We start from the raw sequence: 110,747 nt of genomic DNA, 5'->3' as shown, positions 1-110,747 counted from the left end.
TGCTGGTCTCCCTTATGGTCATGGCCCCTCTTTCGGGGCCTTGTGCCAGGAAGAACGGCTTGACCACCGCCATGTTTTCAGCATGCGGCCAATAAAAAGCGGTCATCTCTCTCAGAAAAAATCAAACAAAAACTCCGGAACCTTTCGGCTCCGGAGTTGTTGGCGCGGCCCGGTTCAAGCCATGCTTCGCCGCATCAATCGATGCGGTGAACGAAACGACCCTCGCGCAGGATCGCCTTCAGCGCGCCTTCCTCCCGGTGCAGCAGGCCGAGATCGCGCAGCGGGTCGCCCTCGATCACCAGCAGGTCGGCGCTGGCGCCGGGGATGATCTCGCCCACCTCGCCCTCCAGCCCGCACAGCTTCGCCGCCACGATGGTGGCGCTGGCGATCACCTCGGCCGCCGGCATCACCCGTCCGCGCAGCTCGAACTCCAGCAGCTGGTATTTGTGCATCTCGCCCAGCAGGTCGGAGCCATAGGCCATGGCCAGCCCCGCCTCGCGCATGATCGAGAGGGATTCGAGGCCGGAGCGCCGCACCGTCTCGATCTTGGCGACCGAATCCGGCTTCAGCCCGAGCGAGGCGCCCTCGCGCGCCAGCGCCTCATAGGTGACCAGCGTCGGCACCGCGACGGCACCCTTCTCCGCCGCGAAGCCGGCGGTCTCCGCCGTGATCATGTTGCAATGCTCGAGCGAATGGATGCCGCATTCGACGGCACGGCGGATCGCCGCGTCGGTGTAGAGATGCGCCGAGACATAGGTGCCGAAATTCGCCGCCTCCTCGACGATGGCGATCAGCTCCTCGCGCGAATAGCCCAGCGCATGGATCGGGTCGGAGGGCGAGGCGACGCCGCCATTGGCCATCACCTTGATGAATTGCGCGCCCGCCCGCAGCTCCTGCCGCGCCGCCTGCCGCACCGCATCGACGCCATCGCAGACGCGGCCCAGCGCGCCGACCCGCTCGGCGAACATGCCCGGCCGGTCGTCGAAGCGCGGGCGCAGATCGGCGTGTCCACCGGTCTGGCTCAGCGCCTTGCCGCAGACCACCAGGCGGGGCGACTCCACCAGCCCTTCCTCCACCGCCTGGGCCAGGCCCGCATCGGCACCGCCGACATCGCGCACCGTGGTGAAGCCGCGCAGCAGCATGCCGCGCATCACCTTCGCCGCGCGCAGAGTCGCCAGCGAGGAAGGCTGCATGGCATTGGCGGCCAGATCGACCTGCGAGGCGATGACATGCACATGCGCGTCGATCAGCCCCGGCATCAGGGTGCGGCCGCGCAGCTCGACCCGCTCGGCGCTGGGGCTGCGGATCGGGGTGTCGGACACCTCGCGGATCCGCCCGCCCTCCACCAGCACCTCCAGCCCCTCGCGCAGCACGCCCTGGCGCGGGTCGAGGACCGGGCCGCCGGTGAACAGATAAGACGTCATGCCAACCTCCTGCCTCCCCTGAAGTGCCGGGGATGAGGCGCGCATGATGGCCCGGCCGCGCCGATGCGCAAGCCGGGCCGGCGGCCGATCAGAGATGGTAGGCGGCGGCCCCCAGCAGCCCGGTATGCGGCCGCACCACCTGGGTGATGGGGATGCGCTGCAGCAGCGTGCCGAAGCGGCCCTTGCCGGTGAAGCCGCGCTGCAGCGCGTCGCGATCCAGCAGCGGGCGCAGGGCGCGGGCCAGGCCGCCGGTCAGATAGACGCCGCCCTCGGTCAGCAGCGACAGCGCCAGATTGCCCATCACCCCGCCCAGCAGCCCGCAGAACAGCGAAATGGCCTGCAGGCTGACCGGGCAGCCGCGCTCGGCCCCGGCCGAGACGTCATGCGGGTCGGCGAAGCGCGGCGCCCCCTCCCCCGCCTGGGCCGCGAGATATTGCGCGATGGCCAGCAGGCCGGGGCCGGAGACGGCGCGCTCGGCCGAGACATGCCCGCCATGGTGCTGTCGCAGATGGCGCAGCAGCGCGTCCTGTTCCTCATCCTGCGGCGCGAAGGAGGCATGGCCGCCTTCGCTTGGCAGCACGCGGGGCCGGCCGCCCTGGTCGATCAGGAAGGCGACGCCGAGGCCGGTGCCCGGCCCGATCACCAGCCGCGGCGCGCCATCGCGGACCGGACCCTGCTTCAGCGGCGCCAGATCCTCGCCCTGCAGCAGCGGCACGGCCGAGGCCTGGGCCACGAAATCATTGATGATGACCAGCCGGTCCACCGCCAGCGCGGCCTCGGCGGCGCGGATGGAGAAGCGCCAGGAGCTGTTGGTGAAGGCGACCTCATCGCCCAGCACCGGGGTGGCGACGGCGAAGACCGCCTCCTGCACCCGCCGCCCCTGCAGATATTCGGCGGCCGCCTCGACCAGACCGGCATGCTCGGCCACCAGCAGCTTGCGCTCCTCGCGCGGCGGGCCGCCCGGATTGCACAGCGCGAAACGCGCATGGGTGCCGCCGATATCGCCGATCAGCCGCGTGACGGTCTCCGCCATTCATCCTCTCCTGCTGCCGCTCCGGTTGCAGATGGGGTCGCCCCGGTCCGCGGCAAAGTCAACGCGGGACCGGCCTGTCAGCTGCCGAAGGGCCGCCAGCCGGCGGCGATCACCAGCAGGCGCAGCGCCATGAGCAGCAGCGCCAAGGCCGACAGGCTGCGCCACACCGGCCAGCGATGCCGCAGCGCCCAGGGTGGCGCGGCCAGGATCAGCCCGAGGCCCAGCACCAGAAAAACGCCCCCCGCCAGGCCCAGCAGGAACAGCGGCAAGGCCAGGATCCCGCCCTCCGACACGCCCAGCAGCAGGCCCGTCGGCATGGCGACCAGCCAGGAGGTGCCGGTGGCCAGGGCCAGCAGCGGCCCCGCCCAGCGCGCCCGCCCCGGCAGCCAGAGCGGCGCGGCGGCGACCAGCGCCAGCCAGGCCAGATCCGCCAGGGTGAGCAGCCGGGGCAGAAGGGGCATGAGCCGGTCTTCCAGCCAGGGGAAGACGACCAGGGCCAGCGCGACCGGCACAGCCGCCACGCAGGCGCCGCCGCCGCCCCAGGCCAGGGCGCCCCAGCCACGCCCACCCGGCGGCCCCTGCCCGGCCAGCAGATACAGCGTGCCCATGCCCAGCACGGCCAGCGCCTGCGGCAGCAGCGCCCAGAGCGCGATGCCGGCGCCAAGGGCGGCCAGCCAGCCGAACGGCCCGGTCAGCAGCAGCAGAAGCAGCAGGCCGAGCATCAACGGCCCGGCCGAGGGTGCTGCCCTGGGCGGCGGAGGAGAAGCGGGCGGGGGGACGGCCGGGCCAGCCGCCTCGTCGATGGTCATGCCCACGGCCTAGCCCTGGCCAGGGCCGGCGGGCCAGGGGCGCGGGCTTCACTTTGCCGCGCCCGCCGGCTCAGAACTCCAGCCGGAAGGCCTCGGGCAGCAGGCGATAGCCCTGGCCCTCGCGCAGCAGATGCGCATAGCCCGGGAAGTGCAGATGCATGCCCGCCACCAGCAGCCGGTCACGCGCCACCATGTCGAAGGCGCGGCGGCGCGTGGCGATGGCCAGCTCCGGCTCGACATCGAATTGCATGGTCACCTCGGGGCGCGGCACCTGCACCTCCGGCACATGCACGATGTCGCCCCAGATCAGCAGCTGCTCCTGGCCCGAGCTGATGCGGAAGCCGCAATGGCCGGGGGTATGGCCGGGCAGATGCACCGCCGTGACACCCGGGAACAGCGCCGCCCCATCGACGAAGGGCTTCAGCCGGTCGCGATAGGGGGCGAGCTGCGCCTGGGCGGCGGCGAAATAGGGCACGCCCTGGCCGCTGGCGGCGGCGCGGGCGGCGGCGGCCTCGTCCCGCCAATAGGCCAGCTCGGCCTCGTGCAGCGCCAGCTCGGCATGCGGGAACAGCGCCTCGCCATGCACATCGGTCAGGCCATTGGCGTGGTCGGGGTGCAGATGCGTCATCAGCACCGTGTCCACCGCTTCCGGCGGCACCCCGGCGGCCGCCAGATGGGCAAACAGCTTGCCGGCGGAGGGCTGCAGATGCGGGCCGCAGCCGGTGTCGATCAGCGCCACCCGCCCGGCCGACCAGACCAGGAAGGTGTTGATGGCGGTGCGCCGCGGCGTCGGGCGGAAGGCGCCGACCAGCATGGCCGCCACCTCCTCCTGCGCGATGTTCTGCAGCGTGGCGTTGGAGCCGTTCAGGAAACCGTCGCTGACGGCGCTGACCACGATCTCCCCCACCCGGCGATGCATCAGCCCCGGCACCTGGGCCTGGGGCAGCCGCGCCTGCGGCAGCGGGGGCAGGGTTCTTTCGGTCACGGCTCTCTCCGTCATCTCAGCCATAGGCCAGGTGCAGCCCCGGCTCGGACCAGGGCAGCACCGCCAGCCGCCCGGTGGTGGACAGCGTCACATAGGCGGTGCGCAGATCCGCCCCGCCGAAGCAGATATTGGTGGGCATGCGGTCGGGCATCGTCACCACCTCCAGAATATCCCCGGCCGGCGAGACCGTGGTGATCTCCCCACTGACCAATGTGGCCACCACCACATTGCCCGAGGCGGCGACGGCCAGGCTGTCCAGCCGCCGGAAGCCCGGAAACTGGCAGAGCAGCCGCCCGCCATGCACGCTGGGCCAGGGCGCCTTGCGCAGCCGCCCGGGACCCAGAATGTCCCAGGCCCAGAGCCGCCCGGTCTCGGTCTCCGCCACATAGAGCACTTCGCCATCCGGCGACAGGCCGATGCCATTGCCGCCGCCAAAGACCGGATAGGCGGCCTCGACGATGCGCGAACCATCCTCGGCCGCCCAGTAGACACCGCCATGGTCGCGGTCGCGCGCCCGCACCTTGCCGAGATCGGTGAACCAGAAGCCGCCCTTGCCGTCGAAGACCAAATCGTTCGGCCCCTTCAGCGGCACGCCGTCGCAGCTGTCGTAAAGCCGGGTGATGGCGCCGGTGGCGGGGTCGATGCGCTCGATCCGCCCGCCGGAATAATCGGCCGCCTGCCCGGAGGGGCGCAGCAGCCCCTCCTCCTCATGCCAGGCGAAGCCGCCATTGTTGCAGAGATAGAGCGCGCCATCCGAACCGACCGCCAGCCCGTTCGGCGCGCCATCGACGGTGGCGATGGTGCTCTTCGCCCCATCCGCGGCGATGCGGGTGATGCGCTTCGCCTCCAGCTCCACCAGCGCCACGCTGCCATCGGCGAAGGCGACGGGGCCCTCGGGGAAACGCAGCCCCTCGGCCAGGATGCGCATCCCGCTCATGTCCGCGCCTCCGCCGGCAGGGCCGAGGGGTGCTGCGCCAGCGGCGTCACCGTGATGTCCATATAGGGAAACAGCGGCAGGCTGGAGAGCAGGCCGTGCAGCTCGTCATTGTCCGCCACGTCGAAGATCGAGATATTGGCGTAGCGGCCGGCGACGCGCCACAGATGCGGCCATTTGCCCTGGCGCTGGATCTCCTGGGCCACCGCCTTCTCGCGCGATTTCAGCGCATCGGCGCGGTCGGCCGGCATGTCGGGCGGCAGGCGCACCTGCATGGCGACGTGGAACAGCATGCTTGGGCTCCTTCAGAACATGTCCATCAGCCGCGCGGTGTCGGCGAGGTCGGCGGGCACGCCCTCGAAGATCACGCGGCCGGATTTCATCACGGCGACACGGTCGGAGACGGCGAAGGCCTCGCCGACATTCTGCTCCACCAGCAGGATCGACATGCCCGTCTCCTGCTGCCTTGCGCGGATCGGCGCCATCAGATCCTGGAAGGTCTTCGGCGCCAGGCCGATCGAGGGCTCGTCCAGCAGCAGGATGGAGGGGCGCGACAGCAGCGCGCGCCCGACCGAGACCATCTGCTGCTGCCCGCCCGAGAGGGTGCCGGCGCGGCGCGTCCAGAATTCACGGATGCGCGGCAGGATGGTCAGCACCTCCTCGGTGCGCGCCTCGGCCTCCGCCCCCTCCAGCCCACCGGACCAGAGCGCCAGCAGGAAATTCTCGCGCACGCTGAGGCCGGGGAAGACGCCCCTGCCCTCCGGCACATAGGCGACACCCTCGCGCGCCATCGCCTCCGGCCGGGGCCGCAGCGGCGTGCCGCGCAGACGGATCTCGCCGGCCGAGGGCGCGTGCAGCCCGAAGAGAAGCTTCATCAGCGTCGACTTGCCGGCGCCATTATGGCCGACCAGGCAGAGCACCTCGCCCTGCGGCAGGGCAAGGTCGAGGCCGCTTAGCACCTCGCGCCCGCCATAGCCGGCGGCGAGGCCCTGCATGGCGAGCGCGGGAACAGCGATGCCGCTCATGTCCGGCGCTCCCCGAAATAGATGGCGATCAGCTTCGGGTCGCGCAGGATGGCCTGCGGCTCGCCCTCCGCCAGCTTGGCACCGCGGTCGAGGAAGGCGATGCGGTCGGCCAGTTCCGTGACGATGTCCAGATTGTGCTCGATCAGGCAGATGGTCACACCCTCGGCCACCGCCTCCCGCACCAGCCGCACGAAGCGGGCGCGCGATTGCGGGTCGAGGCCGGAGGCGGGCTCGTCCAGCAGCCAGATGCGCGCGCCCGTCGCCAGGATGCGGGCAACGGACAGGAATTTGCGCTCGGCATAGGCGAGGTCGGCGGCGCGCGCCTCGGCCAGGCCGGCAAGGCCCGTGCGTTCCAGCGCCTGCTGCACGGCCTCCTCCCGCGCGGCGGCGGCCTTGCGGCCCCCGGGCTGCCAGAACCAGGAGACGGGCTCGATCGCGGCGCGCACATTGTCGCGCACGCTCATCCGCGCAAACAGGCGCAGATCCTGGAAGGAGCGGGCGATGCCGCGCCGCGCCAGGCGATGCGGCGCGACGCCGCGCACATCCTGCCCATCCAGCAGCACCTCCCCCGCATCGGGAGCGATATGGCCGGTGATCAGGTTGAAGACGGTGGTCTTGCCGGCGCCGTTCGGGCCGACCAGGGCGGTGGTGATGCCGGGGCGCAGCTCCAGATCGACCTTCTGAACCGCGGCGACGCCGCCGAAATGCTTGTCGAGGCCGCGCACGCTGAGCGGGGCGGGCTGCATCAGCGGCGCCCCGTGGCGAGGCCGGCGAGACCCGCCGGGCGATAGATCATCAGCAGCACCATGGCCAGGCCATAGACCAGCTGCTGCACCGCGCCGATCTGCGTCGGCGGGATGAAGGGCAGGAAGGAGAGCCCCGCCGGCAACAGCAGCAGCAGCAGCACGCCGATCAGCGGCCCGGCCAGCGTCGCCGTGCCGCCGATGATGACCATGGCCATCACCAGGATCGACTGTTCCAGCGTGAAGCTCTCGACATTGACGAAGGCCATGTAGAAGGCGAAGAGCGCGCCGGCGACGCCGGCCAGGGAACAGCCCAGCGCCACGGCCAGCGTCTTCAGCGCCCGCACATCCTTGCCGAAGGCCTCGGCCGCGCTTTCGCTGTCACGGATGGCCATCAGCGCACGGCCGAAGCTGCCGCGCATCAGCAGGCGGATCAGCAGCAGCGCGCCGCCCAGCAAGACCAGGCAGAGGGCCAGGAAGCGCGCCGGATCGGCGAGGTCGAGGCCGAGCAGCGTCGCCGGCGGGATGCCCACCAGCCCGCCATGCCCGCCGGTCAGCGCATGCGCTTCCGAAAAGACGGTGACGGCCATCATCTGCAGCCCGAGGCTGGCGGCAACGAAATACTCGCCGCGCACGCGCAGCGCCGGCAGCGCCAGGCAGAGCGACAGCGCGCCGGACAGCGCCGCACCCACCAGGCAGGCCAGCAGCACATCCGGAACCCAGAGCAGGGCCAGCTGCGCGCCCGCATAGGCGCCCAGGCCGAAGAACACCGCATGGGCGATGCTGAAGATGCCGGCATAGCCGATCAGCAGGTTGAGGCTGGCGGCCAGGATGCCGAAGATGGTGGCCAGCGTCGCCAGGTTCAGCAGATAGGCGATCATCTTGCCACCGCCTGGCCGAACAGACCGCTCGGCCTGAACAGGATGAAGGCGAAGAGCACCACGAAGCCGGCCGCCGCGCTCCATTGCGTGTCCAGCACGGCGACGACAAGATTCTCGACGACGCCCAGCAGCAGCCCGGCCAGTGCCGCGCCGCGCAGACTGCCAATGCCGCCCACCACGGCGGCCGCCAGGCTGACCAGCATGACCTGCGCCGCGATCGCCGGCTGCAGGCCGGAGGTGATGGCGGTCAGCACCGCGCCCGGCACCACCAACGCCGAGCCCAGCGCGAAGGCCAGCATCGACAGCCGGCGCGAGGACAGGCCGAAGGCGCGCAGCAGCTCGGGATTTTCCGACAGGGCGCGCAGGCCGGTGCCGGCGCGGCTGCGCTCCAGGAACAGCGTCACCGCCGCGAAGAGCAGCAGCGCCGTGCCAAGCGCCACCCAGAAGACATCGGCCAGGTAGAGGCCCGGCAGCACCTCCCGCGCCCGCGTCAGCGGGGTGGAGACCACCACGAAGCCGCGGCCGAAGCCCAGCTCGATCAGGCTCTGCATCACGATCGACATGCCGAAGGCGGCGACGAAGACGGTGAAGAAGGAGCCTTCATGCCGCTGGATCGGCCGGTAGATCGCCGCGTCCATGAACAGGCCGAAGCCGATGGCCAGCACCAGCGCCAGCAGGATGCCGAACAGCCAGGGCAGCCCCGCCTCGGTGCTGGCGAGGAAGGCATAGCCTGCAAGGGCGAAGGCGGCGCCATGCGCGACATGGAAGATGCGCGTGGCACCGAAGATCAGCGCGAATCCCGCCGCCGTCAGCGCATAGATGGCGCCGGTCTGCAGGCCGCTGAGGAAAAGCTGGAGCAGCAGCATGCGCTCAGGCGATCTTCTGCCCGCGCCCGCCGCGGATCTCGTTGATCTGCATCGGCATGCGCATGGTGCCCTGCTCGCTGAACTCGCCCTCGCCGCCGACAAGGGCGAAGCGGCGGGTGCGCAGCATCTCCTCGCGCAGGCTCTCGCCCTCCACCGGCTTGCCCGCCTTCTCCAGCGACTGCGCCAGCAGGCCGAACAGCCGCATCGCATTGTAGTAGTTCTGGTGATAGGCGGAGGGATCGCCGCCATGCTTCGCCCGCCAATCGGTGACGAAGCGCTGCGTGACCGGGTCGGAGAGCGACCAGTCGGCGGCCTGGCTGGTATAGACCAGCCCCTCGCTCTCCGGCAGCGTCAGCACCGAGGGAATGCCGCCGCCGGAATAGGAGAGCAGTGGCTGACTGACGCCATTGTCGCGCAGCTGCTTGATGATCTGCGCCTGCTGCGCGCCATAGCTGGCGAAATACACCGCATCCGGCCGCGCATCGCGCACCCGCGCGGCGATGGCGGCGAATTGCTGCGTGGCGGGCGGGATGCTGAAGCTGCCGGCCAGGGTGCCGCCGGTGGGCGGCAGGCCGTTGCGCAGCTCCTGCAGCACACCATTGCCCAGCGGATCGTCGACATAGACCAGGGCGATGCGCTTCAGCCCCTTCTCCTGCAGCCAGGGCAGCAGGGCGCGCACCTCCTGGTTCACCAGCGGGATGACGTTCCAGTAGTAGGGGGAAAGCTCGGCGAGATCCGGCCCGACGCCGCCGCCATTGACCATCACGACCTTGGCGCGGGTGCCGATCGGCGCCGCCGCCTTGGACACACCGGTGAAGCCCAGCATGACATAGACGGCGCGGTCGACATTGGCGAGCTTGGTCATGCCGACAGCGCCGCCCTGCGGCGTCGCCAGGCTGTCCTGCGCGCGCAGCTCGACGGGCCGCTGCAGCACGCGGTCGTCGCGCAGATGCTGCAGCGCCAGCTCGATGCCGGCGGTGAAGATGGCGCCGTATTCGGCATTCGGCCCGGCCATCGGGAACAGCGTGCCGATGACATGGCTGGCGGGCTGGGCGCGAAGCAGGCGCGGCGCGGCCAGGCCAAAGGCCGTGGCCGCCAGCAGGGTGCGGCGGGTGGTCATCTCTTGGCGTCCTCACGCTTGGTTCCGCAGCGGGGGCCGGCTGTGCAGTCCGCCGGTTTTGTCCGCTGGCCGGACATATGTCCGAATTTGCGCCCAGCGTCGGACCCGGAGGACGCCGCTGTCAAGCCTCTTCGCGCGGCAGCTTTCCGCTTGCCGCCATGGCGCGCGCGCGGCTAAGCGGCAGCATCGGGCTTTGCACAATCCAGGAGATGCGCGGCTTCATGGCGACCGGTGCCGCCATCCCCTCCCCTCCCCCCGGCCTGAAAGAGGGGGATTTCGTTGCCGCCCTCGGCCGCGGCCTGCAGGTGCTGGAATGCTTCGCCCCGGGGCGGGAGCGCATGACGCTGTCCCAGGTGGCGCAGCAGACCGGGCTCAGCCGCGGCACGGCGCGGCGCTTCCTGCTGACCCTCACCGCGCTCGGCTATCTCGCCAGCGATGGCAAGCTGTTCTGGATGACCCCGCGCGTGCTGCGTTTCGGCCAGGGCTATCTGGCCGGCTTCGCGCGCGCCGAGGCGGTGCGGCCGGTCATCGAGGCGGTGTCGCGCGAGCTGAACGAAAGCTGTTCGCTCGCCGTGCTGGACGGGGCGGATGTCGTCTATGTGGCGCGGGTGGAGGCGCGGCGGGTCTATTCCTCGCGCATCGATATCGGCACGCGGCTGCCGGCCCATGCCTCCTCTCTCGGGCGCGTGCTGCTGGCGGCGCTCGACGAGGCCGCGCTGGAGGAATGGCTGCAGCGCCATCCGCTGCGCGCCTGGACCGAGCGCACCGTGACCGACCCCGCGCAGTTCCGCGCCCGCCTGGCGGAGATCCGCCGGCAGCGCTACGCCGTGATCGATGGCGAGCTGGAGCTCGGCGCGCGGTCCATCGCCGTGCCGGTGCCGGACGCCGCGGGGCGCGATGTGGCGGCGCTGAACATCGGCACCTCGGCCGCGCGCGCGCCGCTGGAGACGATGCGGCGGCACTTCCTGCCCGTGCTGCGGCAGGCGGCCCAGCGCATCGCCGGGACCGTCACCGCCTGGTAGGATCGTTGCAGGCCGGGAATTAGACATGTCTAATTCCGCCGGAGCTGGCCGCGCTTCCGGGCTTTCGCGCGCCATTCCAGCAGCTTAATCTGCGCTGCATGGCTCGCACCCCGGCACCGCGCATCATCCTCGTCTCCTCGCCCAAGGGCGGCTCGGGCAAATCCGTGCTCAGCCGGCATCTGCTGGTGGCCGCCGCCCAGGAAGGCCTGCCGGTCCTCGGGCTGGATTTCGACAGGCAGCAGACCTTGGCCAAATGGGCGGCGCGGCGAGAGCGCACGCGGGAAGCCTTCCCGGATTTTGCCGCCGTCCCCGTGCAGCCGGCCAGCCTGCAGGATTGGCGCGGCGCGCTGCGCCAGGCGGCGGGGTATCGCCTGGCCGTGCTGGATACCCCGCCCAGCGTCGAGGACCATCTGCCAGCCATCGACGCGCTGGGCGAAGCCGCCGACCTGATCCTGGTACCGGCCATCTGCACCCAGGACGACATCGACAGCGTCGCCCCCTGGCTGCGCAGCCTGGCGGAGAAGGGCCGGCGCGCCTCGGTGGTGCTGAACCGCGCCAATCGCCGCACCACCTCCTATGCCCGCATGCGCGGCCTGCTGGTGAAGGCCGGCCCGGTCTGCCCGACCGAACTGCCGCAACTGGAGGATGTGCATGTGCCGGCGGCCAAGGGGCTCACCCTGCTCGACTATTCGAAGTCGCGCGGCATCGCGCCCTTCGAGGAGGTCTGGGCCTATGTGAAGCGGGAGGCCGGGCTGTGAGCGGCAAGCGATCGAAAAGCGCGCTGCGCGCCTTCCTGGCGCAGGAGGAGGAAGCCCCCCCCGCCGATCCGCGCGCGACGGCGCTGCAGGGGCTGGCGGCGGAGGAGGCGGAGGGGCTGGAGGCCATCCGCAGCGTCTTCGCCGGCACCGAGCTGCCGGACAACCCGGCCAAGCTGCGGCAGATGCTGCGCATCCGCGCCGAGATCCGCAAGGAGTGGGCCGATGCGCGCGACAGCTTCCTGGCCATCGGCCGCGCCCTGCTGGCGCTGGAACAGAGCCTGACGCGGGCCGAGATGCAGCGCCTGCGCCAGGGCACGGAGCGCATCTTCCCCTTCTCCGACGCCACGGCGACGCAGCTGCGGCAGATCGCCCGCGCGGTGGAATCCGGCCGGCTGCCGCAGCAGGACTGCCCCGGCTCCTATGGCACGGCCTATCAGATCACCCTGCTGAGCGATGGGCAGCTGCGGCTGGCCCGGGAACGCGGGCTGATCCGCCCGGATGTGACACGCCGGGAAATCCTGGAGCTGCGCCGCACCGTGCCGGAGGCCCCCTCCCCCGCCCGGCCGGACCGCGCGGCGCTGCGGGAGGAGCAGCGCCGCCTGGCGCTGCGGCGCGACCGGCTGGCGGAGGAGCTGGAAGCGGTCGACACCCGGCTGCGCCAGATCGAGGCCCAGCTCTCGCGCCGCGGCTGAGGGCCCGCTAGCCGCGCCCGCCGGCGATACGCGCCGCTTCCGGCAGGCGCTTCAGCCGGGCCATGGCCAGGATGCCGAGCAGCGGCCCCGGCACCAGCACCAGGAACACCCATTGCCAGCTGCCCATGACGGACGCCGTCCAGGGCAGCAGCCCGATGGCCAGTCCGGTCAGCGCGAAGCCGAGGCCGAGCTGCACGGTCAGCGCCGTGCCGACCAGGGAGGGCTCGCCGACCTCGGTGACGATGGCGGAGAATTGCGCGGAATCGGCCACGATGCTGAAGCCCCAGAGCAGCCCCACCAGCACCACCAGCCAGAGCGGCCCGGCATAGGCGAGGCCGATCACCGCCGCGCAGCCGCCGGAGAGCGCCATCAGCCCGATGGTGGTGCGGGTCCGCCCCAGCCGGTCCGCCAGGCGCCCGGCCAGCACGCAGCCCGGCGCGCCGGCGGCGACCATGGCGAAGGTCAACCAGGAGGCAAGGCCGCCGCCCCCCTCCCCCAGCCGCTCGCGCAGGAAGGAGAGCATCCAGCTCCACATGGCGTAGAGCTCCCACATATGGCCGAGATAGCCGGCGCTCGCCAGCAGCACGGCGCGCTGCGACAGGGCCTGGCGCAGCTTCGCCGGCTCGAAGGGCGCGCGCGGGAAGGGGTAGGGCCCCTCCTTCAGGCTGAGGATGCCGATGGCGCCGGCCAGCGTCGCCAGGCTGGCGGCGATGATGACACCCTGCCAGGGCAGCCCGCCCACCGCATTCACCGCATGCGGCAGGGCCGAACCCAGCGTCAGCGCGCCGATGACGCAGCCCAGCGCCAGGCCGCGTCCGGCGCGGAACCAGGTGGCGACCAGCTTCATCGCCGGCGGGTAGAGGCCGGCCATCAGCACACCGGTCAGCAGCCGCAGCGCCAGCGCGCTGCCCGGGCCCGGCGCCCAGAGCAGGCCGAGATTGGCCAGCGCCGCGCCGAGGCCCGAGACCAGCATCAGCCGGCGCGGCGGCACCCGGTCCGGCAACCCGCTGAGCGCCGCCCCCACGGCGCCGAGCACGAAGCCGAGCTGCACCGCGATGGTCAGCCAGCCGGCGGCGGCATCGCCCATCTGCCACAGCGCGCGCAGCTGCGGCAGCACCGCGGCGGCGGAGAACCAGCTGGTCATGCTGAGCACCACGCAGGCGCAGAGGCCGAGCAGCACGCGCCAGCGATGCGCGGCCTCCCCCTCCGCTCGTTCATCCCGCATGCGACACGCCTCCTCCGCCATGGTTCTTCCGGCCCTTGTGGCGAAGCCCGGGCGCGAGGGCAACGCGGCCCCGCCGGGCGGGGCGCTCTGGCCAGGCGCCGCGCCCGCCGCCATGCTGGGCGCGCCCCAGGCAGAAGGACATCCCCATGGCGAACGACCCCAGGCTGCTGCAGCGGGCGAGCTATCCGCTCTGGGCCGAGGACCGGGTGCGCTTCGGCGACACCGACCGGCTGGGCCATGTCAACAACGCCAAATACGCGACCTATCTGGAAACCGCGCGGGTCGAGCTGATGCAGCGCCTGCTGAAGGGGCCGGAGACCTATTTCGTGCTGGCGCGCATGGCCATCGACTACCGCGCCGAGCTGCGCGAGCTGGGCCCGATCGAGATCGGCACGGCGGTGACGGGCATCGGCCGCTCCTCCTTCACCACCGGGCAGGGCGTGTTCCAGGGGGCGCTCTGCGCCGCCACGGGAGAGGGTGTGGTGGTGCTGGTGGATGCCGCGACACGCCGCTCCACCCCGCTGCCCGGCCCGCTGCGCGAGGCGCTGCAGGCCCTGTCGATGCCGCCCGCGGGCTAGGTGGCGCCGCCTTCGCCGCGCAGCCAGGCCTCGGCCCCGGCGGCGGGCATGGGGCGGCTGTAATAATAGCCCTGCCCCTCATCGCAGCCGAGGCGGCGCAGCGCGGCGTGCTGCGCCTCGCTTTCCACCCCTTCGGCCACCACCCGCATGCCCAGGCCATGCGCCAGGTCGACGATGCTGCCGATGATGCGGCCGCTGCGCCGATCCTCCTGCAGCCGGGCGACGAAGCTCTGGTCGATCTTCAGCTCCTGGATCGGGAAGTCGCGCAGATGCGTCAGCGAGGCATAGCCGGTGCCGAAATCGTCGAGCGAGATGGCGATGCCGGCGGCATGCAGCCGTGACAGCGTGCCGATGACGGCGGAGGCCGCCTCGCTCAGCAGCACCGTCTCGGTCACCTCGATGGTCAGGCAGGCGGCGGGCAGCTCCCGCGCGGCCAGCTGCGCCACCACGCGCTGCGCCAGGGTGCCGCCGGCGAAATCCGCCTCCGACACGTTCAGCCCGACCCGGCTCGGCGCCAGCCCGGCCTCGCGCCAGCGGCAGAGATCGGCGGTCACCGCCTGCAGCATGTGCTGGCCCAGCAGGCGGGCCGTCTCCTCCTCCTGCAGCGCCGGCCAGAACTGGCCCGGGCCCAGCACCCGCCCATCCGGCGGCAGGATGCGCACCAGGGATTCGAAGCCGGTGCGCTGGCGGTCCGCCAGCCGCAGCTTGGGCTGGTAGAAGGGCCGCACCCAGCCCTCCTGCAGCGCCAGGCGCACCAGCTCGATCGCCTCGCGCCGGGCCAGGAAACGCTGCGCGATCTCGGGCGAGGCGAGGGTGACGCGGCCGCGCCCCTGGCGCCGGCCATGCGACAGGGCGATGTCAGCCTGGCGCATCAGCATCTCCCCGGTCGTGCCGTCGCGCGGGCCGAGCGCCACGCCGATGCTGGCCGAGACGCCGACCGGCACGCCATCCAGCACCAGCGGCTCGCGCAGCATGTCATGCACCAGCTCGGCCCGGCGGCGGGCGCCATCCTCGTCGGTGCCGGGCAGCAGCAGGGCGAATTCGTCGCTGCCGGTGCGCGCCGCCATGCCCGGGCTGCCGGCGCTGCGCTGCAGCCGGGCGGCGATGCCGCGCAGCAGCGCATCGCCCTGGACATGGCCATGGCGGTCGTTGAGATCCTGGAAATTGTCGAGATCGAGCAGCAGCAGCGCCAGCGAGCCTTCCTCGGGCGCGCGCTGCAGCGCCGCCTCCAGCCATTGCAGCAGCTGGGTGCGGTTGGCCAGGCCGGTCAGCGGATCCTGCAGCGCCAGGGTCTGCAAACGTTGGCGCAACTGCCAGGCCTCGGTGATGTCCTGGATCAGGCCCACGGCACGCACCACCTGGCCATGCTGGTCGCGCTCCGGCTCGCCGCTGATGCGCACCCGGCGCAGCCGGCCCTTGGCGGTGACGAAATCGGCTTCCAGCTCGGCGGTCTGGCCCTGTTCGAGGATGGCGCTGACCGCCGCCGCCACCCTTTCCCGGTCGCCGGGCGGGTAGTGCAGCAAGGAATCCGGCAGCGAGACCGGCGCGCCGAAGGGCAGCTCATGGATGCGGAACACCTCGTCCGACCAGAGCGGGCCACGGCCCTGCGCGTCCAGCTCCCAGCCGCCGAGCTGCGCCAGGCGCTCGGTCTGCTGCAGCAGGCGGGTCTTGCGGGCGGAGAGGGCGGCCAGGGTGCGGCTCTCCTGCCAGGCCGTCTCGGCCCGGCGGGCCTGGGACTGGGCCAGCAGCAGACCCTGGGCCAGCAGGCCGAACTGCCGCAGCGCCTGGCGGTCGGCCTCGCCGAAGCGTCGCGGCCGGCTGTCGAGCAGGCAGAGCGTGCCGACATTCTGCCCTTCGACCGGCAGCGGCAGCCCGGCATAGAAGCGCAGATCCGGCAGGCCGCTCTTCTCGGGCAGGTCGCGGAAGCGCGGATCAAGGTGCAGATCCTCGACCGTCAGCACATCCTCGCCCTGGATGGTCCAGTGACAGATGGAATGCTGCCGCGGCCCCTGCCAGCCGGGCAGCCGGCCATGCACCGCCTTGGCCCATTGCCGGTCGCGGTCGACCAGCAGCAGCATCACCACCGGGCAGTCGAAATACCGCGATGCCAGGGAGACCACGGCATCGAAATCCGGGCTCGGCGCGGTGTCGAGCAGACGCAACCGGTACAGCGCCGCCAGACGCTCGGCCTCGGCCCGCGCGGGGGCTGATTGGTCAGGCGGTGTCACGACAGGCAATCCTTGACCATGGCGGTGCCAAACAGCCCACCCGGCAACGGCGCCGGGCTTATGCCGTCATCACCCGACCATCCTCCATGCTGACGACCCTGTCCGCAATGTCCAGGATGCGCGGATCATGTGTCACCAGCAGAATGGCGACGCTCCGGCGGCGGGCCAGATCGCGCATCAGTTGAACAACCTCCTGCCCGCTTGCCTTGTCAAGCGCGGCGGTGGGCTCATCGGCCAGGATCAGCCCCGGCGCGCCCACCAGCGCACGGGCGACGGCGACGCGCTGGCGCTGCCCGCCCGAGAGCTGGGCGGGCGGCTTGTGGCGGTGCTCGGCCAGGCCCACCGCCTCCAGCATGGCATCGGCGCGGTCCAGGCGCTCGGCCTCCGGCAGCTCCGCCGCCATCTCCAGCGCCATGGCGACATTCTGCCGCGCCGTCAGGAAGCCCAGCAGGTTGTGCGCCTGGAAGATGAAGCCGATGCGCCGGCGCAGCGTGACGCGCTGGCGCTCCGTCGCGCCGGCCAGCTCCTGGCCCAGCACCCGCGCCGAGCCCTGCTGCATGGCGCGCAGCGCCCCCACCAGGGTGAGCAGCGTGGTCTTCCCCGAGCCCGAGGGGCCGGTCAGCAGCACGATCTCCCCCGGCGCCACGCGCAGATCGACCTCGCGCAGCACGGGGCGGCGCAGCTCGCCGCTGCCATAGGCATAGGAGACGCCGTCGAGCGCAACGGGGGGTTCGCCGCCCGGCATCAGAACATGTCCGCCGGATCGGCGTCGCGCAGCTTGCGCATGGCCAGCAGCCCGGCCAGGCCGCACATGCCGAAGATCATGGCGAAGATCATCAGGCTGCGCCCCCATTCCATGGCCAGCGGCAGGAAGGTAGCGCGCCCCACCACCTCATAAAGCAGGCCAGCGGCGATGGCGCCGGGGATGAAGCCCAGCACCGCCAGCAGCAGCGCCGCCGACAGCACCACCCGCCCCAGATAGGCATTGGTGTAGCCGATCGCCTTCAGCGTGGCGTATTCGCGCAGATGCCCGGCCACGTCGCTGAACAGGATCTGGTAGACGATGACCATGCCGACGATCAGCCCCATCAGGCTGCCGAAGGTGAAGATGAAGCCGATCGGCGTCGCCGTCTCCCAGTAGCGCAGCTCCCAGGCGACCAGCTCGGGCTGGGTCAGCACCGCCACATCGGGCGGCAGCAGGGCGGCCAGCCGGTCGCGCACCGCGGCCGGGTCGGCGCCCGGGCGCAGCCGGATCGCCACCAGATCAGCATTGGAGAAGGGGCGTTCCGGCATCAGGCGGCGGAAATTCGTCTCGCTCATGATGACATTGCCATCGGCGCCGAAGGAGGCGCCGATCTCCACCACCCCCACCACCTCGATCTGCCGGTTGCTGATCTGCACCGGCAGGCTGCCGCCGCGCGCCCGCCAGCAGCGCCTCGACGGGCCCGAATTCGGGACGGGAGCGGCGGTCGAAAGCCACCGTGTCGGGGCGCTTCAGCGCCTCGGCCACCCGCTCCAGCCCCTCGAAGCGCATGGCGCCGGCCTCGACATCGAAGCCCACCAGCTGGATGGTGCGGCGCTCCCCCGTCTCCGGATTTCGCCAGGTGCTCTGCGCCATGTAGATCGGCACGGATTGCGCCACCTCCGGCAGGGCCAGGGCCTGGCTGGCGCGCACCCGCGGCAGCGGCTCGGGCCGGAAGCTGGCCAGCGTCATCGGGTGGATCAGGAACACCTCGCCGCGCATGGCGGTGATCAGCGAGGTGGCGGAATCGAACAGCGCGGCGCGGAAGCCGAGCTGCATGAAGACCAGCACGCAGGCGAAGAGCACGCCGGCGATGGCGGTGGCCAGCCGGGCCTTGTCGGCGCGCAGCTGCCGCCAGGCGAGCCGCAGCGGCAGCCAGAGCGTGGTGGCGAGCCTCATGGGCGGATCGCCACCTGCACCTGCATGTTGGAGCGCCGCGCCAGCAGCGCCGCGCCTTCCGCGTCCAGCGTCAGCCGCACCGGCACGGTGCGGGCATCGACGGCGGCGACCGGGTCGGTGCCGGCCTGGGTGGTGCGGCGCACCTGCCAGCCGATCTCGCGCAGCGTGGCACCGAGCCGCTCCGGATGGCCGGGCACCAGCACCTCCGCCCGCTGGCCGAGGCGCAGGCGCGGCAGGTCGGTCTCATAGACATCGGCCACCACATCCATGCGCTCCAGATCCGCCATGTCGAGCAGCCCGTCATTGCCCACCGGATCGCCGGGCCGGACATAAAGGGTGAGGATGGTGCCGGCGATCGGTGCGCGCATGCGGGCCAGCTCCAGCTCGGCCTCGGCCGCCCGCGCATCCGCGGCCGCCGCGTCGCGCTGGGCGCGGGCCATGGCGACATCCTCGGGGCGCGGGCTCTGCAGCCTGGCCAGCTCGGCCTCGGCCTCGGCCAGCGAGGCCTCGGCGCGCAGCGCGGCGAAGCGGCGGCGCTCGGCCTCGGCCTGGCCGCCGGCACCGCTTGGCACCAGGCGTTCGGCGCGCGCCGCCTCGCGCCGGGCATTCTCCGCCTCGGCGCGCAGCCCGGCGAGGCGCGCCCGCTGCGCCGTGATCTCCTCCGGCCGGGCGGCGGCCTGCATCAGGGCCAGCCGCGCCTCGGCCTCGGCCAGGGCGGCGGCGGCGCGCTGGCGCTGCGCCTCCTTCTGCGGCGCATCGGCCAGTTCCGCGAGCAGCGCGCCTTCCTCGACGCGCTGGCCTTCCTCGACCAGCAGCCGGCCCAGGCGGGTGACGTTCATCCCGCCCGGCGCGCCGATGCGGCGGATGCGGGAGGCGGGCTCGACCCGCCCCAGCGCGCCGACGCCGGGCGCGGCGGCCTGGGAGGGGGCGGCGGGCGCATCGCGGCCCAGCGCGGGCGGGATGGGGGGCAGGGCCAGCAGCAGCGTGCCGGCCAGCAGGATCAGGCTTCTCATCGACAGGTCAATTCCGTGCCTCCAACGCCGCATGTCGCATGAGGTTTGGGCGGGACAAGGGCAGCGCGCATTGACAGCTGTCAATGGCGCGCATCGCTGGCCGACGCCGCGAACCGTCACGGCGCCGTTGACAGCTGTCAACGGCAAGGTCTGTAGTCGACGCAGCAGCGTTGTGCTAACGCCGAAAAGCCTCTTTTTCGGAGAAAAGCGTCGGCCATGTCCGCCACCACCGCCGCGCCGGAGCCGATCGACCAGCGCATCGGCGCCGATGCGCGGGCGCTCAGCGCCCAGCTCGCCCTGCTCCGCAACCGCATCTTCCCCCCCGCCGCGCAGAAGACGCTGCGCCGCTTCTCCAGCGGCGAGGTCGCGCATCTGCTCGGCATCAGCGATTCCTATCTGCGCCAGCTGGCCCTGGCGGGGGAAGGCCCGGTGCCGGAAAAAGGCCCCGGCGGCCGCCGCGCCTATACGCTGGAGCAGATCCATGCGCTGCGCGGCCTGCTCAAGGGCAAGAACCGCCAGGCCCCGCCGCGCCGGCAGGAGGGCGAGCACCTCCAGGTCATCGCGGTGGCCAATTTCAAGGGCGGCTCCGGCAAGACCACCACGGCCGCGCATCTGGCGCAGTACCTGGCCTTCCAGGGCCACCGGGTGCTGGCGCTGGACCTCGACCCGCAGGCCAGCCTCTCCGCCCTGTTCGGCTACCAGCCGGAGCTGGATATCGGGGAGAATGAGACGCTCTACGCGGCGCTGCGCTACGACAGGCAGCGCCGCCCGCTGCGCGAGGTGATCCGGCCGAGCTATATCGCCGGCCTCGACATCGTGCCGGCCAATCTGGAGCTGCACGAATTTGAGCACGACACGCCGCGCATGCTGGCGCAATCCGAGCGGGCCAAGGAGACGCTGTTCTTCACCCGCCTGACCGAGGCGCTGGCCACCGTCGAGGCGGAGTACGACATCGTCGTCATCGACTGCCCGCCGCAGCTGGGCTTCCTGACGCTGGCCGCCCTCTGCGCCGCGACGGGCGTGCTGATCACCGTGCATCCGCAGATGCTCGACATCGCCAGCATGTGCCAGTTCCTGCTGATGACGGCCGATCTTCTCTCCGTGGTGCGGGAGGCCGGCGGGCGGCTCGACTATGATTTCCTGCGCTACCTGGTCACCCGCTACGAGCCGCAGGACGGCCCCCAGACCCAGGTGGTGGGCTTCCTGCGCAGCCTGTTCGGCGAGCGGGTGCTGACCAATCCGATGATCAAATCGACCGCCATCTCCGATGCCGGGCTGACCAAGCAGACCCTCTATGAGGTGGGGCCGCAGAATTTCAGCCGCGAAACCTACAACCGCGCGGCGGAGGCGCTGGATTCGGTGAATGGCGAGGTCCGCCAGCTGGTCGCCCAGGCCTGGGGCCGCGCCGCCCGATGAGCCGCAAGGACACGCTGAAGCGCCTGCTCGGCGCCGGCCCGGCCGAGGAAATGGCCGAGCCGCAACCCGCCCCGGCCACCGCCCGCGTCCCCTCCGGCGCCGTGCGCGCCATGGGCCTCAGCCTCGGCCAGCTGCGCGAGGAGGCGGAGGCGCTGCGCGCCCGCGTCGAGGGCGGCGAGACGGTGGTGGCGCTCGACCCCGCTTTCGTCGAGGCCTCCTTCGTCGCCGACCGGATCGCCGGCGACAGCGAGGCGGAGCTTTCCGAGCTGGTGCAGAGCATCGCCGGCTCCGGCCAGCAGGTACCGGTGCTGGTGCGGCCCCACCCGGAGAAGCCGGGCCATTACCAGATGGCCTATGGGCATCGCCGCCTGCTGGCGGTGAAGCGGCTCGGCATCCCGATCAAGGCGGTGATCCGCGCGCTCTCCGATGCCGAGCTGGTGGTGGCCCAGGGCAAGGAGAATATCGAGCGGCGCAACCTCACCTTCATCGAGCGCGCCCTCTTCGCCGCGCATCTGGAGGCGCGCGGCTTCGACCGCCCGACCCTGCATGCGGCACTGGCCGTGCAATCGGCGGAGATGACCCGCTACCTCCAGGTGGTGCGCGCCATCCCGCGGGCGGTGATCCTGGCGATCGGCCCGGCGCCGCGCACCGGCAGGCCGCGCTGGCTGGAGCTGCAGCGCCTCTTCGCCGAGGCGGGCGCGGCCGACCTCGCCGAGCGCGCCATGGCCAGCCCCGGCTTCCGCGCGCTGAACAGCGATGCCCGCTTCCAGCGCATCTTCGCCGCCCTTCGCGACGGCAAGCCGGCGGTGGAGGCCGACCCCTGGTGGCGCACCCCGCAGGGCGACCCGCTGGTGAAGATCGAGCCCGGGCCGCAGGGCCTGCGGCTGACGGTGAATGAGCGGCTGGAGCCGGAATTCGGCCGTTTCCTGGTGGCGCGGCTGGACGCGCTCTATCGCAGCTTCCGCGAAGGGGAGGGGGGGTGAGCCGCTCCCCGGCCTGCGCCGCGGCCGCTCGCCTGCGGCGCAGGGCGTGGACTTTGGCGACCATCCCCCGGCGCAGCCCGCGCCGTGTGCTTCAGGCGTGGCCCCGCAGCGCAGCCCTGTGGACTTTGCCGACCTGTGGCGCGCCAGCGGCGCCAGGGGCGGAAAATCTCGGCGAAACGGCCCTGCAACGGCTGCGGCGAGGTCGTGGAGGGTCGGCAGAGTCCACGCGGCGGGCCGCCCGACAGGCCGGGAAACCGACTCCGGCGGCGCCCCGCGAGTCGGCCACAGCACCCGGCGTGGACCCTGCCGGCCACGGCGTGGACTCTGCCGCCGGGGCCCGCCACGGAACAAGGGCTTGCGGGCCTTATCCCGAGGACTTTGCCGGCATATACAAATACTAAGACCAAATATCTTCCAATTAGCTTTGGGTCGGCAGAGTCCACGTCGACAGGGGCGACCGGCCGCGCCAATGTCCGGCCGGCAAGCAGCAGCGGATGGTCATGGGCACGGTCCACACCCTCATCGAGACGCATGGGCGCCAGGCCAGCCGGGAGCTGGTGGAGGGCAGGCGCGGCGCGCGGATCGTCGAGGCCGCGGCCTCCTGGGCCTCCGATGAGGATGTCGGCATCGGCTACATCCATTCCGGCTGGTGCCAGACCGCCCTGCCGCACCGGCGGCCGGCGGATGACGCCTCGATCTGGAAGCTCGAGACCGACAGCCTGACCCTGCTGGTCGAGCCCGGTGTCCGGCTGGGGCCGGATGGGGCACCCGCCCATGTCGGCGTGCCCTTCGGCGCCATCGCCCGGCTGATCCTGATCTATCTGCAGTCGGAGGCGTTGCGCACCGGCTCGCGCGATGTGCAGCTCGGGCGTTCGTTGCGCGACTTCCTGGGCCGCCTCGGCGTCTCGGTCGGCGGCAAGACCACCAAGCTGGTGCGCGAGCAGGCGGACCGCATCAGCCGCTGCCGCCTCTCCTTCCACTTCACCCGCAACGGCACCTCGGTGCTGGTGAACCAGAACATCGTCGACATCGCCATGTTCGTCGACGACCCCAACGCGCCGGGCGGGCAGGGGGATCTCTTCGTCGAGACCGCGCGGCTCTCGGAGAGCTTCTTCCAGCAGCTGCGCCAGCACGCCGTGCCGCTGGACGAGGCGGCGATCCGCCACATCCGCAACTCCTCCATGGCGCTCGACGTCTATTGCTGGCTGGCCTACCGGCTGCATTCGCTGAACGACAGCAAGCTGATCAGCTGGACGGCGCTGGCGACCCAGTTCGGCGCCGGCATCCGCCTGCGCAAGCATTTCAAGGCGGCCTTCACCGAGAATCTGCAGCTGGCCCAGGCGGTCTATCGCGACGCCCGGGTCGAGCTGACGCCGGACGGGCTGCTGCTGCACCCCTCCGCCCCACCGGTGCGCAAGCTGCTGCGCTGAGGCCGGGAACGGCCCGGGCGAGGTCGGCAAAGTCCACGCCGCCGGTAGACATATCCTTTTTGCACTGCGGCGCGTTAGCCCAGCGGATTCAACCCCCGCTGGAGACTGCCCCGATGGCCGAACCACCGCTGCGCGCCAATGGCCCGGCGACGAGGGCGAAGGTCGCCCCGGCCGAAGCCCCCGATCTGCGCAGCCTGACCACGCTGGCCGGCGGCGTCGTGGTGGTCGCCGGCCTCTATCTCGGCCGCGAGGTGCTGATCCCGGTCACGCTCGCCATCCTGCTCAGCCTGGTGCTCTCGCCCCTGGTGCGGGTGCTGCGGCGGCTCAGGGTCGGGCGCATCACCGCGGTGCTGCTGGCGGTGCTGGTGGCGCTGGGTATCATCCTGGCCGCCGCCGCGCTGATCGGCGCCCAGCTCGCCGAGCTGGCGCAGAACGCGCCGCTCTACCAGCACACCGTGCAGCAGAAGCTGGACACGCTGCGGCAGATGACCATCGGCCGCATCGGCTCCCTGGTCGAGCGCCTGGGCGAGGATTTCGGCCGCGCCCCACCGCCCGTGCCCTCCATCACCCCGCCGCGCGACGCGGCAGTGCCGCCCCTGCCGGTGGAGATCCACAGCCCCGACATGACGCCGATGCAGATGGTGCGGGCCTTCCTGGCTCCGCTGGCCGGGCCGCTGACCCAGGCCGGCATCGTGCTGGTGGTCACCATCTTCGTGCTGCTGCAGCGGGAGGATCTGCGCGACCGGCTGATCCGCCTGTTCGGCTCGACCGACCTGCACCGCACCACCGTGGCCATGGACGACGCCGCCATCCGCCTCAGCCGCTTCTTCCTGGCCCAGCTCTGCATCAATCTGGGCTTCGGCGCCGTCATCGGCCTCGGCCTGCTGCTGATCGGCGTGCCGAGCCCGCTGCTCTGGGGCCTGGTCGCGGCGCTGCTGCGCTTCGTGCCCTTCATCGGCGGCATCCTCGGCGCCGTGCTGCCCATCGGCCTCGCCGCCTCGGTCGATCCGGGCTGGTCCATGGCGCTCTGGACCGCCGCGCTCTTCCTGGCCGTCGAGCCCATCGCGGCGCATGTGGTCGAGCCGCTGACCTATGGCCACTCCACCGGCATGTCGCCGGTCTCGGTCATCATCGCCGCCATCTTCTGGAGCTGGATCTGGGGCCCGATCGGGCTGATCATCGCCACCCCCGTCACCCTCTGCCTGGTCGTGCTGGGCCGCCATGTCGAGCGGCTGGAATTCCTCGACGTGCTGCTGGGCGACAGGCCGGCCCTCACCCCGGTCGAGAATTTCTACCAGCGCGCTCTGGCCGGCGACCCGGACGAGGCCCAGGAACAGGCCGAGGCCCTGCTGAAGGAGCGCTCGCTCTCCTCCTATTATGACGAGGTGGCGCTGAAGGGCTTGGCGCTCGCCGCGGCGGATGTGCGGCGCGGCCTGGTCACGCCGACGCAGCTCGACCGCATCCGCGACAGCGTCACCGAGCTGGCCGAATCCCTCGACGAGCACGATGATTCCGAGCCCACCCCGCCGCCCCCCGCCAATGGCGCCGGCCGCATGCTGCGCCTCTCCGGCGCCGAGCAGCGCCTGCCCCGCCCGGCCCCCATGGCGCTGCCCTCCGCCGAGAGCATCCCGCCCGCCTGGCAGGCCGAGGGCGCCGTGCTCTGCATCGCCGGCCGCGGGCCGCTGGACGAGGTCTCCGCCACCATGCTGGCCCAGATCCTGCGCAAGCACGGGCTGGGCGCGCAGGTCGTGCCCTATGCCGAGGTCTCCCGCCGTGCCGTCGGGCATTTCGAGGCGCCGGGCGCCCGCATGGCCTGCATCTGCGCCGTGCAGATGCGCGGCGCGCCCACCCATCTGCGCTACCTGCTGCGCCGCCTGCGCCAGCGCCTGCCCCGGCTGCCGCTGATGGTGGGGCTCTGGGCGGCGCCGGACAATGCGCTGGACGATGCGCTGCACCAGTCGCTTGGCGTGCCGCTGGTGGTGGGCACGCTGCGCGAGGCCGTCATCGCCTGCGCACGCACGGCGGCGCGGGCGCCGGAGTAAGAAAAAGACAAAGACAAAGAAAACAAAAAGGCCAGGGGAAGGAATTCCCCTGGACCCCTTCTTTTCTCTGGCAGGGCCGGCCGCCGCTGGCGGCCGGCGTCACGCCGGCAGGGTGGCGCGCAGCTGGCCGACCTCGATGCCATTCCAGTTGAGCAGGATCGGCGCCGCCAGCGGCGCCACCACGCCGCGCTCGGCTTCCGACATCGGCAGCAGACGCAGCAGCAGGGCAGCCATCACCACCTCGGCGGCGCGGCCGGCGCCATCCTCGCATTTCAGCGCGACGCCGAGGCCAAGCTCCGGCAGGGCGGCGCAGAACACACCCTCGGCCCCGGTCTTGGTGAAGGCGCGCTCGCCCAGCGCCTCCATCACCACCGTGTCGAACCGGCCCGTGCCGCCCACCATGAAGGGGTGCCGGGCCACCGCCCGCCGCAGCCGCGCCGCCGCCTGGGCGCGCGACAGCGACATCCCATGGCCGCTGCCCAGCCGCGCGAAGCCCAGCGCCAGCGCCCGCAAGGGTACCGCATAGGTCGGGATGGAACAGCCATCGATGCCATGGCTGCCCTCCGCCAGCGCGAAGCCGGTGACCTCCTCCAGCGCCGATTTCACCGCCCGCTGCACGGCATGCTCCGGCTGGATATAGCCGCGCGGCTCGGCGCCCAGCCCGCAGGCCAGGCAGAGGAAGCCGGTATGCTTGCCCGAGCAGTTGTTGTGCAGCGCGCTGGGCGAGGCCCCCTGCCGCGCCAGGCGCTGGCTGGCGGCCGGCAGGCTCGGCCAATGCGCGCCGCATTCCAGCGCCGCCGCATCGAGGCCGAGCCGCGCCAGCCCGCGCGCCGCCACCTCCGCATGCCGCTCCTCGCCATTGTGCGAGGCGCAGGCCAGCGCCAGCGACTCATCATCCAGCCCGAAACGGTCGGCGGCGCCGCTCTCCACCAGCGGCAGCGCCTGGATCAGCTTCACCGCCGAGCGCGGGAAGACCGGGCGGTCGATATCCCCTTCCGAGAGCACCAGCGCGCCCTCGGCATCCACCACCGCGAAGGCGCCGGCATGGCGAGATTCTACCCGCCCCCCGCGCGTGACCTCGACCAGAACCGACATGACAGATCCTCCCGCCCCAGCCATAGCCCGACGCGGCGGGGCGGGGGAGGGGGGTCTACAGCGCCGCCTCGGCCTCCGCCGGCACAGGCCTGGCGGGCGGCGCGAAGGCCTCGGCCAGCCCGGCCAGGAACTCCTCCTTGCTGATCACGTCGCGCACCGTCATGCCGAGCCGCGCCCGCGTCTCCGGCTTGCCGGCCTCGACCAGCACCCGGGCCAGGTCGACCGGGGAGGCGCGCTTGAAATGCAGCCCGTCCACCTCGTTCTGCACCTTCTCCGCCATGCCGCCGATATCGGAGGCGATCAGCGGCGTGCCGACGCGCCGCGCCTCCTGGATGACGACGGGCGAATTCTCCCACCAGATCGAGGGGATGATGACCCAGCCCACCGCGCCCATCAGCGACAGCACGTCGGACGGGTCGTAGCGCCCGGCGAAGGCGATGCTGTGCGCGGCATCCTCGATGATCGTCTTGGTCTCGGGGAAGAAGCGCAGCATGTCCTCGCGCTCGGCGCCGAACACCGTCAGCGTGATCTCCGGATCCTCGACGAGGGCCAGCGACAGCGCCTTGACCAGGATGTCGAGCCCCTTGAACGGCGTCGGCTGGCCGAAGAAGCCGAAGCGCTTGGCCATGGCGGGCGCCGGCTGCGGCGGCCGTGGCACCGCCAGCAGCTCGTCGCCCAGATAGTTCTCCAGCACGCTGGAGCGCACATCGCGCAAGCCCCAGGCCTCGTAGCGCAGCCGGATGAACTCGCTCGGGTAGAGCACATGGTCGAAGCGGCGCAGCGTGTCGAGCAGCACCGCCTTGCGCAGCACCATCGTCTCGATCGCCTTGTCGGGGAAGCAGCCCAGGCAGCGCAGCGGCGATTCCGCGCGGCACAGCTCGCGCCCGCGGGTGCGGATCATCTGGCCGTGATGCAGGCAGATCGCCAGCATCTCATGCAGCGTGATGACGAAGCGCGCATCCGGGCGCGCCTCCATCAGCTCGGCGATCATGTCGGCGCCGATCCGCCAGTAATGGTGGAAATGATAGACCTGCACCGGCAGCGCCGCCAGGAAGCGCACCAGGTTGCGGCGCTGGAACGGGTCGTCCCACCACAGCCGGTCCGGGTCCATGCCGCCGAAGGCGAAGAGATACTCGTCCTCCGCATAGGGCATGACCAGGTCGATCGGCCGCTGCGCCGCATAGGCGGTGTTGGTCTCCGAGGCCGCGACATAGATCGCCCGCTGGCCGACGCTGCGATGCGTCTGCACCTGGCGATAGGCCGAGACCTCGCCCCCGCCCTTGGAGAAATCCGGATGGGAATGGGCGATGACGCAGATGGTGCGGTCGGGCATCAGGCGGGGACCTTGGCCGAGGGGGAGGCCGCGAGGGGAGGCGGGACAGGGGTCTCGCCGGCAGCGGCCGGGCGGGCCGGCAGGGTCCACAGCCGTTCCAGATGGGCATTGACCAGATGCGCGGCCAGCGGGCTGCGCCAGGCATGGGCCGGCGGCTGCCAGGGCTGCTCCGGCTGCTCGCGCAGCTTCAGCAGCCGCGCCAGGCTGTCGGCCAGGTCGGCGCTGCAACCGGCGGCGGCGTGCAGATTGCGCAGCAGCGCCAGCTCCTCCCCCTCCAGCCGGTGGGCGAAGAGCGCGCCCAGATCATCCGCGATCACCGCCCGCCCCAGCCGCAGCGGGTCGAGCGGCACCACCGCGGCGCCGGCCTCGGCCGCGCGGCCCAGCGCGATCGCCGCCTCGCGCTCGGTGCTGGCGCTGATGCGGCCGCGGCGGTGGAACACCTGCACCGCCTGCTCGGCCCGCTGGCCGATCAGCAGCAGCGAACCGCACAGCGCCTCGATGCGCGGCGCCAGGATGTCGAGCAGCGGCACGCAGCCCGGATCGTCCACCCCGACCATGATGGCGAGGCCGGGGCGGCCGCTGCTGCCGCGCGGCGCCGCCCGGGCCAGCGCGGCCAGCGCCGGCCGCAGCCCGCGCTCGCGGCTCTCCAGCACCTGCTGCATCAGCGCGACCGGCACCGAGCCGTCCATCGCCTCGCCCGGCAGGGAGACCAGCCCGTCCAGGAAGCCCGGCACCTGCTCGGCGCGCGGCTCGGCGCGCAGCCACAGCATTTCCTCGTCGAAGGCGATCTGCGCCACCAGCTCGATGCGGCGCAGCCGCGGCAGCAGTTCCGAGGGCACGCGGCCATAGGCGCAGCCGAAGCTCGCCGCCTGGAAGACGGTGCCATCCTCCTGCGGCAGCAGCACCAGCTCGTCCGGGCCGCCATCCGCGGCGCGCAGCGCGCCGATGGCGATCACCTCGATCTGCAGCCGCCGCTCCGGCCGGCCGCCGAACTGCACGCCGAGCGCGTATTCCCCCGCCGGCGAGGCCAGGCATTCCATGCGCGTCATGATGCCGAAATGCTCCGCCCGGTGCTTGACCAGCGGCAGCCGCGCCAGCCAGGCGGCGAAGGCGCCATAGGGGCGGTACTGGTGGCGCATCAGCGGCAGCGTCTCGCCGCGCTCCAGCGCCGCGCGCAGCAGGCGGAAATTGATCCGCCAATCCTGCCCTGCGATCACCGCCTGCAGGTCGCGGTTGATGCTGCCGTCGCGCAGGTTGATGCGGCCGCCGACCCCGGCCGAGCCGAGCAGGATCTCGAGCGGCGCGGTCTCCGCCACATCCTCCACCACCAGGGTGAAGCCGCTGACCAGCGCCAGCTGCGGGTCGGGCGCGGCCACGTCCGGCCGCGCATAGAGCAGGCGGAAGGCCGGCCGCAGCTCGCGCCCCTGCGGCCCCAGCACCCGCATGTCGAAGGGCGTGCCACGCGGGGTCATCACCCAGCCGCAGACCATGTGCTGCCGCGATCCCAGCGGGGCGACGCAATCGATCGCGATCTGCAGGGTCTCGGAGAAGTAAATGACCATCCATGGCTCCCCGTCGCGCCGGGCTCGCTGCCGGCCGCGTTGCATCCCGCACGGTCCTCTGCGGACCGCTTCCTTGCGGCGTTTTCTCCCCCTGGCTCCGGCAGGCTAGAGCGGAGCCCCATCGTTGCGCCAGGAATACGAATCCCCGCCGCCGCCCTGCCCCCTCCCGTCCCGCTCAGGCGACCCGGCGGGGCGCCTCCGCGCCGCGCGCCTGATCGGCCATGGCGAGCAGCGCCCGGCGGGTCGCGGCCCGGCCGAAATGCCGCCGGCCGAAGCCATGCGCCGCGGCCGAGAGGCGCTGCCGCAGCGCCGGCTCGCGCAGCAGCCGGTCGAGGCCGGCGACGAATTCGCCGCGCGAGCGGGCCAGCAGATAGGCCTCGCCGGCGCCGCCCTCGATGCCGAACACCGCCTCCTCGCTCAGCACCGAGGGGATGCCGCGGCAGAGATACTCGACCGTCTTGATCTTCAGCCCGCCGCCATAGAAGACCGGGTTGATGCCGATATCGGCGGCGTCGAGGAAGCCGGCGAGGTCGGCCACCTGGCCGTGCAGCACGAGGCGGCGGGTGCCGGCGGCCAGGTCGCGCAGCGTGTCGCAGACGCCGCCCGCCACATGCAGCTCGGCCTCGCTGTCTTCGAAGCAGGGCCAGACCTGCTCGACGAACCAGCGCAGCCCGTCGCGGTTCATCGGGCTGTCGCCGCCGACGAAGACGACGCGCCGCGCCGGGCGGCTGCTGTCGATGCGCGGCGAGGCCGGCATGGAATGCGGCAGGTAGAGCGACTTGCCCGGCAGGCTGCGCGACAGGAAGCGATGCTCCTCCGCCTGGATCGCCAGCAGCAGGCCGAAGCCGTCCATGATGCGCAGCTCGTCCGGCACCTCGATGCGGATATGGTGGTCCAGGCCGAAATGCGCGAAATTCTGCGCCCGCAGCGACATCACGTCATGCGTGTCGAGCACCGACAGGCCCGGGAAGCCCTTGGCGTGCCGCAGATAGCTCAGCCGGATGTATTCGACGATGCCGATGGCGTAGCTGTGCTGCGCCAGATGCGCCTCCAGCGCGCCGAAGAAGGCGCGGGCGAATTGCGTGCGCTCGAATGGCTGCATCAGCCCGGCGGTCTCGATCCAGCTCGGGCAGCGGGCTCACCCCGGCCGGATAGTCCTTGAAGGAGAAGACCCGGCCGCGCCCGCCCACCAGGCGCTGCGCCGTGGCGCGCTCGGCGGGCGACAGGCTGCGCAGCGAGAAGACGTCGAAATCCATCAGCTGCCGGCCGACCCGCAGCATCTCGGCGATGCGGGCATGGTTGCCGAGGCTTTCCTGCCAGAAGGGCAGGTCGGTCACCAGCAGCACGCGCGGCCGCTGCAGCGCGGCGCGCAGCGCGGCGCGGTTGCGCAGCAGCGAGGCCTGGCGCTCCACCGCGGCGACGTAGCGCGCATAGAGCGCCTGGCTGGCGGCGGCGACCTCGGCGCGGAAGCCGGGCTCGGCGGCGTAGCGCAGCAGATGCGGCGCCAGCGCCGCGGCGCTGCCCACCGCGTGATAGGGCGCCTCGGGCTCCAGGCCCAGGAAGGCGTCCGCGGTGCCGAGCACCGGCCGCCCATGCGCCAGCGCCTCCACCGTCTTGATCTTGAGGCCGGTGCCGCCCTGGTGCGGGTTCACGGCGAGGTCGAGCCCGGCATAGAAGCCGGCGAGCTCGGCCACCTCGCCCACCGGCTGCACCGGGGCGGGCTGGCCCTCGGCGGCACGGCTGGCGCCGCCGCCGACCAGCAGCCGCGCCCCCTGCGCCGCCAGCTCCGGCAGGTCGAGCGCGCCGAGCAGCGCGCGCAGCGCCGACTGGTTGATCGGGTTGGCGCTGCCGAGATAGCCGATCACCGGCGCGGCCGTGGCGGCGCGCGGCGGCAGGGAAGGCGCCTCGGGCACATGGCCCAGCGTCACCACCCGGGCGCGGCTGCGCTCCTCCAGCTCGGCGCGTTCCTCGTCCTGGATCGCCAGCACGAGGTCGGCGCGGTCGAGGCCGCGCGCCTCCTCCTCCGGCGTGGTGTAGAAGAAGGAGGGCTCGAGCCCGATGGCGCGCAGCCGCTGGTCGCGATGCGCGAAGACGTCGTGGGTGTCGATGATCTTCAGCGTGCCCGGCGGGAACAGCTCCAGCGCCTTGCTGAGGAAGACGTATTCGACCAGCACCAGATCATAGGAATCGGCGTCGGCGATGGCGGCGATGGAGGCCTGCAGCGAGGCCGGGAACCAGTCGTCGATGCCGAAGACATTGCCCAGGCTGCGCCGTTCCTGCTGCCGGTCATAGGGCAGGGTGATCAGCGAATCCCAGGCCTCGCGCATGGCGGCGAGGTCGCGCTCCCCCACCGTCTCGCGCATGACGAAACAGAAATGCACCTCATGGCCGAAGCCCTTCAGCCGCTTCAGCAGCGCCTGGATGCGCTGGCGGTTGCCGGCATTGCCGGGATGGCTCGGGGTGGGCGAGATGACGAGGCAACGCATCGGCTGAGGGGATCCTCCTCGGGCAAGAGCAGGTTAACATTTTTGGTGGCTTCGGCCCAGCCATGCCGCGGCAGGATATCCAGCCATGATGCGGCGCGGTATAAGGAGGGCCGGACACATTCCCGCGGCCAGGCGCCGCCCCTCCTGCTCCGCGAGGCCCCTCAGACACGATGCGCATCGCCTTGATCATGAGCCACGCCGACCGTTCCATGGGCGGCGCGACCCGCGAGCTGCATTTCATGCGGACGTTGCGCGAACAGGGGGCGGAGGTGGCCGTGTTCCGCATCCATCCCGGGGCGGAGACCGAGCAGGAAAGCTTCCTCGGCGGCAGCGTCACCGTCACCTTCACGCCCGAGGACAAGGGCGCGCATCCGGTGCCGCACCACAAGATCTCCGCCGCCATGGTGGAGGCGCTGCGCGGTTTCGCTCCCGATGTCGTGATCTTCAAGGGGCTGAGCTACGCCATCAACGCGCATGTCGCCGAGGCGCTGGGCCATGGCCCGGCCTATGGCTTCATCGTCGGCGGCAGCGTCACCGATCCGGTGCTGGACCGGGCCGCCTTCGTCTTCGGCGAGTATGAGGAGCAGCTGGCCGAGCATTTCGCCGGTTTCGCCGCCATGGGCACCGGCTTCGTGCTGCCGAAATATATCGACCTCGAATCGACCAGCCCGCCCGAGCCGCCGCCGCCGGCCGAATACGACATCGCCAATGTCGGCAATTTCTATGAGAAGCGGAAGAACCAGCGCGACCTGCTGCGCTTCGTGCCGGAGTTCCGCCTGCTGCTGGCCGGCGGCGGCCGCCCCGACAAGGCGGTGTTCGGCGCGGCGGAGCAGAGCGGGCGGGTGCATTTCCCGGGCCGGCTGGACCATGCGGCGCTGTTCCCGCTGCTGCATCGCAGCCGCATCATGGTGCACACCTCGACCATGGACGGGCTGCCGCGCGCGATGGTGGAGGGCATGGCCTGCGGCCTGCCGGTCATCGCCTATCGCGGCACCGTCCAGGGCGGGCTGCAGCACGGGGTGCAGGGTTTCCTGATCGCGCCCGAGGAGCTGGAGGAGACGGTGCGCCGGCTGCTCGGCGACGAGGCGCTGAGACAGCGCATGAGCCAGGCGGCGCGCGAGCATGTGGAGCGCCACCATGGCGTGCCGGCGATCCGCGCCGCCGCCTCGCGTTTCCTCGACTTCCTGCAACGCACGCTCTGAAATTGGGTGGAGCCGCCATGCGCCCGGTCGAGCACATCATCGTCACCGGCGATTTCCTGCGCCCGACCGATCGCGGCTTCCGCAGCTCGCAGACCGAGAATATCCGCTGGCTGTACCGGCTGATCCGCGGCCATCTGGCGCGCGCGACCGGCCTGCCGGTGGAATGCATGGTCTGGGGCGAGGGGGTGCAGCCCGAGCCCTTCTACGAGGCCTTCGGCGCCGAATACAGCGCTGCCGGCTGGGCCGAGTTCTTCAACGCCGAGACCGTGCCGCCCGAGGTGCTGGAGGCGCTGGAGGCGCGCTTCGGCCAGGCCCTGGTGGTGGGCTTCGAGCTGGCCGAATGGTGCAAGGCGGCGCTGTCGCATCTCGGCATCGCCTTCGTCGATCTCAACATCCATCCGGTGCGCTTCCTGCCGGACGTGTTCTTCGGCGCGCAGACCAACGATCCCGAGATCTTCGCAGCCCTGCTCGGCCATCACAGCGATCCGGACGGCTTCTATGGCTGGGCCGATCTGCTGGCGGCGACGGCGGTGAAGTTCACCCCGGATCTGCGGCTGGATTCGCCGGCGCTGCTGGTCGGCCAGACCCGCGTCGACCGCTCCCTGGTGCGGCAGGGCGAGCTGCTCGACCTCACCCGCTTCGCGCCGGAGCTGCAGGCGCTGCTGCTGCGGCACCGCATGCTGGGCTTCAAGCCGCACCCCTACAACAGCGGCGATTTCGGCCTGTTCACCTCCGGCGTGCCGTTCCGCCGCGTGCAGATGCTGAAGGCCAATGCCTATGCGCTGCTGGCGCATGACCAGCTGAAGGAGGTGGTGGGCATCTCCTCCTCCCTGCTGGTGGAGGCGCCCTATTTCGGCAAGCGCGCCATCTTCCTGCACCGCTCGCCCTTCGACCTGGCCGGTTCGCGCCAGGCGGCGCGGGAGGGGCAGCATCTCAGCATCGTGGACGGTGTGCTCAGCGCGGATTTCTGGCGCGACGCGCTGGCGCCGCGCCTGGCGGTGACGGCGAAGGACGGGTTGCGCATGGCGCTGCCGCCCAACAGCCTGCGCATCTCGCTGCGCAATTTCTGGGGCTTCAACGAGCTGAGCAGCGATTTCGTCGTGCAGCTCTACCAGGCCGGCGCGGCGCGGCGCTGAGCCGCGCCGGCCTGCCCGTGCTGGCCCTCAGGCGGTGAGGGCGTCGACGCGCTCGATCTCCAGCCGCACCAGCCCCGGCCCCAGCGCCCGCGTGTCGCCGCCCGAGGGGGCGGTGTGGCGCGGCGCCACCAGCACCAGGGAGAGCGGGCCGAGCCCGGCATCATCCTCCACCTCGATCTCGCCCTGCAGCAGCGGCTGGGTGCTGTCGGGCGGCGTCAGCAGGCGCAGCGCGACCGGCTGCGCGTTCAGCACCAGGGTCGAGCGTTCCGGCGCCCAGCGCGCGCCGAAGGGCATCACCATCTGCAGCGTCAGCCGCAGCCGGCCGGCGCCGAGACTGGGCAGCAGCAGGGTGCAGGTCTCGCCATTGCGGCCGCTCCAGCGCCATTCGCGGCTGCCATCGGTCTCCGCCCCGTGCCAGCCGGCGCCGGCGAAATGGTCGTCGCGCGGGGTCAGCACCACGCGCGGCGGCGGCGGCGGCGCGGCGGCGCGGCGCGAGGCCGGAATGTAGCGCAGCGGGTCCAGCCGCACCCAGTCCTCGCGGCTGCGCTTCGTCGCCGCCAGCTCCTGGCGCAGCGTCTCGGTGGTGACGCCGATGCGCGCGATCTCCTGCACCAGCTCGCGGCCGAGGGCCTGCAGCGCCGGGTCCAGCCGCGCCAGCATCGGCTGCAGCCGGGCCAGCATCGGCTCCGCCCGCATCCGCAGCCCGGCCTCGGAGACCAGGGAATCGGCCCGCTTCAGGCTGGCCAGGTCGAGCTCCGAGGAGGGGGGATTGTCAGCGGCCAAGGGCAGGCTCCCGTCAGGCGTGGAGGAGCCGCACGATACCACAGCCCCGCCGGGCGGCAATTGGCGCCCCCTGGCGGCCGGGCGCGGCTGCCAATTAAATATTTCGGTCTTCTTAACAGAAATCTTTGCGATTTCGCAACTGCGAGATAGGCTCGCCGCATCACCCTTCTGCCGACCCACAGGGAGCAGCAGCTGATGGTCAGAGGCGCGATCGAAAGCGTGATCGGCAACAAGATCAGCGGATGGATCTACGCACCGGCGGAGAATTTCCGTGGCAGCAAGGTGCTGGCCTTTGTCGATGAGGAATGCGTGGGCGCGGGCGAGGCCGAGCTGTACCGCCCCGACCTGGCCGCGGCCGGGCTGGGCGATGGCTATCTCGGCTTCTCCTTCTGGGTGACGCTGCGGCACCGGCGCGATGCCGGGCGCATTGTCATCCGCCTCGAGGGCAGCGACGCCGTGCTGCTGCAGCGGCAGAGCCGCGTCACCGACGGCGCGGCGCAGGAGGCCGCGGCGGGGCCGGGCCTGTCCGAGCCGCTCGCGCTGATGCGCTGGCTGCGCGCCCGCGGCTGGCTGAGCGACGCGGATTACGACCTGGCGCGCCACCTGCCGCAATTTGGCGTCTATGACCGCTCGCTGGTCGAGCCGGGCAGCGGGCAGGGCCATGCGCCGCCGCGGCTGAAGGAGGTGGTGCAGATGGCGGCCGACCTGCTGCAGCTGGTGACGCTGCAGGAGGGCCCGATCGAGCAGGAGCATGTGGCGGCGCCGGAGGATCTGGCCGGGCTCGGCGCGCTGCGCGGCGGCGAGGCCGGGCTGGTGGTGGCGCTGTGGAGCCGCAGCCCCGGCCAGCTCGACATCCTGCCCGGCTCGCATCGCGGGCAGGAGGAGGAGCTGAGCGGGGTGATGACCATCGCCGACCAGGCGATCGGCCCCGACCGGCTGCTCTTCCTCGACACGCGCTGCCGCATCGGGCCGAACAACCGGGTGCCGGCCGAGGGCATGCAGGCCTTCTTCATCCCCGCCCGCTGAGCCGGCATGGTCCGCCGGCCGCGCCCGCCCCGCTCAGCCGGCGGCCGGCGCCGCCGTGCCGGCCAGGGCCACCGCCAGGCGCTCCGCCGCCGCCGCCCAGTCCGCCTGCGCCGCCTCGTCCAGCCCGGCCTCGGCCGCGGCGGCGCGGGTCAGCCCCGGCAGGCGCTGCAGCAGCACCGCCAGCAGCGCCCGGTCGCGCGGCGCCGCCAGCGCCTCGCGATAGCTGGCGAGGTTCTCCGCCGTCAGCCGGATGAAGGGGCCGAAGCGGTCGAAGCCGGTCTCGGTCCATTCCTCGAAGGCCTGCGGCCAGCCCTGGCTCTGGCGGAACTCGATGCTCTCGCTGCGGCTGGTGCGGCCGAGCTTCAGCCGCACCATCGGCCAGGCCGCCTCGCCCTCCATGCCCTCCGCCGGGTCGCCGCGCAGGTTCAGCACGGTGATGTCGAGATGCCGGTAATCGCCGGTCCCGGCATAATGCTGGTTCAGCAGCAGCTTCTCCGCCTCCTCGGGCGGCGCGCCGGGGGCGTCGGCGCCGGGCTCGCCGAGGCTGGCCTGCGCCGCCAGCAGGCGCGCGGCCTCCAGCCACTGGCCCATCTCCTCGGGCAGCAGCCCGGCGGCGCGGGCGGCATTGGCGGTGGCCCCGGGCAGCAGGCGCAGCAGGGTGCGCAGCAGCAGCGTGTCGCGCGGCTCGGCATCCTCGCGCGCCAGCTGCGCCGGCAGCTCGGCCAGGCCGAGGCGCAGGAAGGGGCCGAACTTGTCCTCGCCCTGGCCCAGCCAGCGGCTGAACGCCTCCGGATGGCCCTGCGCCTGGCGGAATTCCAGCCGCGGCTGCTCGCCGGACAGCGAGAGCTTGAAGCGCACCCCGGGCCAGCGCGTCTCGCCGACGCCCAGGCTCATGATGGTCATGTCGAGATGCCGGTAGCCCTGCGCATCCTGCGGCGGCGGCGGGCGGTACTGGTTCAGCATCACCGCCTCCAGCGTCGCCACGGGCTGCAGGGTGGTGGCGGGCAGCGGGGCCGTGGCCTCGGCGGCCGCCGCCTCCGGGGCGGCAGCCGGTGCCGGCGCGGCGGCGGGTCCGGGTCCGGCCTCGGGCAGGGCTGCCACGGGCAGGGGGGCGATGGGCGGCAGCGCCTGCGGCAGGTCCACCGCCGCGCGCTCCAGCAGCGGCGCCGCGCCCTCGGCGGTCTGCAGCGCCAGCCGCGTCAGCTCGACCGCGCTGCCGGCGGGCGCCGCGGCGCCATCCGGGCCGGCCAGCGCCAGCACCAGCTGGAAGCGCAGGCCGAGCGCCAGCGGCAGCGGCAGCGCCGCCTCCAGCGTGCCGTCCGGGTTGAAGCCGAGCCAGCCGCTCCAGCTGCCGCCATCGGCGCGCGGCGCCAGGTCGGAAGCCTGCTCCAGCCGCCGGTCCAGCGGCAGCAGCCAGAGGCCGAGCCGCAGGTCCGCCGCACTGCCCTGGCGCAGCACCGCGCCGAGCCGCAGCAGGTCGAGCCCCGCGCCATGCAGATAGGGCAGGTGCAGCAGCGCCGGGCCGCTGCCGCCGGCGCGCAGCAGGGCGCGCGGCATCTCCTCGCCCAGCCCGATCAGGCTGGCCTCGCCCGAAAGCGCCCGGGCGGCGGCCCAGCTGGATTCCGGCACGGCATGCGGCACGCCGGCCTCCGGCAGGGCCAGGCCGGGCGCGTCCCAGCGCCAATGCGCCGGCGCCAGGAAGCGGCTGCCCGGCTCGCCGGTCCAGAGCCGCAGCGCCAGGGCATGCTCACCCGGCGCGGCGGCGCCCTCGGCCTGCAGCGCGGCGCTGTCCTCGGTCCAGCCGGCATCCAGGGACAGGGCGAAGCCGCCGGCGGGCGCGGCCTCGGCCTGCAGCTCCAGCACCGCGCCCTCGCCCAGCGCGCCGAGCGGCGTCGGCAGGTCGAGCACCAGCCAGCCCGGCGCCAGGCCGCGCAGCGCCAGGGTCCAGGCGCCCTGCACCCGGCCGCTCTCGGCGCCGATCAGCCGCAGCCGCAGCAGCGCCTCGCCCACCGCTTCCGGATCGGCCTCGGCGACATGCAGCGCCAGCCGCGCCAGCCCGTCCAGCGCGACGCCGAGCCGCTGGCGCAGCCGGAAGGGCGCGCCGCCGGCGGCCAGGCGATGCGGCCCGGGCTCGGTCGCCAGCACCAGCCGCGGCGCCGCCTCGGGCTGATGCGCCAGGCGGCGGGTCAGCGCGCCATGCGCCTCGCGCAGCGCCTCATGGTCCTGGCGCAGCGCCACCAGGCTGCGCTGCAGCGTCACCGCGCGGTCATTGACGCCGAGCAGCGCGCGGGCCAGCGCCGCCATCAGCTCGGGCAGGGCGGCGGTCAGGCTGTCGGCCAGGATGCGCGGCGGCGGCGCCTGGCCGGCCTCCTCCCACCAGCCCTGCCAGGCTTCCAGCCGGGCGGCGTCGCTCTCCACCACGGCCAGGATGTCGGCCGGCGGCCAGGGCAGCGGCGACAGCGCGGCCGGGTCGGGCGCGGTGCCGGGGCGGTGCAGCCAGACATCGCCGCCCGGCAGGCGGCGGGCCAGGAAGGCGCCGAGCCCGTCCGGCGCCGCCGGCTCGGCGCCGGCCAGCTCCTCGCCCAGGATCAGCGCCGGGCCGCCGCTCATCAGCGCCGCCAGATCGGCCGGCAGGATCTGCACCGTCCTCATGCCGCGAGCCCCGCCCCGGCGCCCAGGATGCGCATCCAGCCTGCCATGTTCGTCTCCCAACTCGTCTCCGCCGCGCGCGCCGCGGCCGCGGCGGCGATCGCCCGGCAGCGCGCCGGGTCGGCGGCCAGGGCGCGCAGCCGCGCCGCGCATTCCGCCACCACCTGCTCCTCCGCCGCCGGCACCAGCAGCCCGTCCACCCCGTCGCGCAGCATCTCGGCCACCGCGCCGGTGTCGGTCGCCAGCACGACGCAGCCGAAGCGCTGCGCCTCCGGGATGGTCAGCGGCGCGCCCTCGAAGCGCGAGGGCAGGATGACGACATCCGCCCAGGCATAGAGCGCGTCGAGCGCGGCGGGGGTCGCCGCCGGCGGCTCGGGCAGCACGCCGGTGCCGCTGAAATCGGGCGGCGCCGCATCCAGCACCGGCTGGCCGACGACGCGCCATTGCAGCGCCGCGCCGCGTGTCGCCAGCATGATCTCGCGCAGCCGGTCCGGGCCCTTCTGGTGGTCCAGCCGGCCGAGGAACAGCACCTTCAGCGGCGCCGCCGGGTCGCGCGCCTGCCGCGCCGCCAGCGCCGCGGCCACCCGCTTCGGGTCGGCGGGGTAGGAGGCGGCATTGGGCAGCACCACCAGCTTGTCCGCCGGCACGCCCTGGGCGTGGCACCAGTCGCGCAATTGCCGGGAGATCACCAGGATGCCGTCATAGCCGGCCTCATAGGCCAGGGCGGTGAGCGGGTTGCCCACCGGCTCGCCGCGCGGGCCATTGTCCAGCAGATGCAGGCCGAGCCAGCTGCGGACACCCTGGCGGCGCAGCTGGCCCATCAGCGGATGCGCCGCCAGCGCATGGGTGTTGACCACGACATCCATCGCCGCCAGCAGCCCCAGCGCATCGGCCGCGGCGGTGGCATCCGCCTGTTCCGGCAGGCGGGCGGCGAAATAGCGCTGCGCGCGGTCGGCGCGCTCGGCCGCCGGCAGCGGGAAGAACTGCACCGTCTCGAAGGCGCCGGACTGGCTGGCGGGCAGCGCCGCGCTTTCCGCCCCGGTCAGGAACAGATGCGGCGTCCAGCCCTGGCGGCGCAGCACCTCGGCCTGGTTCTGCACCACCTTCTCGACGCCGCCAAAGGCATAGACCGGCAGCACGAAGCCGATCTGCCGGCCGGGATGCGGCGGCAGCCAGGGCAGCACGGCGCCGGCGCCGTTCAGCGCGCGGTGCAGCCCGGGCGTGCGCAGCCGGCTGCCGCGCCAGTCGCGCCGCCATTCGGTGGGCAGGCGGGAGCGGGTGGCGGCCAGGGCGCGCAGCGCCGCCACCTCCGCCACCAGCGCGTCCTGCGCGCCGGGCGGGCGCAGCAGCTCGGCCTCGGCGACCGGCCAGGGCAGTTCGACGCGCAGCGTCACCGCCTCCGGCGCGGTGCCGCCGGAGAGCGGCTGCGCCCAGTCCAGCCGCGCATCGCGGGCGGCGGCCAGCAGCCTTTCGCTGCGCGCGAAGATCAGCTGCGCGCGCGCCGCGCTGGCCGGGGCGGAGGGCGGCAGGCGCAGGCCGAAGCCAGCGCCCGGGCCGGCGGCCGCGGCGGCGGGCGCCAGCTCGACCAGCACGAAGGCGGATTTCGGGCTCTGCATCAGCAGGCGCTGCGCCTGCCAGAAGACATTGTGCAGCAGCCGCAGCCGCGCCAGCAGGTCGAGCCCGGCGCGGCTGGCGAAGGCCCAGACCGGCGGGAAGCTCTCGGCCTGCGGCCGGCGCGCGGCGCGCAGGGCACGGCGGCGCAGCGCCTCCGGGCTCTCCGGCGCGTGGCGCGGATGCAGCGGGTCGGTGACGCGGCGCGCCTCGGCCTCCCCGGCGACGGTGAGGGCGAAGCGCGGCAGCTCCTCCGCCTCCAGGCGCTGCAGGGCGCGGGCGGAGAGGGCCTGGCGCGCCTCCAGCCGCAGCGCGCCGAGGATGGCGCCGCGCGCCCGCTCGGCATGCGCCAGCATGCTCTCGGGGCGCTTGCGGTAGAGGAAGCCGGCCTCGGGCAGGTGCTGGCCGCGGAAGCCGGCGCGGCCGGCGCGCATCCAGAATTCCCAATCCTCGAAGCCCTCGCGCAGCCGCTCATCGAAGCGCAGCCCGCGCTCGAAGACGCGGCGGGCGATCAGGCTGCCGGCATCGCAGAAATTCTCGTGCAGATGCAGGAAGGCGGAATATTCGCCATCCAGCGCGTAGTGCTGCGGCAGGCCGAAGCTGTCGAGATCGGGATAGACCCAGCCGATGCGCTCTGAAGCCGCATCCAGCGCCGCCGCGGCGCGCGCCAGGAAATGCGGGCGCAGCCGGTTGTCGGCATCCAGCATCAGCAGGGCGCGGCAATTCGGCCAGGCGCGCAGCACGAAATCGATGCCGCTGTTGCGCGCCGCCGGCAGCCCGCCATTCGGCCGGCGCAGCAGCACGATGCGGCCGGGATGGCGCCGCGCATAGGCCAGCGCGGTCTCGGCGGTCTCCGGCAGCGGGCAGCCATCATCGACGATGACGATGGCATGGCGCGGGGCGCCCTGCTGCGCCAGCGCATCCTCCAGCGCCTCGGCCAGCAGGCCGGGCTGGCGATGGACGGGGATGATGATGGCCAGTTCCGGCCCGGCCATGCTCTGCACCCCGCCTGCCTCCGCCGCCTGTTGCCGGAACGCAATCATAGCCCGCCTCCGGGCAGGGCGGAACCGCCGGACATGCCGGCGGCGCGGCCCGTGGCAGGCAGGCCGCCGGGCGCCAGGCCGGGCAGGGCGCGCAGCAGGTCGCGATACTGCGCCAGCATCGCCGCCTCATCCTGCCGCGCCGCATGGGCGGCGGCGGCGGCGATGCGCGATCCGGTCTCGCCCGCGCCGGCGCAGGCCTCGACCAGCGCATCGGCCAGGCCGGCGATGTCCTCGGCCGGGCAGAGCGCGGCCAGGCGCGGCGCCGCCTCGCCCAGCGCCTCCAGCGCCGCCGGGGTGGCGACGACGGGGCAGTGGCGCGACGCGGCCTCCAGGAAGACCAGCGGGCAGCCCTCCAGCCGCGAGGGCAGCAGCAGCGCATCGGCCGCCAGCAGCAGATTGCCGGCGTCGCTGCGATGGCCGAGCAGCCGCAGCGGCGAGCGCCCGCCCGGCATGGCCGCGGCCAGCCGCGCCTCCAGCGGGCCGCCGCCGGCGGCCGCCAGCGCGGCGCCGCCGCGGCGGATGAAGGCCTGGGCCAGGAAGGGCAGCAGCTCGGCGCCCTTCACCGGCTCCAGCCGGCCGAGGAACAGCGCGACCGGCGCCTCCGCCGGCAGATCGAGCTCGGCGCGCAGCGCGGCGCGCAGGCTGCGGCGGCGCGCCGCATCCACCGCCGGCGGCGGGGCGACGCCGTTCGGCACCACCACGACACGGCCGGGTGGCAGGCCGAAGGCCGCCTCCAGCCGCGCCGCGATCGGCGCCGAGACGGCGGCCCAGAGCCCGGGCAGGCGCGCGGCGTCGGCCTGCGCCTCGGGCCCGATGCCGGGGGGTGTCTCGGGCGGCGCCAGATGGCCGATCACCAGCGTCGGCAGCCCGGCGGCGCCGAGCGCCGCCTGCAGGCCGAGCCCGGCATTCGGCCAGGGCAGCGGCAGCAGCGCCGCATCGACGCGCATCCCCTCCAGCACCGCCTCCAGCGCCACGCGTTGGCGGCGGATATTCTCCTCCACCGCCGTCTCGGCATCCCAGGCGATGCGGGCGCCGCGCAGGCGGCCGGCCAGCGCCTGGCCGGCATCGCGCGCCAGCGCCGGGTGCCGCTCGGGGTCGGCCACGATGGTGATGGCGACGCCGGCGGCGTGCAGCATGCGCGCCAGCGCCAGGGCGTGGCGCTCGGTCCCGCCATGCGCCGCGGAGGGGAGCGCGATCAGCAGATGGCGCAGGGTGCGGCGGGCCAGCGGGGTGGCGGCGAGCGAAGCGGGGCCGCGCGGCAGGTCCCGAAGCGGGCGGGGCGCGGCCGCGCCCGGCGGGGGTGGCGTCACCGGCGGCGGGGCAGGCTGTTCCAAGGGCGCAGATTCCACTCCGGCAGGTCGCAATCCGGCCTTCTGTCCCGGGCATGTCCACCCGGGATGGGCCAAGGGCGGCAGGCGCCGGGCGGTGGGCCGCCCGGCTGCCGCGCGTCAGAGCCGGTTCGGCACGCCGTTCTGCTGCAGATAGGTCTGCATCGCCGCGTAGCGCTGCGGATAGGCCTTCAGGAAGGGGGCGAAGGCGTCGGGCGTGTAGAAATCGCGCCAGGAGGCGCCGGGCAGCTGGCTTTCCTCGATCAGCGGGATGCGGAAGGTCTCCGCCAGCTCGGCGCTGCGCTCATCGTAATTGACCAGCATGCCGGGCACGCCATTGGCCAGCGCCGGCAGCACGCCATGCACCCGCCAGCCGATGGCGAAGTCCTGGGTGCGGATGAACTCGTCATACTGCTCGACGCTGGTGTTGAAGAAGAGCTGGTCGCGGTAGATGCGCTGCATCTGCGCCTCGTTCTCCGGCGTGAACCAGCCGGAGGAGCGCAGCTTGACCGTCGCCAGCTCGCGCCGCTTGGCATCGCGGAAGAAGAAGGCCTTCTCCTCCGCCTCGCCATGCAGGGTGACGGTCATGCGGCTTTCCTGGTCGACCTGCAGCATGAAGTCGCGCTGCACCTTCAGGTAGTTCTCCACGTCGCGCGCGTAATTGCCGCTGGCCTCGCGGCGCAGGCTGAAGGCGACCTTGTGCACGTCGAAGGCCGGCTTCAGCTTCAGCTGCAGCTCGGGCTTGCACATGCGGAACACCGAGGGGCAGCCCACCACCTGGACGTTCTTGATGCCGTTATGCGCCAGCACCTCGGCCGAGTAGTCGCCGCGCACGCCGATGCTGCCGCAATGGTCGGCGATCGCCTTCCACACCCGCAGCCCGGATTCCGGCAGGTCGATCATGCGCCGGCGCTCGGCCTGGGCACCGACGCCGATGGCGAAGACCGGGATCTTCAGCTGCTCGATCAGCTCGCCGGCGCGCGCCCAGTCCATATACTCATGGATGAAGTTGGAACCGCGCAGGAAGGCGAAGTCGAACTCGGAATTGTAGTAGTCCACTTCCTTCTGCGTGAAGGTCGTGATGTTGCCGACCTCGACGGTCTGGAAATCGAGCATCTTCAGCGTCGAATCGTAGACCATCAGGTCGCCGATGTTCGAGTAGGTGTCGATGACGCGCGAGACCGGCCAGTTGTGCAGGCGGATCTTGTCGTGGTCGTAGCGGGAGCCGGCCGGGATCAGCACCAGGGCGCGCGCCTTGCGCGTCTTGGGCAGCGGCTTGCGCGCGCCATTGGCCAGCAGCTCGCCGCTGTTGCGCAGCCGGAACTCGATCTCCGGACGGTCATGGGCGTCGGGGACGTCGCAGGGCAGGCGGATGCGGAAATAGACCCGGCCATCCGCCCGCTTCTGCCCGGTGCCGGCCAGGGCGGCGGGCGAGAAATGCGCGAAGCGCCGCCCGCCCACCGAAAGGATCAGATGCTCCTTCGCCAGGACCGGGCCCGGCGCGGTGGTGGACAGCACCGCATGGTCGCAGGTGATGGCGTCCACCCGGATGTCGATGGCGGAGGGTGCCGTGCTCGCATCCGCCGTGATCTCGGCCGTCGCTGCGGACACTTCCTGCTTGCTCTCGCCCATCTGCGCCTCTCTGGTCAGGATCGCCCCGGGGGACCCCGGCCCTGGGAGGGCCGGGCGGTGACCCGTCCCTAGTATAGGATCGACCGCGCCGCGGCCAGTCTCGACCGCCGCTTCAGGCCGCCGGGCGAAAATAGGAGAATTTCGAAGCCGCCGAGAATGCGCCATTCGGCCGCAGCAGCACGCTGCCGGCGGGCAGGCTGCTCTCCCCCAGCGTGGCCTTGGCGCGCGACAGGCCGGGCGGGATCTCCCCCGCCTCGGCCCCGGGCGGCAGGAACCAGACGAAATCGCTCTCGCGCAGCAGGTCGAGATGGCGCTGCGCCGCCAGCAGCTCGGCCCGGCTGGGCGGCCTTCCGGCGCCGAGGCCGAGCACGGCGAGATAGGTGGGCTCCGGCACGTCGCGGAAGGCGAGGGCGCGCAGCGCGCGCAGCCGGCGGATCAGCGGCTCGGGCGGCTGCGCCGACAGCGCCTCCTCCACGAAGATTTGAAGCGGGGAGAGGGCGCGCAGCGCCATCGCATCCTGCCCCGCCTCCGGTCCCGGCGCCGCCAGCTGGTGCGGGAAGGCGGCCTTCAGCGCGGCGCGGTCGATCTTCAGCCCGCGTCGCGCCGCCTGGCGCAGCATCTCCTCGGGCGTCAGGCTGAGCGGCGCGGGCTCGGCCTGCGGCGCCTCGGTCGTGCTGTACCAGTCGCGGAACTTGAAGGTCCAGGCCGGGCTGGCATTGTCCGACACCCAGAGATTGGGCTTGCCCAGCGCCTCGGCGAAGATCAGCCCGTGCAGGCTCTGCGAGATCACCACATCGGCCGCGGCGATCTGCTCCAGCGGCAGGCGCGAATCATCCATCATGTCGACGAGGCAGAATTCCTCGCTGCCGCGGAAGGCGTCGTATTTCCTGCTGTGGAAGGAGGAATGGTGCGGCACCACGGCGGCGCGGTAGCGCCGCTGCGGCGTGAAGCCCTGCATCAGCCCGTCCACCAGCACCCCGGGATCGCCAAGCGGAACATCCGGCAGGCGGTGGCCCAGGCTGCGCAGATGCTCGCGCGTCAGCGCGCCGCGCAGCGCGTGGATCTTGGCCGGATCGAAGCCGGGCAGCGCATTGGCCGGGTTCAGCACGCCCGAGCCCCAGATATGCGAATGCGGCGTCGCCATGAAGAAGATGCTGCCGATGCCGAGCAGATGCGGCTTCGACCCGTCCACCACCTTGCCGGTGACGCCCAGCACCCCGGAGAGGATGTCGGCGGTGATGGCGTCGCCGCAATTGCGGATGACGTTGTAATAACGATAAGGAACGACCTTGTCCGGAACGGCCATCTCGCGCTGCCCTGCTGCGTGCGCCGACCATAACAACGAACCCCCACCCGTCAAAACGCCCGTCGAGCCGGGGCCGGGCCGTCGCGGGCGGGCCGCCGCTGGCATTGGTGCGGCGCGGCGGGCGTGCTAAAGGGTCCAGGCTAGCCGAAGAGGGCCCGGGATGCGCGAAGCGATCGTGATCAGGACGCATTTCTATGACGACCTGATCGATGCCTTCTGCCGCCGCCTGCTGGCCGAGACCGGACGCGCCGTCATCGTCGCCTGCGACGAGGCGAAGGGCGAGGTCGCGCTGCCCGCCGACATGGCCAAGGCCTCGCTGACCCCGGCGCTGTTCGCCGGCGAGGGGCTGCATTATCCGAACAATGCCGGCTGGCTCTGCGGCGACTATTTCCACTATGCCGCGCGGCGCGCCCATCCCGGCTTCGACCGCTACTGGCTGGTCGAGACCGATGTGCGCTTCAAATTCGACCGGCTGTCGGAGTTCTTCGACCATTTCGCCGCCCTGCCCGCCGATCTGGTGGCGCCGCAGCTGTGGAAGGCGGCGCCGAAATGGTCCTGGCACGCGCCGATGCAGCCCTATGTCGAGCAGGTGCATGGCTGCATCTTTCCCGTCACCCGGCTGAGCGGCCAGGCCATCGACCTGCTGCTGCAGGAGCGCATCCGCCTCTCGGCCCGCTGGCTCGAGGCCAATGCGGCGCTGGAGAAGAAGTCGCCCTATCCCAACGACGAATCCTTCGTCGCCTCCACCCTGATGGCGCGCGGGCTGGACTGCCGCGACATCAACAAGCAGGGCCGCGTCTTCATCACCCGCGACAGTTTCCGCGTCGGCCGGCCGATGTCGCATCTGGCGCTGGAGGCGGCGCCGAATGACGGGCTGGTCTACCACCCGGTGCATGCCGGCCAGCACTATCTGCGCAAGATGAAGATGCGCCTGTCCATCGAGTTCCGTGGCGGCCGCCCGGTCGAGGAGCTGCAGGAATTCTACGGCACCACCGGCCTCGCCCTGATCGCGCGCGAATGCGGCGAGGCGGGGGTGGCCGAGTTCAACCAGCATTTCGAGCGGCTGCGCCAATCCGCCAAGGCCGCCTGAGCGCGCCGCACACGCGGGATTGAGCCGCGCCCGGCTTCCCTGCGCCGCCCGCCGGCCCAGCTTCCCGACAGCCGCCGCCGCGCAGGCCGGGCGCGGGCGGTGGCACCGGATGCAAGAGGGGGAGCCCATGCCGATTGTCCCGAAGCGCCGCGCGGCCCTGCTGGGCCTGCTCGGCGCCGCCCTGTTGTGGCCGGCGCTGCTGGCCGGCGCGGCACAGGCCCAGCCGGCGCCGCGCCTCTCGGTCGAGGGCGAGCCGCAGCTGGTCTATCGCTACGCCGCCGATCGCTGCGACCCGCAATCCATCCCGGATTCCCCGGCCCGCGCCTATCGCCGCCCCGATGGCTCGATCGCGCTGATCGCCGCGCATTTCCAGAATCGCATGATGTTCGGCCGCGATTTCGATTCGCTGCGCCTGGATTGCCGCCATGTCTCGCGCGGCGCCGAATCCGACGATCCTTCGCGCTTCGACGACCGCTACTGGATCCAAGCCTTCTACCCGCTGCCGGATGGCCGGGTGCTGGGGCTGGCCAGCAATGAATTCGCCGGGCGCCGGCACCGCGCCTGCCAGGCGGGTCAGGGGCGGCCGGAATGCTGGTACATGGCGATCACCGCGCTGGTGGCGCAGCCCGGCGACATGCAGTTCAGCCTGCTGCCGCGGCAGAACCGGGTGGTGGCTGCGGCGCCGTCGCGCTTCACGACGGAGACCGGGCGCACCGGCTTCTCCACCGTCAGCAACATCGTCACCGCCGATGATGCCGGCCGGCATGACGGGCGCGGCCGCTGGATCCATTTCATCGGCTGGACCGAGGACAGCTCCGGCCCGGGCGGCCGCGGCAATTGCCTGTTCCGCGCCGAGCGCGCCAATCCGCTGGGCGGCTGGAGCGTGCTCAGCGGCGGCCGCTACCTGCCGATGGCCGATGCCTATGAGGGCGATGGCCGCAGCCCGCCGCCGGGCTGCGACAAGATCGGCCAGCGCGGCCTGCGCGGCAAGGTGCGCTCGGTGGTCTGGCTGGAGCAGCAGCGCCTGTGGCTGGCCGTCTATGCCACGCGCAATGTCGACCTCCCCGGGCAGAAGGGCGCGACCGGCGTGTTCTACGCCACCTCGCCCGATCTGCAGAACTGGTCGGAGCCGGCGCTGCTGGCGCCCTTCGAGCCCTTCTGGGGCCGCACCGCCTGCGGGGAATTCTACGAATACCCCTCGGTGATCGACCATGCCAGCCGCGACACCACCTTCGAGACGGTGGGCCAGGCGCCCTATCTCTACCTCACCCGCGCCAATTGGCAGGATTGCCGCCGCGGCATGAACCGCGACCTGGTGCGCTACCGGCTGCGCCTCCAATAGGGCCGGGCGGCCGCGCCAGGGCGCGGCCCACCCGCCTCAGCCCTGCTGCCTCAGGCCACGCCGGCGCGCAGCAGGTCGTGCATGTGCAGGATGCCGGCCGGCCGGCCCTGCTCCACCACGAAAAGGCTGGTGATGCGGTGGCCGGTCATCAGCGCCAGCGCTTCCTGCGCCAGCATGTCGGGGCCGATGGTGCGCGGCTCGCGGTTCATCACCTCGGTCACTGGGCGGTCGACGAAGGCGGCCTCGAAGGCGCGGCGCACATCGCCATCGGTCACCGCGCCGATCAGCCGGCCTTCTGCATCCACCACGGCGGTGACGCCGAAGCGCTTGCCGGTCATCTCGACGATGGCCTGGGACAGTGTCGCGGTCTGCGGCACCATCGGCACGGCGGTGCCGTCATGCATCAGCTCGCGCGCGCGGCGCAGCTGGGCGCCGAGCTTGCCGCCCGGATGGAACTGGCGGAAATCCTTGGCCGAGAAGCCGCGCTGCGACAGCAGCGCGACCGCCAGCGCATCGCCCAGCGCCATCTGCATGGTGGTGGAGGTGGTGGGCGCCAGCCCGTTCGGGCAGGCCTCCGGCATCGCCGGCAGGATCAGCGCGATGTCGGCGGCACTGGCCAGCGAGCTGCCGGGGCGCGAGGTGATGGCGATCAGCGTCACCTTGAAGCGGCGGGTATAGGCGACGATGTCGGACAGCTCCGGCGCCTCGCCCGACCAGGACAGCGCCAGCACCACATCCTCGCCCCGGATCATGCCGAGATCGCCATGGCTGGCCTCGCCCGGATGCACGAAATAGGCGGGCGTGCCGGTGGAGGCGAGGGTGGCGGCGATCTTGCGCCCGACATGGCCGGACTTGCCCATGCCGGTCAGGATGACGCGGCCATTGGCGGTGTCGCGGATCGCCTGCATGGCCTGCGCCAGCGGCTCGGCCAGGCCGTTCTCCAGGGCGCGGCGCAATGCCTGCAGCCCCTGGATCTCCAGGTCGAGCGTGTTGCGCGCAGCGTCCAGGCTGTCCGTGTCGCTGGCCATGATCCCCTCCATCGAAGCCCGGTCTCCTCCGCATGGCGCGGCGGCGGGCGCCGCGCCGACCCGCATTAGCGGCATTGGCAGGCCCTGCCCAGCGCCGCGCCCGAACACGAACCGCGCGGCACAGATGACAAAACGGCCATTTTCTCTTGCCAGACGGCTTCCGATGCGCTTCCTGCGGCCCCTGCGCTTGACCGGCCAGGGCCGATTGTGTCTCTGCTGCCGGGCATTCCCTTATCGTGGAGTTCGCCTTTTGACCGAAGAAACCCGCCCGCTCAGCCGCCAGGATCTGGTCGACGCCGCCGCCGCGGCCACCAGCCTGCCCAAGACCCAGGCCGACGCCGTGCTGAAGGCCGTTCTGGCCGCGGTGGGTGACGCCCTCGGCGCCGGTCGCGAGGTTCGCCTGGCCGGTTTCGGCAGCTTCGCCGTCAGCGAGCGCGCCGCCCGCCAGGGCCGCAACCCGGCCACCGGCGAGGTGGTGCAGATCGCCGCCAGCAAGTCGGTGAAGTTCAAGCCGGCCAAGGATCTGAAGACCCGCCTCGGCGAGTGATCCGATCCGCGGCGCGGCGTCCTGCGGGGCGCCGCGCCGCAGCTCCGGCCGCCAGGGCCGGAGGCCGGGCGCCGCCCGGTCAGTCCGCCGCGTCCTGCGGCGCTGCCTCCGCCGCCGCCTCGGGCGCGTCCGGCAGCAGCACCAGGCGGCCATGCCGCACCCCCCGCTCCGCCATCACATGCTCGCCGAAATGGCGCAGCGCCGCGGCCTCGCCGCGCAGCACCGCGACCTCCAGGCAGGTCTCGTGGCTGAGATGCAGATGCAGCGACGACACCGACAGGTCGTGATGGTGGTGGAAGGCGCCGGTCAGCCGCCGCGCCAGGTCGCGCTGCTCATGCGCATAGGTGTAGACCAGGGCCCCCAGGCTCGGGCCTGATTCCCCCTCCGCCGCGGCGCTCTGCTGCAGCCCGGCGCGCAGCAGGTCGCGCACCGCCTCGGAGCGGTTCTGATAGCCGCGCCGCGCCACCATGGCGTCCAGCTCAGCCGCCAGCGCCTCGTCCAGGGTGATGGTCACGCGCTGCATGCTGTCTCCGCCTTCGCCGATGCGGCCACTGTGGCGCGCGGCCGCGCCGCGGTCCATCGCGCATCGCCCTTGACCCTGGCGCGCGGCGGCGGGACGCTGCCGCCATGCCGCACGACCCGCACCACCCCCATGACCATGGCCACGCGCATCATCACGACCATGACCATGGCGCCAGCGAACTCTCGCCCATGGAGCTGCGCGTGCGCGCGCTGGAATCCCTGCTGGTCGAGAAGGGCTATGCCGATCCGGCGGCGCTGGACGCGCTGATCGAGACCTATGAAACCCGCATCGGCCCGCGCAACGGCGCCCGCGTCGTGGCGCGCGCCTGGAGCGATCCGCAGTTCCTGGCGGCGCTGCGGCAGGATGCCAGCGCGGCGATCCACGGCATGGGCTTCACCGGCCGCCAGGGCGAGCACATGGTGGCGGTGGAGAACACGCCCGGGGAGCACAACATGGTCGTCTGCACCCTGTGCTCCTGCTATCCCTGGCCGGTGCTGGGGCTGCCGCCGACCTGGTACAAATCGCCCGCCTACCGCTCGCGCGCGGCGATCGACCCGCGCGGCGTGCTGGCCGATTTCGGCGTGACCCTGCCCGAGGGCACGCGCATCCGGGTGTGGGATTCCACCGCCGAGACCCGCTACCTGGTCATCCCGATGCGCCCCGAGGGCACCGAGGGCTGGAGCGAGGACCGCCTGGCCGAGCTGGTCAGCCGCGATGCCATGATCGGCACCGCCCTGGCGCGCCGGCCGGAGGACCTCGCATGAATGGCGCGCAGGATCTCGGCGGCATGATGGGTTTCGGCCCGGTGCGGCCGGAGCCGGAGGAGGAGCGCTTCCACGCCGCCTGGGAGCGGCGCGCCCTGGCGGTGACGCTGGCCGCCGGTGCGCTCGGGCAATGGAACATCGATGCCTCCCGCCATGCGCGGGAGACCCTGCCGCCGGGCGAGTATCTGACCAGCTCCTATTACGAGATCTGGATCAAGGGGCTGGAGAAGCTGCTGCTGCAGCGCGGCCTGGTCTCGGCCGAGGAGCTGGCCGCCGGCCGGGTGCTGCAGCCCGGCCCCGCCTTGTCGGCGCTGCGGGCGGAGCAGGTGGCGCCGGTGCTGGCGCGCGGCACGCAGTATGACCGCCCGGCCGGCGCGCCGGCGCGTTTCGCGGTGGGCGATGCGGTGCGCACCCGCCACTTCAACCCGCAGCACCACACCCGCCTGCCGCGCTATGCCCGCGGCCGCCAGGGCGTGGTGGACAGGGTGCATGGCGTCTTCGTCTTCCCCGACAGCCACGCGCATGGCCAGGGCGAGGCGCCGCAATGGCTCTACACAATCCGCTTCACCGCCGCCGAGCTGTGGGGGGAGGGGGCGGACCCGACGCTGACCGTCTCCATCGATGCCTGGGAGTCCTATCTTGTCGCGCTGTGAGCTGCCGCCCGCGCTGCCTGGCAGTGGGGAGGAACCGGTCTTCGAGGCGCCCTGGCAGGCCCAGGCCTTCGCCATGACGCTCGCCCTGCACCAGGCGGGCTGCTTCGCCTGGGGCGAATGGGCGGAGACCCTCGGCGCCGAGATCGCGCGCGGCGGCAAGCCCTATTACGAGCATTGGCTGGACGCGCTGGAGCGCATCGTGGCGGTGAAGGGCATCGCCTCGGAGGCGGTGCTGGCGGCGCGGCGCGAGGCCTGGGCCCGCGCCGCGGCGCGGACGCCGCATGGCGCGCCGATCGAGCTGGCGAAAGGCCTGGCCTGAACGGTCAGGCGCGGCGGGCGCCGGAGGGCGCCCGCCGCCGCCTCACGCCGCCACGGCCCGCCGCGGCGCCATGGCGCCGCGCACCAGCATCAGCACCCAGATCAGCAGCGTCAGCACGCCGAGCGTGCCGGCGATCGGCCGCTCGAAGAAGGCCAGCAGCGCGCCATCCGACTTGATCATCGAGGTCATGAAGTTCTGCTCCAGCATCTCGCCGAGCACCAGGCCGAGGATCAGCGGCGCCACGGGGAAGCCATTCTCCTCCATGAACCAGCCGACCAGGCCGAAGATCAGCATCAGCGCGATGCCATAGCCGCTATTGGTCATGGCGAAGGCGCCGACCAGGCAGAACAGCAGGATCAGCGGCAGCAGCAGGTTGCGCGGAACCCGCAGGATCTGCTTGGCGCATTTGATCACCGTCCAGCCCAGCGGCAGCATGATCAGGTTCGCCAGCAGGAAGATGATGAACACCGCATAGATCAGCTGGGGGTTCTCGGTGAACACGGTGGGGCCCGGATTCATCCCCTTCATGTAGAGCACGCCGATGACGATGGCGGTGATGGAATCGCCCGGGATGCCGAAGACCAGCGCCGGGATCCAGGCGCCGCCGAGGGCCGAATTGTTCGCCGCCCCCGCCTCCACCACGCCTTCCACATGCCCGGTGCCGAATTTCTGCGGCGTGCGGGAGAAGCGCTTGGCCACCGCATAGGCGACCCAGGCGGCGATGTCGGCGCCCGCCCCCGGCAGCGCGCCGATCAGCGTGCCGGTGACCGAGCCGCGCAGCGCGTTGCGCCAGTATTGCCGCATCACCCCGCCAATGCCGCGGAAGACATTGCCGATCTGCGGCACCACCGTGGCGCCACCCCCGGCATGCAGCGACGCCGCGCCGCGCAGCAGCTCGGAGAAGGCGAAGGCGCCGATCATCACGGCGATGAAATTCACCCCCGACATCAGATCGACATTGCCCATGGTGAAGCGCGGCACGCCGGCCGCCGGGTCGATGCCGATGCAGGCCAGCAGCAGCCCGCCGAACAGCGCGACGAAGCCCTTCACCGCATCGCCGCCGCCGATGAACACGGCGCAGGTGAGGCCGAGGCAGGCCAGCCAGAAATACTCGAAGGAGGAGAAGTTCAGCGCCAGCTCGGCCAGGTTCGGCGCCGCCAGGATCAGCACGATGACACCGAAGATGCCGCCGAGCACGGAGAAGACCAGGTTGACGCCAAGGTTCAGGTCGAGCTGCCCCTTGCGCGCCATCGCATAGGATTCATCCGTATAGGCGGCCGAGGCCGGCGTGCCAGGCATGCGCAGCATCGCCGCCGGGATGTCGCCGGAGAAGATCGCCATGGCGGTCGCGGTGACGATGGCGCCCAGCGCCGGCACCGGCGGCATGAAGAAGGTGACCGGCACCAGCAGCGCCGTCGCCATGGTGGCGGTCAGCCCCGGCATGGCGCCGACGAACATGCCGAACACCGCCGAGCCGAGGATGACGGCCAGCACGGTCGGCTCGAAGACCAGCGCCAGGGCCTGCAGGATCGGATCCATCACGCCCCCGTCACAGGAAAAGATCGGGCAGCGGGCCGCGCGGCAGCGGCACCCGCATCAGCCCGGCGAAGAACCAGTGCACCAGCCAGGTCGACAGCAGCGCGACCGGCAGCGCCCGCCGCCAGCCCGCCCCGAACCACAGGAACAGGCCGAGCAGCAGCAGGAAGGCGACCGGCAGGAAGCCCAGCGGCTCGGCCAGCAGCAGATAGGCCAGCGCGCCGAGCGGCATCAGCAGGAAGGAGAGCAGCGGCGTCGGCTGGCGCATCCAGCCCTCCAGCGCCAGCCAGGGCCCGCCGGCGCGGCGCGCCGCCAGGCCGCGCGGCAGCAGCACCAGCCCGCACAGTGCCAGCCCGCCGGCCAGCAGCCGCGGGAACAGCGCCGGCCCGTAATCCTGGCCGGGGAAGGAGGGGAAGGAGAAGGTGGTCCCGAATACGGCGCCCGCCAGCAACAGCAGCGCGAGGCCGAGGACCGCGTCATTCACCCGCATGACAGGGCGCTCCCTTGGCAGGAGGAGAGGGACAGCGTGCGGGCGCGGCGCCGGACCGGGCGGCCGCGCCCGCCGCGGCTCAGCCGCGCGCCAGGCCGGCGGCGCGCATCGCCTCGCCCATCGCCTTGTCGGATTCGCCCATGAAGCTGGCGAAGCCGCCGGCATCGGCCCAGACCGTGCCGAAGCCGCGGGCGTTCATGAAGTCGCGGTATTCGCTGCTGTTGTAGGCGCGCTCCAGCGCCGCGGTCAGGGTCTGGCGCATGCCGTCGGGCAGGTTCTTCGGCCCGGCGATGCCGCGCCAGGCGCCGGTCGCGTGGCGGATGCCCAGCGTCTCGTTCAGCGTCGGCACCTGGGCGAATTGCGGATTGCGCTGCGCCGCCATGATGGCGAGGCTGCGCGCCCGCCCGGCATCCAGCATCGCCCGCGCCTCGGGCACCGAGCAGGTGACGATGTCGACCCCGCCCGCCGCCAGGTCCTGCATCGCCGGCGCCGCGCCATTCGAGGGCACCCAGCGCACATGGTCGGGCTTCAGGCCCATCGCCTGCAGCCACCCCACCAGGCCGAGATGCCAGATGCCGCCCTGCCCGGTGCCGGAGGCCTTATACCGCCCGGGCGGCGAGGCCTTGATCGCCTCCGCCAGCGCCTTGATGTCCTGCCAGGGGGCCGAGGCGCTGACCTGCACGCCCGGCGGATCCTCGTTCATCAGCCCGATCGGCGTGTAGTCCTGCCAGCTCAGCTGGGTCAGCCCGGCATGGCGGAGCATGGCGATCTCCACCGTCAGGATGCCGATGGTGTAGCCATCCGCCGGCGCCGTCGCGATGGCGGAATGCCCGACCACGCCATTGCCGCCGGTGCGGTTCACCACATTGATCGGCTGGCCGAGATCCTTCTCCAGCAGCGCCGCGATGATGCGCGCCGTGGCATCGGTGCCGCCGCCGGCGCCCCAGGGGCAGATCAGCGTGATCGGGCGGTTGGGATAGCGCGCCTGTGCCCGGGCCGTGCCCGGCAGGATGAGCGGGGCGGACAGCCCGGCGGTGAGGCCGGCGGCCAGCAGGCCGCGACGACGCAGCTCTTTCATGAACCTTCTCCCTCCGACGCCCGGCTTTGTTTTTCGGTGGGCGTTGCTTGTGCGATGATCAGCCTAGAACAGGAGTTGCGCAACTGGAACGGTCCGCCGCCCCGCGCGGCAAAACTCCGCGTTAGCGGGGGCGGCTCTGTCAGGGGGCCGGCAGGCCGCAGCCGCGCAGCACCAGCCGCAGCACCGTCTCGGTCGCCGCCGCGAACTCGGCCTCGCCCAGCGCATCCACCCCGAGGACGGGCCGGATCTGCGCGGCGAAATCGGCATAGGTCTGGGTCATCGCCCACAGCGCGAAGAACAGGTGCTGCGGCGCGATCGGCGCCATCCGCCCCTGCTCGATCCAGCCCTGCAGCACGCGCGACTTCTCCTCCACCAGCTGGCGCATCGGCCCGGCGAATTCGGCGTCCAGTACCGGCGCGCCATGCAGCACCTCATTGGCGAAGACGCGCGAGGCCAGCGGCCGGCTGCGCGACCAGGCCATCTTGGCCCGCACATAGGCCGTCAGCGCCTCGGCCGGGTCGCTTTCGAGGCGGATCGCCTCGGTGGCGGACAGCCACAGCCCCAGCAGTTCCCGCAGCAGCGCGGCGTAGAGCGCCTCCTTGGTGCCGAAATAATAGTGGAGATTGGCCTTGGGCAGCCCGGCCTCCGCGGCGATGGCGGCCATGCTGGCGCCCTCGAACCCGGCCTCGGCGAAGACCCGCTCGGCGGCGGCCAGGATCTGCGCCCGCCGCGCCGCGCGCTGCCGGGCCCGCGCCCCGGGCTGCTCTGCCGCGCTTTTGGTCATTCTGCCACCCATCTCCGCAGCGAAACCCCGTCACCACGGGCTTGGCAAGAAACTTGACCAATCGGTCAGCAAAAACCTAGCCTCGATTCACGGCCGCACCCGGCCATCCCGGCCCGGGCCGCCTCTGTCCGAGGTGATACGCCACGATGAGCAGCCTGAACCGCCTGCGCGACGGCAAGGGCGCCGTGCCCCGCCCGATCATCCTGACCTCGCACCCCAAGCCCGGCGCGGCCACGGCGCCCGCCCTGAACTGGGGCGCCGCCGACCCGCTGCAGCGCGGCCCGGTGGTGGCAACGCTGCAGGACCCGGCCGCGCGCAACGCCATCGGCACCCATGCCGGTTCCTACGCCCTGTACCGCGCGCTGGCCGTCGCCTCCGGCCAGCTGAAGGCGGACCACCGGCCGGATTTCCACAACACCCGCCCCGCCGTGCCGATCGGCCCGTTTCCCGCCTGGGGCGATCCGGAAAAAATCGTCTCGCTCGACCCCTTCGGCCATCTGGTGCCGGACCTCTATGCCGGTGCCATCGCCGCCGGCCTCGACATCCGCCCGAGCATCGCCGTCACCCGCGCCCATATCAACATGCCCGAGCTGACCGAGGCGATGCGCGCCGGGCGGCTGAACCCGGATGGCACGGTACTGCTGGCCAATGGCGATGCCTGCGTCACCAAGATCGCCATCGAGCCGGTCTGGTGGCTGCCCGGCATCGCCGCGCGTTTCGGCGTCTCCGAGACCGAGCTGCGCCGCAACCTCTTCGAGCAGACCGGCGGCATGTTCCCCGAACTCGTCACCCGCCCCGATCTGCGGGTCTTCCTGCCGCCCATCGGCGGCATGACGGTCTATCTCTTCGGCGACACAGAGAAACTCGGCAGGGCGGAGACGCAGATCGCCTGTCGCATCCACGATGAATGCAACGGCTCGGACGTCTTCGGCTCCGACATCTGCACCTGCCGCCCCTATCTGGCGCACGGCATCGAGGCCTGCATCGGCATGGCGCAGGAAGGTGGCATCGGCCTCATCGTCTACAACCGCAAGGAAGGCCGTGCGCTGGGCGAGGTCACGAAGTTCCTTGTCTACAACGCGCGCAAACGCCAGGAAGGCGGCGACCGCGCCGAGGCCTATTTCACCCGCACCGAATGCGTCGCCGGCGTGCAGGACATGCGCTTCCAGGAATTGATGCCCGATGTGCTCCACTGGCTCGGCATCACCCGCATCGACCGCCTCGTCTCCATGAGCAACATGAAATTCGCCCCCATCGTGCAGAGCGGCATCCAGGTGGTGCAGCGCATCCCCATCCCCGACGAACTCATCCCCGCCGATGCGCGGGTCGAGATGGATGCGAAGAAGGCCGCCGGCTACTTCACCGAAGCGGTGCCGGACGCGGCGGAACTCGCCATCGCCAAGGGGAGGGCATTGTGAACAGCAGCAGGAAAAAGGGCAGGGGGAATGAATTCCCCCTGCACCCCCTTCTTCTTTCTGTCAGTTGGGATCTCCCCGCTTGAGCGAGACCGTCGCCCTGCTGCGCCGGCCGGACACCATCCGCGCCCGCTGCCACGCTCTGCTCGACCTCGCCATGCGGGACGAGCTGCCGCATTTCACCTGTCACCCCGAGAAATTGCCCGGGGCCGCCGACTACGTCGCGGACACCATCCGGCGGAACTACCCCGATCTGCGCATCCCCTATCACGCGCGCTGGCGCCACTTCGCCGCCGGCGGCACGGATCGCTGGGGCGCCCTGGCCGCACGCCTCGCTGGCGAAGACCCGGCCGAGACCGCCCGCCGCCGCTTCGACCTCTGCGTCGTCTCTGTCCTGCTCGATGCCGGCGCCGGGTCCGAATGGTCCTACACCGAGCCCGACGGCACGCGCCTCGCCCGCTCCGAGGGCCTCGGCGTCGCCAGTCTGCACGCCTTCGCCGCCGGGCTTTTCTCGGGCGACCCCGCCGACCCCTTGCGCGTCGACGCCGCCGCGCTGCGCGCCCTCGACGCCCCCCGCCTCGCCGCCGCCTTCCAGGTCACGGACAAGAACCCGCTGGAGGGCCTGGAGGGACGCGCCGCCCTGCTGCGCAACCTGGGCGAGGCCCTGGAACAGAACCCCGCTTTGTTCGGCGCCGGGCACCCGCGCCCCGGCGGGCTGTTCGACCATCTGCGCGCCCGGGCGACCCCTGCCGGCCTGCCCGCCGCCGCCATCCTGCAGGCGGTGCTGGAAGGCCTGGCGCCGATCTGGCCCGCCCGCCTGACGCTGGATGGCGAAAACCTGGGCGATGTCTGGCGCCACCCCCTGGCCGCGCCGGAGGGCCCGGCGCCGGGCCTGGTGCCCTTCCACAAGCTCTCCCAATGGCTGAGCTATTCCCTGGCCGAGGTGGTCGAGGAAGCCGGCATTCCGGTGCTGGCGCTCGACGCCCTGACCGGCCTGCCGGAATACCGCAATGGCGGCCTGCTGCTGGATTTGGGCGTGCTGGCCTTGCGCGACCCCGCCCTGGCGCGGCAAACCCTGCCCGTGGACCATCCGGCGATCGTCGAGTGGCGGGCCCTGACGGTCGCGCTGCTGGACCGGCTTGCCGAGGCGGTGCGCGACCGGCTGGGCCTGGATGCCGCCGCCCTGCCGCTGGCCTGCGTGCTGGAGGGCGGCTCCTGGGCCGCCGGACGCCGCATCGCCCGCGAGAAGCGCCCGGGGGGCGGCCCGCCCCTCACCGTCGCCAGCGATGGAACCGTGTTCTGATGGAAGTACCGACCATGACCGACGCGCCGCACATCACCGGCGATGTGACCGTGATCCAGCATCCGCTGGTGCAACACAAGCTGACGCTGATGCGGCAGAAGCACGCCTCGACCGGCGAGTTCCGCCGCCTGGCGCGCGAGATCAGCCTGCTGATGGCCTATGAGCTGACCCGCGACCTGCCGATCGAGACCACCGAGATCGAGACGCCGCTGGAGACCATGCAGGCCCCGATCCTGGCCGGCAAGAAGCTCTGCATCGTCTCCATCCTGCGCGCCGGCGACGGCATCATGGAGGGCATGCTCGACCTCGTCCCCTCCGCCCGCGTCGGCCATATTGGCCTCTACCGCGACCCGGCGACGCTGGTGCCGGTGGAGTACTACCTGAAGCTGCCGGACGACATCGCCGAGCGCCTGGTGATCGTGGTCGACCCGATGCTGGCCACCGGCCACTCAGCCGCGGCGGCGCTGTCCCGCCTGAAGCAGGCCGGCGCCACCCAGCTGCGCTTCGCCTGCCTGCTGACCGTGCCGCAGGGCCTGCGCGTGCTGACCGAGGCGCATCCGGACGTGCCCATCTTCACCTGCTCCATCGACCGGGAGCTGGATGACCACGCCTATATCCGCCCCGGCCTCGGCGACGCCGGCGACCGCCTCTACGGCACCAAGTAGTTTTTTCGGGCTGCCGCCGTCTGGTGTGGAGGCGGGACGCTTCCCTCGGGCGGCGGCAATGCCCTCAGGGTTGCGGCAGGGTGTGGTAGGGCAGGGGGGCGATGCGGAAGGGGCGGATCTCGATCTGCCGCCAGACATCGCCCGTGCTGTAGGGATCGGCCGCGATCCAGGCCCGCGCCGCCGCCTCGTCCGCCACCTTCAGCAGCAGCGACGAGCCCACCATCTTCCCGGCCTCGTCCAGGATCGCCCCGCCGACGATCAGTCGCCCGGACGCGGCCTCGGCCGCCGCGCGCTCGAAATGCGCCGGGCGGGCGGCCATGCGGCGCTCCAGCGCGGCCTCGTCGGTGCCGTCATGGGCGATGATCAGGAAGGTCATGGTGGTCTCCGGAAGCGTTCTTTTTTGGAAAAAAGAACCAAAAAACTTTTATCAGTTGGCGTCCCGCTGATGGCCTGAAGCGGGACGCCCAACTGATAAAGTCTTTTTGCTTCTTTTTCTTCAGAAAAAGAAGATGACTTAAAACCCGATTGTATCTCTCAGACGCCCCTTCCACACCACCGCCGCCACCCCGACCCGCCAGAACCGATGGAATCGCATCGGCCGCACCGGGCTGAACGGCATGTCGATCTCCGCCTGTGCCGTGCCGCAGAGCCGCCGCGCCAGCTCATGCCCCATCGCGGTCGCCATGGCGACGCCGCGGCCATTGTAGCCGAGCGCCGCCAGCAGCCCCGGCACCGGCTCGTGCAGATGCGGGTAGTGATCCGCCGTCATGGCCAGCTGCCCGTTCCAGCCATGGGTCCAGCGCAGCCCGGCCAGGCGCGGCCAAAGCCGCTCGGCGTAATCAGCCAGGTAGCGCACCGGCGCGGCATCGCCGATCGGGCGCTGCGGGCCGCGCCCGCCCATCAGCAGGCGATTGGCCTCGTCCAGCCGGTAATAGACGGTGATGTGCCCGCTTTCATACACGGCGGAGCGCGCCGGCAGCACTTCATCGGCCAGCGCCGGCGGCAGGGGCTCGCTGGCGATGATCGAGCTGAACACCGGCGCCACGCTCTGCCGCAGCCCGGGCCAGAGATCGCCGGTATAGCCATTGGTGGCCAGCACCACCTGCTCCGCCAGCACGGCGCCGCCGGGGGTGGCGATGCGCCACAGCGCGCCCTCCCGCCGCAGCGACAAGGCCGGGCTGCCGGCATGGATCCGCGCGCCCAGCCCCGCCGCGGCCCGCGCCAGGCCGCGCGCATAGGACAGCGGGTTCAGGTGCCCGCCGCGCGGATCCCACATCGCCCCCGCATAGCGCGGCGTGCCGGTGCGCCGGGTGGTGGTGGCGCCGTCCAGATACGCCACCGGCATGCCGCGCCGGGCGCATTGCGTGGCACTGGCCTCCGCCGCGCGGGCGCCGGCCGGCAGGAGGGCGGCGCGCAGCGTGCCGCTCTGCCGCGCCGCGCAATCGATGCCATGGCGCCGCACCAGATCGAACACCCGGTCCGGCGCGCCATAGGACAGCGCCAGCATGCGCTCGCCGAGATCCTCGCCATGATCGGCGACCACCTGGTCCGGGTCCGGTTTCAGCCCGGGATTGACCTGCCCGCCATTGCGGCCGGAGGCGCCCCAGCCCGGCTCCGCCGCCTCCAGCAGCACCGCGGCGACGCCGCGCTCGGCCAGGTGCAGCGCGCAGGACAGGCCGGTGAAGCCGCCGCCGATGATGGCGACCGGCGCGCGAAGCTCGCACGGGAGCGGTGGGGCCGGTTCGGCCGGCAGGGCGGTCTCGGCATAGAGGCTGGGGGGCAGGGCCGGGCGGGACATGCCGCGCCTCAGCGGAAGCGCGATGCGGCGAAGGGCTCGATCGGGATTTCCGGCGCCTGCCCCGACAGCAGCTGCGCCACGATCCGCCCGGTGCGCGGCCCGCCCACCATGCCGACATGGCCATGGCCGAAGGCGTGGATCACGCGCGGCGTGGCGCGGCTGGGGCCGAGGCAGGGCATGCCGTCGGGCGTGCTCGGCCGCTGGCCCATCCAGAATTTCACGCGCTCGGGCGGGAAGGGGTTGGGCAGATCGGGGAAGGCGCGCAGCAGATGGTCGCGCAGGATCTCGGCGCGCTTCCAGTTGGGCGCGGCGTCGGGGCCGGCGATCTCCACCTGGCCGGCGGCGCGCAGCCCGTCGCGCATGGCGTTCACCACCATCTTGGCGCCCGAGAGCTGCATCGAGCGCTGCGGCCCGAGCTGCGTGCCCATCAGCATCACATGATAGCCGCGCTCGCCCTGCAGCGGCACGCGGTCCCCCGCCTGGGCGGCCAGCGGGGCGGAGCGCAGCCCGGCGGCGATCACCGCGGCGTCGCAGTCCAGCGCGCTGCCATCGGCGAGCGAAACGCCGCGCAGCGTGCCGCTTTCGATGCGCAGGCCGCGCGCCGCCACCTGGCGGAAGGCGGCGCCCCGGCTCTGCGCCAGGGCGAAGAGGGCGCGGACATAGGCGCCGGGGTCGAGGCAGCGCCCCGCCTCCTCGATCAGCACGGCGAAGCGGTAATCGGCGGTCAGATGCGGCTCGGCGGCGCGCAGCTCGGCCTCCTCCACCTCGCGCCAGGTGACGCCGACCTGGCGCCGGATGCGCCAGGCCATCGCCTCGGCCTCGAAACCCGCGCGGCTGGCATAGGCATGCATCAGGCCGCGCTGCTCGACCAGCTCCGGCACCCCGGCCTCGCGCGCCAGCGCCGCGTGCAGCACGGGGGACTCCTTCAGCAGCGGCCGCAGCGATTGCGCGATGCGCAGCAGCTTCGCCTCGGTCGCGCCGGCGGCGAGGTAGCGCAGCAGCCAGGGCAGGGCGCGCGGCAGATGCGACCAGCGGATGGCCAGCGGCCCCAGCGGATCGGCCAGGAAACCCGGCACCTTGCGCCACAGCCCCGGCGCGCTCGGCGGCAGCACGGACATGGAGGAGAACCAGCCGGCATTGCCATAGCTCGCCGCCTGCTCGCCGCCCGGTGTGCCGGGATCCAGCAGGGTGACGCGATGGCCGGCGCGCAGCAGCTCGAGGGCGCTGCACAACCCCTCGATCCCGGCGCCCAGGATGGCGACATGCAGGGGCGTTGCGGGCGGGGCGGCGATCGGCGCGGCGGTGTCACTCGGCATGGCGGGCATTCTGCCAGAAAACCCCGCCGCGCAAAGCCGCCGCGCCGCGATCCGGCCCCGCCCGAAAGGGCAGGGCCGACGACGTGCTCAGAGCGCCGCTATGGCCATGATCTCGACGCGGATGTCGGGCAGGGCGAGCTTCACCTCGCCGCAGCAGCGTGCCGGGGTGTGTCCCTGTACCACCCAGGCATCATAGACCTCGTTCATGGCGGCGAAATCCGCCATGTCGGCCAGCCAGATGGTGATGCTCAGCAGCTTCTCGCGCCCGCTGCCGGCGGCCGCCAGCATCTCGTCGATCTTGGCCAGCACCTGGCGGGTCTGACCGGCGACGTCGGCGCTGCGGTCATCCGCCGTGTGCCCGGCCAGATAGACCGTGCCATTGTGGATGACGGCGCGCGAGCGGCGGGCATTCTGGTCGAGGCGGGTGATCCCGGCCATGGCGCTCACTTCCCTTCCGCGGCGATGCGGCGGCAATGGTTCAGCGACGCCTCGATCAGGTTGTCGCTGGCCTCCGGCGTGCGGAAGGCGGAATGGGCGGAGAGGGTGACATTCTCCACCGTGGTCAGCACATGGCCGGGCGGCAGCGGCTCGATGTCGAAGACGTCGAGCGCGGCATGGGCGAGCCGCCCCTCGCGCAGCGCGGCGACCATCGCCGCCTCATCCACCACCGCGCCGCGCGCGGTGTTCACCAGCAGCGCGCTGGGCTTCAGCTTCGCCAGCTTCTCGGCCGAGAGGAAACCGCGCGTCTCGTCATTCAGCAGCAGGTGGATGGAAAGCACGTCGCTCTCGGCCAGCAGCCGGTCGAGCTCGACGAATTCGACGCCCTCGGCGGTCTTGGGCGAGCGGTTCCAGGCGATCACCTTCATGCCGGCGCCGCGGCAGAGCCGCGCCATCTCGGCGGCGATGCCGCCATAGCCCAGCAGGCCGACCGTCTTGCCGGTCAGCTCCACGCCATCGGTGCGCAGCCACTGGCCGTTGCGCATGCCGCGATCCATCCGCGCAATGCCCTTGGCGGCGACCCACATCAGGGTGAAGGCCATCTCGGCCACGGCGGTGTCGCCATAGCCCTTGATGATGTGCACCTCGATGCCGCACTCGGCCTTCAGCTCCTCGGGGTTCATGTAGCTGCGCGCCCCGGTGCCGAGGAACACCACATGCTTCAGCGAGGGGATCTGCTTCGCGATGGCGGTGGGCAGCGCGGTGTGGTCGATGATGACGATGTCATGCCCCGCGACCAGCGCCGGCAGCTGCTCCGGCGTCACATCGGGCTGGACATTGATGGTGACGTCCATGTCGGTGTCGCGCCGCAGGCGGCGCATCACCGCGCCCAGGGCCTCGCCGGCATCCACGAAGATCGCGCGCATGGTCATTCCTTCTCCTGGCTGGGATGTGGGGTGGGAAAGGGCGGTTCGGCGGGCAGCCCGGCGGCGGCGGCCAGGGCGTTGCCGGTGTAGATCTCGGCGAAGCCGGCGCGGATCATGGCGCCGATCTGGTCCAGCCGGCGCGCGATATGGCGCTGCATCAGCCGGCAGGCCGGCTCCGCCTCGCGCGCCGCCAGATGCGCCAGGATGCGCAGATGCTCCTGCTGCGTCACGTCGCGCCGCCCCTCGCGCATGTCGATCCAGCGGATGAAGCGGATCCGCTCGTTCAGCGCCCGCAGCGCCCGCAGCATTTCCGCATTGCCCGACAGGGCGGCCAGGCGCTCATGGAAGGCCTCGTCCAGCGCCAGCAGGCGCAGCGCGTGGCGGTCGCCCTCCGGCGCGTCGCGGCTGCGCTCGGCGAAGGCGGTCAGCTCCGCGATCTCGGCATCGCCGGCGCGCAGGCAGGCCAGGCGCAGCGCCCCCGTCTCCAGCACCGCGCGGTATTCGTAGAGCGCCATCACCTGCGCCGGGTCCAGCGGCCGCACGCTGTAGCCGCGATGCGCCGTGGCGCTGAGAAAGCCCTCCGCCGCCAGGCGGTTCAGCGCCTCCCGCAGCGGGGTGCGGCTGACGCCGAGCAGCCGGGCCAGCTCCACCTCGTTGATCCGCTCGCCCGGCGGCAGGCGGTAGGTGACGGCCATGGCCTTGACCAGCTCATGCACACGGTCGGCGGTGCGGGCGGGGGCGGGGCTCTCGGTCACCACGCTGGCGTAACTGAATACAGTTCTGCGCACAAGTCTGAATAAAAATGGGACCGGATTCGCTTGAATTGCTTGGGTTTCGCTTGGGCGGATTCAGCAGTGATTAACGATCGGGGTGCAGAAGGCGTGCATTGGAGGACTAGCCACATGCGTATCCGTACCCTTCTGCTCGCCGGCTTCACCGCCATTGCCCTGCCGGGTGCGGCAGGGTTGAGCTGGCAGGCCAGCCGCGCCTGGTCGTCCTGGCGCATGGCCGAGCAGGCCACCATCTCCACCCGCGTGGTCAGCGAGGCGCTGCGCGCCTACACCGCGCTGGCGGTGGAGAGCGGGCTGCTGACCAGCGCCGCGCGCAGCGGCCGGGCGGATGCGGCGGTGCTGGAGGCCAGCGCCCGGGCCACCGACACCGCGCTGCGCAACGCCCGCGACAATGTGGCGGCCGAGGGGCTGGATGCCGGCCCGGTCGAGCAGACGCTGCAGGCCATGATCCGGCTGCGCGCCCGTGTCGCCGAGGCCGTCTCCCGCAGCCGCGGCGACGAGGCGCTGGTGACCGCCGTGCTGGCCAACCGCACCGAGGCCGGCGACCGCATGGAAGGCGTCGCCCGCACCGCCGAGGCGCGCATCGCCAGCTCCGCCCCCGCCGTGGCGCTGCTGGCCCAGGCGGCGCGGCTGGCCATGGCGGCGCGCGACGATGCCGGCGGCCGCAGCCTGCTGATCCGCGAGATCCTGGCCGCCCCCACGCTGGACGCCGGCCGCGTCGCCGACGGGCTGGTGCTGAATGGCCGCATCGCCCAGGCCTGGGACGCGACCGAGCGGCTGGCCGCGGCGCTCGGCAATCCGGGGCTGGACGCCGCCATGGCCCGCGCCCGCACCGAGTATTTCGACCGCGAGGAGCCGCGCTACCGCGCCGTGCTGCAGGTGGCGCAGCTTCGCCTGGCCACCCCGGCCAACCCGCCGGCCTGGCCGATGACCAGCGCCGATTTCGCCGGCTGGACCGCGCCCGCTTTGGCCAAGCTGGTGCCGCTGCGCGACGCCGCGCTGGACGAGGCGGTGCATCGCGGCGACACCGCCGCGGCCACCGCGCAGTTCAACCTGGTGGTCAGCCTGGGCCTGGCCCTGCTGGCGGTGCTGGCGGCGCTCGGCGGCGTGCTGCTGCTGCTGCGTCGCTTGGTCGCCCCGGTGCGGGAGCTGACCGCCAGCGTCACCGGCATCGCCGCCGGCGCGCTGGACCAGGCCGTGCCGCATGCCGGCCGCGACGACGAGGTGGGCGAGATGGCCCAGGCCGTCGAGGTGCTGCGCCAGAACTCCATCGAGCGCGTGCGCATGCAGGAGGCCGAGGCCGCCGCCCAGGCCGAGCGCGCCCGCCGCGCCGCCCGGCTGGAGGCGCTGGTGCGCGGCTTCGAGGGCAAGGTGGGCGAGATGGTCGGCATCGTCTCCTCCGCCTCCTCCGAGCTGGAGGCGACCGCCCGCTCCATGACCAGCACGGCGGGTGCCACCAATGACCAGGCCGGGCTGGTGGCGGGCGCCGCCGGCGAGGCCAGCGGCGGCGTGCGCACCGTCGCCGCCGCGGCCGAGGAGCTGGCCGCCTCGATCCAGGAGATCAGCCGCCAGGTCGGCCAGGCGACGCAGGTCGCCGGCCGCGCCGTGGAGGACGCGCAGCGCACCGACGCCACCGTGCAGACGCTCGCCGCCGGCGCGCAGAAGATCGGCGATGTGGTCAAGCTGATCTCCGACATCGCCGGCCAGACCAACCTCCTCGCCCTGAACGCCACCATCGAGGCGGCGCGCGCCGGCGAGGCCGGCAAGGGCTTCGCCGTCGTCGCCTCCGAGGTGAAGTCGCTGGCCGGGCAGACCGCCAAGGCGACCGAGGAGATCGGCAGCCAGATCGGCCAGATCCAGGCGGCGACGCAGCAGGCGGTCGCCGCCATTGGCGAGATCTCCCGCACCATCGAGGAGGTCAGCAGCATCGCGGTGGCCATCGCCGCGGCGGTGGAGGAGCAGAGCAGCGCCACCACCGAGATCGCCCGCACCGTGCAGCACACCGCCCAGGCGACCGAGCAGGTCAGCAGCAATGTCGATGCGCTGCGCCAGGGCTCGGCCGAGACCGGCGCCGCCGCCCAGCAGGTGCTGGCCGCCGCCTCCGAGCTGTCGCGCCAGGCCGAGCACCTGACGGGCGAGGTCGGCAATTTCGTCACCGAGGTCCGCGCCGCCTGACCCCCGGGCCCTTTTCCCCCGACCGACCTCCGCACCCCCCGGGTGCGGAGGTTTTTTTTCGGGCTGCCGCCGTTCGGTGGGGAGGCGGGGCGCTGCACGGGTTTTTTTCGCGATCTTTTTTCGTGGTTTTATCGGCGGGTTTGGTCCGGCTACGCAGGGTCCGGAGGGCTCGGGGGCTGTTGCGGCGCGAAATAAACTTATTGACTCAGTTGTAACTGTGAATTTCTAATCTCCTCCGGTTCAAAACGCGAATCCACACCGTGGTATCGCTGCCAGGAGGCGCCATGCCCTTCCGCCCCGCCCCCGCCCCGCAGGGGAACGCCACGCTGCCGCGCCGCCGGCTGCTGGCCGCCCTCGGCTCCGCCGGCCTCGCCATGCCGCTGGCCGGCTTCATGCCGCTCAGCGCCGAGCGCCGGGCCTTCGAGGCGATGCTGGACAGCGAGGGTCGATGCCTGACGCCGGTGAGCGCCGCGGCACCCGGCCAGGCGCCGCGCAAGCTGACGCTCGCCTGGAACGCCACCTCCATCTGCACCTCGCCGATCGAGGTCGCCCGCCGCAGCGGCATCCTCGCCCGCCACGGGCTCGATGTGGAGCTGGTGAATTTCGGCGGCTCCACCGAGGCGCTGCTGGAAGCCATCGCCACCCGCAAGGCCGATGCCGGCGTCGGCATGGCGCTGCGCTGGCTGAAGCCGCTGGAGATGGGCTTCGACGTCAAGATCACCGGCGGCACCCATGGCGGCTGCATGCGGCTCGCCGGCCCCGCCGCCGTCGGGCTGTCGACCGACCTGAACTCGGTGCGCGGCAAGACCATCGCCGTCTCCGACATGGCCGGCGCCGACAAGAACTTCTTCTCCATGCTGCTGAAGCGCAACGGCATCGACCCGGATCGCGACGTCACCTGGCGCGTCTTCCCGGCGCATGTCTTCGGCCTGGCGCTGGACCGCGGCGAGGCGCAGCTCTTCGCCGCCGGCGACCCGATCGCCTGGACCCTGGTGCGCGACAAGCAGCTGGTCGAGGTCGCCACCAACCTCTCCGGCGAATGGGCCAATCTGGCCTGCTGCATCATCGGCGTCTCCGGCGGCCTGCTGAAGAGCGAGCCGCGCACCGTCGCCGCCCTGACCCGCGCGCTGATCGAGGCGCAGCACCTCTCGGCCAGCGATCCGCGCATCGCCGCCGATGCCTTCATGGACTACGCGCCCGGCCGGGTGAACCGCGAGGACCTGATCGCCATGCTGCAGAGCCACACCCATGGCCACAGCCCCGCCGGCGCCGATATCCGGCGCGAGATCCAGTATTACGCCCAGGAGCTGAAGGCGGTCGGCGTGCTGCGCGCCAATACCGACCCGGCCCGCTTCGCCGAGCGTGTCACCGCCGATGTGCTGAGCATCCCGGCATGAGCAGCACGACCTTCCAGGCCGGGGTCGCCCCCGGCCTCGCCTTGCGCGCCCGGCCGGGCCTGTGGTGGGGCGGGCTGCTGGCCGGCCTCGCCTGGCTCGCCGCCGGCCTGGTCACCTTCCTGCTGCCCGATGAGATCGAGGTCGGCCGCACCCAGGAGCTCGGCCTCGGCGCCGCGCTGCTGGGCGCGGCGCTGCTGCTGGCCGCCTTTAGCGCGCCCTGGCTCGGCCGCGCCGGGCAGCGCCTGCGCCTGGCCGGGCCCTGGCTCACCGTGCTCGGCCTGGCGCTCGCCGGCTGGGAGCTGGTGACGGCGAAATACGCCCTGCTGCCGCTGCCCTTCTTCGCCTCGCCCCAGGGGCTGCTGGAAGTCTATCTGGAGGATTGGCCGCGCCTCGGCGAAAGTGTCCTCCGCTCGCTCTGGCTGCTGCTCACCGGCTACGCCATCGGCGCCGCGGCGGGTTTCGTGGCCGGCGTCGCGCTCGGCTGGTCGCGCGCCATCGGCTACTGGGTGCATCCGGTGCTGCGCCTGGTCGGGCCGCTGCCGGCCACCGCCTGGCTGCCGGTCGCCTTCTTCGCCTTCCCTTCCTCGGGCAGCGCCAGCACCTTCCTGGTGGCGCTGGCCACCTGGTTCCCGGTCACCGTGCTGACCTGGTCGGGCGTCGCCGGCGTCAACAAGGCCTATTACGACATCGCCCGCACCCTCGGTGCCTCGCAGCGCTTCCTGGTGCTGAAGGTGGCGGTGCCGGCGGCGCTGCCGCAGGTCTTTGTCGGCCTGTTCATGGGCCTCGGCGCCTCCTTCTCCGTGCTCGTCGTGGCCGAGATGCTGGGCGTGAAGGCCGGCCTCGGCTGGTATCTGCAATGGGCCCAGGGCTGGGCCGCCTATGGCAACATGTATGCCGCGCTGCTGGTGATGGCGCTGATGTGCTCCACCCTCGTCACCCTGCTGTTCAAGGGCCGCGACCGCGTGCTCGCCTGGCAGAAGGGGACCGTCCGGTGGTGAGCAGCGCCCTGCGACAGACGCCCGACGCCGCCGGCATGGCGGTGGCGATCCGCAACGCCCATCAGGAATTCCAGCTCGAGGGCCGGCCGCTGCCGGTGCTGGAGGATGTCTCGCTCGATGTCCGGCCGGGCGAGTTCGTCGCCCTCCTCGGCCCCTCAGGCTGCGGCAAATCGACCCTGCTGCGCCTGCTGGCCGGGCTCGACCGCCCCGTCTCCGGCCAGGTGCTGGGCGATGGCGCGGTGATCGACCGGCCCGACCCCTCCCGCGTCCTGGTCTTCCAGGACCCGACGCTCTACCCCTGGCGCACCGTGCGCGCCAATGTAGCGCTGGGGCTGGAGGCGCGCGGCCTGCTGAAAAGCCATGGCCACCGCATCCAGGAAGCCATCGACCTGGTCGGGCTGACGGGGTTCGAAACCGCCTATCCGCACCAGCTCTCGGGCGGCATGTCGCAGCGCGTGGCGCTCGCCCGCGCGCTGGTCAACGACCCGCGCCTGCTGCTGCTGGACGAGCCGCTGGGCAAGCTCGACAGCCTGACGCGGCTGTCGATGCAGGCCGAGCTGGTGCGGCTGTGGCAGCGCTCCGGCCTCACCGCGCTGCTGGTGACGCATGATGTCGAGGAGGCGCTGATCCTGGCGCAGCGCGTCATCGTCTTCTCGCCCCGCCCGGCCCGCATCACCGCCGAGCTGGTGGTGGACCGCCCCTATCCGCGGCATCGCGACGACCCGCATCTGGTGGCGCTGCGCCGCCAGGCGCTGTCGCTGCTCGGCCTCTCCGACTGACGCAGAAGGAAACGCCCGCATGAGCGAGAAACGCCGGCACCCTGAGACACTGCATCCCGAGACCCTGGCCCTGCATGCCGGCTGGCGCGCCGCGCCGGAGAATGGCGCGGTGGCCGTGCCGATCTACCAGACCACCTCCTTCCAGTTCGAGAGCAGCGAGCATGCCCGCTCCCTCTTCGCGCTGGAGCAGCTGGGCTTCATCTATTCCCGCACCGGCAACCCGACGGTCGATGTGCTGGAGCAGCGCCTGGCCGCGCTGGAGGGCGGCGCTGCGTCGCTGGCCCTCGGCTCCGGTCAGGCGGCCTCGGCCTTCGCCGTGCTGGCGCTGGCGCGCGCCGGGGACAACATCGTCTCCTCCACCGATCTCTATGGCGGCACCTGGAACCTCTTCGCCAACACGCTGAAGCGCCAGGGCATCGAGGTGCGTTTCGTCGACCCCGCCGATCCGGAGAATTTCCGCCGCGCCACCGATGACCGCACCCGCGCCTATTACGGCGAGACCCTGCCCAACCCGAAGCTCGTCGCCTTCCCGATCGCCGAGGTCGCGGCGATCGGCCGCCCGCTCGGCATTCCGCTGATCCTCGACAACACCGCCGCACCCCTACTGGCGCGGCCCTTCGCGCATGGCGCGGCGATCGTGGTCTATTCCGCGACGAAATATCTCGGCGGCCACGGCACCACCATCGCCGGCGCCATCATCGATGGCGGGAATTTCGACTGGTCCGCACACCCCGCGCGCCAGCCGCTGCTGACCGAGCCCGACCCTTCCTATCACGGCGCCATCTGGGTGGAGGCGGCGCCGAAGCTCGGCGTGCAGCCCTACATCGCCGCCGTGCGCTCCTCGGTGCAGCGCGATCTCGGCGCGCCGCTCTCGCCCTTCAACGCCTTCCAGATCCTGCAGGGCATCGAGACCCTGCCGCTGCGCATCCGCCGCCACAGCGACACCGCCGCCGAGATCGCCGCCTGGCTGGCGAAGCGGCCGGAAGTGGTGCGGGTCATCCATCCCTCGCAGCAGGGCGGTGCGGCCCGCGCGCGCGCCGATCGCTACCTCACCGGCGGTTTCGGCGGGCTGGTCGGCGTCGAGCTGGCCGGCGGGCGCGAGGCCGGCGCGCGCTTCATCGACGCGCTGCAGCTGCTCTACCACGTCGCCAATATCGGCGATGCCCGCAGCCTGGCCATCCACCCGGCCAGCACCACCCATTCGCAGCTCTCCGCCGAGGAACAGGCGGCGACGGGGGTGACGCCGGGTTATGTGCGGCTCTCCATCGGGCTCGAACATCCGGAGGATATCCGCGCCGATCTGTTGCGCGGGCTGGAAGCGGCGGGCACCGTCAGGGCGGCGGCCTGAGCACAACAAGAAAAGTCCGGGGGAAATGAATTTCCCCCGGGCCCCCTTTCTTTTTTCTGTCAGTTCACGCGCGGGCCTGCGGCCGCGCGTCAGAGGGAACGATGCCGATGTCTGCCACGCTCGACGCGCCTGCGCGCACCAATCTTCCGCTGCTCGACATCAGCCGGCTTGAGGGCGGCCCGGAGCAGCGGGCCGGCTTCCTGCGCGAACTGCGCCAGGCGGCGCGCGATGTCGGCTTCTTCTACCTCACCGGCCATGGCGTGCCGGCCGAGCTGGAGGCGCGGGTGCGCGAGGTCTCGCGCCGCTTCTTTGAGCTGCCCGAGGCCGAGAAGCTGAAGGTGCAGATGATCCACTCGCCGCATTTCCGCGGCTACAACCGCGCCGGCCTGGAGCTCACCCGCGGCAAGCCCGATTGGCGCGAGCAGTTCGACATCCATGCCGAGCGCGAAGCCCTGCCCATCGGCCCCGGCACGCCCGGCTGGGCGCGGCTGCAGGGCCCGAACCTTTGGCCCGACGCGGCGCTGCCCGAGCTGCGCCCGACCCTGCTGGAATGGCAGGCGCGCCTGACCGAGGTGGCGATCCGCCTGGTGCGCGCTTTCACCGAGGCGCTGGTGGGCGACCCCGAGGCGCTGCGCCCGATCTATGAGGGCAGCCCGAACCAGACCATGAAGATCATCCGCTATCCCGGCGTCGAGCGCGGCGATGCCGATCAGGGCGTCGGCTCGCACAAGGATAGCGGCCTGCTGACCTTCGTGCTGCAGGATGACATTGGCGGGCTGCAGGTGGAGAAGCCGGAAGGCTGGGTCGACGCCGTGCCGCTGCCCGGCACCTTCGTCGTCAATATCGGCGAGCTGCTGGAGCTGGCCTCGAATGGCTATCTGAAGGCCACCGTGCACCGCGTCGTCAGCCCGCCCGCCGGTCGCGATCGCCACTCCATCGCCTTCTTCCTCGGCGCGCGGCTGGATTCCGAGGTGCCGCTGCTCGACCTGCCGCCGGAGCTGGCGGCCGAGGCGAAGGGGCCGGCGAGCGATCCGGAGAATCCGCTCTTCCGCAATGTCGGTGCCAATTATTTGAAAGGCCGCCTGCGCTCGCATCCCGATGTGGCGCAGCGCTACCACGCCGACCTGCTCGGCTGAGCGCCGCGCGACGCCCCAGAGAGTCATTGCATCGCGCCGCGTCCTTCCGGATGATCGGCGCAGCGGAGAGAGGAGGTCAGGATGACCCGCCTTGCTGTGTCCCGCCGTGTCATGCTGGGTGCTGCGCTGGGTGGCGCGGCCTGGCCTCGCCTCGCCGCCGCCCAGGCCGCGTCGCAGCTGCTGAACGTGTCCTATGACCCGACGCGGGAATTCTACCGCGAGTTCAACGCCGCCTTCGCCGAGCGCTGGCGCGCCCAGACCGGGCAGTCCATCCGCGCCAATGCCTCGCATGGCGGCTCCGGCCGCCAGGCGCGGGCGGTGATCGACGGGCTGCAGGCCGATGTCGTCACCCTGGCCCTGGCCTATGACATCGACGCCATCGCCGCGCGCGGGCTGATCGATCCCGGCTGGCAATCCCGCCTGCCGCAGAACAGCGCCCCCTACACCAGCACCATCGTCTTCCTGGTGCGCAAGGGCAATCCGAAGGGGCTGCGCGACTGGGGCGATCTGGTGCGGCCGGGTGTCGCCGTGGTCACGCCCAACCCGAAGACCTCGGGCGGGGCGCGCTGGAACTACCTCGCCGGCTGGGCCTGGGCGCTGCGCCAGCCCGGCGGCAGCGAGGCCACGGCGCAGGACTACCTGACCACCCTGTTCCGCAACGTGCCCGTGCTGGACACCGGCGCGCGCGGCTCCACCACCAGCTTCGTGCAGCGCGGCCAGGGCGATGTGCTGCTCGCCTGGGAGAATGAGGCGCATCTGGCCTTCGCCGAGTTCGGCGCCGACAAATTCGACATCGTCTATCCCTCCCTCTCCATTCTGGCCGAGCCGCCGGTCGCGGTCGTCGACCGCAATGTCGACCGCCGCGGCACCCGCGCCCTGGCCGAGGCCTATCTGCAGGCGCTCTACGCGCCGGAAGGCCAGGCGCTGGCGGCCAAGCACTACTACCGCCCGCGCGACGCGGCGGCGCTGGCCGCCGCCGGCGACCGCTTCCCGCGGCTGGAGCTGGCGACCATCGACGACCCCGCCTTCGGCGGCTGGCAGCGCGCCCAGGCGCGGCATTTCGACGATGGCGGGCTGTTCGACCGGATCTACCAGCCCGGACGATGAGCAGGACAAGCGCCCCCGCATGCGCCTGACCCGCCGCGACCCGCTGCCCGGCTTCGGCCTCAGCCTCGGCGTCACGCTGGTCTGGCTGGGCGGGCTGGTGCTGCTGCCGCTGCTGGCCCTGCTGCTGCGGCCGCTGGAGCTGGGGCCGCTCGGCCTCTGGCACTCGGTGACCGAGCCGCGCGTGCTGGCGGCGCTGCGCCTCTCCTTCCTGGGCGCCCTGGCGGCCTCGGCGGTGAATGTGCCGCTGGGGCTGCTGATCGCCTGGGTGCTGGTGCGCTACCGCTTCCCCGGCCGGCGCCTGCTGGATGGCATGGTCGACCTGCCCTTCGCCCTGCCCACCGCCGTCGCCGGCCTGGCGCTGACCGCGCTCTACGCGCCGAATGGCTGGCTCGGCGCGCCGCTGGCGGCGCTCGGCGTCAAGGTGGCCTACACCCCGCTCGGCGTGGCGCTGGCCATGGGCTTTGTCGGCCTGCCCTTCGTTGTCCGCACGGTGGAGCCGGTGCTGCGCGACCTGCCGCCCGAGGCCGAGGAGGCGGCGGCGACGCTCGGCGCCAGCCGCGGCCAGACGCTGTGGCGCGTGGTGCTGCCGGCGCTGGCCCCGGCGCTGCTGGCCGGCTTCGCCATGGCCTCGGCCCGCGCCATCGGCGAGTATGGCAGCGTCATCTTCATCGCCGGCAACACGCCGATGTGGAGCGAGATCGCGCCGCTGCTGATCGTGACGCGGCTGGAGCAGTTCGACTATGCCGGCGCCGCCGCGGTCGGGCTGGCCATGCTGGCGCTGTCCTTCCTGATGCTGCTGGCCCTGAACCTGGCCCAGCGGGTCTGGCGCCGCGCATGAGGCCGGCCGCCGCCGAGCCCGCCTGGCTGCGCGCCCTGCTGGTCGGCTCGGCGCTGCTGCTGGCCGCGCTGTTCCTGCTGCTGCCGCTGGCCGCCATCTTCACCGAGGCGCTGCGCCGCGGCTGGTCGCCGGTCTGGGCGGCGCTGTCCGACCCCGATGCGCTGGCCGCCATCCGCCTCACCCTGCTGGTTGCCGCCATCGCCGTGCCGGTCAACACGCTGGGCGGGCTGGCCGGCGCCTGGTGCATCGCGCGCTACCGCTTCCCCGGCCGCGCTTTGCTGCTGGCGCTGGTGGAGCTGCCCTTCTCCGTCTCCCCGGTGATCTCCGGCCTGGTCTGGGTGCTGCTGTTCGGCGCGCATGGCTGGTTCGGCCCCTTCCTCGCCGCCCATGATGTGCAGATCATCTTCGCCGTGCCGGGGCTGGTGCTGGCGACGCTGTTCGTGACCTTCCCCTTCGTCGCCCGCACGCTGATCCCGCTGATGCAGGATCAGGGGCGGGAGGCGGAGGAGGCGGCGGCGACCCTCGGCGCCTCGGGCTGGCAGAGCTTCTTCCGCGTGACGCTGCCGCAGATCCGCTGGGCGCTGCTCTCCGGCGTGCTGCTGTGCAATGCCCGCGCCATGGGGGAGTTCGGCGCGGTTTCCGTCGTCTCCGGCCATATCCGCGGCGAGACCAACACCATGCCGCTGCATGTCGAGATCCTCTACAACGAGTACCAGTTCGTCGGCGCCTTCGCGGTGGCCGCGCTGCTGGCGCTGCTGGCGCTGGTGACCCTGGCCGCCAAGGCGGTGCTGGAGCGCGGCGCGGCGCGCGCGGCGCTGCTGCCTTGACCGCACCCTGGAGAGATCCCGCATGAGCGTGACGCTGCGTGGCGTGACCCGTCGTTTCGGCCCGGCCATCGCCCTGCACGGCATCGATCTCGAGGTGGGGAGCGGCGAATTCGTGGCCCTGCTCGGCCCCTCCGGCTCGGGCAAGACGACGCTGCTGCGCATCCTGGGCGGGCTGGATTTCGCCGATGCCGGGCGGGTCGAGATCGACGGGCAGGACATGTCCGCAGTGCCGGCGCGGACGCGGCGCATCGGCTTCGTCTTCCAGCATTACGCGCTGTTCCGGCATATGAGCGTGTTCGAGAATGTCGCCTTCGGCCTGCGCGTGCGCCCGCGCGGCCAGCGCCCGGCGGAGGCGGAGATCGCCCGCCGCGTGCGCGCCTTGCTGGAACGCATGCAGATCGCCGAGCTGGAGCGCCGCCTGCCGGAGCAGATCTCGGGCGGCCAGCGGCAGCGCGTGGCGCTGGCCCGCGCCCTGGCCATCGAGCCGCGGCTGCTGCTGCTGGACGAGCCCTTCGGCGCGCTGGATGCCGAGGTGCGCAAGGGGCTGCGCCGCTGGCTGCGCGAGCTGCATCTGGAGATGGGCCTGACCAGCCTGTTCGTGACGCATGACCAGGAGGAGGCGATGGAGCTGGCCGACCGCGTCGCGGTGATGGATCGCGGCCGCATCGCCCAGTTCGACCACCCGGCGCAGCTGGTGGCCGAGCCCGCCAGCGCCTTCGTCGCCGGCTTCCTCGGCCACGCCGCGCGGCTGCCGGCGCAGCTGCGGCAGGGCGTGCTGCATTTCGACACGCTGCCTTTGCCGCCGCTGCCGCACGAGGCGCTGCGCGGGCCCCTGCCGCCGGAGGGGCCGGTGCAGGCCTTCATCCGCGCGCATGACTGGCAGGTCGCGCCGGCGGCGGAGGAGGAGGCCAATGCCCGGCTGCGCAGCCTGCGCCCGGCCGGCGGGCATGACCATGCCGAGCTCGACCTGGCCGAATTCGTGGTGGAGGCCGAGCTTCCGGCGGGCGCCTTCACCGCCGGCCAGCCCTGCCGCCTCTCGGCGCGGGCGGCGCGGCTGTTCGCGGCCTAGGGGAAGCCAGCTACTTATGACTGCGTCCGAAACATAGAAGGCAGATCCTAAAACATCGCTCATCATGCTCTATTCTTCGAAAACAAAGGAGGCATAATTTTTTCTCGATCCAGTATGGTCGAGCGCGTTTCATCGCACTTCAATTCATTGCAGGCGTCGGCGTCGATTCAGGCCATGCCTCACAGGGGAATTTTGTTGTGCATCTCTTCGCATCCGAGATCATAGCCCCCGACAGCTCGCACTGGGCTAAGTGGCTGGATGCAACCATGAGCGGCAATGCCGAGCGCCGGCAGCGCGCCCAAAGTCTACATGAGCGGTTGATTGAACATGGCCGGGTTCCGCTTCTGTCTTGGCATCACGTCGAAGAACTGATGGGCGGCGAAGATGACGAGGCTGCGCTTCGTCGAATTCATCTCCTGCAAGAATTACCTATGATTGCCTTTCTGCGATTGCCAAAAGATGATCTGGGGCTGGGTTCGATAGTGCAGATTCTCGCGGCGGAAGCGATGGCGGCCTCGGAAGGCTTGCGCGATCTAGCCTCCGTCCGGGATAGGGCGAAGGAGCTGTTACTCAGGATAGGCCCAGGCGTGCAGGCGGTGGGAGAAGATGCACGGATCTGGAAGTATATCAGGCCAATAATGCATTCTCGAAAGATGCATCTCGAAATGGTTTCGGCATTTGGCCCCATGAAGATATTTGATGAAAATCAAACAATTGGAGCTCTGTCGAAATCAGAAATTAACTCTCCGAGACAGATTCGTGCAAGAATTGATGAGATATACGTTCGTGTGGTTAAGGAAGCTTTGCAGGCTACACGGCAGGATGTGGCGCGCTCCCATGCAATGGCTGATGCTTTTATGAAGGGGGTAATCGACTTGATGCCCCCCGCGGGTACTTCCGTTCGCGAGCTGATCGTTTCGATGCTTGTGAAGCAGGGCTTGGATGAGGCGGAAATCCGAGATGAGGCCGTTCTTGCCGACCTCAGCCGTTTAGCGGCGTTCAGAAACCAGCTACGAATCATTGCGCCGCAAACTGGTCGGTCGTTTTCGGCCCTCAAGACAGTTCCGATGGAGACGTTGCCTAGTCAGATAATCGCCAAAGCGCTACGAGTGCATGGACAAGCTAGGCTAGAGCGCCCTGGAAGTGATGTGCATGACGGCCATCTTGCTGCCCTCGCCGCATATTGCAGCGTCCTGTATGTCGATAAACGCACGGCCGAGGACTTTGTGCGCGTGCAGCGGAAAGAGCCGCAGCTTGCAAGATTGATTGGCAAGATTGCCAAAGGGGCTGATTTTGAGGCGCTGCTCAGGTCTTAGCCAAGCTGACGCACAGGTCTTGCTCAGGAGCCCGCCCACCCATCGTCCGCCGCGCGCGGCCGCACCACGGTGACCGAGCAGGGCGCCTTCTCCGCCAGCTCGGCCGAGACGCTGCCCGACCAGCGCGGCCGCTGCGCGGGCACGCGGCAGCCCAGCACCACATGGTCCACCCGGGCGGCGGTGACATAGTCCAGCAGCGCCCCGGGCACCGAGACACCCTCCAGCACATGGAAGCTCACCCGCTCCTCCGGCAGGCCGAGCGGTGCCGCCCAGTGCTTCAGCCCGGCCAGGGCCAGGGCGTGGCGGTTGCGCCCCTCGCGGTCCAGGTCGCTGTCAGGGGTAATGCGGTTCAGCTTCTGCACATGCAGGCAGGCCAGCCGCGCCCCGGGCAGCGTCGCCAGCATGCCCCGCACCGCGTCGCGCAGCGCCTCGGGGGGCGTGACGGGCGGGTCGGCAAGGTCCACGGCGACCGCCAGGATCGGCGCCCGCGCCTGCTGCCGCGCCGCGCCCGGCAGGCGGAAGACCGGCTGCGCCTCGGGGTTGAAACGGCGGCGGATCACCGCCGCCCAGCCATCGCGCCGCAGCTTCGCCGCGCGCGGCGTCAGCGCCACCTGCTCCGGCTGGGCCAGGTCGAAGGCCAGCTGCGCGGCGCTGGGGTGGCGGCGCGCCGGGTCGACCTCCAGGCAGCGCAGGATGGTCTCCTGCAGCCAGGCGGGGCAGTCGGGGCGCAGCGCGCGCGGCGGCACCGGGTCGCGCCACAGCCGCCGCTTCAGCCCCGACAGGCGCTGCGGGTCGCCGAAGGGCCGCGTGCCGGTGGTGAAGACATACAGCAGCACGCCGAGGGCGAAGAGATCGCTGCGCGGATCGCCGCGCAGCCCCATCACCTGCTCCGGCGCCATATAGGGCGCGGTGCCATAGGGCAGGCGGAATTCCTCGCGCATCAGATCGGGCAGGTGCTCGTGATGCGACAGGCCGAAATCCACCAGCACCACCCGCCCATCCGGCCGCTGCAGGATGTTGGAGGGCTTCACATCCAGATGCACCACATGCTGGCGGTGCAGCGAATCCAGCGCGCGGGCGATGCGCGCGCCGAGCGCCGCCACCTCCGCGACCGGGCGCGGCAGCTCGTCCATCATCGGCCGCAGCGAGGCGCCGGCGATCCGTTCCATCACCAGATAGGGCTGCGCCTCGAAGCCGCGCGCGGCGACGAAGCGCGGCACATGCGGCCCCGACAGGCGCGGCAGGATCATCAGCTCCATCTCGAAGGAGACGATGGCGGCCGGGTCCTCGCCCTCCTGCAGGCGCGGCAGCTTCATCAGCAGGGGCGTGTCGGGCCAGTCGGGATGCGTGGTCTCGTGCAGCGCCGCCATGCCGCCCTTGTGCAGCAGCGGCCCGATGGTGAAGCCGTCCAGCACCGTGCCGGGCGGCAGGCGGGGCAGGGCCATCTCAGCGCCCCTCGGACAGCCGCGCCGCCAGCCGCTCCGGCAGGCCGGCGGCGCGGATGCGGGCGGCGGCGGCCTCGATGTCGTAGGGCACGCGGTGCCAGACGCATTCGCCGCGTTCGCTGTCGAGGATGGCGTAGCAGGCGGAAGGATCGCCATCGCGCGGCTGGCCGACCGAGCCCATCACCGCCAGCCAGCGCCGTGCCCTGAGCAGCGGCACCGCCTGGCCCGGCACCGGGCGCAGTGCCGCCAGCTTGTCGGTGGCGGTCAGCCCATAGAGGCGCGGCGCATGCACATGGCCGCACAGCGTCAGCCAGAAGGGCGAGGCATCCAGCCCGGCCCGCGCGGCCTCAGGGTCGGTGACGTAGTTCCAGCTTTCGGGCGCCGCCGGGTCGGCATGCAGCAGGCGGATGCCCTCCGCCTCCGCCTCGCGCGGCAGGGCGCCGAGGAAGGCCAGCGAAGCGGGGGGCAGCACGCTGCGGTGCCAGGCGGCGGCGGTGGCGGCGTCGCCGCTCATGCCGCCGGTGCGGCCGGTCGCCACCGCCTCGTCATGATTGCCGAGCACGGCGATGGCGCCCGCCGCCACGGCGGCCTGCGCGAACTCCGCCGCCCAGAGCGGATCGCCGCCATAGCCGACCATGTCGCCCAGCAGCACCAGCCGGTCATGGCCATGCCCGGCGGCATGCGCCAGGCAGGCCTCGCAGGCTTCGCGATTGGCATGGATATCCGCCAGGACCGCGTAGCGCATGCTGTTCCCCCGGGTCGCGGCCGCCTCAGCCCATGGGCGCCGTCGCCTTGGCCTGAGCTTCCAGCCATTTCTGCGCCAGCGCCAGATCCATCCGTGTCAGCCCATGCCCGGCCGGCAGGTTGTGGTGGGTGACCTGGGCGCCGGCGCCGGAGAGCGTCGCCGCCAGCGCCGCGCTGCCGGCGGCCGGCACGATCGGGTCATGGCTGCCGGAGAGCAGCAGCACCTTCGTGCCGGGGATCGCCATGGCGGGCGGCTGGCGCAGCGGCGGCATGGCGCGCAGCAGCGCCGCGCCGGCCAGCAGGTCGGGATGCAGCAGCAGCAGCGCCGCGGCGATGTTGGCGCCGTTGGAGAAGCCGAGCGCCACCGGCGCCGCCAGCCCGTGGCGCTGCCGCGCCGCGGTGACGAAGCCGGCCAGCGCCGCCGCCTGGGCGACCAGATCGGCCTCGTCGAACACCCCCTCCGCCAGGCGGCGGAAGAAGCGCGGCATGCCGGCCTCCAGCACCCGGCCGCGCGGCGAGAGCAAAGCGCGGCCCGGGGCCAGCTCCCGGCCCAGCGGGATCAGGTCGTTCTCGTCGCCGCCGGTGCCGTGCAGCAGCAGCAGGGGCGGGGCGGCATCGCCGCCCGGCTCGAAGCGATAGGCGAAACCCTCGAGCTCGCCCTTCAAACTCTCCGTCATGCTCGGGCTCCTTTCGTCCCGCGGGGTTCAGCCCAGCTCCGGCAGCGCCGCCTCGATCGTGGCGCGGTGCTGCTCCAGGAAACGCGGCAGCTTCAGCGCCTGGCCCAGCTGCTCGGCCGGCTCGTCCACGGCGAAGCCGGGGACATCCGTCGCGATCTCGAACAGCACATGGCCGGGCTCGCGGAAATAGACCGAGCGGAAATAGTCGCGATCCTTCTGCTCCGTCGTGTGGATGCCGTGATTCTCGGCCAGGCGCTTCACCATCGCCATCTCGGCCGCGTCATCGGCGGCGCGGAAGGCCAGATGATGCACCGAGCCGCGGCCGAGCCGCGCCGGCAGGAAGCCGCCCACGCCGCGCAGGTCGACGATGCCGCCGAGCGGCTGGCCGGGCACCTGGAAGCGCAGCGTATCGCCCTCCCGCCCCGCCTCGGCGAAGCCGAACACATCCGCGAGGATGGCGCCGGTGGGCTCCGCCTTGTCCAGCATCAGGCTGACGCCGTGGATGCCGCGGATGGCGTGCTCGGCCGGGACCTCGCCGGTGCTCCAGGCCGGCTCCGCCTCGATGCCGGGCAGGCCGACCAGCGCGAGCGCCATGCCATCCGGGTCGCGGAAGCGCAGCAGCGTCTCGCCGAAGCGGCCGGCGCGCTCCACCCCCTGCGCCGCCAGGCGCTGCAGCCAGTAGCCCACCGAGGCCTGCGGGATGCGGAACACCGTCTCCTGCAGCTCGCCAATGCCCTGGCGGCCGGGGGCCGCATGCTCCCAGGGGAAGAAGGTCAGGATCGAGCCGGGGCTGCCGGCGGCGTCGCCATAGTAGAAGTGGTAGGCGCCGGGATCGTCGAAATTCACCGTCTTCTTCACCAGCCGCAGGCCGAGGGTGCGGGTGTAGAAATCCAGGTTGCGCCGCGCCTGGCCGGCGATGGCGGTGACGTGGTGGATGCCGTTGCGGGTCATCGTTTCGATCTCCAGCGGCGCGGGGTGCGCCGTTCCTGGCCCTCCAGATAGGCCATGGACCGGCCGGGCGTGAGGGCAAACCGATTGCATCCCTGCAATCGGCACCTTGCAGCGCCGCGATTGGCATTGCGGCCATGCCTGGGTTAGCATGGCCCGCCGCGCTGGCTGCGCGCGGCTGACAGAGGCGCTGGCCCATGCCCGACCCCGCCCGCGACCTGGCCTGGGACGATATCCGCCTGGTCGACGCCATCGCCCGCGCCGGCAGCCTGCCGGAGGCGGCGGCCCGCCTCGGCATCCACCACTCCACCGCCTTCCGCCGCCTCGGCCAGCTCGAGGCGCAGATCGGCTGCCCGCTCTTCGAGCGGCACCGCACCGGCTATGTGCCGACCCCGGCGGGGGAGGCGCTGGCGACACTGGCCGCCCGCATGGCGGAGGAGGTGGCGGCGGTGACGCGGCGCCTGGCCGGGGAGCGGCCGGCGCCCTCGGGCGAGGTGCGGCTGGCCAGCAGCGACAGCCTGCTGGCCGATCTGCTGCTGCCGGTGCTGGCGCGCTTCCGGCAGGCGCATCCCGCCATCCGGCTCGACCTCGTCACCGGCAATGCGGCGGCCAATCTGTCGCGCCGCGACGCCGATGTGGCGCTGCGCGCCAGCGATGCCCCGCCGGAGACGCTGGTGGGCCGCCGCGTCGCGCGCATCGCCTGGGCGCTGTATGGCCGCCCGGGCGACGAGCCCGACACCGCGCCCTGGGTGCTGCCGGGGGAGGGGCTGTCCGGCATCCGCGCGCTGCGGCGCCTGGCCGAGGCGGTGCCGGAGCCACGCATCGCCGCCCGGCTGGACAGCGTGCTGGGCATGACCGCGGCGGTGCAGCAGGGGCTGGGCATCGGCTACCTGCCCTGCTTCGCCGGCGACAGCCGCCCCGGCCTGCAGCGCCTGGCGCCGCCGCGGGAGGAGCTGTCCGGCACGCTCTGGCTGCTGACCCATCCCGATCTGCGGCAGACGCCGCGCATCCGCGCCCTGATGGACTGGCTGGGCGAGGAGATCGCCGGCTGCCGTCCGCTGATCGAGGGGCAGGGCGCCGCCGGCTGAACCGGCCGCGCCATTGGTGAGCATCGCTCACCAGCGCATCCCGGGCCGGCCGGGTTATGCGGCCGGCCCCGCGCCGCCAGATAGCGGGCAGCCGGGTGGCCCGGCCGGTGTCCCGCATGGGGCCACCGCCCTGGCCGCCGCATGGCCGCGCGCGCCGGATGCCCGGCGCCATGACCGGAAAGGACAGATCCCATGCGCCTCCGCCCCACGCTGTTCGCCATGGCCGTCGGCCTGGCCGCCATGCCCGCCCTGGCGCAGACCGCGTCGGAGCGCCCGCCCGCCAGCCCCGCGGCGCCCAACCAGGTGCTGGGCAGCTGGCGCATGGTCTCCGCCACCATCGACCCCGGCGGCCGCAACATCCCCGCCTATGGCGCGCGGCCCCATGGCATGCTGGTCTTCACCCCCGATCTGCATTTCGTCGAGGTGCTGACGGATGCCGACACGCCGCGCTTCGCCTCCGACGCGCGCGGCCAGGGCACGGATGCGGAGAACCGCGACGCCATGGCACGCAATATCGGCTTCTTCGGCACCTACACCGTCGATGAGCGGGGCGAATTCAGCGGCAACCGCGTGCTGGGCGCGACCTTTCCGAACTGGGTCGGCAGCGTGCGCACGCGGGAAGAGCTGACCTTCGCCGTGACGGGCGACCGCATGCGGGAGCGGTTCCGGCGCCCGGAAGGCACGCGCATCGAGATCGAATGGCAGCGCGTGCGGTGAGGCGCGGCGCCGGCCAGCGCCCATCCGCGCCTGAGCCGGTTCGCCATGGCCGCGCGGTGGTGGAGGCCGGGGAGGGACGCGGCCGGATGCGCGCGTCATGGCGCGGCATGAGCCGGAGATCACGTCGCGCCAGGCAACTCCGCTGGAACCCGGTCCAGGAGTCGGAATGATCATGCGGAACATCCAGAACCCTTCGGCGAAGGTCATCCTGATCACCGGCGCCGGCCGCGGCATCGGCGCCGCGCTGGCGGTCGCGGCCGCTGCGGAGGGTCACCAGGTTGCGGTGAATTATCGCTCGGAGAGTGCCGAGGTCGATCGGATGCTGTCCCGGCTGAAGGACGGCATCGGCCTGCGGGCGGATATCGGCATCGCCGGGGAGGCCGAGCGCCTGGTCGGGGACACGCTCGCGCATTTCGGCCGCATCGATTGCGTGATCAACAATGCCGGCATCGGGGAGCTATGCCCGATCGACCGTCTCGACCTCGCGCATTTCCAGAGGACGCTTCATGCCAATCTGACGAGTGCGTTTCTGGTCTCGCAGGCGGCATGGCCTCAGATGATGCGCAATGGTGGCCGGCTGATCTTCATGTCGTCGGCCGCCGCCCGCACCGGCGGCGGGCTTTCGGCCGCCTATGCCGCTTCGAAAGGCGGCGTCGAGGGCCTGATGCACGCCTATGCCACCGCTCTCCGTCCGCACCGGATCACGGCGAATGCGATAGCGCCCGCCTTGATCGAGAGCAGGATGGCCAGGGCGATTGATGCGGGCCCCACCGAGCATCTGCCTCTGGGGCGCATGGGGCGCCCAGACGAACTGTGGCCGGCGACACGGATGATCCTGGAGACCGAATATCTGACAGGCCAGACCATTCATGTGAATGCCGGCAGATACATGACCTGAATGCGTGCCCGAGCGCGAGGCCACGCAGCCGAACCGGCTGCGGCAGGCGCTCCCACACGCCTGCCCTGGCCCGGCGCAGGGAGAGCTGCGCCGCCAGCCACCAGCCCGGCGAAGGCTGCGCCACCTGGCACCGTCTTGGTGTCGCCGGGGAATGGCGGAAATCCTCCGCCGCGGCTCCTTTGGCGGCGTCTTGCCGCGGGGCCGGATCAGCTCGATCGGCGGCGCCAAGCGGCCGGGGCCGCATCCGGGAAAACCCCGTTGCCATCCCCTCCGCCATGGCCGGAATGGTGGCGCTGCACTCGGGAGAGGCCCTAGAGCCGCCGGATGCTGGCCCCACCATCGGCCAGCAGCGCGCTGCCGGTGACGAAGCTGGACGCGTCCGAGGCCAGGAACAGCGCGGCGCGGGCGATCTCCTCCGGCTGCGCCACACGGCCCAGCGCGTGCAGCCCCTCCACCGCCGGGCGGATCTCCGGCGCGGCGCCGGGCTGGTTGGCGGGGAACATCGGCGTGTCGGTGCCGCCGGGCAGCAGGGCGTTCACCCGGATGCCCTGCGCGCCCAGCTCCACCGCCAGGCAGCGCGCCAGCCCGACCAGCCCGGCCTTGGCGGCGCCATAGGCGGCCATGCCGGCGATGCCGCTGCAGTGACCCACGAAGGAGGCGGTGAAGATCAGCGAGCCGCCGCCGCGCCGCAGCAGCGCCGGGATCTGCTGCCGCGCGCCGAGATAGGCGGCGGTCAGGTTGGCGTCGATCACCGCCTGCCACTGCGCCGGCGCCAGCTCCTGCAGTGGCAGGGCCGGCCCGGTGTCGCCGGCATTGTTGAAGGCGATGTCGAGCCCGCCGAATGTTTCCTCGGCCGCCTGCACCAGCGCCGCGGCCATGGCCGGGTCGCGCAGATCGCCGGTGAGGCCGATGGCCGCGCCGCCCCGGGCTTCGATGTCGCGCAGCACGGCATCCAGCCGCGCGCGGTCGCGGCCGGCGAGGACGAGGCGCGCCCCCTCCGCCGCGAAGAGCCGCGCCGCGGCGGCGCCGATGCCGGAACTGGCACCGGTGATGAGGGCGACCTTGTCGTTGAGCTGCATGGCGGCGTTTCCCGTGTTGGAGACGCCGCCTTGCTAATCGGCACAGACGGGGCCCGCCTTCCGGCGGTTGCGCCGGCGCGGCTCAGCCGGCGCCGAAGCCGTAGAGACGGTGCGCGTTCTGCACCAGCACGCGGTTGCGCGCGGCCTCCTCCGGCACCCAGTCGGCCAGCAGATCCAGCAGATCGCCGACATTCATCATCGGCCCCCAATGCGCCACATGCGGCCAGTCCGAACCCCAGACGCAGCGATCCGGCGCCGCCGCGTGCAGGGCGCGGGCGAAGGGGATGGTGTCGGCATAGGGCGGGCCGGCGACGCTGTTGCGATAGGCGCCCGAGAGCTTCACCCAGCCGCCATCGCGCAGCAGCGACAGCAGCGTCTGGAAGCCCGGGTCGTCGAGCCCGCGGCTGACCGGGAAATGCCCCCAATGGTCGATGACGAAAGGCACGCCGAGCCGGCCGAGCCGCGGCGCCAGCGGCACCAGATCGCGCGCATCGACCAGGAATTGCAGATGCCAGCCCAGCTCGCGCGCCAGCGCCGCGTAATCCTCCAGCCGCTCCAGCCCGACGCCGCCGCCATAGAGGATGTTCAGCCGCATCCCCACCACGCCGGCCTCCTGCAGCGCCGCCAGCTCGCGCTCCGGCACCGGCAGGGGCAGCACGGCGATGCCGCGCAGGCGCTGGCGGTGCTGGTGGAGCGTCTCCAGCATCAGCCGGTTGTCGGTGCCGTGCACGCTGACCTGCACCAGCACGCCATGCGCCATGCCGGTGGCGTCGAGCATGGCGATGTACTCGCCGGGCGTCGCCGCCGGCGGGGTGTAGCTGCGGCCCTCGACGAAGGGATAGGCGGGCGGCAGGCCGATGACATGCGCATGCGTGTCCACCGCCCCCGCCGGCACGGCGAAGCGCCGCGGCCCGTGCGGCCCCGGCGCGGGGCCGGGGCAGGCGGGCGCCGTGTTCTGCGGCTCAGCCATCGGGGTGCAGCACCTTGCCGCGCGTCTCCGGCAGCGCATAGGCGGCGATGAAGAACAGCGCATAGGCGAAGACGGCGAAGATGCAGATGGCGTTGGCCAGCGTCGTCGTCTGCGACAGGTAGCCCACCAGGAAGGGGAAGAGCGCGCCGATGCCGCGGCCGAAATTGTAGCAGAAGCCCTGGCCGGAGCCGCGCAGCCGCGTCGGGAACAGCTCGGTCAGGAAGGCGCCCATGCCGGAGAAATAGCCCGAGGCGAAGAAGCCCAGCGGGAAGCCCAGCACCCAGAGGATCTGGTTGGACAGCGGCAGCTGCGTATAGGCCAGGATCACCGCCACCGCGCCCAGCGAGAAGACCAGGAACAGGCTGCGGCGGCCGAAGCGGTCGGCGAACCAGGCGCCCACCAGGTAGCCGGCGAAGGAACCGGCGATCAGCGCCGCCAGATAGCCGGTGGAGGAGACGATGGAGAGCTGGCGCTCCGTCGTCAGGAAGCGCGGCACCCAGAAGGTGATGGCGTAGTAGCCGCCCTGGCAGCCGGTGGAGACCAGCGAGGCCAGGATGGTGGTGCGCGCGATCGGGCCGCGGAAGATCTCCCACAGCGAGGGTGCCTCGCCGCGCGCGGCGTTCTGCGCGCGGGTCTGCGCCGCCAGCTCCGGCTCCTTCACATAGCTGCGCAGATACAGCACCAGCAGCGCCGGCAGCGCGCCGAGCGCGAACATCCAGCGCCAGGCCTGTTCGGGCGGCAGCAGCGAGAACAGCGCGGCCTGCGCCAGCACGGCGAGGCCCCAGCCGATGGCCCAGCCCGATTGCACCGAGCCCACGGCGCGGCCGCGATATTGCGCGCGGATGGTCTCGCCCATCAGCACCGCGCCCGCCGCCCATTCACCGCCGAAGCCGAGGCCGAGCAGCGCGCGCAGCACCAGGAGCTGGTTGAAATCCTGCGCGAAGGCGCAGAGCAGCGAGAAGAAGGAGAACCAGAGGATGGTCAGCTGCAGCGTGCGCACCCGCCCGATGCGGTCCGCCAGATAGCCCGCGCCCCAGCCGCCGAGGGCCGAGGCCAGCAGCGTCACCGTGCCGGCGAGCCCCGCCGTGCCGGCATCGACATTCCACAGCTTGATGATCGTGCCGATCACCAGCGGATAGATCATGAAGTCCATGCCATCGAGCGCCCAGCCCGTGGCGCAGGCCCAGAAGGTGCGCTTCTCGGGCACCGTCATGTCCTTGTAGAAGCCGGTCAGGCTGGTGTCCTCGATCGGCGCGACCGTGGCGCCGGGCGGTGGTGATGTCGACATTGGTGTTCCTCCCGGCCCCGTCCACAGGGGCGGGGCGCAGGCGGGCAGCATGTCGCCGCGCTGTGCGGGCTTCTATCGCGAAACCGGCGCCGTTCCGCGCGCCGCCCGGCGGGTTTGTCGGAAAAGCGGCGTCAGCCGCGCCGCGCGGCGCGGTAGCGCGCCGGGCTCGCCCCGGTGGCGGCGCGGAAGGCGGCGCCGAAATGCGATTGCGAGGCGAAGCCGAGCGAGAGGGCGATATCCACCAGCGGCCGGTCGCTCTCCGCCAGCAGGGCACGCGCCGCCTGCAGCCGCTGCTCCAGGATGAAGCGGTGCGGCGTCTGCCCGCTGGCGCGGCGGAAGGCGCGGGTGAAGGCGGAGGGGCTGAGCCCCGCCTCCGCCGCCAGCTCGGCGATGCCGAGCGGCGCCGCCGGGTCGGCCAGCACCCGCTCGCGCAGCCGGGACGGCAAGGCGTGGTGCGGCAGCATCTCGGCGGCGCGGGGCGGCGGCAGGGCGGCGTGGCGCTCGGTCAGGTGCAGCGCCACGGTATAGGCCAGCTGTTCGGCCAGCAGGGGCCCCGGCGGGCGCTGCCGGTCGCTGGCCTCGACCAGCCGGCAGGCGGCGGCGGTCAGGAAGGGGTCCTCGGTCTCCCAGGCCAGGTCGGTCAGCGAGACGGGGCGGTCATGGCCCTGCGCCGCGGCGGCCTCGCGCAGCAGCGCCTCGCCCAGATAGAACAGCACCAGCTTGCCGCGCCCGGGCTCCGGCACCGCGTCGACGATGACGTTGCGCCCCGGCTGGCCGATGCGGAAACGGCCGAAGCGCACCGGCGCGTCGCGCCGCGTGCGGCCATCCTCGATCAGCACATGGCGGCGGACATTGTAGAGGGTGATGGCGACGGTGGAGACCGGCAGCCGCCCGTAATCATAGAGATGCGGCCGCGTCACCTCGCTGATCGCGACCGTCAGGCCGCAGCGCGACCACAGGTCGATCAGCGCCGACTGGCGGCAGCCGGTGACGTGCTCGGCATGCTGGAGGGGGTTCAGGCTCATGGGCGGCGACCGGGGCGGAGGCGGCGATTGTCCCGCCGGCGCGGCGCGGGCGCAAGCATGGCCGCTACTCCTCCCCATCCAGCGGCGAGGCCAGGCGGGTCGGCAGCAGCTCACCGCCCTCGCGCAGCACCGGATAGGCGGCGGCCTCCACCAGATGCGCGTTCACCCGCTTCAGGTCGCGGATCAGATCGAGCGGCAGCGCGCCGGGATCGGCCGGCGCGCTGCCGGCGGGCTGGTGCAGCCCGGCGAAATGCGCCTGCACCGCGCGGCGCTCGATGTCGCGGAAACGCGCCTTCTCGCCGGCCAGCAGCCGGGCCGCGCGCAGATCCTCGGTCAGCAGCAGCGAGGCCGCCTGGCCGAGATTGCTCTGCAGCCGGTCGATCAGCGCCAGCAGCGCGGCGCGCTGCGCCGGCGGCGGCGCCAGGCCGCGCTTCAGGCGCTTGGCCGCCTCCGCCATCAGGTCGCGGTCCACCACATCGCCCGCCTGCTCCAGATGCGTGGCGAAGAGCAGGATGCGCTCGGCGCGGCGGCGCTCGGCCGGCTCCAGCGCGGCGCCGTCCAGCGCGGTCAGGTAGTCCCGGATGGCGGCGTTCAGCCGGTCCAGCACATCATCCATGCGGCGCGTCTCGGGGATCACGCCGCGATCGTCGCGGGCGAAGGCGTCGCGCATGCCCTGCAGCATCTCCTGCAGCACATCGGCCAGGCGCAGCGCCTCGCGCGCCGCGAGGCCGATGGCGATGGCCGGCGTTTCCAGCGCGGCGCGGTCGAGATGGCGCGGGCGCGACGGATCCTCCTGCTCCAGCCGCGCCGGCAGCAGGCGCCGCAGCAGCCGCGCATAGGCCGGCAGCAGCGGCAGGAAGACCAGGCCGAGCAGCAGGTTGAAGCCGGTATGCGCATCCGCCAGCGCCCGCGCCGGGTCGGGCTGCAGGGCGGCGAGCCCCTGCGCCAGCCAGGGCAGGGCGGGCAGCGCCGCCAGGCAGCCCAGGGCGCGGATCAGCAGATTGCCCATCGGCACGCGGCGCGCGGCCGGGTCGGCGGCGCCGGCGCCCTCCAGCACCGGGTTCAGCGCGGTGCCGAGATTGGCGCCCAGCACCAGCGCCAGCGCCACCGGCAGGGCGACCACGCCATGGGTGGCCAGCGACATCACCAGCAGCACCACGGCGACGCTGGAATGCGCCGCCCAGCTCAGCGCGGCGCCGATCAGCAGCGCCACCAGCGGCTCGCCCTGCAGCGCGGCGAGCGCGCCGCGCAGCCCGGGCTGGCTGCCGATCGGCGCCAGCAGGCCCAGCATCTGGTGCAGCGCCATCAGCATCAGCCCGAGGCCGATGGCGACGCGGCCGAGATCGCGCCGGCGGCTGGCCGTGCTGCGGCGGAACAGCAGGAAGCCCAGCAGCACCAGCAGCGGCGCCAGCCGCGCCACGTCGAAGGAGAGCAGCTGCACGATCAGCGTGGTGCCGATATTGGCGCCCAGCATCACCGCCAGGGCCGGCACCAGCGCGACGCTGCCGCCGGCGGCGAAGCCGGTGACCATCAGCCCGGTGGCCGTGCTGCTCTGCAACAGGGTGGTGACGCCGATGCCGGCCAGGAAGGCGCGCGGCCGGTTGCCCAGCGCCCGCGCCAGGAAGCCGCGCAGCTGCGGCCCGAAGGCGCGCTGCAGCCCGGTCTGCACCATGCGCACGCCCCAGAGCAGCAGCGCCACGGTGCCCGCCAGGTCCAGCAGGGTCAGGATGACCGCCATGTCGCGCCCCTCCATGCCAAAGCGGAGAAGTGTGACACTTTCATGACAGGTGGCGAGGCCCAATCGGGCCGCGGCGGATGAAACAACCGCAAGGCGGCGTCCAGGCCGGCCCTCAGCCGGCGGGGGGCAGGCCCCCCAGGCGGCGCACCGCCGCCTCGCAATCGCGCGCCACCTGGCGCCAGCCTTCCTTGCACTCGGCGACCGTATCGAAGCGCAGCGGCGCGCCGATCGACAGGCGCAGCCTGCCCGGCCGCGGCAGGGCGCGGGTGGCCGGCCAGGCGGCGTAGGCGCCCTCCAGATAGCAAGGCACCACCGGGATCGGCGTGCCGGCCACCAGCGCGCCGATGCCGGGCTGGAAGGGCGCCATGGCGCCGTCGCGGCTGCGCGTGCCCTCGGGGAACAGGATGAAGACCAGCCGGTCCTCGGCCAGGCGCTGGCGCAGCAGGTCGATCTCGCCGGCGCGGGTGCGGCGGCGCCAGACCGGCAGCGCGTTCACCGCATAGGCGGCGAAGGTGGCCGCGCCGGCCGAGGCGAAGAACACATCGCCGGCGGCCAGGGCGTAGCAGCGCCGGGCCAGCGGCGTGGGCAGGGCGGCGGCCAGGCTCAGCGCGTCCAGATGGCTGCTGTGGTTGCCGATCAGCAGGAAGGGCCCCTCGGCGGGCAGGTGCTCGCGCCCCGCGATCTCCAGCCGGTGGGCGCAGCGCAGCCAGAGCCGGCTGGCGCGGCGCCACAGCCCCTGCAGCAGCGCCCCCGTGATGCCGGCCTCCCGCCCCTGGCTGCGCAGCCGCTGCAGCGGGGTCAGCCCGGCATCGCGGGCGGGGCGCAGCTCCCAATCCATGGCTCAGCCCCCGGTCAGCAGGCGGGTGGGGCCGGTGCCTTGCAGCCCGACCAGGTAGTTGACGAAATGGAACACCGCCGGGGAGACCAGCAGCAGGCTGTTGTAGCGGTCCAGGATGCCGCCATGGCCCGGCAGCAGCGTGCCCATATCCTTGATGCCGATATCGCGCTTGATCGAGGACAGCATCAAATCGCCGCACTGGCCCGCGGCGCTGATCAGCAGGCCGAGCAGCGCCAGCTTCGGCAGGCTCTCCAGCTTCGTGCCGGCGAAGATGTGGCTGCCGAGGACCATCACCAGCAGGGTGCTGACCAGCAGCGCGCCGACCGCGCCGGAGATGGTCTTGTTCGGGCTGGTCTGCGGCAGCAGCTTCGGCCCGCCGATCAGCTTGCCGCAGGTGAAGGCGGCGACATCGTTCAGCGCCACCACCGCCAGCAGCATCAGCACCAGCGGCCGGTAGCCCGGGTCGTTCGCCATGTAGCCGAGATGGCCGAGGCCGAGCCCGAACAGCATGAAGGCCACCAGCGACAGCGCCACGCGCTGCACATAGCCGGAAGGCCGGTCGAGCGGGATGGAGACGACCAGGATCGCCACCGCCGTCAGCGGGCCGAGCGCCACGAACAGCCCGTACCATTGGTCGAGGGCGGCGAAATTCACCAGCAGCAGGCCGATGACCACCACGCCCACCATGGCGTATTCGCGGAACAGCCCGGTGGCGCGGTCGAATTCCCGCAGGCAGGCGAGGCCGAGCAGCGTCACCGCCGCGATGGTCCAGACGCGACCGGCCAGGACGGGGCCGAACATCAGCGGCAGCAGCACCACCCAGGAGCCGAGCCGCAGCCACAGCTCCCGCCGCAGCGCCGGGCTGCCGCGGCCGAGCAGGGTCAGCGCCCCGATCACCGCCGCCGCCAGCGCCACCACGCCGAGGGTGGCGAGCGTGATCCACAGCGTCACCGGATGGGCGAAGGCGGTGCTCATGCCCGGGCCCCCGCGCGCAGGGCCGCCGCGATGCCGGAGAGGCGCCGCAGGGCGGTGAGCAGAGAGAGCAGGGCGATGGCGGCCAGCACCAGGGTGACCAGCGGCCAGCCCGCCACCGCCTCCCAGCTGGGTGGCACCAGGGCGCACCACAGGGCGAGGGCGGTGCACAGCGCCATGCGCTGCTGCTTGGCCATCGGCCCGCGGAAATCCGACGGCGCGCCGGCCGCCTTGCCGACCGCCCGCACATAGGCAGTGGCCATCGCCGCCAGCGCCGCCGCATAGCCCAGCCAGGGCAGCCCGCCCGCCGCATAGCCGAGCCCGACCAGCACGGCGCTGTCGGAGACCCGGTCCGGCACCTCGTTGAACAGCTCGCCCACCGGCGAGGCGATGCCGCGGCCGATCGCCACCATGCCGTCGAACAGATTGGCCAGCAGCCGCAGCTGCATCAGCGCCGCGCCGGCCAGCCAGAACAGCCAGGCCTGGGCGGGGAGTGACGCGGTCAGCACGAAGCAGAGCCCGGCCAGCAGCCCGCAGGCCATGCCTGCGACGGAAATGCCATTGGGCGAGGCGCGGCGCCGCACCAGCCATTCCGCCACCCGGCCTGACAGGGCCAAATTGCGCGCCGCGATCGGCCGGCGGTCTCCGGCATGCTGCATGGGGTTTGTCCTGCGCAGATCTGTAACAATGGCTATGGCATGGCCGAGGCGCGCCAGCCAGCCGCGCGCATCCCCCGCGCCCGGCCAGGAAACCCTTGCAGGACAGAGGCTTGCCGGGCGTGCTGCGGCGGGCGAGCGGTCACCTTTGCGCCAGCACGGGCCGAGAATCAGTCCAGCAGCCGCACCGGCGCGCCGGCCTTCCAGGCAGCGATGGCCTCGACCATGTCGCGGAAGAAGACCCGGTAGGTGCCCTCGGTGACGTAGCCGAGATGCGGGCTGAGCACGACATTGTCGAGGCCGCGCAGCGGGTGGTCCGCCGGCAGCGGCTCCTGGTCATAGACGTCGAGCCCGGCGGCGGCGATGCGCCGGCTGCGCAGCGCCTCGATCAGCGCCGCCTCCTGCACCAGCGGGCCGCGGGAGGTGTTGATCAGCACCGCATCCGGCCGCATCAGCGCGAATTCGGCCGGGCCCACCAGGCCGCGGCTGCGCTCCGACAGCACCAGATGCAGGCTGAGGATCTCCGCCCCGCGGAACAGCGCCTCCCGCCCCACCTGGCGCACGCCGAGCTCGGCGCAGCGCGCGGCGGTCAGGTTCTCGCTCCAGGCGATGACCTCCATGCCAAACGCCCGGCCCAGCTCCGCCATCCGCCCGCCGAGCCGGCCGAGCCCGGCCAGCCCCAGCACCCGCCCATGCAGGGTGCGGCCGACACTGCCCTGCCACAGCCCCTGGCGCATCCGCGCTTCCTCGCCCGGCAAATGGCGCAGCGCGTTCAGCATCAGGGCCAGCGCCAGCTCGGTGGTGGCGTGGTAGGATTCGCCGCCGCCCGTGTGGCAGACGGTGATGCCCCGGGCGCGCGCCGCCGCGACATCCAGGCTGGGGTTGCGCGCGCCGGTGGTGACGATCAGCCGCAGCCTCGGCAGCCGGGCCAGCAGCGCCGCCGGCATCGGCATGCGCTCGCGCATCAGCCCCAGCACCTCATACTCCGCCAGCGCCGCGGCGGCCGCCTCCAGCGGCAGCGCGGCCAGTGGGCGGTCGAGGAAGTCGATCCTCGCTTCCTCCCCCAGCGCCGACCAATCGGCCATCCCGCGGGCGACCTGCTGATAGTCGTCGAGCACGGCGATGCGCATCTCTCGTCTCCCTTGCCGGCGCCCAGGGTGGCGAAGCCCCGGCTTTCGCGAAAGGGGCCTGCGCGAAAGGGGGCCGGCGCGGAAGGGAAGCGCATGGCAGGTGATGCCGGGGCCCGGCGGTGCTATGGGATGCGGCATGCTCGGATCCGTGCCAGCCCAGGTCTGGATCCGCTCCTACGGGGCGGAGTCCAGCGTCCATCTGCATGATTTCGCCCAGCTCGTGCTGCCGCTGGAAGGCGCCGTGTCGATGGATATCGGCGGGCGGGAGGCGGTGCTGAGCCCGGGCCTGGCCGGCTTCGTCGACCGCGCGACGCGGCATGAGCAGGCCAGCCGGCAGGCCAACCGGGTGCTGGTGGTCGATTTCGACCCCGCCTGCCTGGGCCCGGACGGCGCCGAGCGGCTGGCCGCGCGCCCGGGGTGCGCCCGCTGGGCCGCGAGGCCGCCAGCCTGATCGGCTATATGGGCCTGTCGCTGTCGCGCGACCGGGCGCGGCCGGAGACGGTGGCGCAATGGATGCCGCTGCTGCTGGACGCGCTCTCCGGCGGCGGCGCCGCGCCCGGCGCCCGGCTGGCCGGGCTGCTGGCGGCGCTGGAGGCCGAGCCCTTCGCACCCTGGACCGCCGCCGGCATGGCGGCGCGCGCCGGGCTCAGCGTCAGCCGCCTGCACGCGCTGTTCCGCGCCGAGCTGGACAGCACGCCGCGCGCCTGGCTGGCCGGGCTGCGCCTCGGCCGGGTGCGCGAATGGCTGGCCGGCTCCCGCCTGTCCATCGCCGAGATCGCCCATCGCGGCGGCTATGCCGACCAGAGCGCCCTGACGCGGGCGATGCGCCGGGCGACGGGGCTGACCCCGGCCGCCTATCGCCGCCAGGCGCAGGAGTCCGGGCCCAAACCGCGCGAGGGCTGAGCAAGACCGCCGCGGCGGGATCGGCTATGGCCTCGGCCGGGAGGGACGCATGGCGGATCAGCGACGGACGGTGGCGGGCATTGCCTGCGGCATGGCGGCGGGCGCGCTCTGGGGGCTGGTCTTCCTGGCGCCGGAGCTGGCGCGGCAGTTCAGCCCGCTCGAGCTGACCATCGGCCGCTATGCCTGCTACGGGCTGATCTCGGCGGTGCTGCTGCTGCCGCGCTGGCGCGCCCTGGCCGGCCGGCTCGGCCGGCGCGAATGGCTGGCGCTGGCCTGGCTCGCCCTCACCGGCAACACCCTCTACTACATCCTGCTCTCCAGCGCGGTGCAGCTGGGCGGAATCGCCATGACCTCGCTGGTGATCGGCTTCCTGCCCGTCGCCGTCACCGTGATCGGCAGCCGCGACCAGGGGGCGGTGCCGCTGCGCCGGCTGGCGGCCTCGCTGCTGCTCTGCGTGGCGGGCGCCGTCTGCATCGGCTGGCAGGCCCTGGCCATCCCCGAGGGGTCCTCCCTGGCGGTCCAGGCGACGGGCCTGCTCTGCGCCATCGGCGCGCTGCTCTCCTGGACCACCTATGCGGTCGGCAACAGCCGCTGGCTGGCCCGGCTCGGCCATGTCTCGGCGCATGATTGGAGCCTGCTGACCGGCATCGTCACCGGGGCGCAGGCGCTGCTGCTGGTGCCGCTGGCGATCGGCGCCCATGCCGCGCCGCCGGGCGGCGCGCCCTGGCTGCATCTGCTGGCGGTCTCGGCCGGGGTGGCGGTGCTGGCCTCGATCCTGGGCAATGCGCTGTGGAACCGCATGAGCCGGCTGCTGCCGCTGACCCTGGTCGGGCAGATGATCCTGTTCGAGACGCTGTTCGCCCTGCTCTACGGCTTCCTTTGGGAGCGGCGCCTGCCGACGCCGCTCGAGGTGCTGGCCTTCGTGCTGGTGACGCTGAGCGTCGTGCTCTGCGTTACCGCGCATCGCCGGCCGGCGCCGCGGCGGGCGGCCCGCGCCGTGGTCTGAGGGCCCGGGCCGCCGGCTGCCTCACGCCATGCCGGGCAGCCGGTCGAGATGCTTGTCCAGGGTGATCGGATAGTCCCGCACCCGCACCCCCGTGGCGTTGTAGACGGCATTGGCGATGGCGGCGGCGACGCCGCACAGCCCGAGCTCGCCCACCCCCTTGGCCTTCATCGGCGAGGAGACCGGATCCGTCTCGTCGAGGAAGACCACCTCCTGATGCGGGATGTCGGCATGCACCGGCACCTCATAGCCCGCCAGGTCGTGGTTGACGAAGAAGCCGCGGCGCCGGTCCACCGCCAGCTCCTCCATCAGCGCGCCGCCCACTCCCATGGTCATGGCGCCGATCACCTGGCTGCGCGCCGTCTTCGGGTTCAGGATGCGCCCGGCGGCGCAGACCGCCAGCATGCGGCGGATGCGCGTCTCGCCGGTGGCGGCATCCACCGCCACCTCGACGAAATGCCCGGCGAAGGTGGATTGCTGGTAGCGCTTGGCGAGATCGCCGAATTCGATGCTGTCCTCGGCCACCAGGCCGTCCGGGCCAGCCGCCTGCGCCAGCGGCACGCTGCGGTTGCCGGCGCGCACCTGCCCTTCGGCGAAGACCGCCTCGGCGGAGTTGAAGCCCAGCCTCCGCGCCACCGCCTCGCGCAGCCGGATGCCGGCGGCGTAGACGCCGGCGGTGGCGCTGTTGGCGCCCCATTGCCCGCCCGAGCCGGCCGAGGCCGGGAAGCCGGAATCGCCCAGCCGGACGGTGACCTTGTCGATGCCGACGCCCATCATCTCCGCCGCCGTCTGCGCGATGATGGTGTAGCTGCCGGTGCCGATATCGGTCATGTCGGTCTCGACCGTGACCTCGCCCCGGCTGTCGAGCCGCAGCCGCGCGCCGGAGCGCATCACCAGATTGTTGCGGAAGCCCGCCGCGACGCCCAGGCCGGTCAGCCAGCGCCCCTGGCGCGCCTGGCCCGGCCGCGGGTTGCGCCGGGCCCAGCCGAAGCGCTCGGCCCCCTGGCGCAGGCATTCGGCCAGCTGGCGCTGGGAGAAGGGGCGCCGCGGGTCGTTCGGATCCACCTGGGTGTCGTTGAGGATGCGGAACGCCACCGGGTCCATCCCCAGCTTCTCCGCCATCTCGTCCATGGCGATCTCCAGCGCCATCAGCCCCGGCGCCTCGCCGGGGGCGCGCATGGCATTGCCCTCCGGCAGGTCCAGCACCGCCAGGCGCAGCTGCGTCAGCCGGTTGGCGCCGGCATAGAGCAGCCGGGTCTGGTCGACCGCGGTCTCCGGCCCGCCCTCCTTCTGGTCGCCGGACCAGCTCTCATGGCCGATCGCGGTGATGCGGCCATCCTGGCCCGCCCCGATGCGGATGCGCTGGATGGTGGCGGGGCGGTGCGTGGTGTTGTTGGCCATCAGCGGCCGCTGCAGCGCCACCTTCACCGGCCGCCGCGCCGCCCGCGCGCCGAGTGCGGCCAGCAGCGCATCGGCGCGCAGGAACAGCTTGCCGCCGAAGCCGCCGCCGATGAAGGGCGAGATCAGCCGCACCTTCTCGCGCGGCATCCGCAGCGTCCGGGCCAGATCCCCGGCGCCCCATTCGATCATCTGGTTGGAGGTCCAGAGCACCAGCCGGTCCCCCTCCCAGGCGGCGATGGAGGCGTGCGGCTCCATCATCGCATGGCTCTGGTCGGGCGTGGTGTAGGTGGCGTCGAGCTGCACCGGCGCCCGGGCGAAGGCGCCCTCGAAATCGCCGGTGGCGCTGGCCGATTGCGGGACCTTCGCCGCATCGTCGCGCGCCGCCGCCAGGTCGAAGGCGCCCTCGGCTTCGGCATAGTCGACGCGCAGCAGCTGCGCCGCGGCGCGCGCCTGCTCGAAGCGTTCGGCCACCACGAGGGCGATGGCCTGGTGGTAATGCTCCACCTCCGGCCCGCCCAGCAGCCGGGCGGTGTTGCGCGAGCCCTTGCCGAGCGCGCCGGCATTCTCATGCGTCACGATGGCGAGCACGCCGGGCGCGGCGCGGGCGGCGGCCAGGTCGAAGCCGCGGATGCGCCCCTTGGCGATGCCGGCGCCGACCACGACGCCATAGGCCGCATCCGGCACCGCCTCGTGCTGCTCATAGGCATAGGGCGCGCGCCCCGTGGTCTTCAGCGGGCCGTCGATGCGGTCGAGCGGCTGGCCGATGACGCGCAGCTGGTCGATCGGGTTGGTGGTGGCGGGGGTGTCGAACTTCATGGCGCTCAGCTCCTCGCCTCGGCCAGCACGGCGGCCAGGGTGCGTTCCGCCAGCTTCACCTTGAAGGCATTGTCCTCGGTGGGCCTGGCACCGGCCAGGATCGCGGCCATGGCGGGCCCGGCGCCGCGCCGCAGCTCGGCCTCCGCCGCCTCGACGCGCCAGGGCCGGTGCGCCACGCCGCCCAGCGCCACCCGCCCCGTGCCGTCGCGCTGCAGGATGACGCCGACCGAGACCAGGGCGAAGGCGTAGGACGCCCGGTCGCGCACCTTGCGGTAGATCTGCACGCCGCCCACCGGCGGCGGCAGCGTCACGGCGGTGATCAGCTCGCCCGTCTCCAGCGCCGTCTCGCGCTGCGGCGTGTCGCCGGGCAGGCGGTGGAATTCGGCGACCGGGATGGCGCGTGTCGTGCCATCCGGCTTCACCGTCTCCACCACCGCGTCCAGCGCGCGCAGCGCCACCGCCATGTCGGAGGGGTTGGTGGCGATGCAGTGCTCGCTCTGGCCGATGACCGCGAGCTGGCGGCTGTAGCCGCCGATCGCCGCGCAGCCGCTGCCGGGCTGGCGTTTGTTGCAGGGCTGGTTGGTGTCGTAGAAATAGGGGCAGCGCGTGCGCTGCAGCAGGTTGCCCGCCGTGGTCGCCTTGTTGCGCAGCTGGCCCGAGGCGCCGGCCAGCAGGGCGCGGGAGAGCAGGGCGTAGTCGCGCCGCACCCGCGCATCGGCGGCCAGGTCGGTGTTGCGCACCAGCGCGCCGATGCGCAGCCCGCCTTCCGGCGTGGCCTCGATGCGGTCGAGGGCGAGGCCGTTGACGTCGATCAGATGCTCCGGCGTCTCGATCTGCAGCTTCATCAGGTCGAGGAGATTGGTGCCGCCGGCGATGAATTTCGCGCCCGGATGGCGCGCCGCGGCGGCCGCGGCCGCCGCGGGGGAGGCGGCGCGCTCATAGGTGAAGGGCTTCATGCCGGGCGCTCCGCGACCTCGGTGATCGCATCGACGATGTTGGAATAGGCGCCGCAGCGGCAGAGATTGCCGCTCATCCGCTCGCGGATCTCCTCCGCCGTCACGCGCGGCGCGGCGTCGAGCTCGGCGGTGGCGTGGCTCGGGATGCCGGCCCTGATCTCCTCCAGCACGGCGACGGCGGAGCAGATCTGCCCCGGCGTGCAATAGCCGCACTGGTAGCCATCATGCTTCACGAAGGCCGCCTGCATCGGGTGCAGCCGGTCCGGCTGGCCCAGCCCCTCGATGGTGGTGATCGCGTCGCCCTCATGCATCACCGCGAGGCTCAGGCAGGCATTGATGCGCCGTCCGCCCACCATCACCGTGCAGGCGCCGCACTGGCCATGGTCGCAGCCCTTCTTGCTGCCGGTCAGCCGCAGATGCTCGCGCAGCGCGTCGAGCAGGGTGGTGCGGGTATCGAGCGACAGGCTGTGCCGCACGCCATTGACGGTGAAGCTGACATCCATGGGGGGTGCTCCCGTGCTGGCAGGGTCGGGGGTGGCCGGGATGGGCTGCGCCTGCGACGGCGCCGACGCCGCCGCGGCGGCGGAGGCCGTGGCGCCGATCACCAGGTCGCGCCTGGTCGCTGCGAAGTCAGGGTTTCGCATCAGATCCTCCATCGATTGTGCCCGGAAGCCTCGACACTCGGCCTTCGCATCCCTCTTCAATGCCGCGCGGCCGCGACGGTTGGCGGGCAATGCCGATCGGCCGCCCGGGGCGCTGGGCAGCACGGTCCCGGCCGGGTAACGCCTGCCGCCCCGCTGGAGGGGGCGGGGCCGGGCGGCGGGGGGGCCGGAGGGCAGGACGGGCAGGGCAGGGGCAGGAGCCGCGCTTCGCCGGGCGGGTTGGAAGCCCCGCTCCGGAAGGGCGGCACCGCGTTTGGCGCCGCAGCCCCGCTGCGGCCCTATGCTCGGCAGCGCCCGGCGCTGGCGCAAAGGTGACGCTTTCTCCATCTTGTCCGCCGCCCCGGCGCTCCCGACATCAGGCGCATGATCGACGCCAAGACCCTGCTCGACCGCTTCCTCAGCCCCGGCGCGCCCGGCCAGGGGCAAGCCCCGGCGCCGCGCCCCGGCGGGGCCTCGCCCTGGCTGAATCCCGGCCAGCCCGCCAGCGGCGCGGCGGGCGGCCTCGGCGCCGGGCTGGGCGGCATGGCCGAGGCGGCGCGCCAGGCGGCGCAGCAGGCGCTCGGCGGCCGGGGCGGCGGCGGGCTCGGCAGCATGGGCGGCTTCGCCGCCGGCGGGGCGGCGGGCGGCGTGCTCGGCCTGCTGCTGGGCGGCAAGAAGAAGAAAAAGGGCGGCTTCGGCGGCGTGCTGAGCCATGGCGCCGCCGCGATGCTGGGCGCGCTGGCCAGCCGCGCCTATGAGAACTGGCGCAGCGGGCAGAACCCGGCCTCCGCCCCGGTGGCGACGCCGCAGGAGGCGGCCCGGGTCGAGCCGCGCTACCTGCCGCCGGCCGCCCCCGCCGCCGATGGCCAGCCCTTCGAGCTGGCGCTGGTGCGCGCCATGATCGCCGCCGCCAAGGCGGATGGGCATATCGATGCCGCGGAGCATCAGCGCATCTTCGCCCGGGTCGAGGCGATGGGGCTGGATGCCGAGGGCAAGGCCTTCGTCTTCGACGCGCTCTCCGCCGCGATCGGCCCCGGCGAGATCGCCGCCAGCGCCCGCACCGAGGAACAGGCGGCGGAGCTGTATCTGGTCTCCCGCCTGGCGGTGGATCCGGACCAGCCGGAGGAGCGCGCCTATCTGCAGGCGCTGGCGCAGCGGCTGAAGCTGCCGCCCGGCCTGGCCGAGCATCTGGACCGCCAGGCCGATGCGGCGGGGGACGGCACCGCCGGCTGAGCCGGCGATCCGCAAACGGCGCCGGAACCGTTTTCGCCCTCCCCGGTTAAGGCCAGGGTCCGCCGCGCGTGCGGCGGACCGGGCCATGGGGGTGGCAGCGTATGTCCGGTTGCGTTCCAGGAGTGTCCGGCCAGCGCCCGCGGCGCGGGCTGTGGCTGGCCGCGCTGCTGCCGGCGGTGCTGGCGCTGGCCGGCTGCAAGCGTGAGCAGCGCCAGGCGCGGCAGGATCCGCCCCTCGCCGCCGCGCTGGACCAGGTGGCGCTGCTGCCCGGCGGCATTGGCGGCCGCCCGCCCGAGGTGCTGGTGGCGCTCGGCGACCCGTTCCGCCGCAATGCCTACCAGCTGGCCGAGGGCAAGCGGCTGTTCGAGGGCTTCGGCTGCCAGTCCTGCCATGCCGAGGGCCAGGGCGTGGCCGGGCGCGGCCCGGCGCTGCTGGATGGCTGGTGGCAATACGGGGCGGATCTGGCCAGCCTCTATGCCAGCATCCGCGATGGCCGCCCCGGCGGCATGCCCGCCTTCCGCGAGCGGCTGACGCCGCCGCAGATCTGGCAGCTGGCCGGCTATGTGCAGCTGCTGGGCGGCTACCGGGTGGAGGCGGCGGCCCCCGGCCGCAGCGACCGGCCGCAGACCCGCCCGGCGGAGAACCGCGCCCCCGCCGCCAGCTTTCCGCTGCGCCCGTGACGCGGCGCGGCCTCGCCCTGCTGGCGCCGATCCCGCTCTGCGGCGGCTGCACCACCCTGCCCGGCGCGCTGGACCCGGCCGGCCCGATGGCCGAGGGGCTGGCGCGGCTGTTCCATGGCTTCACCCTGCTGCTGGGCGGCATCTGGCTGGCCGTGCTGCTGGTGCTGGCCGCCGGGCTGTGGTGGCGCCGCCGCCATCCGGCCGGGCCGCAGGCCGGGCGCCGCGCCGGGCTGTCGGTGGCGCTGGCGACCGGGGCCACGGCGCTCACCGTCATCGGCCTCTCGGTGGCGAGCTACCTGGCCACCCGCCCGCTGCATGCCAGCGCCGAGCCGCCGCTGGTGGTCACGCTGCGCGGCCTGCAATGGTGGTGGGAGATCCGCTACCCCGACCCCGAGGGCGGCCCTGAGATCGTCACCGCCAATGAGCTGCGCCTGCCGGTCGGCCGCCCGGTGCAGCTGCGGCTGGAGGCGGCGGATGTCATCCATTCCTTCTGGGTGCCGGCGCTGGCCGGCAAGCAGGACATGATCCCCGGCCGCGACAACACCCTGCTGCTGACGGCCCGCGCGCCCGGCCGCCATCGCGGCCAATGCGCCGAATTCTGCGGGCTGCAGCACGCCCATATGGCGCTGCTGGTGGTGGCCGAGCCGGCGCCGGATTTCGCCGCCTGGCTGGCGGCGCAGCGCGCCCCCGCCGCGCCGCCGCAGGAGGCCGAGGCGGCGCGCGGTCGGGCGCTGTTCGAGGCGCGGCCCTGCGCCGCCTGCCACACGGTGCGCGGCACCGCGGCGGCCGGGACGCTGGGGCCGGACCTGACGCATCTGGCCTCGCGCCAGGAGCTGGCGGCGGGGCGGCTGCCGCTGACACGCGGCGCGCTCGCCGCCTGGATCGCCGATCCGCAGACGCTGAAGCCCGGCAATCTGATGCCGCTGGTGCCGCTGGCGGCCGATGAGCTGCAGGCCGTCACCGCCTATCTGGCGGGGCTGCGATGAGCGCCGGGACGCCGCCGCCCGACGGCACGCTGCGCGACACCGGGCTGCAGCCCGCGCTGCTGGACGCCGCGCTGCGCCGGCTGTGGGACACGAGGCCCGGGCTGATCGGCGCCCTGGCCAGCGTCGACCACAAGGTGATCGGCCGGCGCTATCTCTACACCGCCTTCGCTTTCCTGGCGCTGGGCGGGGTGCTGGCGCTGCTGATGCGCTGGCAGCTGGCGCGGCCCGAGGCGCGGCTGCTGGATGCCGATCTGTACAACCAGGTCTTCACCGTGCACGGCACCAACATGATGTTCCTCTTCGCCGTGCCGGTGATGCAGGCGATGGGCTCCTATCTGGTGCCGCTGATGATCGGCACGCGCAACCTGGCCTTCCCGCGGCTGAACGCCTTCTCCTACTGGATGTACCTGATCGGCGGGCTGGTGCTGTGGGGCGCCTTCCTGCTGCGCATGGGGCCGGATGCCGGCTGGTTCGCCTATGTGCCGCTCTCCGGCCCCCAGTACTCGGCCGGCAAGCGCGTCGACATCTGGGCGCAGATGATCAGCTTCACCGAGATCTCGGCGCTGGCCATCGCCGTCGGCACCGTCGTCACCGTGCTGAAGCAGCGCGCGCCGGGCATGACGCTGGACCGCATCCCGCTCTTCGTCTGGTCGATGCTGGTCACCTCCTTCGTCATCATCCTGGCCATGCCGGCGGTGATGCTGGCCAGCACGGCGCTGATCCTCGACCGGCTGGTGGGCACGCATTTCTTCAACCCGGCCGAGGGCGGTGACGTGCTGCTGTGGCAGCACCTGTTCTGGTTCTTCGGCCATCCCGAGGTCTACATCATCTTCCTCCCCGCGGTCGGCATGATCTCCGCCATGCTGCCCGCCTTCACCCGCCGCCCGGTCTTCGGCTACCTGCCGCTGGTGCTGGCGCTGCTCGGCACGGGGGTGCTCTCCTTCGGCCTCTGGGTGCACCACATGTTCACCACCGGCCTGCCGCGCAGCGGGGAGGGCTTATTCACCGCCTCCTCCATGGCGATCGCGGTGCCGAGCGGGCTGCAGATCTTCTGCTGGCTGGCGACGATCTGCACCGGCCGGCCGGTCTGGCGCACGCCCTTCCTGTTCATCCTGGCCTTCTTCTTCACCTTCGTGCTCGGCGGCATGACCGGGGTGATGGTGGCCTCCGTGCCGCTCGACACCCAGCTGCATGACAGCTACTTCGTCGTGGCGCATTTCCACTATGTGCTGATCGGCGGTGCGGTCTTCCCGCTGCTCGGCGCGGTCTATTACTGGTACCCGAAATTCACCGGCCGGATGATGAGCGAGCGGCTGGGGCGCTGGGTGGTCGGGCTGCTGTTCCTGGGGTTCCAGCTCACCTTCTTCCCGATGCATCTGCTCGGGCTGATGGGCATGACGCGGCGCGTCTACACCTATCCGCCGGGGCTGGGCTGGGACGGGCTGAACCTCTTCGTCAGCCTGGCGGCGCTGCCGCTGGCCGCCGGCTTCCTGCTGTTTTTCGTCGATGCCTGGCGCAGCGCGCGGCATGGCGCGCCGGCGGGGGAGAATCCCTGGGGCGCGCCGGGGCTGGAATGGGCCACGCCCTCGCCGCCGCCGAGCTACAATTTCGCGCAGATGCCGGTGGTGCACAGCGCCGCGCCGCTCTGGGACCATCCGGGCGAGCTGCCGGTGGCCACCGGCCTGCGGCTGGACCGGCGGGAGCTGCTGATCACCAGCCCGGGGAGTGCCCGGCCCGAGGCGCGCGAGGCCTCGCCCCGGCCGTCGCTCTGGCCGCTGGTCGCGGCGCTCACCACCAGCGCCATGCTGCTGGGCTCGGTCTTCACCCCCTGGGCGGTGGTCTGGGGCGCGCTGCCGGTGGCGGTGGCGCTGGTCCTGTGGTTCTGGCCCGGCGGCAGCCCGGAGGATGAATCATGACGCCCCGCCCGGTGCTCGACCTCTCCCGCCTGCCGATGCATTGCCGCGGCAGCGGCAGCCCCAGCTGGTGGGGCACGCTGGCCTTCATGCTGATCGAGGGCACCGGCTTCGCGCTGATGGCGGCGATCCTGCTCTACCTGGCCAGCCTCTCCCCCGCCTGGCCGCCGCAGGGCGCGCCGCTGCCGCGGCCCGGCCCCGGCGCGCTGATGACGCTGCTGCTGCTGCTGAGCCTGGTTCCCAACCTGCTGCTGTCGCGCTGGGCGGCGCGGCACGACCTGCGCCGCGTGCGCCTCGGGCTGGTGGTGATGGCGCTGCTCGGCACGCTGGCGCTGGTGCCGCGGATCCACGAATTCGCCGCGCTCGGCGTGTCCTGGGACGACAGCGCCTATGGCTCGGCGCTGTGGATGATGCTCGGCCTGCACACGACCCATGTGCTGACCGATCTGGTGGAAACCTTCGTGCTGGCGGCGTTGATGTTCACCCGCCATGCGGAGAATCCGCGCCGCTTCGACGATGTGCGCGACGGTGCGCTGTACTGGAATTTCGTCGTGCTGACCTGGCCGCCGATCTTCCTGCTGATCTACGGGCTGCCCCGGCTGTGAGGGCGCCGCCGCTCTGGCTGGCCCTGGCCGGCCTGGCGCTGCCGCCGGCGCTGTGGTCGCTGAACACCCAGCTCGGCCAGATCCTGCCCTATGCCGAATGCGGCCTGTCCTGGCGGCCGGGGGCCTGGCTCTCGGCGCTGTTCACCGCCTTGTCTCTGGGCGGCGCCTGGCTCGCCTGGCGCGGCGCCGGGCAGCGCACAGGCAGCACCGCGCTGCTGCTGCGCCTCGGCGCCGGGCTTGGCCTGATGCTGGCGCTCGCTTTGCTGCTGCAGGGCCTCTCGGCGCTGCTGCTGACCGGGTGCGAGCGATGATCGCCCGCGCCGCCACCCCCTGGGCGCTGCTGCTGCTGGCGCCCGGCCTGGCGCTGGCGCATGGCGCCGACCCGCATGGCGACACGCCGCGCTGGAGCTTCGACCCGGTCATCATGTTGCCGCTGCTGCTGGCGGGCACGCTCTACGCCGCCGGCTGCGCGCGGCTGTGGCACCATCGCGGCGCCGGGCGCGGCATCGGCGCCGGCGCGGTGGCCTGCTACGCGCTGGGCTGGCTGGCGCTGCTGCTGGCGCTGTGCTCGCCGCTGCATTGGTGGGGCGAGCATCTCTTCACCGCGCATATGATCGAGCATGAAGTGCTCATGGTGCTGGCGGCGCCGCTGCTGGTGCTGGGCGGGCCGGCGGCGGCGGCGCTCTGGGCCTTTCCGCATGGAACGCGGCAGCGCCTGCTGCGCGGGCTGCGCCGCGCCGGGGCGGGGCGCCTGCTGCGCCGGCTGACCGCGCCGGGCCTGGCCACGCTGCTGCACGCCGTCGCCATCTGGCTGTGGCACTGGCCGCCGCTGTTCGACGCCACCGTCACCGACACGGCCCTGCACCGCGCCCAGCATCTGAGCTTCCTGGCCGCCGCGCTGCTGTTCTGGTGGGCGGTGCTGCGCCGGGCGCATCCGGCGCTGGGCGCGCTGCATCTGCTGGCCACCATGCTGCACACCGGGCTGCTCGGCGCGCTGCTGACCTTCGCGCCGCGTGTGCTCTATGCGCAGCAGACGCAGCAGGCGGCGCTCTGGGGGCTGACGCCGCTGGAGGACCAGCAGATCGCCGGGCTGGTGATGTGGGCGCCGGGCGGCATCGCCTATGTCATCGCCGCGCTGGCGCTGCTGGCGCGCTGGATCCGCCGCAGCGGCGCGGCGCAGAGGGAGGCCGTGCATGGCACGGCCTAGACGCCTCGGCTGGGCGCTGGCGGCGCTGCTGCTGGCGGCGGGCGGCCTGGCCTGGCCGCTCTACGCCGCGCGGCAGGAGCGGATCGGGATCGCCCGCGCCATCACCGGCGGCGAGCCGTCGCGCGCGCCCCCGCTGCTGATCCGCCATGGCTGCGGCGGCTGCCACAGCATCCCCGGCGTGCCGGGCGCCGATGGCCGTGTCGCCGCGCCGCTCGACGGGCTGCGCCAGCGTGTCTATCTCGGCGGGGTGCTGCCCAACACGGCGGAGAATCTGATGGCCTGGATCACCGACCCGCGCCGCTTCGCCCCCAACACCGCCATGCCCGCCAATGCGCTGCGCGAGGCCGAGGCGCGCGACATCGCCGCCTTCCTCTACAGCCGCTAGCGCCGCCGCTCAGGGCGGTGTCGTCGGGCGCGGCGGCAGGGCGCGGATATAGTCGGCGATGGCGGCGCGATCCTCCTCCGGCAGCGCGGCCAGGTTGGTCACCACCTCCGCCATGCTGGCGCCGAGCCGCCTGCCATCCGGCGTCACGCCCTCGCCCAGCGCGCGCAGCAGCTCGGCGCGCGACCAGTGGCCGATGCCGGTGGGGGTGATGTTGGGGGCATAGCCGGTGCCCTCGGGATCGGGGCCGCCGGCATAGCGCGTGGCCTGATCCACCGCGCCGGCCAGGTTGCGGCCGGAATGGCATTCGGCGCAATGCATCAGCGCCTCCGCCAGGTAGCGCCCGCGATTCCACGCCGCGTCGCGCGCCGGGTCGGGCAGGATCGGGCTGCGGTCGAGATAGAGCAGCTTCCACAGCCCGATGGCGCGGCGCAGCCGGAAGGGCAGCGGCAGCTCATGCGGCGGCGGCCGGCCGGCCACCGGCGGCAGGCTGCGCAGATAGGCCCAGAGATCGGCGACATCCTGCGGCCGCATGCGCGCAAAGGCGACATAGGGCAGGGCCGGATAATAATGCTCGCCCCCGGGCGAGACACCGGCCATCAGCGCATTGGCCAGGTCGATGCCGCGCCAGCGGCCGATGCCATCCTCGGGATGCGGTGAGATATTGGGCGGGCGGAAATAGCCCACCGGCCCGGCCAGCCGCATGCCGCCGCCGAGGCGCAGCCGCTCCTCCTGCCCGGGGCTGGCATGGCAGGAGGCGCAATCCCCGGCGGCGAAGACCAGGCGCCCGCGCGCCGCGTCGCCGCCCTCGAAGCGCGCCGCCTCGGCCTCGGCGAAGGCGGGGCGCGGGGCGGAGAGCATCCAGGCCGCGCCGGCGCCGAGCCCGGCCAGCAGCAGCGCCCCCGCCAGCAGCCAGCGCCCGCGCATCGCCCGCCGCCCGCGCGGTCAGCCCGCCACGCGCTCCACCCGCACGGGGATGGATTTGGCGGCCGGCACATGGCTTTCGCGCGCATGGTGCCAGAGCGGCAGCAGCGGGTTGCATTCCGGGTAGTAGCCGGCGGCGCTGCCCTCCGGCAGGTCGTATTCCACCGCCTGGAGGTTGCGCACGCGCCGCTCCACCCCGTCATCGGCGACGGTGGCGAGGTCGACGCGGTCGCCCTCCTGCAGCCCCAGCCGCCGCATGTCGGCGGCGCTCAGCATCACCACCTCGCGGCTGCCGCTGATGCCGCGGAAACGGTCGTCATAGCCATAGATGGTGGTGTTGAACTGGTCGTTGCTGCGCACCGTCATCAGCGCCAGCGTGCCCTCGACCTGCGGCATGTCCGGATTGCCGTCCAGGCTGCGCAGCGTCAGGAAATTCGCCTTGCCCGTTTCGGTCTTCCAGACGCGCTCGCGCGCCGGGTTGGCGCGGTGGAAACCGCCCGGCTCGCGCATGCGGCGGCTGTAGTCATGATACCATTCCGGGTGGGTCTCGGCGATCAGCGCGCGGATGCGCTCGTAATCGGCGACCCAGCCATCCCAGTCCAGCTTCGGGTTCGGCGCCAGCATCGCTTTCGCCAGCCCGGCAATGATGGCGGGTTCGGAGCGCAGTTCGGAACTCGCCGGCTCGCGGATGCCGCGCGAGGGATGGATGCAGGAGGTGCTGTCCTCCATCGAGGTGATCTGCGGCCCGCTTGCCTGGCGGTCGATCTCGATGCGGCTGAGGCAGGGCAGCAGATAGGCGCGGCGTCCATGCACCAGATGGCTGCGGTTGAGCTTGGTGGTGATCATCACCGTCAGCCGCAGCCTGCGCCAGGCCGGCACCAGCAGCCCGTGCTCGGGCAGGGAGCGCACCAGATTGCCGCCCAGCTGCAGCACGGCGCGCGCCTTGCCCTCGATGATGCGGCCCGCGGCCTCGACGACATCGGTGCCCTTCTCGCGCGGCGGCGCGAAATCGAACATTTCTTCGAGTTTGTCGAGCGGGGCGAGCTCCGGCTTCTCGGTGATCCAGACGGCGCGCTGGCCCTGCACGTTGGAATGGCCGCGCACCGGGCAGATGCCGGCACCGGGCTTGCCCATCTGGCCGCGCATCAGCAACAGGGAGACCAGCATGCGCACCGTCTCCACCCCCGCGCGGTGCTGCGTCAGCCCCATGCCATAAACGCCCAGCACCCGCTCCGCCTTGGCGTATTCGTGCGCCAGGATCTCGATGGCGCTGCGCTTCAGGCCGGAATGCTGTTCGATCTCCGCCCAGTCCTTGCTGCGCAGCGCGTCGGCGAAGGCCTCGAAACCCTTTGTGTGCTCGGCGATGAAGGCGTGGTCCAGCACGGGGCTTCCACCCTCGCGCTTCGCCGCGTCCTCCATCTCCAGCAGCGTCTTGCAGAGGCCGGCGATCAGCGCCAGATCGCCGCCCGGGCGCGGCTGCAGCAGGTGGCGGGCGATCCGCGTCGGCGTGCCGGCGGTCATCTGCACCGGGTTCTGCGGATTGGTGAAGCGCTCCAGCCCGCGCTCGCGCAGCGGGTTGATCACCACGATGGGCACGCCGCGGCGCGACGCCTCATCCAGCTGGTGCAGCATGCGCGGGCTGTTGGTGGGCGTGTTCTGCCCGAAGATCATGATGAAATCGGTCTGCTCGAAATCCTCGAGCGTGACGGTGCCGACCGGCACGCCGATCGACTGCGGCAGCGCGACCGAGGTGCTCTCATGGCACATATTCGAGGAATCGGGCAGGTTGTTGGTGCCATAGGCGCGCGCCATCAGCTGCCACAGATAGGAGGCCTCGTTGCTGGCGCGGCCGGAGGCGTAGAAGATCGCCTCGTCCGGCTGCATGGCGCGCAATTCCGCGCCGATCTCGGCGAAGGCCTTCTGCCAGGAGACGGGGACGTAGCGGTCGGTGGTCTCGTCCCAGCGCATCGGCTCGGTCAGGCGGCCGGCCTGTTCCAGCGCGTGGTCGGACCAGCCCTCCAGCTCCGTCACCGTGTGGCGGGCGAAGAAATCGGGGGCGACACGCTCGCTGGTCAAATCCCAGGCGGTGGCCTTGGCGCCGTTTTCGCAGAATTCGAAGAGATGCGGCGGCGACGGCTTGGCCCATGCGCAGGAGACGCACATGAAGCCGCCTTCCTTGTTCTGCTGCCGCATGGCGAGCGCGGTGCTGGCGGAATTGCCCTCCCGCCGTAGGATGTTGCCCAGCGAGCGCACCGAGCCCCAGCCGCCGGAGGGGCCATGATAATCCTCGTGCCGCAGCTTCTCCGCCATGATCCGCCCTTTCCGCCACGCCATCGATGGGGCTGAAACTGGCGTGAGGGGCGGCGGGTTGCCTTGGCGCCGGGCGGGGCAGCCCCGCGCCGGGCCAAGCCCCCGCCGGGCACCTGCCCGGTCAGGTCTCGGCAGGGCGCGGCATCACCGCGCCCGGGCGAGGTTCAGTAGGCGGCTTCGTACATCGCCAGGATCTGCGCCTGGCTGAGATCGCGCGGATTGTTGTCGAGCAGCCGGCGGATGGCATGCGCCTCCGCCGCTATGGCCGGCAGGTCGTCGCGCGGCACGCCGAGCGCGCCCAGCCGCATCTCGATGCCGAGCTGCGCGCAGAAGCGGTGCGTCGCCTCGCGCACCGTGCTCTCCTCGCTGCTGGCGGGCAGGCCCAGCGCGTCGAGCACCAGCGCGGTCTTCTCCGCCATCACCGGGGCGTTGAAAGCCAGGGTGTGCGGGAAGATCACGGCGCAGGCCAGGCCGTGCGGGATGTTGTGGCGGGTACCCAGCGGATAGGCCACCGCATGGCCCGCCGTGGTGTTCACCGGGCCGAGGCAGAAGCCGCCATAGAGCGAGGCCAGGGCCAGGCCGGCGCGCGCCTCGCGGTCGCTGCCATCGGCGACGGCGCGGGCCAGGAAGCGGCCGACCAGGCGGATGCCCTCCAGCGCGTAGAGATCGATCACCGGATGCGCCTTGCGGCTGGTGAAGGCCTCGACGCAATGCGCCATGGCGTCGACGCCGGTCGCTGCCGTCACCGCCGGCGGCACGGTCAGCGTCAGATCCGGGTCCAGCAGGGCGATGTCGGCCAGCATATGCGGGCTCTGCACCGCGATCTTGTTGCGCGTCGCCGGATCGGTCACCAAAGCGCGGGTGCCGCCCTCGCTGCCGGTGCCGGCGGTGGTCGGCACCTGGGCCAGCAGCGCCTTGCGGCCGGCGACCTTGTCGGGGCCGGCCACGTCCTGGATGGACTGGCCGCTGCCGGGCAGCACCGCCACCAGCTTGGCCAGATCCATGGCGCTGCCGCCGCCGAAGCCCACCACCAGCTCGGGCCGCACCGCCTCGGCCATGGCGATGGCCTTTTCCAGATTCGGCACATCCGGCTCGGGCTTCACCTCGCCGAAGACCTGCACCTCGCCCGGCAGGTCGAGCAGCGCCACCCGCCCGGCATTGAAGGCATCGGCGATGACGAGGCTGCGGGTGACGCCGCGGGCGCGGGCCCATTGGCCCAGCTTCGGCGCCAGGCCGCCGCCCAGCTCGAGCAGGGGCGGGCGGGCGATCTGCAGGGGGCTGGCGAGGTCGGTCATGCGGAGCATCCTGAAGGGCGGGCAGGCAGAGCTGCCATGGGCAGGAGCGGCCGGGAAGGGGTCTCGCCCGCCCGGCCGGGGTCGGCTCAGTCGGCGCTGGCGCCGGAGGATTTCACCAGCGCCTGCCACATCGGCCGCTCGCGCGCCGCGCGCTCGGCGGCCT

General features: G+C 72.4%; 105 protein-coding genes and 1 pseudogene (1 of these 106 running past the window's edge). 45 read left to right on the top strand and 61 right to left on the bottom strand.

What is annotated here, in order from left to right:
• From QE401_RS01165 to QE401_RS01110, 12 genes are all read right to left on the bottom strand, one after another.
• Position 1 carries a 1-nt sliver of a hypothetical protein gene (locus QE401_RS01165; protein WP_307136421.1) on the bottom strand. 476 nt of this gene lie to the left of the window's left edge, so a 1-nt sliver of its 477-nt coding sequence is all that appears in the window; only part of the start codon is in view: it crosses the left edge, with 1 base visible at position 1; its stop codon lies off the left edge, out of view.
• A gap of 193 nt (positions 2 to 194) precedes the next feature.
• A complete protein-coding gene (locus QE401_RS01160) occupies positions 195 to 1,424 on the bottom strand; it encodes a metal-dependent hydrolase family protein (protein ID WP_307136420.1) in 1,230 nt (409 codons plus the stop codon).
• 88 nt (positions 1,425 to 1,512) lie between these two features.
• Positions 1,513 to 2,457 (bottom strand): glucokinase, encoded by a 945-nt coding sequence (gene glk / locus QE401_RS01155; protein WP_307136419.1) that lies wholly within the window; start codon positions 2,455 to 2,457, stop codon positions 1,513 to 1,515.
• A 77-nt stretch (positions 2,458 to 2,534) separates the two neighbouring features.
• Positions 2,535 to 3,179, bottom strand: a complete 645-nt coding sequence (locus QE401_RS01150) for a hypothetical protein (RefSeq protein WP_307136418.1) — start codon at positions 3,177 to 3,179, stop codon at positions 2,535 to 2,537.
• Between the two features lie 157 nt (positions 3,180 to 3,336).
• Complete coding sequence (locus QE401_RS01145) at positions 3,337 to 4,251, bottom strand: MBL fold metallo-hydrolase (protein WP_307136417.1); 915 nt, start codon at positions 4,249 to 4,251, stop codon at positions 3,337 to 3,339.
• A gap of 16 nt (positions 4,252 to 4,267) precedes the next feature.
• Entirely contained in the window at positions 4,268 to 5,188 is a 921-nt protein-coding gene (locus QE401_RS01140) for an SMP-30/gluconolactonase/LRE family protein (RefSeq protein WP_307136416.1), read from the bottom strand.
• On the bottom strand, positions 5,185 to 5,478 hold the full coding sequence (gene catC, locus QE401_RS01135) for a muconolactone Delta-isomerase (RefSeq protein ID WP_307136415.1): 294 nt from the start codon (positions 5,476 to 5,478) through the stop codon (positions 5,185 to 5,187). Before catC ends, QE401_RS01140 begins: the two co-directional genes overlap by 4 nt.
• A gap of 12 nt (positions 5,479 to 5,490) precedes the next feature.
• On the bottom strand, positions 5,491 to 6,210 hold the full coding sequence (locus QE401_RS01130) for an ABC transporter ATP-binding protein (protein WP_307136414.1): 720 nt from the start codon (positions 6,208 to 6,210) through the stop codon (positions 5,491 to 5,493).
• Positions 6,207 to 6,956 (bottom strand): ABC transporter ATP-binding protein, encoded by a 750-nt coding sequence (locus QE401_RS01125; RefSeq protein ID WP_307136413.1) that lies wholly within the window; start codon positions 6,954 to 6,956, stop codon positions 6,207 to 6,209. The genes QE401_RS01130 and QE401_RS01125 overlap by 4 nt, the downstream gene beginning before the upstream one ends.
• A complete protein-coding gene (locus QE401_RS01120) occupies positions 6,956 to 7,834 on the bottom strand; it encodes a branched-chain amino acid ABC transporter permease (RefSeq protein WP_307136412.1) in 879 nt (292 codons plus the stop codon). The genes QE401_RS01125 and QE401_RS01120 overlap by 1 nt, the downstream gene beginning before the upstream one ends.
• Entirely contained in the window at positions 7,831 to 8,700 is an 870-nt protein-coding gene (locus tag QE401_RS01115) for a branched-chain amino acid ABC transporter permease (protein ID WP_307136411.1), read from the bottom strand. The genes QE401_RS01120 and QE401_RS01115 overlap by 4 nt, the downstream gene beginning before the upstream one ends.
• Before the next feature lie 4 nt (positions 8,701 to 8,704).
• Positions 8,705 to 9,820, bottom strand: a complete 1,116-nt coding sequence (locus QE401_RS01110; protein WP_307136410.1) for an ABC transporter substrate-binding protein — start codon at positions 9,818 to 9,820, stop codon at positions 8,705 to 8,707.
• 221 nt (positions 9,821 to 10,041) lie between these two features.
• Here QE401_RS01110 and QE401_RS01105 point away from each other — a divergent pair, with 221 nt between their 5' ends.
• From QE401_RS01105 to QE401_RS01095, 3 genes are all read left to right on the top strand, one after another.
• Positions 10,042 to 10,842: an IclR family transcriptional regulator domain-containing protein gene (locus QE401_RS01105; RefSeq protein WP_307136409.1), complete on the top strand. Its 801-nt coding sequence runs from the start codon at positions 10,042 to 10,044 to the stop codon at positions 10,840 to 10,842.
• Positions 10,843 to 10,940: 98 nt separating this feature from the next.
• Positions 10,941 to 11,600, top strand: a complete 660-nt coding sequence (locus QE401_RS01100; protein ID WP_307136408.1) for a ParA family protein — start codon at positions 10,941 to 10,943, stop codon at positions 11,598 to 11,600.
• Positions 11,597 to 12,292, top strand: coding sequence for a hypothetical protein (locus QE401_RS01095; protein WP_307136407.1), 696 nt, complete (start codon positions 11,597 to 11,599; stop codon positions 12,290 to 12,292). The genes QE401_RS01100 and QE401_RS01095 overlap by 4 nt, the downstream gene beginning before the upstream one ends.
• Positions 12,293 to 12,299: 7 nt before the next feature.
• Here the strand turns inward: QE401_RS01095 and QE401_RS01090 are convergent, their stop codons facing one another.
• Positions 12,300 to 13,517, bottom strand: coding sequence for an MFS transporter (locus QE401_RS01090; protein ID WP_307136406.1), 1,218 nt, complete (start codon positions 13,515 to 13,517; stop codon positions 12,300 to 12,302).
• Between the two features lie 146 nt (positions 13,518 to 13,663).
• Between QE401_RS01090 and QE401_RS01085 the strand changes: the two genes are divergently transcribed.
• Positions 13,664 to 14,095, top strand: coding sequence for an acyl-CoA thioesterase (locus QE401_RS01085; RefSeq protein ID WP_307136405.1), 432 nt, complete (start codon positions 13,664 to 13,666; stop codon positions 14,093 to 14,095).
• Here the strand turns inward: QE401_RS01085 and QE401_RS01080 are convergent.
• Genes QE401_RS01080 through QE401_RS01060 form a run of 5 tightly spaced genes read right to left on the bottom strand, consistent with a single transcriptional unit; the run spans position 14,092 to position 19,257 of the window.
• Positions 14,092 to 16,323, bottom strand: coding sequence for a putative bifunctional diguanylate cyclase/phosphodiesterase (locus tag QE401_RS01080; RefSeq protein ID WP_307136404.1), 2,232 nt, complete (start codon positions 16,321 to 16,323; stop codon positions 14,092 to 14,094). The genes QE401_RS01085 and QE401_RS01080 overlap by 4 nt on opposite strands.
• A gap of 58 nt (positions 16,324 to 16,381) precedes the next feature.
• Positions 16,382 to 17,068, bottom strand: coding sequence for an ATP-binding cassette domain-containing protein (locus QE401_RS01075; protein ID WP_307136403.1), 687 nt, complete (start codon positions 17,066 to 17,068; stop codon positions 16,382 to 16,384).
• Positions 17,068 to 17,685, bottom strand: a complete 618-nt coding sequence (locus QE401_RS01070) for an FtsX-like permease family protein (RefSeq protein ID WP_373461412.1) — start codon at positions 17,683 to 17,685, stop codon at positions 17,068 to 17,070. The genes QE401_RS01075 and QE401_RS01070 overlap by 1 nt, the downstream gene beginning before the upstream one ends.
• A complete protein-coding gene (locus tag QE401_RS01065) occupies positions 17,588 to 18,244 on the bottom strand; it encodes a hypothetical protein (RefSeq protein WP_307136401.1) in 657 nt (218 codons plus the stop codon). Before QE401_RS01065 ends, QE401_RS01070 begins: the two co-directional genes overlap by 98 nt.
• Positions 18,241 to 19,257, bottom strand: coding sequence for an efflux RND transporter periplasmic adaptor subunit (locus QE401_RS01060; RefSeq protein ID WP_307136400.1), 1,017 nt, complete (start codon positions 19,255 to 19,257; stop codon positions 18,241 to 18,243). Before QE401_RS01060 ends, QE401_RS01065 begins: the two co-directional genes overlap by 4 nt.
• A 216-nt stretch (positions 19,258 to 19,473) precedes the next feature.
• Between QE401_RS01060 and repA the strand changes: the two genes are divergently transcribed.
• The 4 genes from repA to QE401_RS01040 all read left to right on the top strand — a co-directional run bounded on the left by repA (position 19,474) and on the right by QE401_RS01040 (position 25,128).
• Positions 19,474 to 20,673: a plasmid partitioning protein RepA gene (gene repA / locus QE401_RS01055; protein WP_307136399.1), complete on the top strand. Its 1,200-nt coding sequence runs from the start codon at positions 19,474 to 19,476 to the stop codon at positions 20,671 to 20,673.
• Positions 20,670 to 21,656, top strand: a complete 987-nt coding sequence (repB, locus tag QE401_RS01050; RefSeq protein WP_307136398.1) for a plasmid partitioning protein RepB — start codon at positions 20,670 to 20,672, stop codon at positions 21,654 to 21,656. Before repA ends, repB begins: the two co-directional genes overlap by 4 nt.
• A gap of 494 nt (positions 21,657 to 22,150) precedes the next feature.
• On the top strand, positions 22,151 to 23,086 hold the full coding sequence (locus tag QE401_RS01045; protein ID WP_307136397.1) for a replication protein RepA: 936 nt from the start codon (positions 22,151 to 22,153) through the stop codon (positions 23,084 to 23,086).
• Between the two features lie 113 nt (positions 23,087 to 23,199).
• Positions 23,200 to 25,128 carry an AI-2E family transporter gene (locus QE401_RS01040; protein WP_307136396.1) on the top strand — a complete coding sequence of 643 codons (1,929 nt, stop codon included), beginning with the start codon at positions 23,200 to 23,202 and terminating at the stop codon, positions 25,126 to 25,128.
• Between the two features lie 99 nt (positions 25,129 to 25,227).
• On the opposite strand, the gene QE401_RS01035 is transcribed toward QE401_RS01040, so the two are convergent.
• From QE401_RS01035 to QE401_RS01015, 5 genes are all read right to left on the bottom strand, one after another.
• The gene (locus tag QE401_RS01035; protein ID WP_307136395.1) at positions 25,228 to 26,223 is read right to left on the bottom strand and encodes an asparaginase; all 996 of its coding nucleotides are present in this window, start codon (positions 26,221 to 26,223) and stop codon (positions 25,228 to 25,230) included.
• Positions 26,224 to 26,278: 55 nt separating this feature from the next.
• Positions 26,279 to 27,556: a glycosyltransferase gene (locus tag QE401_RS01030; RefSeq protein WP_307136394.1), complete on the bottom strand. Its 1,278-nt coding sequence runs from the start codon at positions 27,554 to 27,556 to the stop codon at positions 26,279 to 26,281.
• Positions 27,556 to 29,118, bottom strand: a complete 1,563-nt coding sequence (locus QE401_RS01025; RefSeq protein WP_307136393.1) for a hypothetical protein — start codon at positions 29,116 to 29,118, stop codon at positions 27,556 to 27,558. The genes QE401_RS01030 and QE401_RS01025 overlap by 1 nt, the downstream gene beginning before the upstream one ends.
• Positions 29,119 to 29,293: 175 nt before the next feature.
• Positions 29,294 to 29,875, bottom strand: a complete 582-nt coding sequence (locus QE401_RS01020) for a glycosyltransferase family 4 protein (protein ID WP_307136739.1) — start codon at positions 29,873 to 29,875, stop codon at positions 29,294 to 29,296.
• Between the two features lie 181 nt (positions 29,876 to 30,056).
• Positions 30,057 to 31,604, bottom strand: coding sequence for a glycosyltransferase (locus QE401_RS01015; protein WP_307136392.1), 1,548 nt, complete (start codon positions 31,602 to 31,604; stop codon positions 30,057 to 30,059).
• A 170-nt stretch (positions 31,605 to 31,774) separates the two neighbouring features.
• Here QE401_RS01015 and QE401_RS01010 point away from each other — a divergent pair, with 170 nt between their 5' ends.
• The gene (locus QE401_RS01010) at positions 31,775 to 32,806 is read left to right on the top strand and encodes a glycosyltransferase family 4 protein (RefSeq protein ID WP_307136391.1); all 1,032 of its coding nucleotides are present in this window, start codon (positions 31,775 to 31,777) and stop codon (positions 32,804 to 32,806) included.
• A 17-nt stretch (positions 32,807 to 32,823) separates the two neighbouring features.
• A complete protein-coding gene (locus tag QE401_RS01005) occupies positions 32,824 to 33,942 on the top strand; it encodes a polysialyltransferase family glycosyltransferase (RefSeq protein ID WP_307136390.1) in 1,119 nt (372 codons plus the stop codon).
• Positions 33,943 to 33,969: 27 nt separating this feature from the next.
• Here the strand turns inward: QE401_RS01005 and QE401_RS01000 are convergent, their stop codons facing one another.
• Entirely contained in the window at positions 33,970 to 34,725 is a 756-nt protein-coding gene (locus tag QE401_RS01000) for a hypothetical protein (protein WP_307136389.1), read from the bottom strand.
• 195 nt (positions 34,726 to 34,920) lie between these two features.
• Between QE401_RS01000 and QE401_RS00995 the strand changes: the two genes are divergently transcribed.
• Positions 34,921 to 35,751, top strand: coding sequence for a hypothetical protein (locus tag QE401_RS00995; protein WP_307136388.1), 831 nt, complete (start codon positions 34,921 to 34,923; stop codon positions 35,749 to 35,751).
• A gap of 33 nt (positions 35,752 to 35,784) precedes the next feature.
• On the opposite strand, the gene QE401_RS00990 is transcribed toward QE401_RS00995, so the two are convergent.
• The 5 genes from QE401_RS00990 to QE401_RS00970 form a co-directional block, all read right to left on the bottom strand.
• Entirely contained in the window at positions 35,785 to 38,403 is a 2,619-nt protein-coding gene (locus QE401_RS00990) for a DUF6212 domain-containing protein (protein ID WP_307136387.1), read from the bottom strand.
• Positions 38,400 to 41,054 carry a glycosyltransferase gene (locus QE401_RS00985; protein WP_307136386.1) on the bottom strand — a complete coding sequence of 885 codons (2,655 nt, stop codon included), beginning with the start codon at positions 41,052 to 41,054 and terminating at the stop codon, positions 38,400 to 38,402. The genes QE401_RS00990 and QE401_RS00985 overlap by 4 nt, the downstream gene beginning before the upstream one ends.
• Positions 41,051 to 42,388, bottom strand: a complete 1,338-nt coding sequence (locus tag QE401_RS00980; RefSeq protein ID WP_307136385.1) for a glycosyltransferase family 4 protein — start codon at positions 42,386 to 42,388, stop codon at positions 41,051 to 41,053. Before QE401_RS00980 ends, QE401_RS00985 begins: the two co-directional genes overlap by 4 nt.
• A 114-nt stretch (positions 42,389 to 42,502) precedes the next feature.
• Entirely contained in the window at positions 42,503 to 44,014 is a 1,512-nt protein-coding gene (locus QE401_RS00975; protein ID WP_307136384.1) for a polysaccharide pyruvyl transferase family protein, read from the bottom strand.
• Between the two features lie 112 nt (positions 44,015 to 44,126).
• Entirely contained in the window at positions 44,127 to 45,320 is a 1,194-nt protein-coding gene (locus QE401_RS00970; RefSeq protein WP_307136383.1) for a polysaccharide pyruvyl transferase family protein, read from the bottom strand.
• Between the two features lie 160 nt (positions 45,321 to 45,480).
• Here QE401_RS00970 and QE401_RS00965 point away from each other — a divergent pair, with 160 nt between their 5' ends.
• Together QE401_RS00965 and QE401_RS00960 are read left to right on the top strand one after the other, a co-directional pair.
• A complete protein-coding gene (locus QE401_RS00965; protein ID WP_307136382.1) occupies positions 45,481 to 46,410 on the top strand; it encodes a hypothetical protein in 930 nt (309 codons plus the stop codon).
• A 127-nt stretch (positions 46,411 to 46,537) separates the two neighbouring features.
• Positions 46,538 to 47,752 (top strand): hypothetical protein, encoded by a 1,215-nt coding sequence (locus QE401_RS00960; protein WP_307136381.1) that lies wholly within the window; start codon positions 46,538 to 46,540, stop codon positions 47,750 to 47,752.
• A 50-nt stretch (positions 47,753 to 47,802) separates the two neighbouring features.
• On the opposite strand, the gene QE401_RS00955 is transcribed toward QE401_RS00960, so the two are convergent.
• Positions 47,803 to 48,780 (bottom strand): KpsF/GutQ family sugar-phosphate isomerase, encoded by a 978-nt coding sequence (locus QE401_RS00955; RefSeq protein ID WP_307136380.1) that lies wholly within the window; start codon positions 48,778 to 48,780, stop codon positions 47,803 to 47,805.
• Positions 48,781 to 49,030: 250 nt separating this feature from the next.
• Between QE401_RS00955 and QE401_RS00950 the strand changes: the two genes are divergently transcribed.
• Entirely contained in the window at positions 49,031 to 49,327 is a 297-nt protein-coding gene (locus tag QE401_RS00950; protein WP_007005275.1) for an HU family DNA-binding protein, read from the top strand.
• A 79-nt stretch (positions 49,328 to 49,406) separates the two neighbouring features.
• Here the strand turns inward: QE401_RS00950 and nikR are convergent, their stop codons facing one another.
• Positions 49,407 to 49,850, bottom strand: a complete 444-nt coding sequence (gene nikR / locus QE401_RS00945) for a nickel-responsive transcriptional regulator NikR (protein ID WP_307136379.1) — start codon at positions 49,848 to 49,850, stop codon at positions 49,407 to 49,409.
• A 104-nt stretch (positions 49,851 to 49,954) separates the two neighbouring features.
• Here nikR and nthA point away from each other — a divergent pair, with 104 nt between their 5' ends.
• From nthA to QE401_RS00930, 3 genes are read left to right on the top strand one after another with little or no spacing between them, the layout of a single operon-like run.
• Positions 49,955 to 50,614, top strand: a complete 660-nt coding sequence (gene nthA, locus QE401_RS00940; RefSeq protein ID WP_307136378.1) for a nitrile hydratase subunit alpha — start codon at positions 49,955 to 49,957, stop codon at positions 50,612 to 50,614.
• On the top strand, positions 50,611 to 51,267 hold the full coding sequence (nthB, locus tag QE401_RS00935; RefSeq protein ID WP_307136377.1) for a nitrile hydratase subunit beta: 657 nt from the start codon (positions 50,611 to 50,613) through the stop codon (positions 51,265 to 51,267). The genes nthA and nthB overlap by 4 nt, the downstream gene beginning before the upstream one ends.
• Positions 51,254 to 51,586 (top strand): nitrile hydratase accessory protein, encoded by a 333-nt coding sequence (locus QE401_RS00930; RefSeq protein WP_307136376.1) that lies wholly within the window; start codon positions 51,254 to 51,256, stop codon positions 51,584 to 51,586. Before nthB ends, QE401_RS00930 begins: the two co-directional genes overlap by 14 nt.
• Positions 51,587 to 51,628: 42 nt before the next feature.
• Here the strand turns inward: QE401_RS00930 and QE401_RS00925 are convergent, their stop codons facing one another.
• The 4 genes from QE401_RS00925 to QE401_RS00910 all read right to left on the bottom strand — a co-directional run bounded on the left by QE401_RS00925 (position 51,629) and on the right by QE401_RS00910 (position 55,474).
• A complete protein-coding gene (locus QE401_RS00925; RefSeq protein WP_307136375.1) occupies positions 51,629 to 53,125 on the bottom strand; it encodes a tripartite tricarboxylate transporter permease in 1,497 nt (498 codons plus the stop codon).
• Between the two features lie 10 nt (positions 53,126 to 53,135).
• On the bottom strand, positions 53,136 to 53,612 hold the full coding sequence (locus QE401_RS00920; protein WP_307136374.1) for a tripartite tricarboxylate transporter TctB family protein: 477 nt from the start codon (positions 53,610 to 53,612) through the stop codon (positions 53,136 to 53,138).
• 79 nt (positions 53,613 to 53,691) lie between these two features.
• The gene (locus QE401_RS00915; protein WP_307136373.1) at positions 53,692 to 54,690 is read right to left on the bottom strand and encodes a Bug family tripartite tricarboxylate transporter substrate binding protein; all 999 of its coding nucleotides are present in this window, start codon (positions 54,688 to 54,690) and stop codon (positions 53,692 to 53,694) included.
• 139 nt (positions 54,691 to 54,829) lie between these two features.
• Positions 54,830 to 55,474, bottom strand: a complete 645-nt coding sequence (locus QE401_RS00910) for a TetR/AcrR family transcriptional regulator (protein ID WP_307136372.1) — start codon at positions 55,472 to 55,474, stop codon at positions 54,830 to 54,832.
• A 146-nt stretch (positions 55,475 to 55,620) separates the two neighbouring features.
• Between QE401_RS00910 and QE401_RS00905 the strand changes: the two genes are divergently transcribed.
• The 3 genes from QE401_RS00905 (at position 55,621) to upp (ending at position 58,857) form a co-directional block, all read left to right on the top strand.
• Positions 55,621 to 56,892 (top strand): GTP cyclohydrolase II, encoded by a 1,272-nt coding sequence (locus QE401_RS00905; protein WP_307136371.1) that lies wholly within the window; start codon positions 55,621 to 55,623, stop codon positions 56,890 to 56,892.
• 79 nt (positions 56,893 to 56,971) lie between these two features.
• Entirely contained in the window at positions 56,972 to 58,192 is a 1,221-nt protein-coding gene (locus tag QE401_RS00900; protein WP_307136370.1) for a URC4/urg3 family protein, read from the top strand.
• A complete protein-coding gene (upp, locus tag QE401_RS00895; RefSeq protein WP_307136369.1) occupies positions 58,192 to 58,857 on the top strand; it encodes a uracil phosphoribosyltransferase in 666 nt (221 codons plus the stop codon). The genes QE401_RS00900 and upp overlap by 1 nt, the downstream gene beginning before the upstream one ends.
• Positions 58,858 to 58,921: 64 nt before the next feature.
• Here the strand turns inward: upp and QE401_RS00890 are convergent, their stop codons facing one another.
• From QE401_RS00890 to QE401_RS00865, 6 genes are all read right to left on the bottom strand, one after another.
• A complete protein-coding gene (locus tag QE401_RS00890; protein ID WP_307136368.1) occupies positions 58,922 to 59,233 on the bottom strand; it encodes a YciI family protein in 312 nt (103 codons plus the stop codon).
• A 138-nt stretch (positions 59,234 to 59,371) separates the two neighbouring features.
• Positions 59,372 to 60,655: an NAD(P)/FAD-dependent oxidoreductase gene (locus QE401_RS00885; protein WP_307136367.1), complete on the bottom strand. Its 1,284-nt coding sequence runs from the start codon at positions 60,653 to 60,655 to the stop codon at positions 59,372 to 59,374.
• 8 nt (positions 60,656 to 60,663) lie between these two features.
• Positions 60,664 to 61,971 (bottom strand): NAD(P)/FAD-dependent oxidoreductase, encoded by a 1,308-nt coding sequence (locus QE401_RS00880; RefSeq protein WP_307136366.1) that lies wholly within the window; start codon positions 61,969 to 61,971, stop codon positions 60,664 to 60,666.
• A gap of 87 nt (positions 61,972 to 62,058) precedes the next feature.
• A complete protein-coding gene (locus QE401_RS00875; protein WP_307136365.1) occupies positions 62,059 to 62,409 on the bottom strand; it encodes a RidA family protein in 351 nt (116 codons plus the stop codon).
• Positions 62,410 to 62,414: 5 nt separating this feature from the next.
• Positions 62,415 to 63,335 (bottom strand): NAD(P)-dependent oxidoreductase, encoded by a 921-nt coding sequence (locus QE401_RS00870; RefSeq protein ID WP_307136364.1) that lies wholly within the window; start codon positions 63,333 to 63,335, stop codon positions 62,415 to 62,417.
• A gap of 2 nt (positions 63,336 to 63,337) precedes the next feature.
• Positions 63,338 to 64,090 carry a GntR family transcriptional regulator gene (locus QE401_RS00865; RefSeq protein ID WP_307136363.1) on the bottom strand — a complete coding sequence of 251 codons (753 nt, stop codon included), beginning with the start codon at positions 64,088 to 64,090 and terminating at the stop codon, positions 63,338 to 63,340.
• Between the two features lie 147 nt (positions 64,091 to 64,237).
• On the opposite strand from QE401_RS00865, the gene QE401_RS00860 reads away from it, so the two are divergent.
• The 11 genes from QE401_RS00860 to QE401_RS00810 all read left to right on the top strand — a co-directional run bounded on the left by QE401_RS00860 (position 64,238) and on the right by QE401_RS00810 (position 77,116).
• Positions 64,238 to 66,301: a methyl-accepting chemotaxis protein gene (locus QE401_RS00860; protein ID WP_307136362.1), complete on the top strand. Its 2,064-nt coding sequence runs from the start codon at positions 64,238 to 64,240 to the stop codon at positions 66,299 to 66,301.
• A 284-nt stretch (positions 66,302 to 66,585) separates the two neighbouring features.
• Positions 66,586 to 67,698 carry an ABC transporter substrate-binding protein gene (locus QE401_RS00855; RefSeq protein ID WP_307136361.1) on the top strand — a complete coding sequence of 371 codons (1,113 nt, stop codon included), beginning with the start codon at positions 66,586 to 66,588 and terminating at the stop codon, positions 67,696 to 67,698.
• Positions 67,695 to 68,696: an ABC transporter permease gene (locus QE401_RS00850; protein ID WP_307136360.1), complete on the top strand. Its 1,002-nt coding sequence runs from the start codon at positions 67,695 to 67,697 to the stop codon at positions 68,694 to 68,696. Before QE401_RS00855 ends, QE401_RS00850 begins: the two co-directional genes overlap by 4 nt.
• 35 nt (positions 68,697 to 68,731) lie before the next feature.
• Positions 68,732 to 69,475: an ABC transporter ATP-binding protein gene (locus tag QE401_RS00845; RefSeq protein ID WP_307136738.1), complete on the top strand. Its 744-nt coding sequence runs from the start codon at positions 68,732 to 68,734 to the stop codon at positions 69,473 to 69,475.
• Between the two features lie 19 nt (positions 69,476 to 69,494).
• Positions 69,495 to 70,823: an O-acetylhomoserine aminocarboxypropyltransferase/cysteine synthase family protein gene (locus QE401_RS00840; protein WP_307136359.1), complete on the top strand. Its 1,329-nt coding sequence runs from the start codon at positions 69,495 to 69,497 to the stop codon at positions 70,821 to 70,823.
• 101 nt (positions 70,824 to 70,924) lie between these two features.
• The gene (locus tag QE401_RS00835; protein ID WP_307136358.1) at positions 70,925 to 71,959 is read left to right on the top strand and encodes an isopenicillin N synthase family dioxygenase; all 1,035 of its coding nucleotides are present in this window, start codon (positions 70,925 to 70,927) and stop codon (positions 71,957 to 71,959) included.
• Between the two features lie 81 nt (positions 71,960 to 72,040).
• Complete coding sequence (locus tag QE401_RS00830) at positions 72,041 to 73,066, top strand: sulfate ABC transporter substrate-binding protein (RefSeq protein ID WP_307136357.1); 1,026 nt, start codon at positions 72,041 to 72,043, stop codon at positions 73,064 to 73,066.
• 19 nt (positions 73,067 to 73,085) lie between these two features.
• Entirely contained in the window at positions 73,086 to 73,904 is an 819-nt protein-coding gene (gene cysT / locus QE401_RS00825; RefSeq protein WP_307136356.1) for a sulfate ABC transporter permease subunit CysT, read from the top strand.
• Positions 73,901 to 74,731 (top strand): sulfate ABC transporter permease subunit CysW, encoded by an 831-nt coding sequence (gene cysW, locus QE401_RS00820; protein ID WP_307136355.1) that lies wholly within the window; start codon positions 73,901 to 73,903, stop codon positions 74,729 to 74,731. The genes cysT and cysW overlap by 4 nt, the downstream gene beginning before the upstream one ends.
• Before the next feature lie 22 nt (positions 74,732 to 74,753).
• Complete coding sequence (locus QE401_RS00815; protein ID WP_307136354.1) at positions 74,754 to 75,800, top strand: sulfate/molybdate ABC transporter ATP-binding protein; 1,047 nt, start codon at positions 74,754 to 74,756, stop codon at positions 75,798 to 75,800.
• 266 nt (positions 75,801 to 76,066) lie between these two features.
• The gene (locus QE401_RS00810) at positions 76,067 to 77,116 is read left to right on the top strand and encodes a hypothetical protein (protein WP_307136353.1); all 1,050 of its coding nucleotides are present in this window, start codon (positions 76,067 to 76,069) and stop codon (positions 77,114 to 77,116) included.
• A gap of 23 nt (positions 77,117 to 77,139) precedes the next feature.
• Here the strand turns inward: QE401_RS00810 and QE401_RS00805 are convergent, their stop codons facing one another.
• From QE401_RS00805 to QE401_RS00790, 4 genes are read right to left on the bottom strand one after another with little or no spacing between them, the layout of a single operon-like run.
• Positions 77,140 to 78,561: a serine/threonine protein kinase gene (locus QE401_RS00805; RefSeq protein ID WP_307136352.1), complete on the bottom strand. Its 1,422-nt coding sequence runs from the start codon at positions 78,559 to 78,561 to the stop codon at positions 77,140 to 77,142.
• 1 nt (position 78,562) lies between these two features.
• Positions 78,563 to 79,306 carry a metallophosphoesterase family protein gene (locus QE401_RS00800; protein ID WP_307136351.1) on the bottom strand — a complete coding sequence of 248 codons (744 nt, stop codon included), beginning with the start codon at positions 79,304 to 79,306 and terminating at the stop codon, positions 78,563 to 78,565.
• Between the two features lie 25 nt (positions 79,307 to 79,331).
• On the bottom strand, positions 79,332 to 79,982 hold the full coding sequence (locus tag QE401_RS00795) for an alpha/beta hydrolase (protein WP_307136350.1): 651 nt from the start codon (positions 79,980 to 79,982) through the stop codon (positions 79,332 to 79,334).
• Positions 79,983 to 80,009: 27 nt separating this feature from the next.
• Positions 80,010 to 80,933, bottom strand: a complete 924-nt coding sequence (locus QE401_RS00790; protein WP_307136349.1) for a ring-cleaving dioxygenase — start codon at positions 80,931 to 80,933, stop codon at positions 80,010 to 80,012.
• A 194-nt stretch (positions 80,934 to 81,127) separates the two neighbouring features.
• On the opposite strand from QE401_RS00790, the gene QE401_RS00785 reads away from it, so the two are divergent.
• From QE401_RS00785 to QE401_RS00775, 3 genes are all read left to right on the top strand, one after another.
• On the top strand, positions 81,128 to 82,018 hold the full coding sequence (locus QE401_RS00785) for a LysR family transcriptional regulator (protein WP_307136348.1): 891 nt from the start codon (positions 81,128 to 81,130) through the stop codon (positions 82,016 to 82,018).
• Positions 82,019 to 82,210: 192 nt separating this feature from the next.
• Positions 82,211 to 82,735: a lipocalin-like domain-containing protein gene (locus tag QE401_RS00780; RefSeq protein ID WP_307136347.1), complete on the top strand. Its 525-nt coding sequence runs from the start codon at positions 82,211 to 82,213 to the stop codon at positions 82,733 to 82,735.
• Positions 82,736 to 82,832: 97 nt separating this feature from the next.
• Complete coding sequence (locus QE401_RS00775) at positions 82,833 to 83,633, top strand: SDR family NAD(P)-dependent oxidoreductase (RefSeq protein WP_373461387.1); 801 nt, start codon at positions 82,833 to 82,835, stop codon at positions 83,631 to 83,633.
• On the opposite strand, the pseudogene QE401_RS00770 reads toward QE401_RS00775, so the two are convergent.
• The 10 genes and pseudogenes from QE401_RS00770 to QE401_RS00725 all read right to left on the bottom strand — a co-directional run.
• A pseudogene (locus QE401_RS00770) lies at positions 83,632 to 83,861 on the bottom strand (IS5-like element ISMex42 family transposase); the annotation flags it as partial. The gene QE401_RS00775 and the pseudogene QE401_RS00770 sit on opposite strands and share 2 nt — an antisense overlap.
• A gap of 83 nt (positions 83,862 to 83,944) precedes the next feature.
• A complete protein-coding gene (locus QE401_RS00765; RefSeq protein WP_307136345.1) occupies positions 83,945 to 84,712 on the bottom strand; it encodes an SDR family oxidoreductase in 768 nt (255 codons plus the stop codon).
• An 82-nt stretch (positions 84,713 to 84,794) separates the two neighbouring features.
• On the bottom strand, positions 84,795 to 85,682 hold the full coding sequence (locus QE401_RS00760; protein ID WP_307136344.1) for an amidohydrolase family protein: 888 nt from the start codon (positions 85,680 to 85,682) through the stop codon (positions 84,795 to 84,797).
• Positions 85,675 to 86,970 (bottom strand): MFS transporter, encoded by a 1,296-nt coding sequence (locus QE401_RS00755; RefSeq protein WP_307136343.1) that lies wholly within the window; start codon positions 86,968 to 86,970, stop codon positions 85,675 to 85,677. Before QE401_RS00755 ends, QE401_RS00760 begins: the two co-directional genes overlap by 8 nt.
• Before the next feature lie 131 nt (positions 86,971 to 87,101).
• Positions 87,102 to 87,995 carry a helix-turn-helix transcriptional regulator gene (locus QE401_RS00750; RefSeq protein WP_307136342.1) on the bottom strand — a complete coding sequence of 298 codons (894 nt, stop codon included), beginning with the start codon at positions 87,993 to 87,995 and terminating at the stop codon, positions 87,102 to 87,104.
• Between the two features lie 64 nt (positions 87,996 to 88,059).
• Positions 88,060 to 89,733, bottom strand: coding sequence for a Na/Pi cotransporter family protein (locus QE401_RS00745; protein ID WP_307136341.1), 1,674 nt, complete (start codon positions 89,731 to 89,733; stop codon positions 88,060 to 88,062).
• 112 nt (positions 89,734 to 89,845) lie between these two features.
• Positions 89,846 to 90,571: a lysophospholipid acyltransferase family protein gene (locus QE401_RS00740; RefSeq protein ID WP_307136340.1), complete on the bottom strand. Its 726-nt coding sequence runs from the start codon at positions 90,569 to 90,571 to the stop codon at positions 89,846 to 89,848.
• A 3-nt stretch (positions 90,572 to 90,574) separates the two neighbouring features.
• On the bottom strand, positions 90,575 to 91,546 hold the full coding sequence (locus QE401_RS00735) for a phosphatidate cytidylyltransferase (protein WP_307136339.1): 972 nt from the start codon (positions 91,544 to 91,546) through the stop codon (positions 90,575 to 90,577).
• Positions 91,543 to 92,202: a CDP-alcohol phosphatidyltransferase family protein gene (locus tag QE401_RS00730; protein ID WP_307136338.1), complete on the bottom strand. Its 660-nt coding sequence runs from the start codon at positions 92,200 to 92,202 to the stop codon at positions 91,543 to 91,545. Before QE401_RS00730 ends, QE401_RS00735 begins: the two co-directional genes overlap by 4 nt.
• A 167-nt stretch (positions 92,203 to 92,369) precedes the next feature.
• Entirely contained in the window at positions 92,370 to 93,329 is a 960-nt protein-coding gene (locus tag QE401_RS00725; RefSeq protein WP_307136337.1) for a D-2-hydroxyacid dehydrogenase family protein, read from the bottom strand.
• Positions 93,330 to 93,465: 136 nt separating this feature from the next.
• Between QE401_RS00725 and QE401_RS00720 the strand changes: the two genes are divergently transcribed.
• The 3 genes from QE401_RS00720 to QE401_RS00710 are packed head-to-tail and all read left to right on the top strand — an operon-like array spanning position 93,466 to position 95,238.
• Entirely contained in the window at positions 93,466 to 93,780 is a 315-nt protein-coding gene (locus QE401_RS00720; protein WP_307136336.1) for an AraC-like ligand-binding domain-containing protein, read from the top strand.
• Positions 93,747 to 94,232, top strand: coding sequence for a helix-turn-helix transcriptional regulator (locus tag QE401_RS00715; protein WP_307136335.1), 486 nt, complete (start codon positions 93,747 to 93,749; stop codon positions 94,230 to 94,232). Before QE401_RS00720 ends, QE401_RS00715 begins: the two co-directional genes overlap by 34 nt.
• A gap of 49 nt (positions 94,233 to 94,281) precedes the next feature.
• On the top strand, positions 94,282 to 95,238 hold the full coding sequence (locus tag QE401_RS00710; protein ID WP_307136334.1) for a DMT family transporter: 957 nt from the start codon (positions 94,282 to 94,284) through the stop codon (positions 95,236 to 95,238).
• 21 nt (positions 95,239 to 95,259) lie between these two features.
• On the opposite strand, the gene paoC is transcribed toward QE401_RS00710, so the two are convergent.
• The 3 genes from paoC to paoA are packed head-to-tail and all read right to left on the bottom strand — an operon-like array spanning position 95,260 to position 99,052.
• Positions 95,260 to 97,452, bottom strand: a complete 2,193-nt coding sequence (paoC, locus tag QE401_RS00705) for an aldehyde oxidoreductase molybdenum-binding subunit PaoC (RefSeq protein WP_307136333.1) — start codon at positions 97,450 to 97,452, stop codon at positions 95,260 to 95,262.
• Between the two features lie 5 nt (positions 97,453 to 97,457).
• Complete coding sequence (locus QE401_RS00700; protein WP_307136332.1) at positions 97,458 to 98,408, bottom strand: FAD binding domain-containing protein; 951 nt, start codon at positions 98,406 to 98,408, stop codon at positions 97,458 to 97,460.
• Positions 98,405 to 99,052 (bottom strand): aldehyde dehydrogenase iron-sulfur subunit PaoA, encoded by a 648-nt coding sequence (gene paoA, locus QE401_RS00695; protein ID WP_307136331.1) that lies wholly within the window; start codon positions 99,050 to 99,052, stop codon positions 98,405 to 98,407. The genes QE401_RS00700 and paoA overlap by 4 nt, the downstream gene beginning before the upstream one ends.
• 381 nt (positions 99,053 to 99,433) lie before the next feature.
• Here paoA and QE401_RS00690 point away from each other — a divergent pair, with 381 nt between their 5' ends.
• The 8 genes from QE401_RS00690 (at position 99,434) to QE401_RS00655 (ending at position 106,058) form a co-directional block, all read left to right on the top strand.
• Entirely contained in the window at positions 99,434 to 100,282 is an 849-nt protein-coding gene (locus QE401_RS00690) for a tellurite resistance TerB family protein (protein WP_307136330.1), read from the top strand.
• Between the two features lie 122 nt (positions 100,283 to 100,404).
• Positions 100,405 to 100,962 carry a c-type cytochrome gene (locus tag QE401_RS00685; RefSeq protein WP_307136329.1) on the top strand — a complete coding sequence of 186 codons (558 nt, stop codon included), beginning with the start codon at positions 100,405 to 100,407 and terminating at the stop codon, positions 100,960 to 100,962.
• Entirely contained in the window at positions 100,959 to 101,948 is a 990-nt protein-coding gene (locus tag QE401_RS00680) for a cytochrome c oxidase subunit II (RefSeq protein ID WP_307136328.1), read from the top strand. The genes QE401_RS00685 and QE401_RS00680 overlap by 4 nt, the downstream gene beginning before the upstream one ends.
• Entirely contained in the window at positions 101,945 to 103,864 is a 1,920-nt protein-coding gene (ctaD, locus tag QE401_RS00675) for a cytochrome c oxidase subunit I (protein ID WP_307136327.1), read from the top strand. Before QE401_RS00680 ends, ctaD begins: the two co-directional genes overlap by 4 nt.
• Positions 103,861 to 104,466: a cytochrome c oxidase subunit 3 gene (locus tag QE401_RS00670; RefSeq protein ID WP_307136326.1), complete on the top strand. Its 606-nt coding sequence runs from the start codon at positions 103,861 to 103,863 to the stop codon at positions 104,464 to 104,466. Before ctaD ends, QE401_RS00670 begins: the two co-directional genes overlap by 4 nt.
• A complete protein-coding gene (locus tag QE401_RS00665) occupies positions 104,463 to 104,777 on the top strand; it encodes a hypothetical protein (protein WP_307136325.1) in 315 nt (104 codons plus the stop codon). The genes QE401_RS00670 and QE401_RS00665 overlap by 4 nt, the downstream gene beginning before the upstream one ends.
• Positions 104,774 to 105,673 (top strand): cytochrome c oxidase assembly protein, encoded by a 900-nt coding sequence (locus QE401_RS00660; protein WP_307136324.1) that lies wholly within the window; start codon positions 104,774 to 104,776, stop codon positions 105,671 to 105,673. The genes QE401_RS00665 and QE401_RS00660 overlap by 4 nt, the downstream gene beginning before the upstream one ends.
• Positions 105,660 to 106,058, top strand: coding sequence for a c-type cytochrome (locus QE401_RS00655; RefSeq protein WP_307136323.1), 399 nt, complete (start codon positions 105,660 to 105,662; stop codon positions 106,056 to 106,058). Before QE401_RS00660 ends, QE401_RS00655 begins: the two co-directional genes overlap by 14 nt.
• Before the next feature lie 9 nt (positions 106,059 to 106,067).
• On the opposite strand, the gene QE401_RS00650 is transcribed toward QE401_RS00655, so the two are convergent.
• The 3 genes from QE401_RS00650 to QE401_RS00640 form a co-directional block, all read right to left on the bottom strand.
• Complete coding sequence (locus QE401_RS00650; protein WP_307136322.1) at positions 106,068 to 106,982, bottom strand: c-type cytochrome; 915 nt, start codon at positions 106,980 to 106,982, stop codon at positions 106,068 to 106,070.
• Positions 106,983 to 107,000: 18 nt separating this feature from the next.
• Complete coding sequence (locus QE401_RS00645; protein ID WP_307136321.1) at positions 107,001 to 109,289, bottom strand: FdhF/YdeP family oxidoreductase; 2,289 nt, start codon at positions 109,287 to 109,289, stop codon at positions 107,001 to 107,003.
• 164 nt (positions 109,290 to 109,453) lie between these two features.
• Complete coding sequence (locus QE401_RS00640; RefSeq protein ID WP_307136320.1) at positions 109,454 to 110,584, bottom strand: iron-containing alcohol dehydrogenase; 1,131 nt, start codon at positions 110,582 to 110,584, stop codon at positions 109,454 to 109,456.
• Positions 110,585 to 110,747 lie beyond the last annotated feature (163 nt).

The sequence above is a fragment of the Pseudoroseomonas cervicalis genome (assembly GCF_030818485.1).
GTDB lineage: Bacteria > Pseudomonadota > Alphaproteobacteria > Acetobacterales > Acetobacteraceae > Pseudoroseomonas > Pseudoroseomonas cervicalis_A.
This window is presented reverse-complemented; position numbering and strand designations above follow the sequence as displayed.

Excerpts from the sequence above, each read along its gene's own strand:
- QE401_RS01020 (WP_307136739.1), bottom strand. The coding sequence starts at position 29,875 with ATGCCGGCCTCGCCGCGCATCGACAGCAGCCGCCCGGCGCGGCGCGTC.
- QE401_RS00805 (WP_307136352.1), bottom strand. The coding sequence starts at position 78,561 with ATGGCCCTGCCCCGCCTGCCGCCCGGCACGGTGCTGGACGGCTTCACC.
- QE401_RS00845 (WP_307136738.1), top strand. The coding sequence starts at position 68,732 with ATGGCGGTGGCGATCCGCAACGCCCATCAGGAATTCCAGCTCGAGGGC.
- QE401_RS00840 (WP_307136359.1), top strand. The coding sequence starts at position 69,495 with ATGAGCGAGAAACGCCGGCACCCTGAGACACTGCATCCCGAGACCCTG.
- QE401_RS00870 (WP_307136364.1), bottom strand. The coding sequence starts at position 63,335 with ATGCGCGCGATCTTCGTGGATGCCGGCGAGGCCCTGGGCGCGGTGATG.
- repA (WP_307136399.1), top strand. The coding sequence starts at position 19,474 with ATGTCCGCCACCACCGCCGCGCCGGAGCCGATCGACCAGCGCATCGGC.
- QE401_RS00650 (WP_307136322.1), bottom strand. The coding sequence starts at position 106,982 with ATGCGCGGGCGCTGGCTGCTGGCGGGGGCGCTGCTGCTGGCCGGGCTC.
- QE401_RS01005 (WP_307136390.1), top strand. The coding sequence starts at position 32,824 with ATGCGCCCGGTCGAGCACATCATCGTCACCGGCGATTTCCTGCGCCCG.
- QE401_RS00975 (WP_307136384.1), bottom strand. The coding sequence starts at position 44,014 with ATGGGCGAGAGCAAGCAGGAAGTGTCCGCAGCGACGGCCGAGATCACG.
- QE401_RS00740 (WP_307136340.1), bottom strand. The coding sequence starts at position 90,571 with ATGGATTGGGAGCTGCGCCCCGCCCGCGATGCCGGGCTGACCCCGCTG.
- QE401_RS01040 (WP_307136396.1), top strand. The coding sequence starts at position 23,200 with ATGGCCGAACCACCGCTGCGCGCCAATGGCCCGGCGACGAGGGCGAAG.
- QE401_RS01010 (WP_307136391.1), top strand. The coding sequence starts at position 31,775 with ATGCGCATCGCCTTGATCATGAGCCACGCCGACCGTTCCATGGGCGGC.
- QE401_RS00720 (WP_307136336.1), top strand. The coding sequence starts at position 93,466 with ATGCTCGGATCCGTGCCAGCCCAGGTCTGGATCCGCTCCTACGGGGCG.
- QE401_RS01120 (WP_307136412.1), bottom strand. The coding sequence starts at position 7,834 with ATGATCGCCTATCTGCTGAACCTGGCGACGCTGGCCACCATCTTCGGC.
- nthA (WP_307136378.1), top strand. The coding sequence starts at position 49,955 with ATGCCGCACGACCCGCACCACCCCCATGACCATGGCCACGCGCATCAT.
- QE401_RS01140 (WP_307136416.1), bottom strand. The coding sequence starts at position 5,188 with ATGAGCGGGATGCGCATCCTGGCCGAGGGGCTGCGTTTCCCCGAGGGC.
- QE401_RS00995 (WP_307136388.1), top strand. The coding sequence starts at position 34,921 with ATGGTCAGAGGCGCGATCGAAAGCGTGATCGGCAACAAGATCAGCGGA.
- QE401_RS00795 (WP_307136350.1), bottom strand. The coding sequence starts at position 79,982 with ATGACGGAGAGTTTGAAGGGCGAGCTCGAGGGTTTCGCCTATCGCTTC.
- QE401_RS01025 (WP_307136393.1), bottom strand. The coding sequence starts at position 29,118 with ATGGTCATTTACTTCTCCGAGACCCTGCAGATCGCGATCGATTGCGTC.
- QE401_RS00670 (WP_307136326.1), top strand. The coding sequence starts at position 103,861 with ATGACGCCCCGCCCGGTGCTCGACCTCTCCCGCCTGCCGATGCATTGC.
- QE401_RS00850 (WP_307136360.1), top strand. The coding sequence starts at position 67,695 with ATGAGCAGCACGACCTTCCAGGCCGGGGTCGCCCCCGGCCTCGCCTTG.
- QE401_RS01085 (WP_307136405.1), top strand. The coding sequence starts at position 13,664 with ATGGCGAACGACCCCAGGCTGCTGCAGCGGGCGAGCTATCCGCTCTGG.
- QE401_RS00785 (WP_307136348.1), top strand. The coding sequence starts at position 81,128 with ATGCCCGACCCCGCCCGCGACCTGGCCTGGGACGATATCCGCCTGGTC.
- QE401_RS01130 (WP_307136414.1), bottom strand. The coding sequence starts at position 6,210 with ATGAGCGGCATCGCTGTTCCCGCGCTCGCCATGCAGGGCCTCGCCGCC.
- QE401_RS00905 (WP_307136371.1), top strand. The coding sequence starts at position 55,621 with ATGAGCAGCCTGAACCGCCTGCGCGACGGCAAGGGCGCCGTGCCCCGC.
- QE401_RS00890 (WP_307136368.1), bottom strand. The coding sequence starts at position 59,233 with ATGACCTTCCTGATCATCGCCCATGACGGCACCGACGAGGCCGCGCTG.
- QE401_RS00725 (WP_307136337.1), bottom strand. The coding sequence starts at position 93,329 with ATGCGCATCGCCGTGCTCGACGACTATCAGCAGGTCGCCCGCGGGATG.
- cysW (WP_307136355.1), top strand. The coding sequence starts at position 73,901 with ATGAGGCCGGCCGCCGCCGAGCCCGCCTGGCTGCGCGCCCTGCTGGTC.
- QE401_RS00880 (WP_307136366.1), bottom strand. The coding sequence starts at position 61,971 with ATGCCGAGTGACACCGCCGCGCCGATCGCCGCCCCGCCCGCAACGCCC.
- QE401_RS01150 (WP_307136418.1), bottom strand. The coding sequence starts at position 3,179 with ATGCTCGGCCTGCTGCTTCTGCTGCTGCTGACCGGGCCGTTCGGCTGG.
- QE401_RS00915 (WP_307136373.1), bottom strand. The coding sequence starts at position 54,690 with ATGAAAGAGCTGCGTCGTCGCGGCCTGCTGGCCGCCGGCCTCACCGCC.
- catC (WP_307136415.1), bottom strand. The coding sequence starts at position 5,478 with ATGCTGTTCCACGTCGCCATGCAGGTGCGCCTGCCGCCCGACATGCCG.
- QE401_RS00990 (WP_307136387.1), bottom strand. The coding sequence starts at position 38,403 with ATGAGGACGGTGCAGATCCTGCCGGCCGATCTGGCGGCGCTGATGAGC.
- QE401_RS00655 (WP_307136323.1), top strand. The coding sequence starts at position 105,660 with ATGGCACGGCCTAGACGCCTCGGCTGGGCGCTGGCGGCGCTGCTGCTG.
- QE401_RS00955 (WP_307136380.1), bottom strand. The coding sequence starts at position 48,780 with ATGGCCAGCGACACGGACAGCCTGGACGCTGCGCGCAACACGCTCGAC.
- QE401_RS01110 (WP_307136410.1), bottom strand. The coding sequence starts at position 9,820 with ATGACCACCCGCCGCACCCTGCTGGCGGCCACGGCCTTTGGCCTGGCC.
- glk (WP_307136419.1), bottom strand. The coding sequence starts at position 2,457 with ATGGCGGAGACCGTCACGCGGCTGATCGGCGATATCGGCGGCACCCAT.
- QE401_RS00710 (WP_307136334.1), top strand. The coding sequence starts at position 94,282 with ATGGCGGATCAGCGACGGACGGTGGCGGGCATTGCCTGCGGCATGGCG.
- QE401_RS00875 (WP_307136365.1), bottom strand. The coding sequence starts at position 62,409 with ATGGCCGGGATCACCCGCCTCGACCAGAATGCCCGCCGCTCGCGCGCC.
- QE401_RS00920 (WP_307136374.1), bottom strand. The coding sequence starts at position 53,612 with ATGCGGGTGAATGACGCGGTCCTCGGCCTCGCGCTGCTGTTGCTGGCG.
- QE401_RS00745 (WP_307136341.1), bottom strand. The coding sequence starts at position 89,733 with ATGGCGGTCATCCTGACCCTGCTGGACCTGGCGGGCACCGTGGCGCTG.
- QE401_RS01115 (WP_307136411.1), bottom strand. The coding sequence starts at position 8,700 with ATGCTGCTGCTCCAGCTTTTCCTCAGCGGCCTGCAGACCGGCGCCATC.
- QE401_RS00790 (WP_307136349.1), bottom strand. The coding sequence starts at position 80,933 with ATGACCCGCAACGGCATCCACCACGTCACCGCCATCGCCGGCCAGGCG.
- QE401_RS01090 (WP_307136406.1), bottom strand. The coding sequence starts at position 13,517 with ATGCGGGATGAACGAGCGGAGGGGGAGGCCGCGCATCGCTGGCGCGTG.
- QE401_RS00970 (WP_307136383.1), bottom strand. The coding sequence starts at position 45,320 with ATGGCCGTTCCGGACAAGGTCGTTCCTTATCGTTATTACAACGTCATC.
- QE401_RS01125 (WP_307136413.1), bottom strand. The coding sequence starts at position 6,956 with ATGCAGCCCGCCCCGCTCAGCGTGCGCGGCCTCGACAAGCATTTCGGC.
- QE401_RS00775 (WP_373461387.1), top strand. The coding sequence starts at position 82,833 with ATGGCGCGGCATGAGCCGGAGATCACGTCGCGCCAGGCAACTCCGCTG.
- QE401_RS01065 (WP_307136401.1), bottom strand. The coding sequence starts at position 18,244 with ATGAGGCTCGCCACCACGCTCTGGCTGCCGCTGCGGCTCGCCTGGCGG.
- QE401_RS00660 (WP_307136324.1), top strand. The coding sequence starts at position 104,774 with ATGATCGCCCGCGCCGCCACCCCCTGGGCGCTGCTGCTGCTGGCGCCC.
- QE401_RS00985 (WP_307136386.1), bottom strand. The coding sequence starts at position 41,054 with ATGATTGCGTTCCGGCAACAGGCGGCGGAGGCAGGCGGGGTGCAGAGC.
- QE401_RS00735 (WP_307136339.1), bottom strand. The coding sequence starts at position 91,546 with ATGAGCACCGCCTTCGCCCATCCGGTGACGCTGTGGATCACGCTCGCC.
- QE401_RS01075 (WP_307136403.1), bottom strand. The coding sequence starts at position 17,068 with ATGCCGGGCGGCGAACCCCCCGTTGCGCTCGACGGCGTCTCCTATGCC.
- QE401_RS01160 (WP_307136420.1), bottom strand. The coding sequence starts at position 1,424 with ATGACGTCTTATCTGTTCACCGGCGGCCCGGTCCTCGACCCGCGCCAG.
- QE401_RS00885 (WP_307136367.1), bottom strand. The coding sequence starts at position 60,655 with ATGTCCCGCCCGGCCCTGCCCCCCAGCCTCTATGCCGAGACCGCCCTG.
- QE401_RS00960 (WP_307136381.1), top strand. The coding sequence starts at position 46,538 with ATGCCGATTGTCCCGAAGCGCCGCGCGGCCCTGCTGGGCCTGCTCGGC.
- QE401_RS00925 (WP_307136375.1), bottom strand. The coding sequence starts at position 53,125 with ATGGATCCGATCCTGCAGGCCCTGGCGCTGGTCTTCGAGCCGACCGTG.
- QE401_RS00760 (WP_307136344.1), bottom strand. The coding sequence starts at position 85,682 with ATGGCTGAGCCGCAGAACACGGCGCCCGCCTGCCCCGGCCCCGCGCCG.
- QE401_RS00910 (WP_307136372.1), bottom strand. The coding sequence starts at position 55,474 with ATGACCAAAAGCGCGGCAGAGCAGCCCGGGGCGCGGGCCCGGCAGCGC.
- QE401_RS00855 (WP_307136361.1), top strand. The coding sequence starts at position 66,586 with ATGCCCTTCCGCCCCGCCCCCGCCCCGCAGGGGAACGCCACGCTGCCG.
- QE401_RS00815 (WP_307136354.1), top strand. The coding sequence starts at position 74,754 with ATGAGCGTGACGCTGCGTGGCGTGACCCGTCGTTTCGGCCCGGCCATC.
- cysT (WP_307136356.1), top strand. The coding sequence starts at position 73,086 with ATGCGCCTGACCCGCCGCGACCCGCTGCCCGGCTTCGGCCTCAGCCTC.
- QE401_RS00765 (WP_307136345.1), bottom strand. The coding sequence starts at position 84,712 with ATGCAGCTCAACGACAAGGTCGCCCTCATCACCGGTGCCAGTTCCGGC.
- QE401_RS00690 (WP_307136330.1), top strand. The coding sequence starts at position 99,434 with ATGATCGACGCCAAGACCCTGCTCGACCGCTTCCTCAGCCCCGGCGCG.
- QE401_RS01015 (WP_307136392.1), bottom strand. The coding sequence starts at position 31,604 with ATGCGTTGCCTCGTCATCTCGCCCACCCCGAGCCATCCCGGCAATGCC.
- QE401_RS01030 (WP_307136394.1), bottom strand. The coding sequence starts at position 27,556 with ATGCCCGACCGCACCATCTGCGTCATCGCCCATTCCCATCCGGATTTC.
- nikR (WP_307136379.1), bottom strand. The coding sequence starts at position 49,850 with ATGCAGCGCGTGACCATCACCCTGGACGAGGCGCTGGCGGCTGAGCTG.
- QE401_RS00645 (WP_307136321.1), bottom strand. The coding sequence starts at position 109,289 with ATGGCGGAGAAGCTGCGGCACGAGGATTATCATGGCCCCTCCGGCGGC.
- repB (WP_307136398.1), top strand. The coding sequence starts at position 20,670 with ATGAGCCGCAAGGACACGCTGAAGCGCCTGCTCGGCGCCGGCCCGGCC.
- paoA (WP_307136331.1), bottom strand. The coding sequence starts at position 99,052 with ATGCGAAACCCTGACTTCGCAGCGACCAGGCGCGACCTGGTGATCGGC.
- QE401_RS01045 (WP_307136397.1), top strand. The coding sequence starts at position 22,151 with ATGGTCATGGGCACGGTCCACACCCTCATCGAGACGCATGGGCGCCAG.
- QE401_RS01060 (WP_307136400.1), bottom strand. The coding sequence starts at position 19,257 with ATGAGAAGCCTGATCCTGCTGGCCGGCACGCTGCTGCTGGCCCTGCCC.
- QE401_RS00835 (WP_307136358.1), top strand. The coding sequence starts at position 70,925 with ATGCCGATGTCTGCCACGCTCGACGCGCCTGCGCGCACCAATCTTCCG.
- QE401_RS00730 (WP_307136338.1), bottom strand. The coding sequence starts at position 92,202 with ATGCAGCATGCCGGAGACCGCCGGCCGATCGCGGCGCGCAATTTGGCC.
- paoC (WP_307136333.1), bottom strand. The coding sequence starts at position 97,452 with ATGAAGTTCGACACCCCCGCCACCACCAACCCGATCGACCAGCTGCGC.
- QE401_RS01105 (WP_307136409.1), top strand. The coding sequence starts at position 10,042 with ATGGCGACCGGTGCCGCCATCCCCTCCCCTCCCCCCGGCCTGAAAGAG.
- QE401_RS00800 (WP_307136351.1), bottom strand. The coding sequence starts at position 79,306 with ATGCGCTACGCGGTCCTGGCGGATATCCATGCCAATCGCGAAGCCTGC.
- QE401_RS00755 (WP_307136343.1), bottom strand. The coding sequence starts at position 86,970 with ATGTCGACATCACCACCGCCCGGCGCCACGGTCGCGCCGATCGAGGAC.
- QE401_RS00965 (WP_307136382.1), top strand. The coding sequence starts at position 45,481 with ATGCGCGAAGCGATCGTGATCAGGACGCATTTCTATGACGACCTGATC.
- QE401_RS01100 (WP_307136408.1), top strand. The coding sequence starts at position 10,941 with ATGGCTCGCACCCCGGCACCGCGCATCATCCTCGTCTCCTCGCCCAAG.
- QE401_RS01035 (WP_307136395.1), bottom strand. The coding sequence starts at position 26,223 with ATGTCGGTTCTGGTCGAGGTCACGCGCGGGGGGCGGGTAGAATCTCGC.
- upp (WP_307136369.1), top strand. The coding sequence starts at position 58,192 with ATGGAAGTACCGACCATGACCGACGCGCCGCACATCACCGGCGATGTG.
- QE401_RS00750 (WP_307136342.1), bottom strand. The coding sequence starts at position 87,995 with ATGAGCCTGAACCCCCTCCAGCATGCCGAGCACGTCACCGGCTGCCGC.
- QE401_RS00640 (WP_307136320.1), bottom strand. The coding sequence starts at position 110,584 with ATGACCGACCTCGCCAGCCCCCTGCAGATCGCCCGCCCGCCCCTGCTC.
- QE401_RS00860 (WP_307136362.1), top strand. The coding sequence starts at position 64,238 with ATGCGTATCCGTACCCTTCTGCTCGCCGGCTTCACCGCCATTGCCCTG.
- ctaD (WP_307136327.1), top strand. The coding sequence starts at position 101,945 with ATGAGCGCCGGGACGCCGCCGCCCGACGGCACGCTGCGCGACACCGGG.
- QE401_RS00780 (WP_307136347.1), top strand. The coding sequence starts at position 82,211 with ATGCGCCTCCGCCCCACGCTGTTCGCCATGGCCGTCGGCCTGGCCGCC.
- QE401_RS00700 (WP_307136332.1), bottom strand. The coding sequence starts at position 98,408 with ATGAAGCCCTTCACCTATGAGCGCGCCGCCTCCCCCGCGGCGGCCGCG.
- QE401_RS00810 (WP_307136353.1), top strand. The coding sequence starts at position 76,067 with ATGAGCGGCAATGCCGAGCGCCGGCAGCGCGCCCAAAGTCTACATGAG.
- QE401_RS00830 (WP_307136357.1), top strand. The coding sequence starts at position 72,041 with ATGACCCGCCTTGCTGTGTCCCGCCGTGTCATGCTGGGTGCTGCGCTG.
- nthB (WP_307136377.1), top strand. The coding sequence starts at position 50,611 with ATGAATGGCGCGCAGGATCTCGGCGGCATGATGGGTTTCGGCCCGGTG.